Origin of the sequence: Anoxybacillus kestanbolensis (genome assembly GCF_001996285.1) — a bacterium.
GTDB classification, from domain to species: domain Bacteria; phylum Bacillota; class Bacilli; order Bacillales; family Anoxybacillaceae; genus Anoxybacillus; species Anoxybacillus kestanbolensis_A.
Genome location: NZ_MQAD01000005.1, coordinates 1 through 115,343, shown reverse-complemented (window position 1 = coordinate 115,343; position 115,343 = coordinate 1). Strand labels below are relative to the sequence as shown.

Sequence of the window (115,343 nt, the reverse complement as noted above, 5' to 3'; positions counted from 1 at the left end):
TCTCGCCACACCAAAGCGTGATCATAAATTTTTAATTAAAGCGCTAAGAGAAAAACAAATTGATTTTACAAAATACGAACATTTACTAACAAAAAAAAGCTAATCGCCTGTTGCTGATTAGCTTTTTTCTTTTACTTCACGTTGGAGGCGACGATATGATGCATACATCGCCACGCGCCACGGAACAATCATCGAGAAGGCTAAAATCCAAAACATTCCCGCGAGTTCTCCGTACTCAATGGTGCGGCTTAAATATGTTTTTAAAGCGAGACGCAATACAATTAAGCCAACAAAAATAAAAGCGAACGCTTTTGAACGTTGTAAATAAATTTTGTTGCCTCGAACTTCAAACGAAGATGTTTTAATTAACAAAATAGAAAAAAGCGCTCCAACAAAAACTGCTTCTACACATTCTAACATCGTTACTCGAAACATTGGATGAAGAAACATAAGAGCGCCTGTGCTCATAAAAATAGGGGGTAATATAATTTTTTTGGCGTTTGTCGGTTTTTCTGCCGCTTTCATGCGAATAAAGAAAACAAGTCCAGCCATAAACACCGCAAATACCGAACTAAAAATAGCCAAAATCAATCTTCTTTCTCATCTTACTGTAACACACGTTGAATAGCCTCCATGACGCGACTTTCATCAAATGGTTTTACGATAAAATCTAGCGCCCCTGCTTCAATAGCTTCAACAACCATTTTTTGTTGCCCCATCGCGGAACACATAATAATCTTCGCATGAGGATCATGACGTTTAATTTCCCTCACAGCTTCAAGACCACTCATCACTGGCATTGTAATATCGAGTGTCACCACGTCTGGCTTTAACTCTATATATAATTCAACAGCTTCCCTTCCGTTTTCCGCTTCCCCAACCACTTCATGATTTGCTTTTTTTAAAATATTCGCTAATGTCATGCGCATAAATTTTGCATCATCGACAATTAAAATTCTCGCCATTTCCTTTCCCTCCACACCCTAAGAAACTAGAAACCTGTAAAGCCACCAAATATGTTTGTCATATAAATCGTAATTTTCGTCATCCAATCAAAAAACAGTACAACCCCCATGCCTATCATGACATATCCGCCGACTTTCATTAGCTTAACATGATGTTTCCGAATCCAACCCATTTTCCCAATAAAAAACGATAAAAGCAAAAAAGGCAAAGCAAAACCGAGTGAATAGGCGGTCATATAGACAACGCCTAAACTCGGATTTGTCGCTGCTAGAGCAATCACGGATACTAAAATCGGACCTGTACACGGCGTCCAACCGGCAGCAAACGCCATGCCAATAAGGAAAGATCCGATATAACCTGATGGACGTTGTTGAAAGGATAAACGACGATCCGTCATTAAAAAGGTCGGCTTAAAGATGCCGATAATAACAAATCCGAAAAACACCATCAGTATTGCACCAATTTGCCGAATAAGATCTTGGTACGTATGAAAAAAACGTCCAAGAATCGATGTGCCGAAACCGATCGCAATAAAGATAAAAGAAAAACCGAGCAAAAAAAATAACGTATGTAACAAACTTCTTTTTTGTAACAATGCATAATCAGACTTTAAATCACTAACTGAAATTCCCGTAATATATGATAAAAAGGCTGGGTAAAGCGGCAAACAGCAAGGAGAAATAAACGACAACACACCTGCCCCAAACGCAACAAACAGTTGAATGTCCATATGATTGGCACTCCATTCTTTCTTCATTTAGCTATATTTTATCAAAAAAATACAAATACGGGCAACAGCTTCTTTCCATGCTAAAAAAGACACTCGTTGTGAGTGCCTTACCTTTATTTCAACTGATTGTTCATCGCTTTCATCATTTGGTTGATCTTTTTTTGCGATGGCGTCATACCCATTTGCATCATCATCATTCGAATCATTTGTTCATTAATCGGTGGATTTTTCTTTAAGTAGTTCATCATTGTTTTACGCGCGATAAAAAATCCGAGCGCAACGCCAGCAGCAAGCGCTACAATGCCTACTAAAATCATTTCCCACATATTTTTTCCTCCTTCATGTTGTCTACATTACACTATACTAAACAATAATGGTTTGTACAATATGTTCAGTAAAAAATCTTCGTTCGATAATAAAACGGGGAGCACATCTCCCCGTTTTATTATTTACTTAATAATGCTTTGACTCGCGCTACAACGTTTTCTACTGTAAATCCATATTCTTGCATAATTTTTTCACCAGGTGCTGAGGCCCCAAAGCGATCGATAGCTAAAATATCTCCTTCGTCACCTGTATAGCGTTCCCAACCAAGCGACGCGCCCATTTCAATCGCAAGACGTTTTTTCACATGCTTTGGAATGACGCTTTCTTTATATTGCGCTGATTGCGCTTCAAAACGGTCCCACGAAGGCATACTTACAACCGAAACATGAATTCCTTCATTCGCTAACGCTTTTTGTGCCTCTACTGCTAGGCTAACTTCTGAACCAGATGCTAGCAACAGGGCTTGTACTTCTCCTTGAGCTTCAGAAACAACATACGCTCCTCTTTTCACTCCTTCATACGCACGCTCTGCTGTTGTCGCTAGCGTAGGAAGGTTTTGACGTGTCAACACAAGCGCTGTCGGACGATCCGTAGATTCTACCGCTAACCGCCATGCAGCTGCTGTTTCGTTCGCATCTGCCGGACGAATGACGCATACATTTGGCATCGCTCTTAATGAAGCGAGTTGTTCAATTGGCTCATGCGTTGGACCATCCTCACCAACAGCAATGCTATCGTGCGTAAATACATATGTGACAGGCAATCCCATAAGTGCAGCAAGTCGAATCGCTGGACGTAAATAATCTGAAAAGACGAAGAACGTACCACCGTACACTTTTACACCGCCATGGAGCGCCATACCATTTAACGCTGCGCCCATCGCAAATTCACGTACACCAAACCAAATGTTACGACCTTCATAACTTCCAGGTAAGAAGTCTCCTGCTCCTTTAATCAACGTTTTATTTGAACCTGCTAAGTCTGCGGATCCACCTAAAAATTGTGGCACAACTTTTGCGATAGCATTCAATACTTCTCCAGAAGAAGCACGTGTTGCCAGATTCTTCCCTTCAGCATATACAGGCAACGCTTTTTCCCAACCTTCAGGAAGTTTACCTTCAATCGCCATTTTTAGCTGTTTCGCTAAATCTGGATATGCTTTTTCATATTCAGCAAATAAAGCATTCCACTCAGCTTCTTTTTTCTCTCCGGCTTCTTTAACTACTTTTTCAAAATGAGCATATACTTCATCTGGAACGTAAAAATCTTCTTCAAACGTCCATTTATATGCTTCTTTTGTTAACTTAATTTCATCTTTACCTAGCGGAGCGCCATGTACATCTGCTGTTCCCGCTTTGTTTGGTGAACCATAGCCGATTGTCGTTTTTACTTCAATTAATGTCGGACGTTCTAAATCTTTTTGAGCTTCAGCAATAGCTCGGGCAATTTCCTCGATGTTATTGCCATCTTCGACACGAATATATTGCCAGCCATACGCTTTGAAACGCTGTTCTACACTTTCTGAAAACGAAAGATGTAATTCGCCGTCTAGCGAAATATCATTCGAATCATAAAGAACGATGAGGCGGCCGAGTTTCAAATGCCCCGCTAACGATGCAGCTTCTGCCGAAACCCCTTCCATTAAGTCGCCATCACCACAAATGGCATATGTAAAGTGATTGATCATTTCGAACTTATCTTTGTTGTACGTAGCTGCTAAATGACGTTCTGCCATCGCCATTCCAACAGCCATCGCAATTCCTTGTCCAAGCGGACCAGTTGTTGCTTCGACACCTGGGGTATGACCGTATTCTGGATGTCCCGGTGTTTTACTTCCCCATTGACGAAACTGCTTAATATCTTCCATCGTGACGTCGTAACCACTTAAATGGAGCAAGCTATACAATAGCATTGAACCGTGCCCTGCTGACAGCACAAAGCGATCGCGATTAAACCACTTTGGATTGCGTGGGTTATGATTCATAAACTTCGTCCATAGTGTGTACGCCATCGGTGCTGCGCCCATCGGCATACCCGGATGACCGGAATTAGCTTTTTCGATAGCATCAATGGACAACGTACGAATCGCCGCAATCGATAATTGTTCAATAGAGTGTGTCATCGTCTTCATCCTTTCATTTGCAAACATGTTCATCTTTTATGATATAGAAAAGTGCGTAAAATGTACAATGCTTCACAACATTTTTTTTGACAAACTGACGAAAAAAGAGAACATCTATACTCGTATGTTCTCCATGATAGGCGTATTAATGCAGGCGTTTTTTCTTACTATCCTTTAATTTTTGGGGAGTGACATCGTTTCCGTTCGGATCAATGACTTTCACGGCATGCAACGTTTCGATCATTGACGCACGAAACGCCGCAATATACTCTGTACGAAGTTGGAGTTGCTCTTGTTTTTCTTCGTCCGTAAGACCTTCCATTTTTGCTTTTTTAGCTAATGCATTAATTCGTGCAATTTTTTCAGAAGATAACATTCAACCTCATTCCTTTGTATTGATTTTTTTGCTCGTATCATCATACAAAAACTTTTCTTTGTTGACAAGTTGTTCGTGTTCTTTGTATCGCCGATGAACAGTCGCTTTAGATACATCATAACCAAATGAACGAAGCGTAGCCGCAATTTCTGTAAACGTTAAGCCATTTTGGCGTAAACGAACAATATCTTCAATCGGCACATCTTTCCGATCGCGTCCAGCGTGTTCACCAATGTTGCGCAAATTGTTTTCTGGACGATATCCGTTTTGGACAGCTCGTTGCATACCGCGTTTAATTTTTAAATTATGTATCTTTCTTTGGTATTCTTCAACAATACTAATAATCTCTAACACCATCGAGTCTGCTTCTGATAATTGAAGCTCCCCGCGATGACTTACCGTATAGACGCGAATCCCTTCCTTTTGTAAACAACGAAGAAGAGCAATTTTTGCATTTCCTCGTCCAAGTCTTGTTTCATCTTGAACGAGAACGACGTCGATGCGATGTTGTTTCATCGTATCAAGCAACTCCATAATTCCTTCGCGTTCAATGTCGTAACCACTTGCCTGTTCTTCAATGATCTTGATCACATTCATTTCGTATTCCTTAGCAAGTTGCTGAAGCTCTTCTTTTTGTCTTTGCAGCGATGTTTCTTGTGCCTCTTTTGTCGTACTTACACGACAATAAATAATCGCGTTCATCCGTCATCCCTTTCTTTATGGTTTATTAGCAACAAGCTGATTTTCGCTATTTGATTTTAACACAGGAATGACAATTTTCTCACCAACGATCAATCGATCGTCTGAACGTTTATTCACTTTCATTACCCATTCAATGAACTGTTGCCGTGACAATTGATGTTCATGTTTATATTGCTCTGCAAGCTCCCATAGTGTATCGCCAGCTGATACCGTAATCTCCACATATTTTTCTTTATCAACAGATTGTGTGACATGCACAAATGCCCATACAAACAAAAAGCTAAATAAGATCATTATTACATAATGTATTTTGCTCATCAAACCTACCCCCTTAGAACATTTGTTTGTATTTATGATAACGAGAACTTTTGTTCGTGTCAACTATTTTTTCGAACTTATGTTTGTGTTAACATGTGAATTTATGTTATAATATGGACAAAGATTGAATAGGAAGAGGTGTATAATAGTGGGAAAATTATCAAAACGACAACAACAAATTTTGGACTTTATTAAACAAGAAGTGCGCACGAAAGGGTATCCACCATCAGTAAGGGAAATTGGCGAGGCAGTTGGTTTAGCTTCAAGTTCTACCGTTCACGGACATTTAGCTCGTTTAGAAAGCAAAGGGTTCATTAGACGTGATCCAACAAAACCTCGCGCCATTGAGATTTTGGACGAACATGAATCCATCCCGAGAACAAATGTCATCAATGTCCCAATTGTTGGAAAAGTCACAGCCGGACAACCAATTACTGCAATTGAAAATATTGAAGAATACTTCCCCCTCCCAGAACGGTTCGTCTCACCAGATGATCAAGTATTTATGTTGCAAATTGTCGGAGAAAGCATGATTGAAGCCGGTATTTTAGACGGAGACTACGTAATCGTCCGTCAACAACAAACAGCAAATAACGGGGATATCGTTGTAGCGATGACGGAAGATCATGAAGCGACAGTAAAACGGTTTTTTAAAGAAAAAGATCATATCCGTTTGCAGCCTGAGAACTCTTCAATGGAGCCAATCATTGTCCAAAACGCTACAATTTTAGGGAAAGTCATCGGTGTATATCGAACTATTCATTAAGAAAGAAAAAGAAACGGAAAAAAGCTAACGGAAAAACCGTTAGCTTTTTTAGTAAAGGCTCATATATTGTTCACGTTCCCACGGATGCACAGCTGTACGGAACATATCCCATTCAATTTCTTTCGCTTCAACAAAGTGTTCGAATAAATGTTTACCGAGCGCATTAACAATTACTTCATCCGATTTTAAGTTTTGGAGCGCTTCTACTAATGTCGCAGGTAAGTCAACAATACCTTCCTCTAAACGCTCCTCTTTTGTCATCACATAAATGTTGCGATCGACTGGCGCAGGTGGCGTCAACTTGTTTTTAATTCCATCTAGTCCGGCCGCCAATAATACAGCCATGGCCAAATATGGATTAGCTGCAGGATCCACACTACGCACTTCAATTCGTGTGCTCATGCCGCGCGATGCTGGGATACGAATAAGTGGGCTACGATTACGTGCCGACCATGCAACGTAACAAGGTGCCTCATATCCTGGAACGAGACGTTTATATGAATTTACTGTTGGGTTCGTTACCGCTGTAAAGTTTGGCGCGTGTTTTAACACACCTGCGATGAACTGTAATGCTGTTTCGCTCAGTTGTAATTGACCATTTGGATCAAAGAAAGCATTTTCACCATTTTTAAAGAGCGATAAGTTACAATGCATACCAGATCCGTTTACACCAAAAAGTGGTTTTGGCATAAATGTCGCGTGCAAACCGTGTTTACGTGCAACAGTCTTGACGACAAGCTTAAATGTTTGAATGTCATCACACGCTTTTACCGCATTTGCATACTTGAAGTCAATTTCATGTTGCCCTGGCGCAACTTCATGGTGAGACGCTTCAATTTCGAATCCCATCTCTTCTAATTCTAATACAATATCCCGTCGGCAGTTTTCTCCTAAATCGGTTGGTGCTAAGTCAAAGTAACCGCCATTATCGTTTAACTCTAATGTAGGCTCTCCTTTTTCATCTAACTTAAACAAGAAGAACTCTGGCTCTGGCCCTAGGTTGAACTCTGTAAATCCGAGCTCCTCCATTTCTTTTAGTACACGTTTTAAGTTGTAACGCGGACACCCCTCAAACGGTGTACCATCCGGATTATAAATGTCACAAATAAAGCGTGCCACTTTTCCTTTTTCAGCTGTCCATGGGAAAATAACGAATGTATCTAAATCTGGGTACAAGTACATATCTGATTCTTCGATGCGAACAAATCCCTCGATCGATGATCCGTCAAACATCATCTTATTATCGAGCGCTTTTTGTAGCTGGCTCACTGGAATTTCTACGTTTTTAATCGTGCCGAGAATGTCAGTAAATTGCAAGCGAATATACTTTACATTCTCTTCCTTTACAATACGAAAAATGTCTTCTTTTGTGTACTTAGCCATACATATTCCTCCCCCAAAAATGAAAAGATCATTTATGTTAAAAACATAAATCCTTTAATGAAAAAAACGAGCGATATCGCCTTGACGAAGTGAAGCGCGATTAAAGCGACCTGCTTGCATCAGCTCGGCACGCAAAAGTTTGCGCAACTCCGCTTCCGACAAATCTTGCTTCATGACTTTCGGCGCAACAGGTGGCGTTGCTTCAGCGTGTTGTTGCTGACGTGAAGCAAAAATTTGTTTAATTCCCGCCAAATTAACCCCTTGCTCGATTAGATCTTTAATTTCAAGCAACCGATCCACGTCATTAAACGAGAACAACCGCCGATTACCTTCTGTCCGTGCAGGTGAAATAAGACCGTGTTCTTCATAATAGCGAATTTGTCGCGCTGATAAATCTGTTAACTGCATAACGATACCGATAGGAAATAACGGCATGGAGCGACGAATGTGACTATTCATGTCGACCCCTCCTTACGTAATACGTATTTTTATTTTATTATATGTTAGTTTATATGTCAATGACACGTTACATCTTATCACATGTTTTTTTCTGAAAATTTTATAATTGAATCAACTGTTTTTCAAGCAACTGATCAATCGCCATGCAAACAGCGATTTTGACATGTGAGTACGTTAGTCCCCCTTGGACGTATGCAACATATGGAGGCCGAATCGGGCCATCGGCGGATAGCTCAATGCTTGCACCTTGTACAAATGTCCCTGCCGCCATAATGACGTCATCCTCATAGCCTGGCATATAGTTCGGGTATGGGGTGAAATGGGCATTGACTGGTGATGCAAATTGAATCGCCTGACAAAATGCAATCATTTGTTCTGCATCATCAAATTGCACCGATTGAATTAAATCTGTACGTACTGCATCCCACGTTGGATACGTATTCATTCCAATCCGTTCGAGCATCGCTGATGTGAAAACCGCCCCTTTTAACGCTTGTCCAACAACATGCGGAGCTAAGAAAAAACCTTGATACATTTCTTGCAAACTATATAAAGAGGCGCCTGCCTCCCCCCCGATTCCCGGAGATGTCATGCGGTACGCACACATCTCGATACATTCGCGTTTACCAACGAGATATCCTCCCGTTTTTGCTAATCCGCCACCTGGATTTTTAATAAGTGAACCCGCCATTAAATCGGCACCAACATGGCACGGCTCTTGGTTTTCCACAAATTCTCCGTAACAGTTATCAACAAACACAATAACGTCTTGTTTGATTGCTTTGACAAAATCAATCATCTCTTTTATTTCGGCGATAGTGAACGATGGTCGAGGATCGTACCCTTTCGAGCGTTGAATACCAATCATCTTTGTCCGTTCGTTGATCGCCTGTTTGACCGCTACGAAGTCAACTTTTCCTTCTGGAGTGAGCGGTACACTTTGATAGCCGATATGAAACTCTTTTAACGAGCCGATACCTTTGCCACGAATGCCGACAATTTCTTCGAGTGTATCGTACGGTTTGCCAGTGATGTATAAAAGCTCATCGCCGGGGCGCAAAATGCCAAATAAGGCAATCGTAATGGCGTGCGTACCGGAAATGATTTGCGGACGAACGAGCGCCGCTTCCCCACCGAATACGTCCGCATACACTTTTTCAAGCGTATCACGTCCGATGTCATCATAACCATATCCCGTTGATGGAATAAAATGAGCATCGCTCACTTGATGGTGACGAAAGCTCTGCAAAACGCGATATTGGTTATAGTCGATCCGCTCTTCAATTGCCCGATGAACCGGTGCAATTTGTACTTCAACTTCTTTGACGAGCGCTTCAATTTTTTCTCCATGAGTTAAATGTTGAAACATAAAACAACCCTTTCTATTTTTGATATGTTCTTAGTTGTGCTAAAAGTGGATGTTCCGGCAATAAATAGCCGCTACACTCGTACATACCACTTTGTTCATTGAAATACATATGTTGTACAATTGTTTCTGCTTTTAGTTGTGCAAGCAATTTTCCTGCAAACGACGGAATCGCTACATTATAATGTTCCATCGCCTCTATCATTTTTTGTTCAATAAAATGGCGCAAGGTTTGGACGTCTTGTTCATGAAAGGCACTCACTAACAAATAGTCCGTTTTCGGGCTTGGCACGAAGCTCGGAAGGACGATGTCGCGTTTATTATACACGGTAGCAATTGGAATAGATGTCGCCTCCAACTCCTCAAGCAAGCGGTAAACAGTTTGTTCATGTTGAATATAGTCCGGATTGGACGAATCGACAATATGTAAAATCAAATCAGCTTCTTTCACTTCTTCTAACGTCGAACGAAACGCTGCAACAAGCGTTGTCGGCAAGTCTTGAATAAAGCCGACCGTGTCCGTCAACAGCGCGGTGTAGCCGCTTGGCAGCACAAGTTTTCTAGTGAGCGGATCTAACGTAGCGAACAATAAATTTTCTTCCAACGCATCTGCGTTCGTTAGGCGGTTAAAAAGCGTGGATTTTCCAGCGTTTGTATAGCCGACGAGCGCAATTTGAAACACAGCATTTTTTTTCCGTCGCTCACGATACCGTTCACGATGTTCGACGACCGCTTTTAGCTGCGCTTTAATTTCATCGATGCGACGGCGAATATGACGACGATCCGTTTCTAGTTTCGTTTCCCCCGGTCCCCTCGTTCCAATTCCACCACCTAAACGAGAGAGTTCTACACCTTGCCCGCTTAACCGAGGCAAGATGTATTGTAACTGAGCAAGCTCAACTTGCAATTTCCCTTCTTTTGAACGGGCTCGGCTTGCGAAAATGTCTAAAATAAGCTGCGTCCGATCAATGACACGCACGTTTAATACCTTCGTTAAGTTGCGGTTTTGGCTTGGTGACAATTCATCATTAAAAATAACAACATCTGGTTCAAACTGTTCAATAAGTCGAACAAGCTCTTCCACTTTTCCTTTACCAATATATGTAGCCGGATGGATCGTGTCCCGCTTTTGCGTAAGCTGGATAACGACTTTACCGTTTGCCGTATGAGCGAGCGAAGAAAGCTCTTCCATTGAATACGAAAACCGCTCATCATCGACATGTGGTAATTGACACCCAACAATAATCACTCTTTCTTGTTCTTTTTGCATATTTTCCCTCTTTCCTGTTGAACGTCTGTTCTCATCATAACAAATCTTATGTAAAAGTGCTATGACTGAAAAATGAGCATTGATTTTTTCGTATTTTACACATAAAATTTTAACGTGATGTTACATGATAGAAAGGAATGCAACGATGACTTGGGAAGTATTAAGTATGATTGGCACCATCGCCTTTGCGATTAGCGGAGCCATTGTTGCTATGGAAGAAGAATACGATATTTTAGGTGTGTATATTCTCGGAATTGTAACTGCATTCGGCGGCGGTGCTGTACGCAACGTATTAATTGGTGTACCTGTATCGATCCTTTGGCAGCAACAAACTCTTTTTTTGATTGCGTTTATTGCGATGACGATTGTCTATTTGTTTCCGCAAAAAATGCTACCACATTGGCAGCGGTGGGGGAACTTTTTTGATGCCCTCGGTCTTTCAGCGTTCGCTATTCAAGGAGCGCTATATGCTGTTCAAATGAATCGTCCGTTGAGTGCAGTCATTGTCGCTGCTGTATTGACCGGGAGCGGTGGGGGAATGATCCGCGATGTATTGGCGGGAAGAAAACCGCTCGTATTACGGGATGAAATTTATGCTGTGTGGGCCATTGTCGCTGGCATTGCAGTCGGAACCGGGATCGCACATTCTTCAATTAGTTTGTACGTATTGTTTGTTATTGTTGCAACATTGCGCATTTTATCGTATACATATAACTGGAAATTGCCAAATAAATCGTTGAAGGCAGGAAACTGAAACCGGATGTCTCGATGGAAACATCCGGTTTCTTTTTATTCTTCCCACCGTTCGATGATGGTCGCAGTGGACATGCCGTGCCCGATGCAAATCGTTAATAAGCCGTAGCGCCCCTTTCGTCGTTCGAGTTCGTGAACGAGCGATGTCATCAGTTTCACGCCCGTTGCGCCGAGCGGATGGCCTAAAGCGATAGCACCACCGTTAACGTTCACTTTCGAAAGGGGAGCACCGATTTCTTTTTGCCAAGCGAGGACGACAGGCGCAAACGCTTCGTTAATTTCGACAAGGTCAATATCATCAATGGTGAGGTTTGCTTTTTGCAACACTTTTTTCGTCGCTGGAATGACACCGTCAAGCATATATGTCGGGTCGGAGCCAACGACCGTTTGCGCGACGATTTTTGCTTTCGGCTTCAAGCCGAGGCGAAGCGCTGTTTCGCGCTCCATCAGTAGCGTCGCCGCAGCACCGTCGCTCATTTGACTTGCGTTTCCAGCCGTAATTTTTCCGTTTGGTTTAAAGACCGGCTTCAATGTCGCCAACGCTTCAAGCGATGTATCTTGGCGCGGTCCTTCGTCGGCTGTTACGATGATGTCGTTTCCATCTTTATCAAGCCCGTGGATGGGTATGATTTCTTCGGTGAAACGACCTTCCGCTTGCGCTCGAAGCGCCCGTTGATGGCTTTCATATGCATATTCGTCTAACTGTTCTCTTGTCAATCCGTATTTTTCGGCAATTAGTTCCGCAGAAACGCCTTGGTGCACAAACTCGTATTTTTCATGAAGCGATGCTGGAATCGTTCGCTCGTTTCCGTCGCTTAAAATCGGCACTTTCGTCATGCTTTCGACGCCAGCCGCAATCGTAATATTCATATCACCTGATTTAATTTCTTGCGCAGCGAAATGAATCGCTTGCTGTCCCGACCCGCACATTCGGTTGATTTGCACCGCCGGTACTTCCACCGGAAAGCCTGCCTCTAATGCTGCTAGCCTCCCGATATTGTAGCCTTGTTCGCCAATCGGCGTTACGCATCCCATCACGATATCTTCGATCAGCTGTTTTTCAATCCCCGCTCGTCTCACGACTTCATCGAGCACCACAGCTGCTAAGTGAACAGGATGTTTGTCGCGAAACACCCCGTTTCGCTTGCCGACAGGGGTGCGTACCGCTTCGACAATCACGACTTCGCGCATATCTTTCCCTTCTTTCATTCGTATGTGTAAAATCCTTTGCCTGTTTTTCGACCGAGATGCCCCGCTTCGACAAGTTTGCGAAGCGTTTGTGGTGGACGGAATCGGTCGCCATACGCTTCTGTCATATTTTCACTCACAAACAACATCGTATCTAACCCGACTAAATCGGCAAGTTCTAATGGCCCCATCGGGTAATTCAGCCCGAGGCGAATCGCTTTGTCAATATGCTCGGCGGAAGCAACTCCTTCTTCGTACATGCGAATGCATTCAATCATATGCGCCGCAAGCGCTCTTGTTGTCACAAATCCTTGCATATCTTTGACAACGACTGTTTCTTTGCCGATTTCTTCGGACAGTTGTTGAATCACTTCGATCGTTTGTTCGGATGTTGCCACGCCTTTGACGATCTCAATGAGCTTCATGACTGGCGCTGGGTTAAACCAATGCATGCCGACGACTTGGCTCGGACGTTTAGTCGCTGCAGCAATCGCCGTGACGCTTAATTCTGACGTATTTGTCGCCAAAATTGCTTCTTGTTTCGCATAGCGGTCAAGCTGTTCAAACACTTGTTTTTTGAGCGGCAAATGTTCTGGCACCGCTTCGATGACAACGTCCGCTTCTTTTACTGCTTCTTGCAAATTCGTTTCGGTTTGGATGCGGGCAAGAATAGCCGTTGCTTCTTGTTCTTGTAGTTTACCAGCCTTTACAAAGCGAGCAAGGCTTTTTTGAATCGACTGCATTCCTTTTTCAAGCGCTGCTTCGGAAATATCGTATAAATAAACCGTTTTTCCGCCCATCGCTAGCGACTGGGCAATGCCGCTTCCCATTAAGCCAGCACCGATGACTGCAATTGTTTGCATCGCTACTCCCCCTATTGAACATTCGTGAAATAATCGCGCAATTGTTCGCGCAATTTCATTTTTAAAAATTTTCCGACACTTGTTTTCGGAATTTCGTTCATAAAAACAATCTCATCCGGCAGCCACCATTTCGCAAATTGCGGACGTAAAAAGTCGTATAGTTCCTCTTTTGTCACATGTTTTCCTTCTTTCACTACCACGCAAGCGATCGGTCGCTCTTGCCATTGCGGGTGTGGCACCGCCACAACGGCAGCTTCAAACACCGCTTCGTGTGCCATCAAGGCATTTTCTAAATCGACAGACGAAATCCACTCCCCACCGCTTTTAATGACGTCCTTTGTCCGGTCGACGATTTTAATAAATCCTTCCTCATCGACGGTGACGACATCTCCCGTATATAGCCAACCATCGCGAAATGCGTCTTTGCTTCGCTCATCGTTGTAGTATTCGTCGGCAATCCACGGACCGCGCAAGCATAGTTCGCCCATTTCTGTTCCGTTCCACGCTACTTCGCCGTCTTTGCCAATCACTTTCATTTCTACCCCTGGCACAAGAAATCCTTGCTTTGCGCGAATGTCCAATTTTTCTTCGTTCGATACATGCTGCTGGTAGCTTTTTAGACGCGATAAAACGACAAGCGGACTCGTTTCCGTCATGCCGTAGGCGTGCACGAACGGGATGCCGTATTTTTCTTCAAAGGCGCGAATCATTCCTTTTGGCGCTGCTGAACCACCGCATAAAATGCGCGTCACACTGCGTAAATCGTACGTGCCTTTTTCCAACTCATTCAATAAGCCAAGCCAAACGGTCGGCACACCAGCCGCAAGCGTCACTTTCTCTTGTTCCATCAGTTCGGCCAATAGTTTCGGCGTAAACGCTGCGCCCGGCATAACAAGCGTCGTCCCGAACCAAACCGCCGCAAACGGCAAGCCCCACGCATTCGCATGAAACATCGGCACGACTGGCAACGCCACATCCGATTCCGACAGCGCCGCGCTATCGGCAAGCCCTAGCGCCATGCTATGGAGAACGATGCCACGATGGGAGTATAACACGCCCTTTGGATTTCCAGTTGTTGCGGACGTATAGCACATCCCAGCAGGGCTATGCTCGTCAATGTCTTTGACAAAGGAAATCGGCTCGGCTTGTTGTAGCAATTCCTCATAATGATAAACAGGCGCAAGCGTCGTCTCCGGAAGCGTGGGGTCATCGGTCATAATGATAAACGCTTCGACATTTATTTCGTCTTTCACTCGTTCAATGAGCGGCAGTAGGTCGTCGTCAATCAATAGTACGCGGTCGTTGGCGTGATTAATAATATAGGCGATATGTTGTGGCGACAGGCGAATGTTAATCGTATGCAACACCGCCCCGATGCCTGGAATGGCAAAATACGCTTCTAAATGGCGATGATGGTTCCATGCAAACGTACCGACGCGGTCTCCTGTATGGACGCCAAGTGTTCGTAATGCGCTCGCAAGCTTTCTCGTCCGTTCGCCAATTTCTTGATACGTGTGGCGGACAAGCCCGTTCTTCATCCGCGAAATGACTTGTTTTTTCGGAAAAAACATTTCTGCCCGTTCAAGCATTGTCGCAATATTTAATGGAACGTTCATCATATGCATGCACTCCTCCATGTTCGTTTAGCTTTGGTGCTTTTGTACGTTTTGTAAAAAAATGTTCGTCATAACGAGTCGCCACTTCAATTTGGTCATTGTCGATATGAATCATTTTTCGGTACGCGTTATTTGCAAACCACGTTTTCGCTTCATCCGTTTCGAATACCGGCGTTAAGCAACAATCGACTTGCTCGGCAAACGCAATCCATTGTTGGAACGTTTTTGTGCGAAACAACTGCTTTATTTCTAGAAAGAGAGGATTGTCGTCACAAGCTGCCGATAAATGTCCTTCATACCATTCTGGCTTTTCGACTGCGCCACAAAAATTGCGCCAAAAGTGTGCTTCCAGCGCGGCAAGCGCCATATAGCGCCCGTCTTTCGTTTCGTACAAATGATACGACACAACCGTTCCAGCTAATACAGGAATCCCGTTTTTTTGCCCCGTATAGTGTTCTACTACAAAATGGTTTGTCATCATTGAAAGTAAGCCGTCGACAAGGGCAACGTCTATATAACGCCCTTCTCCCGTCCGCTCCCGGGCATACAAAGCAGCGGCAACTTGTTCGACGACATGCATGCTCGTAATGAGATCGGCAAGCGTGATCGTCGGGTGAATCGGACGGCCGTTGTCGTCTTTGAGTTGTGCTAAGACACCGGTCAGCGCCATATAATTTAAGTCATGACTCCCAAACGACGCATACCGGCTATGTTGACCGTAGCCACTAATCGAACAATATACGATCGATCGGTTGAGGGCGGATACATCTTCATAGCCAAGCCCAAACTTTTTCATGACACCGGGGCGGAAACTTTCGATAACGACGTCTGCTTCGCGGATAAGCTGTTGCGCGATTTGAACATCTTGCTCGTCCTTCAAATCGAGCGCGATGCTTTTTTTATTTTTATTGTTCGCGTCAAAAAGGTAATCATCGGCTAACTCCCGCATTCGATCGCCTGTTTTCGGCTCGATTTTGATTACTTCCGCCCCTAAATCCGCTAAGCGAAGACTCGCAAACGGACCGGGGAGATAATGGGAAAAATCAATCACTTTTATTCCAGCAAGCAACAAAATCCCCCCTAAAGCCCAAGATGTTTCGCAATGATCATTTTCATCACTTCATTCGTTCCGGCATAAATGGCGCTCACCGGAATATCGCGGTAACGTCTGGCAATCTCGTATTCTTCCATATAGCCATAGCCGCCATGAAGCTGCATCCCTTCCGAAGCAACACGCTTTGCCATTTCTGTCATCCACCATTTCGCCATCGATACGTTTGCTACGACGTCTTTGCCTGCGATATGCTGTTCGATGACATCATCAAGAAACGCGCGCCCTAACGCAATTTCCGTCGCCATTTCCGCAAGCCGAAATTGGACGGTTTGAAATTGGCTAATCGTTTTCCCAAACGCCGTACGTTCTTTCACATACCGCTTCGTTAAGTCAAACATCACTTCTGCTGCTGTTTGTGCAGCAATCGCAACAATGAGCCGCTCTTGTTGCAATTTTTCCATTAAATAGTAAAATCCTTTTCCTTCTTCTCCAAGTAAGTTTTCCACCGGAACTTTCGCGTCGCTAAAAAATAACTCCGCTGTATCTTGGGCATGCAATCCGACTTTTTCGAGCTTCCGACCGCGTGTAAACCCCGGTGTTTCTCGCTCTACCACAAGCAAACTAATTCCTTTATGCGGCGGGTTCGCACTCGGGTTCGTTTTGCAAACGACGAGGACTAAATCCGCATGAATGCCATTTGTAATGAACGTTTTTTGCCCGTTGACGATATAATGGTCACCTTGTTTCACCGCCGTTGTTTGGATACCTGCTAAATCAGAACCTGCGCCTGGTTCGGTCATCGCAATGGCGGTGATGAGTTCTCCAGATACACACCTCGGTAGCCATTTCTTCTTTTGTTCTTCTGTGCCGTACGAGGCGATATACGGAACGACGATATCGTTATGCAAGCCGATGCCGACAAGGCTAGACCCTACTTTTTCTAACTCTTCATTGATAACGACTGAATAGCCGAAATCGGCACCAAATCCACCGTACGCTTCATCTACCCACGGACAAAGAAATCCGTTCTCCCCCATTTTCCGCCAAAACTCCCGTGGAATGATTCCTTGTTTTTCCCATTCCGCATAAAACGGGTACGCTTCTTTTTGCAAAAACTTTCGGAACGCCTCCCGAAAAATGTGATGTTCTTCATGCAAATATGTTGCCATGTTGTCCCCACCTTATGATTGCGCCATTTTTTTCATTTGTTCACGCAATAAAAACTTTTGAATTTTTCCGCTCGCATTGCGTGGCAGTGCCTCGACAAAATAGTACGCGCGCGGTCGTTTGTACGGAGCGAGCTTGTCGCTTTGTTTACAAAACTCCTCTAATTGTTCGGCGGTAAGCTGTTGGTCTTTTTTGACGACGAAAGCAACGACTTTTTCTCCCCATAGCGCATCTGGCTCGCCAAGCACTGCGACATCAAGCACGTCCTCATGTTCGTAAAGCACGTCTTCTACTTCGCGCGGATAGACATTTTCGCCGCCGCTAATAATCATGTCATCGACGCGGTCGGCCACGTATAAATAACCGTCTTCATCCATATAGCCTAAATCGCCAGAATGATACCAGCCTTTATACATCGCTTTTTCGGTCGCATCTTCACGGTTGTAGTAGCCAACCATCATGCATGGACCTTTAACGATAATTTCGCCAACTTGTCCCGGTGGCAAGATGTCGTCTGGGTCGGATGGACCGTCTTCGCGCGGTTTGACGATGCGAATTTCATGGTTTAAGCACGCACGCCCAGCAGATCCGGCTTTCGTTAACTGCTCATCTTCGTACAAGAACGTCACAGCTGGTCCCATTTCCGTCATGCCGTACGCTTGGATTAAATCAATGCCTAACCGCTCTTTGCATTCTTTCACAAGCACTGGCGCCATCGGAGCGGCTCCGTATAGACCGATGCGAAGCGACGATAAATCATAATCGGATAATTTTTCTTGCAAGAGCATATTCCACATCGTCGGTGCGGCAAATAAGATGGTAATTTGTTCTTGTTCGATGACCGTTAATACTTGTTTCGGGTCGAAATGATGAACAATTACGTTTGTTGCGCCAGCATGGACGCGTGGAAGGAAGCAACAATGCAATTCTGCGCAATGGAACATCGGTGCGGTGACAAGCCCTCGCTCTGTTTCGCGAATGCGCATGACCGAATTGCAAATTAAACTTTGTTCGATCATGTCGCGGTGGCGATGCAACACTCCTTTTGGGCGCCCTGTCGTGCCGCTTGTATACATAATCGCATACAAATCATTTTCGAAAACGTCGATGGCTGGAAGTTCGTCGCTTGCACATTGGATTTGTTCGTGATAAGAAACAGCATATGTTGGCACTTGCCCGTCAATGATCCAAAAAGAAATGTGTGGAAATTCATGATGAATGGCTGTGATTTGTGGTTCGACTGCTTGTTCAAATAGCACGATTTTTGGGGTAGCATCCGCTAAAATGTAAGCGATTTCTTTTGGTCGCAAACGAAAATTAATCGGATTGAAGACAGCGCCGATTTTGGCGCACGCAAAAAAAGCAGTCGCCAGTTCTGCCGTATTAAATAGCACAGTCGATACACGGTCTCCTTTTCGCACACCCGCTTTTAAGAAAGCGTTTGCAAGTTTGTCCACTTCTTTTGCCCATTGTTTGTACGTGTAGCGAAGGCCTGTACGAACATCAACGAGCGCTTCTTTTTTCGGGAACTTTCTTACCGTCTGTGTGAACACTTCACCAATCGTTAAATACAAAACAATCCCTCCCTTATATTTTTATATCGATATAAATAATATTTTTTATTTTCAGATTATTTATATTCTACAAATAAAAAAGAAACCCTTCTTTACTCACATAAAAAAAATAGGAAAGGCCCCCTTTCCTATTCATTCAACAACTAGGTCACGTTCACGTATAATCATTAATTCTTTTTTATCGTAACGCCCTTCGTGCAACAGACGTACCGCTTGTTTTCGAATTGCTTTTTCAATCAAATTTCGAATGTAACGGCCGTTGCTAAATTTTCTTTGATATCCGTCGGCTAATAGCTGCTCAATATGTTCACGTAGCTTTCGTTCTGCTTCATTAGTAAGCTCGTATTCTCTTATATGAAGCATTTGTTTTGCAATTTGTACAAGTTCCTCTGCTGTATAGTCAGGAAATTCAAGTATTAACGGAAAGCGTGACGGCAATCCTGGATTTAAAGATAAAAAATAGTCCATTTCGGCTGGATATCCTGCTAAAATAACGACTAAGTCATCAGAAAAATCTTCAATTCCTTTTACTAACGTATCAATCGCTTCTTTTCCAAAATCTTTCTCCCCTCCACGCGCAAGGGAGTATGCTTCGTCAATAAATAAAATACCTCCACGTGCTTTCTTAATTAAGTCACGTGTTTTATTGGCGGTATGACCGATATATTCGCCAACTAAATCCGCACGTTCTGCTTCAATAAAATGTCCTTTAGATAACACATTCATTTCTAAAAATAACTTACCAAGAATACGAGCAACTGTCGTTTTCCCAGTCCCGGGATTCCCTTTAAAAATCATGTGAAGAGACTGTTTATTTCCCTTTAATCCATTTGCTTGACGTGCTTTATTAATGTATAACCATGCGTAAATTTCTTTAATTAATTTTTTCACTTCACTTAGTCCAACTAACTCATCTAGTTCCTTCTGAATCTCTTTCAATACTGCATGTTGATGATAATCAATGCGATTCGGTGTTTCTTCTTTCGGTAAATAATTAACGTTTTTCGCATTAAGCACGATATTAATTTGACTTTTTGTTTGCTTCATCGTCAACTCTGACAAGGCAACGTCACCTCTCCTTCATCGTTGCTTCTTTTATCAATATACGCTACCATCGCCCATTTCGTGACAAATGCCTAACGAAAAAATCGCCCACCGATATAGGTGAGCGATATATCTTACTCAATCTCAATTTTTACGTTTTTTTGTGGTGCAAATGTGGAAATGGCATGTTTATAAATTAATTGTTGTTTTCCATCCACTTCTAACAATACTGTGAAATTGTCAAATCCTTTCACTAACCCACGCAATTGAAATCCATTTAGCAAAAATACAGTAACCGTTGTTTCTTCCTTCCGCAATTGGTTTAAAAACTGATCTTGAATGTTTATCGTGTTTTTCATTGCTTCGTCCTCCTCTTTTTCTCTCTACATTACGTTTACATATTCGACTGAAAGTGAAACTTTCCTTCTATGTAATGCAAAATTTCACTCACTCGTCTTTCAAATATTGTATCATCGGTCATGTCAAACCATTGAACAGGCATTTGATTTCGGAACCATGTGAACTGACGCTTTGCGTAGCGACGAGAGTTTTGTTTCAATTGTTCGATTGCCTCTTTCAGCGTAAGCATCCCGTCAAAATACGCATATAACTCTTTATAGCCGATTGCCTGAATTGCTTGACAGTCACGTAAACCTTGTTTATATAATCGTTTCACTTCTTCAATCAACCCTTGATCAATCATTTGATCTACTCGTTGATTAATACGTGCATATAGCTTCTCTCGTTCCATTGTCAATCCAATAAGTGCTACGTTATATACCAGCTGACGTTTTTGCTCTTTCAGCCATTCTGTCATTGTTTTTCCTGTACAATGATAAATTTCTAACGCACGAATGACACGACGAACGTTATTCGGATGAATGCGTTCTGCACTTAAGGGATCAATTTGTTTCAGTTGTTCATACAACTCATCAGGTGAACAACGTTCAAGTGACTGGCGATACAAGTCGTTAGAAGGGGCGTCTGAAAATTGATAATCGTAAATAACAGATTGGATATATAGCCCTGTACCACCAACGATGATCGGAAGTTTTCCTCGTTTCGTTATATCTTTAATAAGTGAACGGGCAAGCGTCTGAAACTCTGCCACAGAAAAAGATTCATGCGGCTCCTTTATATCTAATAAATGATGTGGAATACCTTCCGTTTCTTCTTGACGAATTTTAGCTGTTCCAATATCCAATCCTTTATATACTTGCATCGAATCGCCATTAATAATTTCCCCGTTTAAGCGTTTCGCCAATTGTATACTCATTTTCGTTTTCCCTACAGCCGTTGGACCGATTAACACAACGACTTTCTCTCCCATAAAATACCACTACTTTCCATTCTAATTCACATTCATCTATTATAGACAAACAATATGCATTTTATCATTTCATTTTGAAAAAATGTGAAAAAACATCCATTTTCACATGACGCGTTTAAACATTTTTTCTAATTCATACGTAGAAAAATGAATAATAATTGGGCGACCGTGCGGACATGTAAACGGATCGCTCGTTTTTCGCAACGATTCGAGCAACGCAAATATTTCATCGTTACGCAAAAATTGATTCGCTTTAATCGACTGTTTGCAACTCATCATGATGGCAGCTTTTTCCCTTAGTTGCTTCATATCCACTTTTTTCATCTCTAATACTTGCTTGATCATTTCCTCGATAATTGCTACTTCTTCCCCTTTCGGAAACCATTGGGGATGAGAACGAACAATAAAACTGTTATGACCAAACGGCTCTAAAAACACACCACAAGCAGCTAATTGATCACGGTAACTTTCAATAAGTACATACTCACTTGATGAATAAGTAAGCGTCAATGGGATAAGCAACGGCTGTAATTCATTTGTAACGGTTGCTAGTTTTTCACGAAAGTATTCGTATTTAATTCGTTCTTGGGCAGCATGTTGATCAATAATATATAGCCCGTTTTCATTTTGAGCTAAGATATACGTCCCGTGCATTTGGCCAATCGGATATAATGGCGGAATGCGTTCTTGATCCATCTCTCCTGTTACATGTTCGCTTGGAACAACGGATTCTACATCAAGCGGCTTGACATCTTGATCACGAACACGTTCGTCACTTTTCTCCAACACGATTCGCTCTTCTGTTTTCTTTTCTTGATCACGATATATCTCCGTTACACGTGGTGACATCGTATTTGATTCTTTCACGATATGTTCAAACGAAAACGTTTGTTGTTCTGCTTTCGTTTTTTCTACTCGCGGTGCCGTTACCTCAGGAATTAACGTCTTTTTTTGAAATGATTGGCGAATCGTTTGTTGAACAAGCTCGTTTAACTCGGCTTCTTTACTAAAACGCACTTCCAATTTTGCTGGATGAACATTCACATCTATAAGAAGCGGATCCATCATAATATTTAAAAAGGTAATCGGATGCCGTCCAATTGGGAGAAGCGTATGATATCCTTCTTCAATCGCTTTATATAACGAATAGTTTTTAATATACCGTCCATTTACGATCGTCGTCATATAATTCCGAGACGCACGCGTCACCTCAGGTAAAGCAACGTAACCGTCAATTGTAAAATCGAGCGTCTCCGCATGAATCGCAATCATTTTTTTGGCGACATCCAATCCGTAAATCGCTGCCAATACTTGCCTTACATCCCCATTTCCGTTCGTATAAAACAGTTGTTTTCCGTTATGTGTTAACCGAAATGAAATATGCGGATGTGCAAGCGCTAGACGATTTATCACATCAACAACATGACCAAGTTCCGTATGAATGGTTTTCATATATTTTAGACGCGCTGGCGTATTGAAAAATAAATGAGAAACGGTAATATCTGTTCCTTTTCGACTGCTTGTCCGACCATGCTGCACAAGTTCTCCGCCTTTTAAAACGAGCCACGTCCCTGGTCCTTCACCGGTACTCGTCTTCAATTCTAAATGTGAAACGGAAGCAATGCTAGGCAACGCCTCTCCTCGAAAGCCGAGCGTACGAATGCGAAACAAATCTGCCTCATCTTTAATTTTGCTTGTTGCATGTCGTTCAAACGCTAAAAAACAATCTTCCTCCTCAAAACCATCTCCATTGTCAACAACACGAATTTTCGCTAATCCCGCTTCTTCTAATTCCACTTCAATAATCGTGCTATGAGCATCAATCGCATTTTCAATAAGTTCTTTCACGACAGAAGCCGGGCGCTCCACAACTTCCCCTGCCGCAATTTTATTCGCTAACGCATCATCAAGCTTACGAATTTTCCCCACGTTTTCCCTCCTTTCACTTTAATAATTTTTGAATTTCGTATAATTTATTCATTGCTTCTAACGGTGTCATATCAAGCAAATTAAGAGATTGGATACGCTTGATCACTTCTTTTTCTTTTTTCGATGCACTTGAGCGCCCTTCGTCGTGTTGTTCTTCAAACATGCTTAACTGCTCAAACTGCTTTCTATTTTCTTTAACGATCGGTGTTGCATTTGTCTCAAATTCCCGCAAAATTTGCTCCGCCCGCTGAATTAAGTCTAACGGCAGCTTCGCTAATTGCGCGACATGAATGCCGTAACTTTTATCCGCCGGACCTTCTTTAATTTGATGCAAAAAGATAACGTTACCATTTTCTTCAACTGCACTCACATGCACATTTTTTAAACGCGGCAATTGTTGTTCAAGTGCTGTTAATTCATGATAGTGGGTACTAAATAGCGTTTTAGCGCCGATACGATCATGAATATATTCAATCATCGCTTGTGCAAGCGCCATCCCATCGTATGTGGATGTTCCGCGACCAATTTCATCAAACAAGATGAGGCTGTTTTGTGTTGCGTGAACGATTGCATGACGCGCCTCAAGCATTTCTACCATAAACGTACTTTGCCCGGCAACTAAATCGTCAGCCGCTCCAATGCGCGTAAATACTTGATCAAAGATCGGTAATACCGCTTCCTCCGCCGGGACAAAACAACCAATTTGTGCCATGATCGCCGTTAATGCGATTTGACGCATATATGTGCTTTTTCCAGACATATTCGGACCTGTAATAAGCAACATTTCTCGTTCAGCATCCATATAACAATCGTTTGGAACATAAACATTTGCTCCTAACACTTTCTCTACAACGGGGTGTCGTCCTTGTCGAACGACAAGACGGCGATCATAAGAAAACTGCGGTTTACAATAATTATATTTTTCACTAACCGTAGCAAAACATTGTAAAACATCTAATTGGCTCATGTATTTCGCTAATTTTTGTAAACGAACAATATATTGTTTCACTTGTTCACGTATAGAAACAAACAGTTCGTATTCAAGTTCCATGCTTTTTTCTTCTGCTTCCAAAATTAGTGCCTCTTTTTCTTTTAGTTCTTTCGTCACAAAACGTTCAGCATTCGCTAACGTTTGTTTACGTTCATATCGACCCTCTGGCAATAAATGTAGATTCGCTTTTGTTACTTCGATATAGTATCCAAATACGCGATTGTAACCAATCTTTAATGATTTAATTCCTGTTACTTCTCTCTCTTTTGCTTCCAATTGCGCAATCCATGTCTTTCCATTACGACTAGCATCCCGGAAGCGATCTAACGTTTCGTTATAACCATCTTTAATGATGCCACCCTCTCTCACGGAAAGCGGTGGGTTTTCCTCAATTGCTTCTTCCAACAATTGAACAAGTTCTTCACATGCATCTAAATGTTTTGCAAATGATTGAACGTGATCATCTTGAATTTGCATAAGAAGTGAGGAAATGAAAGGTACTTGTTTTAACGACTTTTTCAATTGAATTAAATCACGCGCGTTCACATTTCCAAACGCCACACGCCCAGCTAATCGCTCCAAATCATATACACTGCGAAGATATTCGCGTAATTCTTGACGCTCGAAATAATGGATCAACAGTTGTTCAACAAAATGCCATCGCTGTTCAATTTTTTCACGATCTAATAACGGACGATCAATCCATTGCTTAAGTAGACGTCCACCCATCGCAGTCATCGTTTCGTCCAGAAGCCAAAAAAGAGAACCTGTTTTTCCTTTACTCCGAATCGTTTCCGTCAACTCTAAATTACGTTTAGAGTACATGTCGATTTTCATATGTGCATCGACTTCGTACAGCTCGACCGGCTGTAAATGATCTAAATGTCGCTTCTGTGTTTTTACTAAATAATTTAATAATCTCCCAAACGTCACGAGTAATTTTTCTTGTTTCAAATGTGAAACAATAGATGTACAATCAAGCGGAATGGTTGTTTCATCTTCATACGAAATGGTAAGAGCATATCTTTCTCGCAATAATTCCCATTTTTCTTGATACGCTGTTGGAACGACTATTTCTTTCGCGCCAATAGAATAAATTTCATTGAGCACATCTTCAAATGCATGGAGCATCGTCATACGACTTTCTCCAGTCGTTAAATCTGCATATGCAAATCCATACGTACCATCCTCAAATGATGTCAATGAAGCTAAATAGTTATTTGCTTTGTCTTCCAGTTGCTTCCCTTCCATAACTGTTCCAGGGGTAATGAGTTGAACGACTTCGCGTCGCACAACCCCTTTGGCAGTTTTCGGGTCTTCAACTTGTTCACAAATCGCAACTTTATATCCTTTCTCAATCAAACGTTCAATATACATCGCGGCTGAATGATAAGGTACACCGCACATTGGCACGCGTTCTTCTCCGCCCCCGTCACGACTAGTAAGCGTAATTTCTAGCTCTTGTGATGCTTTAATCGCATCTTCAAAAAACATCTCATAAAAATCACCGAGACGAAAAAATAAAAAGGCATCTTTATATTGTGATTTAATTGCTAAATATTGCTGAATCATTGGTGTATAAGCCATGACCTTTCCTCCAACGTCCGAAATCTTGACTTCAATTATTATAACAAAAAATAAAAACTAGGAAGAACAAACTTCCTAGTTTTTATTGCTTCCTTCTTGAAGAAGCTCTTCATCTAACTGTTCTAATTCAGCTTCAATATCCTCATCGACTTCTTCAGATGATGTATCAACGACCGCAATCCGTACTTTTGTTTCCCCGATGACCTCAGCGATGAACTCTCGCTCTACTTCCACAGTTACCTTATTTCCAGTTGAAGCAATCGTACATTCTAAACAATTTGGTTGCTGAACAACACGTGCAATCACTTCTTGTTCTTCGCTAATGAGTTCTTCGTTACGATACTTCAACGGAATGACATCGGTATAAGATACCGTTTCTGTGAGCACTTCCGTTTTTGTATTATCGTTGTACGAATACCAAACATTCACATCATACTTTCCATGAATTTCAACACTACGATCCACTTTTTTCGCTTCGTACCGATGATTAATAATCCAACAACCGAGCACGCTCGTTGGACGATGTTGCGCGGAAACGGTATGCGTCGATTGCGTAAACTTTCTCCCTTTTCCAACAACTGCCTTTGTAATAATTTCTCTGTATTGGGACATGAAACAAACCCTCCTCAAAAATGCATTGTTCATTTTATCCTATGCACGAAAAAACTAAAAGTGTACATAAAAAAACAATCATTCCGTATAGTTCATTGTATGCAACTTGTTCGAAATATGTGACAAAAATAAAAAAAGAGCCCATGTGAAATGGACTCTTTAATGGCAATGGCCGCAATGGCTATGTTTCACTTGGGCACCCGTTTCTCCTCGTAACACATCGCCACCTGTCGATGTAATAATTTCATCTGTCACCGTCTTTGAAATCGTGGACGCAACAAGCTGCAACAAATCATTAATTTCTACTTGCGATTGTTTAAATTGTTCTACAATCGGAATGTCTGATAGCTGTTCGTAAATCTCATCAATTTCTGCTTCTACTTTTTTTAACGCTTCAACTTTTCCGTAATGTTGCAAGTTTACGGCTTGTTTTTGTAACGATTTAATTTTAGCAATCATCGTGCGTACTTTTTCATTTTCATGAATTTTGGCTTCTGCTTGTTTAAAAATCTCTACTTCTTCCGTTTCAGCAATCATTTTAGCTAATTCTTTTGCTTTTTGGACGATGTCATCCTTTGTATATTTCGCCACGTTATTTCACCTCGATCGTTTCTTCTACCATTTCTCCATTTAATGTCCATGTTTTTGCTTCTGTAATGCGCACGTTTACAAGTTGACCGATCGCAGACTTAGGTCCAACGAAGTTCACAAGCTTGTTTTTACGTGTGTATCCAGCGAGAACGTCTGGGTTATTTTTACTTTCCCCTTCTACTAATACTTCGACAACTTGTCCCTCATATTCCTTCATTTTTTTCGCAGAAATTTCGTTTACTAATGCGTTTAAGCGTTGTAAACGTTCTTTTTTCACTTCCATTGGCACGTTATCAACCATTTTTGCTGCCGGTGTTCCCTCACGTGGCGAGTAAATAAACGTAAATGCAGAATCAAATTCGACTTCGCGATAGAGCGACAACGTTTCTTCAAATTGCTCATCTGTTTCATTCGGGAATCCGACAATAATGTCTGTTGTAAGCGCCACACCTGGAATGGCTTCTTTAATTTTACGAACAAGCTCTAAATATTGTTCACGTGTATATTTACGCGCCATCATTTTTAACACTTCACTACTTCCCGACTGTACAGGCAAGTGAATGTGCTCAACTAAATTTCCACCTTTTGCTAACACTTCGATTAAACGATCATCAAAATCACGTGGATGGCTTGTTGTAAAGCGAATGCGCGGAATATCAATTTTGCGCAGTTCGTCCATTAAATCCCCAAGACTATATTTCATATCAGTAAAATCTTTTCCATACGCATTCACGTTTTGTCCTAAAAGCGTAATTTCTTTATACCCTTGTGCAGCTAAGTGACGTACCTCTTGAATAATATCTTCTGGACGACGGCTACGCTCTTTACCGCGTGTATACGGAACGATACAGTACGTACAAAACTTATCGCAACCGTACATAATATTAACCCACGCTTTAATATTTCCTTTGCGCACTTTCGGCAAGTTTTCGATGACATCGCCTTCTTTTGACCATACTTCAACAACCATTTCTTTTGACATATAGGCTTCTTTCAAAATATACGGAAGACGATGAATATTGTGCGTGCCAAAGATCATATCAACGTATTGGAATTGCTTCAAAATTTTATTGACGACTGATTCTTCTTGCGACATACAGCCGCATACCCCAAGCAATAAATCCGGGTTATTTTGTTTGAGTGGCTTTAAATGTCCAATTTCTCCGAATACTTTATTCTCTGCATTTTCACGAATGGCACACGTATTTAACAAAATGACGTTGGCATCCTCTGGGCGATCCGTTGGTTCATAGCCGAGCGCCATAAAAATTCCAGCCATCACTTCTGTGTCATGTTCATTCATTTGACAGCCGTACGTACGAATGTAAAATTTACGACCGTTCCCCATGCCACGAAACTCTTCTGGAATGGAGAAATCTTTATGATATTTCACTTCCTCTTTTCCACGTTTTTTCGCTTCTTTTAAAGATGGAGGAACAAATACAGTTGAAAAATATTTTTCATAGTCTTGACTCGTTTTTTGCTTGAGACGTTGCAAATTTTCATCCAAAGCGGATTTTTTGTCCGTTGGATGATCTGTTTCAATTTGTGCTGTGTACTGTAAACGTTGTTTTTCGTTCATCATAATTCTCCTTTCTTTTGTTCATAGACGCACACTAACATAGTATATTATTTTCTGGACTTTTAAACAATGTTTTTTCCATGAAAAAGAGGATGGCTTTCACCACCCTCTTTTTTCTTACATAAACTCAGCCACAAGCTGATCAAATTTTTCCTTGCTCATTGCTAAATCTGCTTCTGCCAATGGTTTTTCGCTATAACCAGGCACAAGATCTTGATATGATTTGCGCTCTTTATTTTGATAAATGAGCCCTGTAACAAGCCCTTTATGTTTCATCAACGTTTGCATCGCCATTTCGCGGTTAGATGGATCATATCCTTCAATGGAGCTCAAGCTCGTTAAATTGTCTTTAAACCAATCATATGTGTTTACTTTATTGTACGTGACGCACGGGCTGAATACGTTAATGAGCGAGAATCCTTTATGTTTTATGCCTTCTTCGATTAATTGCGTCAACTCTTTTAAATCACTAGAAAAGCTTTGAGCGACGAATGTAGCCCCTGCTGTTAACGCCATCTCCATAATCGACAACGCTGGCTCAACCGATCCTTGTGGTGTACTTTTCGTCTTAAATCCGACTTCACTACGTGGCGATGTTTGCCCTTTTGTTAAACCGTAAATTTGGTTATCCATAACGATGTACGTAATGTCGATGTTACGACGAATCGCATGGATCGTGTGCCCCATTCCGATCGCGAATCCATCTCCGTCACCACCAGCAGCAATGACAGTCAAGTCACGATTGGCCATTTTTACCCCTTGAGCAATTGGAAGTGCCCGACCGTGAACACCATGAAAACCATACGAATTAATGTAACCAGAAATACGTCCAGAACAACCAATTCCAGAGACAACAACAAGCTCATGTGGTTCAAGTCCAACGTTGGCAGCCGCACGTTGAATAGCTGCTTGCACAGAAAAGTCACCACAACCTGGACACCAGTTCGGTTTAATGTTATTTCGGAAATCTTTAAATGTCGCCATGTTTAAAACAACTCCTTGCATTTTGTATAAACTTCGTGCGGTAAGAACGGGTTGCCATCATATTTCAACACGTTAAATACTTTCTCAGCATGTCCAACGTTCATTTTTAAAATGTTGGCAAGTTGTCCTGTTGCATTATTTTCAACAACAACAACTTTTTTTGCTGATTGCACAAGTGGCAACATTTCTTCCGTTGGGAACGGATGAATGAGACGAACGTGAGCATGATTCACCTTGATGCCATCTCGCTCTAGACGTTCCATCGCTTCCTCAATCGCTCCACGCGTTGAGTTAAACCCAACGATTAACACATCGGCTTCTTCATGCTTCACATGTTTATGAACTGGTGTCGGGAATTGAATATGTTTCAACTTGCGCAGACGCTTATCCATTTGTGCAATACGGTTCGCTGCTACTTCAGAAGGACGGCCTGTTTCATCGTGCTCAACGCCCGTCACATGGTGAATACCGTTTTTCATTCCTGGTAATACACGCGGTGACACGCCATCTTCCGTCACTTCATATCGTTTAAAACAACCTTTGTCTGGAATTTCAGGGAGTTCTCCCGTAACAAGTTTGCCACGACGAATTTCAATTTTATCGTATTCTAGCGGCTCAACTGTTTGTTTACCTAACGAAAGTTGCAAGTCTGTTAAAACGATGACTGGACATTGATACTCTTCTGCAATGTTAAACGCTTCAACCATATCGTAAAACGCTTCTTGTACAGTACTTGGCGCCATGACTACTTTCGGAATTTCTCCATGTGTTCCATAAATCATTGCCATCAAATCGGACTGTTCTTGTTTCGTCGGAAGACCTGTACTCGGACCACCACGTTGCGTATCAACAATGACAATTGGCGTTTCTGTAATTCCAGCTAATCCGATCGCTTCCATCATAAGCGAAAGACCTGGTCCGGCCGAAGCTGTCAACGTGCGAACACCCGCATAGTTCGCACCAATAGCCATTGTACAAGCTGCAATTTCGTCTTCTGTTTGAATGACTGTACCACCAAATTGCGGAAGCTTCTTAATTAAGTATTCCATGATCTCTGACGCTGGGGTAATTGGATACGCTGCCATAAAACGAGCGCCACCCGCAAGTGCACCAAGCGCAATCGCATCGTTTCCAATCATAAACATTCTCTTTTTGCCGTCCGCCTTCTCAAGTTGCATGAGTTGAATGTTGTCACCAAGTTGTTCACGCATAAACTGAGCGCCCGCTCTGATCGCTTCCATGTTTTTGGCAACAACCTGCTCGCCTTTGCGACCGAAAATCTCCTGAACGACCCCTTCATATACGCTAATATCGAGACCGAGTACAGCGCTAGAAGCTCCGACTGCCACCATGTTTTTCATTAATGCTGTTCCTAATTCTGTTGCAATATCTGTAAATGGAACCGCATACAGCGTAGCTCTTGACTCATCCGGAATCGTCGGATTAAACTTTGCATCGGCAATGACGATCCCACCTTGACGTAACTCGTGAAAGTTAAAATCAATTGTTTCTTGGTCAAAAGCTACTAATATATCAAGATCATCGGCAATCGAACGAACTTGCGTTGTGCTAACACGAATTTTATTGTTCGTATGACCACCTTTAATACGAGATGAAAAGTGGCGATAACCGTATAAGTAGTAGCCTAGTCGGTTGAGCGCAATGGAGAATATTTCTCCCGTACTTTCAATACCTTCCCCTTGTTGTCCTCCAACTTTCCATGAAAGTTGACTAATCATGTCTTACACCCCTTTAAAGTTCCATCAATTGTAACGTAACATTGTACGATTATAAGTGTAGCACTTTTCCAGAAAAAGCTCTACCATTTCGCTTAATAAATTTTTTGAAAAATTTCATTTACTAAACGCTTTCATTCTAGCCCTATTGAAAAAAAATTGCAACATATTTGTTACAAAAATGTGAATTTTTCTTCCGAATTTTTTATTGCGGGATTCGCTCATAAAAATTACAAAACAAAAATTTTCTCACTTGTTCCTCTTTAAAATGCTTCAGCAATTCATTAATGAAATGGGTATAATGCGAAACATTAGCTAATTGGTCAACCGTTTCAAAAATGCCATCGAAGTCAGATCCAAACCCGATATGGTTTTCCCCGCCTAACGAGCAAATATAGTCGACATGACGCAATACATCTGTCACTGTTGTCGTTTGCGTATCATGACGTAAAAACTGCGGAACGAATGTCACACCGATCACCCCATTTTTCTTAATCAAAGCTTGAATCTGGTCATCGCGCAAATTGCGTGGGTGCGGGCAAAGCGTATACGCATTTGAATGTGAAGCAATCGGATAATGAGCCAATTCAATGACATCCCAAAACGCTCGTTCACTTAAATGTGACACGTCTGTCCAACATTGTTGTTCGTTCAATAAGTGGACAACTTCTTTCCCGAATTTCGTTAAACCTCCTCCTCGTTGCTCTAGTGCTCCATCCGCTACCATATTGGCGTCATTCCATGTTAAACCAACAGAACGAACACCAAGGCGAAGAAGTGTGCGCAGTTGCGTTAAACTTTCGCCAATGGCTTCACACCCTTCTAACGTAAGCATCGCTCCAATTTCACTCGGTTGTAGTTGATCGATTTCTTTTTTTGAACGAACCACTTTCATATTTGGCTGTGACACAACTTTCTCATAAAAATAATCAATCATCTCTAAAGCTACAAAAAAGCGCGATTCTGGCCTTACGTGTTTTGGGATGTAAATAGCAAATCCTTGTACTGTTACACCCGCCTGCTGCAATCCATCGTACGTGACATGTAGCGATGAGCTTCGCTCAAACGATACATCTTGGTCACAAAATAGTTGATATAAAACGTCACAATGAGCGTCAAATATACGCACAACGACCCCTCCATACGAAAATTCGCTCTGTAGCATATGATAAAAATAACCTGTTTGCTATACAAGCAAACAGGTTTATGTGCATTAACGCGGTTCAACAATAAGTTTGATTGCTGTCCGCTCTTCTCCATCAATTTGAATGTCTGTAAACGCAGGAATACAAATGAGATCGACTCCGCTCGGTGCTACGAATCCTCGCGCGATCGCTACTGCCTTCACGGCTTGATTTAATGCACCTGCACCGATCGCCTGAATTTCAGCTGCACCGCGTTCTCTTAGCACGCCAGCAAGTGCACCAGCTACAGAATTAGGATTAGACTTTGCTGAAACTTTTAATATTTCCATTTCTAGCTCCTCCTTGTTTCTAACAATTGCTTGTAAAAAATTCGTACTGTTTACTATATATTCACCTCTGTTCACTCGTATTCCTGCTATTTATATGTATTTTTTAGAAAAATCTAAAAAGAGAGACTAGTCGAAATATGGGTGGTCATCATTAATCATAATTCGTTGAATTGATTTCGTTCTCCCGCTTTTTTCATCTATATCGATAAGCACAGCATTCAACTGCGCGCGCCCCGTCGTCACTTCGAAACGAACCGGCAAGCCCGTTAAAAATTTACGTAATACTGCCTCACGATCCACACCCAAAATGCCATCGTAAGGACCTGTCATACCGACATCAGTAATATAACCGGTGCCGTTTGGCAAAATACGAGAGTCCGCTGTTTGAACGTGTGTATGCGTACCAACGACAGCGCTTACTCGCCCATCTAAATACCATCCCATCGCTTGTTTTTCACTCGTTGCTTCCGCATGAAAATCTACAAGAATGACAGGGGTTCGTGAGACCGCCATCTCTACTAATTCATCTGCTTTTTTAAACGGGCAATCAATCGCTGGCAAAAACGTTCTTCCTTGCAAACTGATGACCGCAACCTCATATCCCTCTACTTGAATAAATACAATTCCTTTTCCAGGTGTACCTGCTGGAAAATTCCCTGGACGAACAAGTACTTTCGCTTGATCAATAAACTCAAATATTTCACGATTATCCCATGCATGATTCCCAAGGGTTACTGCATGCACCCCTATCTCTAAAAAGCGCCGATATATTTTTTCTGTTATCCCTTTCCCACCAGCAGCATTTTCACCGTTGACAACAATCACATGTGGTTTATATTTTGCTTTTAGCTTCGGTACGTATTCATCAACCATTTTTCTTCCCGGTTGTCCTACGACATCACCGATAAATAATAGTTTCATCATATTACCCTTTCTATACCCATGATTTCTATTTTTCAGTTTCGCACAAAACGAAGCGTTTATCAATACGAAAAGCTACTCCAAACGAGGAGTAGCTTTATTTTGCATATTCAACAGCTCGCGTTTCGCGGATTACTGTAACTTTAATATGACCTGGATAATCAAGCTCTTCTTCAATGCGCTTGCGAATGTCACGCGCCAAACGATGCGCTTCCAAGTCATCGATCATATCTGGCTTTACCATAATGCGAATTTCGCGTCCAGCCTGAATCGCATACGACTTTTCAACACCTTCATATGATTCAGCGATTTCTTCAAGTTTTTCAAGTCGACGAATATAGTTTTCTAACGTTTCGCTACGGGCACCTGGCCGAGCAGCAGATAATGCGTCTGCAGCAGCAACAAGCACAGCGATAATAGACGTCGGCTCCGTATCACCATGATGGGAAGCAATGCTATTGATAACGACCGGGTGTTCTTTATATTTCGTTGCGAGCTCTACACCAATTTCAACATGGCTTCCTTCCACTTCATGGTCAACAGCTTTTCCGATGTCGTGAAGAAGACCTGCTCGTCTTGCAAGCATTTCATCTTCCCCTAACTCAGCTGCCATCAAACCAGCTAAGTACGCAACTTCCATCGAATGTTTAAGAACATTTTGTCCATAGCTTGTACGGAATTTCAATCGGCCTAAAATTTTAATTAAATCCGGGTGCAACCCGTGAACACCCACTTCGAACGTTGTTTGTTCTCCCACTTCACGAATATGTTCATCCACTTCTCTTCGCGCTTTTTCAACCATCTCTTCAATTCGCGCCGGATGAATGCGCCCGTCTTGAACAAGTTTATCTAACGCAATCCGTGCCGTTTCACGACGGATCGGATCAAAACCTGATAAAATGACTGCTTCCGGCGTGTCATCAATAATGAGATCAATACCTGTTAACGTTTCCAACGTACGAATGTTACGTCCTTCGCGTCCAATAATCCGACCTTTCATTTCGTCATTTGGCAAGTTTACAACAGATACGGTCGTTTCGGCAACATGGTCAGCAGCACAACGTTGAATAGCGAGCGATAAAATTTCTTTTGCTTTTTTATCGGCTTCTTCCTTTACTTTCGCTTCTGCTTCTTTGACCATGAGCGCGATTTCATGAGAAAGCTCTTTTTCTACACGATCTAAAATGATTTGTCGTGCTTCTTCACGAGTCAAGCTAGAAATACGCTCAAGCTCTGCTTGTTCCTTTCGAACGAGTTCTTCCACTTTGCTTTCCATCTCTTCAATATGCTGTTGTCTTTCATTGAGAGAATTCTCTTTTTTCTCAAGCAACGCTTCCCGTTTGTTTAAAGATTCGTCCTTTCGATCGAGATTCTCCTCCTTTTGTAACAAGCGGTTTTCCTGTTTTTGTAATTCACTTCTTCGTTCGCGAATTTCTCGTTCTGCTTCCACGCGAAGTTTGTGAATCTCATCCTTTGCTTCAAGGAGCGCCTCTTTTTTCAATGCGTCTGCTTCTCTTTTCGCTTCTTCAATCATTTGCTTGGCAGCTGCTTGTGCACCGCCAATTTTTGCCTCGGCAATGGATTTACGAACAAAAAAGCCAACAACTGCACCGACGACTAGGGCAAGCAAAGCGGAGATGATCGTTTCACCCATTATCCTCACCTCCTCTTGCTATAAATTCGTTACTTCATCAATGTCGGCATGTACATTGCACCCATTCAACATACACTTCAAAATTGTCAAATATACATGTACATTTTAAAGGTGACCTTCCATATTGTCAAGGCTTGTCATTCCGGGAAAGCGCTTCATATGGTTGAATTTTCTAAAATAAAGAAAAAAAAAGAGACACAACGTGCCTCTTTTTACTCTAAGAAGTCTAAATCATCTTCACGCACAGGTGGCGCCGATACACCTGTCGTAATGCCATAATGTTGGCGAATTTCACGTGCAATTTCTTCCATGATATGTGGATTTTCTTTTAAAAATTGTTTCGCGTTTTCTCGCCCTTGTCCTAGTCTCTCATCTTTGTATGAATACCAAGCACCACTTTTTTGGATGATGTCGAGTTCAGCACCCATATCAATAATTTCGCCTTCTTTTGAAATCCCTTCCCCATACATAATATCTACATCTGCGGTTTTAAATGGTGGCGCCACTTTATTTTTAACGACTTTAATTTTCGTTTTATTTCCAACCATGTCGTTACCTTGCTTGATTTGTTCAGCACGACGCACTTCTAAACGAACAGACGCATAAAACTTCAATGCGCGACCACCAGGAGTTGTCTCGGGGTTCCCGAACATAACCCCCACTTTTTCCCTTATTTGGTTAATAAAGATAGCGATCGTTTTCGATTTGTTGATGGCGCCTGATAATTTACGTAGCGCTTGGGACATGAGCCGTGCTTGTAGTCCAACGTGAGCATCGCCCATTTCCCCTTCAATTTCTGCTTTCGGAACAAGGGCTGCAACGGAGTCAATAACAATAATGTCAACCGCTCCACTGCGCACAAGCGCTTCAGCAATTTCTAACGCTTGCTCTCCTGTATCAGGCTGTGAAAGCAACAATTCATCAATATTAACACCTAACTTTTCAGCGTAAACAGGATCTAAAGCGTGTTCTGCATCAATGAACGCCGCTTGACCACCTTGCTTTTGTACTTCAGCAATCGCATGAAGGGCAACTGTCGTTTTACCCGAAGATTCTGGACCATAAATTTCAATAATACGCCCGCGCGGATATCCTCCTACTCCAAGCGCAATATCAAGTGCAAGAGAGCCGCTTGATACAGTCGAAATTTGACGATCTGTTTGCTCTCCTAGCTTCATAATAGAACCTTTTCCAAACTGTTTCTCAATTTGCTTTAACGCCTGTTCTAATGCTGCTTGACGATCGTTCAAAGAAACTCCTCCTTTATACTTACAAAAAATAAAGCAGTGACTGCTACTTATTACTATACATGTTTTCTGTTTATTTGCCAAGAAAAAAACGAATAGATGTTCGTAAATCAATGCAACAATTGTAGTAAATAATAACAACCATATTTTGCAGTACGCATCCGAACGGCTTGACGATCACCGGATAATGTAAGTGCAAACGTTTTTGTCCCTCGTTCTGTGGCAATCCCTATCCATACTGTTCCTACTGGCTTCCCTTCCAAATCGTCCGGTCCTGCGACGCCTGTAAAGCTTATACCGATATCACTTCGACAAAGTTTTCGAACATTTTCCGCCAACGATTGTGCACATCGCCCGCTCACTGCCCCCTCTGTTTGTAATATTTCTTTCGGCACATGAAGCACATTTTCCTTTATTTCATTTGTATAACATACAACCCCTCCTGCTATGACAGAAGAAGCTGTCGGAAGAGCAGTCATTTCCTTTAAAAACAACCCCCCCGTTAAGCTTTCAGCAACAGCAAGTGTCTTATCCTTTTCTTTTAACGTAGCTAACAGTTTGCTAAACAACGTTTCATCATTGTAACCGTAAAAATAAGGGCGAACACGCGCTAAAATATTTTCCTCTACCTCGTCAATCAGCCGCTTCGCTTCTTCTTCACGTTCATGCTTTGCTGTCAAGCGGAGAGTCACTTCACCGTCAGACGCAAGTGGAGCAATCGTTGGATTCGTTTGCGCATCGATCAAATCTTCAATTTCTGTTTCTAGCTGTGATTCCCCGATATGAAAGAAGCGAAGAACACGTGAAACAATTTTTTCGCGAACGTGACGCTTTTGCAATAAAAAAGGACGTCCATATTTCATGAACATCGGTTGCATTTCTTTTGGCGGCCCCGGAAGAAGCATATACGTCACATGATCAACAACAAGTGCCATTCCAGGAGCCATCCCATGTTCATTTTTTAACACGTGACTTCCTTCTAACACAAGCGCCTGTTTTCGATTGTTTGGGGACATCGGACGATTTGTTTTTGAAAAATAATCACAAATGGATTGCCATGCTTCTTCGTCTAAAACGAGCGATTTATTTAACATCTTTGCAATCGTTTCTTTTGTTAAATCATCTTTCGTCGGTCCAAGTCCCCCCGTAAAAATAATCAAATTCGAGCGTTGCTTTGCTACTTCAATCGCATGTGTAAGCCTTTGAGGATTATCTCCAACAACCGTATGGTAATATACATCTATCCCTATTTCAGCTAATTGTTGAGATAAAAATTGAGCATTTGTATTTGCAATTTGGCCAAGTAAAAGCTCCGAGCCAACGGCGATAATTTCTGCTTTCATCCTTCTCCCATCCCCTTTTTATTTACTTCGAATGACGAAATGCGTGTTTATTTTTAACAAAGTAATCCCATCCTGACCAGATTGTGAAAATGAGTGCAATCCATAAAGAAATGTCCGCAAACGGAAACGACAGCAGGGAGAAAGGAAGATTGTGCAAAAGAAGGGCGGCGATCGCTACAATTTGCGTCCACGTTTTAATTTTTCCAAGCATGTTCGCTGCCACCACTTCCCCTTCCCCTGCTAACACAAGCCTCAATCCGGTTACCGCAAATTCACGACTAATAATAACAATGACCATCCACGCTGGCGCCAAATCCAATTGAACGAGCGCAATGAGCGCAGCCGATACAAGCAATTTATCTGCAAGCGGGTCAAGAAATTTTCCTAAATTCGTTACTAACCCATATTTTCGTGCATAGTATCCATCAATCCAGTCTGTTGTTGATGCAATAATAAAAATAAGCGCAGCAACAGCGTGTGTCATCGGCAATTGCTCTGTTCCGATTTGAATCATACCTAGGTCAATCGGTGCCAAGAGGAAAATTAGGAAAAAAGGGATAAGTAGCATTCGTGCAATTGTAATTTGATTCGGTATATTCACAGTACTAACCTCCAACACGTCATACAACATCATTGTTTTTTATAAACAATCGTAATATCTTGACGCACGTGATCACTTGGATTAACAGGGTATTGAAGTGTTTGTCCATTTATTTTCACTTCTGTATTTAATGTTTGACCGATGACTAATAAAACTTCTGTTTCGTTCGTCAAATCGAACGTTTCAGCTTGATTAGCATACATCATTTTGCGCGTGAATGCTTTTCCTTTCCCGTTTTTCACTTCAATCCACGCATCACCCTTTGTTGCAATGTCAATGATCAACTGTTCCCCCGTGACTTCAAGTGTCGATTTTCGACCGTTCGTGTCTACTACTTTAATCATTGCTGTCGATGGTTGCTCTTGCTCTTTTTCTAGTTGTTGTTCGTTCTGTTTTTCAGATTGTTGTTCATTTTGTTTTTCAGGCTGTTGTTCGTTCACCTGCTCAGATTGCTCAAATTCTGTCTCCTCATTTATCACTTGCTCTTGCGGTTGTTCATCCATCGTTCGGTTTTGAAAGAAAAACCATAGAACAACTGCTACTCCAACAGCTAACATACCGATTAAAATTTTGGGGAGGATATTCAGTACTTTTTCACCTTGTTCTGATAATTGTCGCGATTTAACACGCGATAATTCGCCAGGAAGTTCTTCTTGCTGGGCATTTGGAATTTCGTTTGCGTATTGTTCAAACAGCTCTTCGGGATCAAGGCCGACCGCTTCAGCATACTGACGAATAAATGCGCGAACATAAAACTTCCCAGGCATAATCACATAATTTCCTTGTTCAATTGCGATCAAATATCGCTTTTGAATTTTAGTGATTTCTTGTAAATCATCTAAACTCATATTGCGCTGTTCTCTCGCTTCTTTTAAACGCTTCCCTAACTCTGTCAACGGAAACACCTTCCATCTTTAAAAGTCGATATTCGAAAAACCGTCGTTGCCGAAGAAAGAAGATTGGGCAACAAGATCGTACGTAATTTCCTCATCTGCATCATGACGCAATTCAATAATATAATCAAAATCATCAAGTTTATATTCCGTATGCCTTACAAAAATATCGGGATGTTCAATCACTTTCGTTGCTGGCAAACGCATTAACTCACGAATCAGTTGCCAATGTCGCTCGTTTGAACGACGTGTTGATACAATCCCATCAACAATAAATACATTATTTTCGTTATACTCATCTTCAATTAATTGGCTACGGACTGTTTGCTTAATTAACGTAGATGAGACAAATAGCCAACGTTTATTCGCACATACGCTCGCAGCTACGATGGATTCCGTTTTTCCAACACGCGGCATACCACGAATGCCAATTAACTTGTGACCTTCTTGTTTAAATAACTCGGCCATAAAATCGACAAGCAATCCTAATTCGTCACGAACGAACCGAAACGTTTTCTTATCATCGGCATCACGCTGAATATAACGCCCATGCCGAACAGCGAGACGGTCGCGTAGCTTCGGCTCGCGCAACTTCGTCACCGTGATATCTTCCATCGTTGCCAAAATGGATTGTAGCCGTTCAATTTGCTCATGGCTTTTGCATAACAAAAGCATCCCTCGACGTGAATCGTCCACTCCGTTAATTGTGATGATGTTGATGGACAACATACCAAGTAGCGATGCAATATCCCCCAACAATCCCGGACGATTGATATGTATTTCATATTCTAAATACCATTCTTTCTTTTCCATATACCCCTTCTCCCCTTTACGTTACACGATACGATCCTAAAGCAACGCTTTGTCGAAACACGCATGTATGTTTATTTTACCATCTGAATGCGAGAATGAAAAGGACAGACAACCGTTTTTTGTGAACAGATAAACATAGTAAAACAAGCTGGCGAATGTCACCAGCTTGCCCATATTACTTACTTATTTTGTACAAGTTTAATCATCATGTTGGCTATTGCATGTTGCTCTTGCTCATTTGCTACGTGCCACAAATCAGCAAGTACACGCTCTTCCGGGTTTTTCGGATCGACTTGTTTTGCCAAGTAGTCGCCAATCTGATAAGCGATATCCGAAATGACTTGTTGGTTCATCCCTTGCGCTTCCGCTTGATGAAGACGATCAGCTAAAAAGCTTTTCCATTGCTCAAAATTATCAAGAACAGACATATGCAAACCTCCTTGAAATTCGTTTCAAGAACAGTTTGCCTTATGAAACAAAAAATTATGCTTGCTTAACAATACCAACCGCCATTGACGGATAAAATTTGTCCTGTAATATACGATGCATCGTCAGAAATTAAAAACGATACCGCTTTAGCTACATCTTCTGGTTTCCCGATTCTCCCGAGTGGAATCTCGTTCGCTAACGCTTCTAACTCCTCTGCAGTAAACTCCTGAAGCATCGGTGTATCAATGGCTCCTGGAGCAATGGCATTTACTCGTATGTGGCTTGGCGCAACTTCTTTCGCTAACGCTTTGACGAACGTATTTTGCGCGCCCTTCACCATCGAATACAATACTTCGCATGACGCCCCTGTGAGTCCCCAGATCGATGAAATGACAACAATTTGTCCGCGACGTCGCTGAATCATAGAGGGCAACAACCGTTTCGTCAATAAAAACGGACTTGTCACATGCAACTGTACCATGCGCTCGACTTGTTCGTCAGTCATGTCCGTCACCAGCCCATATGTACTCATTCCACTATTATGAACGAGCACGTCAATTGGATGAAAAAGAGACGACACTAACGTATCGACCCCAGAAGGATGAGATAAATCGGCCTGAATGGCATATATGTCTGTTGATAATTGCTTCATTAAAGATTGAACAGATTGTTCATTTTTGTAGTAATGTAAATACAATCCATACCCATCTTTTGCGAGCTGTCTGGCAATTTCCTGTCCAATTCCTCCACTCGCTCCTGTAACTAAAGCATATTTCATCACATTTCACCTTTTCGGAACAACTTGGCATACCGTAAACTGTTCGGGTACAAAACATTCACGGGCTACCGCTTTTATATCATCCGATGTCAATGATTGTAACGCCTCTACAACATCGAATAAACTCATTTGGTCGAATGCGTAACGAGTAAATTGATTCGCAATATACTCAAGCGAATTCAACGATCGTAAAAACGAGCCAATTTTTTTTCTTTTCATCCGCTCCACTTGTTCATCACCAATATCGGAAAACTGCACAAGAATGCGTTGAATTTCTTCTGCTAATTGATCAGGGTATAATGTGTCGCCACCAATTAAACCAAACCCAAAATCACTTTCTTCTGTATAATCAACCATAAATGTTTCATCAATTAATCCTTGTTGATATAGCCGCTCATAGTGCGATGAACTTTTTCCAAACAAATGATCAAGCAATAATCCCATCGCGCATTCATGCTTTAATTTTTCTTTTCCTTTTGTATATACATTTTTCGCCTTTATACCAACGAGACATTTAGATGTCTGTACATTCATTTCAATGACATGTTTTTCACGGGCGACATGGGATGGTTCTTCATGGTGAAATCGCTCAATGTCTGTTGGCGAACGGAACGTTTTTTTTGCTTGATTTGTGCGAATTTGTTCGAGTATAGTCAATGGATCAACTGGACCGGTAACAAACAACAACATATTACTCGGGTGATAAAACGTTTCATAGCATTCATACAATAAGTCTTTCGTAATATGTGAAATCGACTCCACTGTTCCTGCAATATCAATTTTTACAGGATGATTGTGATACATGCTTTCAATTGTTCCGAAATATAGACGCCAATCCGGGTTATCGTCATACATACGAATTTCTTGAGCGATAATCCCTTTTTCCTTTTCGACTGTTTGCTCTGTAAAGTATGGTTCTTGAACAAAATCAAGTAAAGTTTCTAAGTTTTTTTCTACATTTGTCGTACTCGAAAATAAATAGGCGGTGCGTGTGAAAGATGTAAAAGCGTTCGCTGATGCCCCTTGCTTACTAAATATTTGAAATACATCGCCATCTTCTTTTTCGAACAATTTATGCTCTAAAAAATGAGCGATGCCATCCGGCACTTTTTTCATACTCGTTTTTCCATATGGAGTAAAATAGTTATCCACCGAACCGTATTTTGTCGTAAACGTTGCATATGTTTTATTGAATTCTTTTTTCGGTAAAATGTAAACATCTAATCCGTTGTTTAATCGCTCATAAAATAATTGTTCTTGCAACTGATCGTAGCGAATAATCTTCATTTTTTCTCACCTTCCTTCTCTGTTAAAAAATAAATTGTATCTAATTCAATTTTTTCACCTATACGAACAATATCCTCATACGTCACTTTTTCAATCGCTTCTAACCACTCATCTAATGGACGTTGCCGCGTCGCGATGACGTTATGATAAGAAATTTCAATCATTCCACGCGCTGTATCAACCGTTTCTAATAATTGATTACGAATGACTGCTTTTGTTTGAATAATTTCCTCATCGCTAAATTGCCCGTTACGCATCGCCTCTGCCTGAGCATGAATAATTTCAAGTGCACGCTCATAATTGCTCGGTTCAATTCCTGCCATGACCATCATCATTCCTTGGTGACTTTCGATACGCGAAGCTGCATAATAAGCTAAACTTGCCTTTTCGCGCACATTCATAAACAATTTTGAATGTGCAAACCCACCGAAGATCCCATTCCATACTTGTAACGCATCGTAATCTGCATCGTTGTATGTCGTATTTGTTCGATAACCAAGATGTAGCTTTCCTTGTTTCACATGTTGTTTTTCTATAACTTCTTGCACGCTTGTTCGTTTTGTTATCGTTGTCGTTTCAGTTGAACGTAAAGAACGAGCTTCTAACGGAAAACGTTCCACAACATCATGTTCTACGTCCGTTAACGCCACATCTCCGACAATGTATAAGTCTATTTCATCGTGTTTCAGCATGTGTTCGTAATGTTTATATAAACGTTTAGCATCAATTGTATCAATATCGCTCAGTTTACCGTGAACATCGAGTGCATAAGGCGAACCTTTATACATCTCTTCGATGAGTCGATGTTGAGCGTATCGCATTTTATCATCAAACAACGATTGTATTTTTTGTTTCAATGCCCGTTTTTCTTGCTCAACAATCGCAACAGAAAATCCACCTTGTTCAGTAAGTGGGCGAAATAGTATGTCGCTAAAGAGGGTCAACGCTTCCCGTAATAGTGAAGATGTGGTGCCTAAAAATTTTTCGTTTGCCACATCCATTCGAATCGTAATAATATGATTTTCCCCTTTTTTCGCTAAATCGACTTGTAACGTAGCACCATATAGTTCGTCTAAATATGTACGTAACGCTTTCATCGACGGATGTCGCTCGGTAGCGTTTTGTAACACATACGGAATAAGAGCTCGCATCGTTACATCTCGTTCACATAACGGCGCTTTCATCTTTAATACGAGCGTATTCGTCTTATATTTTTTCGTCGGAATGACATGAAGACGAAGACCTCCTATTGTTTTTACTTCTTCTCGGAACATACAATCACTCCTTTTTATTTCATAGCCTCGACAATTTTTCTCTCTCTTATCCGTTAAATAAATCGGAGGACAAATATCGCTCTCCTGTATCTGGTGCCATACAAAGCACACGTGCGTCTTTCGGGAGAGTTCGCGCCACTTGAACCGCACAAAAGGCAGCTGCCCCAGCTGAAGCCCCCACTAAAATCCCCTCTTCTGCAGCTAATCGCCGCGCCATCATCTGTGCTTCTTCATCTTTGACAAGCAAAATATCATCATACACCTTGCGATTTAAAATAGGCGGAATAAAACCTGGTCCAGTGCCTGGAATTTTATGCGGCCCCGGTTGCCCACCCGAAAGGACGGGAGACCCATATGGTTCCACAACATAAATGCGTAAATGAGGGAATGTTTTCTTCAACTCCTCCCCTGTTCCTGTTACCGTCCCCCCTGTTCCTGCTGTAAGCACGAACGCGTCAATTCCTTCTGGAAATGCCTCTACAATTTCAACTGCTGTACTTATTCGGTGAGCATCTGGATTTGCTTTATTTTCAAACTGCATGGGTATAAAGCTGTTTGGAATACTCTCCGCAAGCCGATATGCTTCATCAATCGCCCCTTGCATGCGCAAAGCTGCAGGGGTTAAGTGAACTTCCGCACCATATGCTTTTAATAAATTCACCCGTTCCTTTGTCGCATTATCTGGCATCGTGATGATGCAACGATAACCTTTCGCTGCGCATACCATCGCTAACCCAATTCCTGTATTCCCTGATGTTGGTTCAATAATCGTGCTTCGAAAAGGGACAATTTTTCCCTCTCGCTCGGCCTGCTCAATCATTCGTTTAGCTGCACGATCTTTTACACTTCCACCTGGATTGAACGACTCAAGCTTTATATATACACTTGCTCCCTCCCGAAAAACAACCCGATTGAGCTTAACAACGGGCGTATTTCCAATCAAGTCGATGATAGATCCGCACATGCTCTCTCCTTCTTTCCATGTAAACCTTTCTTCCTATTGTACTACATATAGACATAACAATGGTGTCGAAACGTTTGAAGAAATCGAAAAAATAAGCTAGAATACACATATGGGTATTTGATTATATGCGGAGGCGATAATTTCATGCAAAAATGGTTTTCTTTTTTATTTACATTTCTTTTCATCATAAGCGGATGTGCACAAAACCGTTATACAAACATTTCTGTCGATGAAGCTGCACAAATGATGCAAAAAGAGGACGTTGTTGTGCTCGATGTCCGTACAGAAGAGGAATATGCTTCCGGTCATATTCCTGGAGCTATTTTATTACCTTTACAACATCTTCCAGATCGTGTAGATGAACTGAACAAAAACAAGACGTATATTGTCGTTTGTCGTTCCGGTAATCGCTCAGCGCAAGCAAGCGAATTGCTAGTAAAAGAAGGCTTCTCAAGTATATATAATATGACCGGCGGTATGAATGAGTGGAAAGGCGAAGTTGAAAAATAGGAGGGAAGCCTCCTATTTTTCAAACGAAAACGATATACGTTTTTCTTTTTCATCCCATATAACCGCAGCATTAAATGTGTTTTCTCCCTTTTTAAACCCTTTGATAACACTCGTTTTTCCTTCTGCTAATAATTTTTTGACGTTTGCTTGTGAGATCGATTTGCCCAATATCGTTTTTGAAATAGTAAATGAGCACTTTGTTTTTGCATAGTTGACACAACCGTAAAACGAACCTTTATCAATGACCGAGCCCCCACAAAGCTTGCAAACCCCGACATGTTTTCCGATCGTTGTTTTTTTCTTCTGCTGAATCGAAGTGGTATCTAGTCCTTCAAATGACCAATGATTTGCCACTTGTACCGCATCGGCCACAATTTTCGCTGCCAATTTTTTCACTTGTTCCATAAATGCTGTGGCCGATGCTTTTTCTTCGCCAATTTCACTTAATCGTTGTTCCCATTTTGCTGTCATTTCAGGAGACGCCAAAAGGTGCGGGCCGATTGCGTCAATCAATACTTTTCCTTTATCAGTTACATATACTTGATTATTTTTTATCTCAATATAATTTCTCTGTTTTAGCGTTGTAATAATGGAGGCGCGGGTAGCTTCCGTCCCAAGTCCTTCTGTTTTCGCTAATACTTTCTCCAGTTGTTCGTCATCTAAAAACTTCCCTGCTGTCTTCATTAACGTGATCAGTTCGCCTTCTGTATATCGCTTTGGCGGCTGTGTTTTTCCTTCTTTCACATACACATCATATACCATTCCTTTTTCTCCACTTTGTACATTCGGTAAAAGTTGTACATCATCATCTTGTGACATAAGGACGTCCCGCCATCCTGCTTGTATTTGTTTCTTTCCTTTTGAAATAAAGCGAGCACGTCCATCGACAACGGTTACAATCGTTGTATAATCAAATATAGCTTCTTCACTATGAGCAGCAATTAATCTCCGAACGACAAGGTCGTAAATATTTCGCTCATCCTGACTTAACTTTGTCAAATTCGGCACTTGTTCAGTTGGAATAATGGCATAATGATCTGTTACCTTCTTTTCGTTTACATAACGTTTATTATGTAAAATCGATTCGTGAACGAGTGGAAAATAAGGAGCATACTCTTCCTTTTGTGAAAGTTGTTTTAAGATATGTGGAAATGTTTCCGCTTCTCCTTTAGTTACATATTGTGAATCGGAGCGTGGATACGATACATACCCCTTTTGATATAGTTTTTGTAGTATATCTAATGTTTTTTGCGGCGAATATTTAAACCGCTTGTTTGCCGCTGCCTGCAATGTTGATAAATTAAACAAAAGCGGTGGTAAAAATGTTTTTCGCTCACATGTAACTTCTGCTACCTCTACTTGTTTTTGTCTGCAAAACGCGCTCACTTTCTCAGCAAGCTCTCGATCGTATGTGCGCGTCTCATTTTCGTGCCACCACTTTCCTTCGTATCGTTTTCCGTCCACATCAAATGTAGCAACAACTTCCCAAAACGGCTCCGAGCGAAACTGTTCAATTTCTTTTTCTCTTCTCACAATTAGAGCAAGCGTTGGCGTTTGTACACGTCCAACGGAAAAGACATCGTTCATTCCCTTTTGTTTCAATAAAATCGTATACACCCTCGAGGCGTTTATACCGACAAGCCAATCCGCACATGTTCGCGCATACGCTTCCTCGTATAAAGGACGTGTCTGTTTTTCATCCAACAACTGACGAAATCCTTGTTCAATAGCTTTCGGTGTTAAAGATGAGATCCAAAGCCGTTTGATCGGTTTTTTTACACCACTCATGTAAATAATGTTTCGAATGATTAATTCTCCTTCTCTCCCTGCATCACCAGCATGAATAATCTCAATCACTTCTGGCTTACGAAGCAATTGTTTAATGATCGCAAACTGTTTCGCCTTTTTTCGATCAATCTCGTACTGAAAACGATCTGGAATGATTGGTAACGTATCAAGTGTCCACCGCTTCCAACTTGCTTCATACGTTTCCGGAGGAGCTAATTCAAATAAATGTCCAACTGCCCATGTCATATAAGCACCTTTCGGAAACAGCTCATTCGGTAAAATTTCAATATATCCTTCTCGTTTTTTTGTTTGAAAAATCGATGCAAGCGTCTTCCCTTGATCAGGTTTTTCAGCAATAATAACTTTCATTTTTTCACCCCTTGACGAAAAGAAACCTGCTCAGCTAGCGAGCAGGTTATTTGGCAGTTTCTACTTGATGCTTCTTCCATTGCGCACGCATCACAAGCGACTGAATAATCGAAAAACATCCACCAACGACCCAATATAGCGATAAAGCGGAAGGGACAGAACTTGCCCCCATAAAAATCATCACAGGCATAATATATGACATGATTTTCATTTGTGTCGCTACTTCTGTTGTTGTGGCAGATGGAGATAAACGCATTGAAATAAATGTCGTTAAACTTGCTAATATCGGCATAATGAAATATAGATCACGATGACCGAGTTGCATCCATAAAAATGAATGTAGTTTAATTTCTTCTGTACGCGAAATCGCGTAATATAGAGCCATGAAAATAGGCATTTGAATAAAAATCGGCAAGCAACCGCTCATCGGATTGACACCATGTTTTTGGTATAGTTGCATCATTTCTTGTTGTAGCTTTCGTTGTGTCTCCATATCTGTGCCTTTATATTTTTGTTGCAGTTTTTGCATTTCTGGACGAATGCGTTGCATCGCAATATTTGTACGAAATTGTTTAATCATGAGCGGAAGCAACCCAAAACGGACAACAATCGTCAACGCAATAATTGCAAGCCCGTAATTTTCTTGAAATGCGTGTCCAAGCATCAGTAATAGCTTTGACATTGGGTAAACAAAATAATGATCCCATACACCTTGACTATGCTCTGTAATCGGTACATTTCGATTGCATGCACTTAACAACAACACAAAAAATAAAAATAGTCCATTTTTTCACGATATAGCTCCTCCTTGTTTGTTTTATGATAAGCAAACAAGGAGCATCCTTCCTTCTTCACCACTCGCATAAGACTGCTCGTTTATCGGGATTTTACGTTGTTGAAACGTGACAAAACGTATGTGTAATGGCGTATATGTGTATGCATCGCTCATCTTTTTGCAACCGTTCATATCGTATGTGACGAAGCGTTGAATAGTGACGGGGTAATTCGCTTGTCGCTTCACATAGCACGTCATCGCCACAACGAACATACTGAAGAGCGATACATACGTAAATACATCGAATGAAAACTCCATAAACATGACCATTCCCCTTCCACCATCAATTATAACATGGAAAAGAGAAAATTACATGCGAGAACGAAAATGAGCGTTGATTTGTCCTTTTCTCATCGTTTCACGAATTTCTTTCATCATTTCATAGCGAATTTCCCGTGTTTGCACTCCTTCCTCTCGTTTGTTTGCAATCTCAACGAGCCATTCAACATCTGCGAAAGAATACTTTCTCGTCCCTTTTGACCGATCAGGAAAAATAAGTTGGCGCTCCTCATAATACCGAATTTGTCTCGGTGACAAACCTGTTAACTCACTAACAATACCAATTGAAATAACTTTTTTATGTTTATACGATTCCATCCTCATCCCCCTCATGCACGTTATATTTTATAACATTAATATACTGTATTTTATGAATATTGAAATGAATTTTGTTATAAAAAGTAACAAAACTTATTATTTATGTTATGAAAAGTAACAAAAGTGCTGTTTACAACATAGAGAAGAGATATAATGATTATCAAATAAATGACGGAAGGAGGAAAGGAAATGGGAACCCTTCTGCAAATAACGATGAAACAAAAACAATTTTATATCGACAAACTGCATGAAGAAGGAGAAATACATCATTGGACACTAACAGAACTGCGAAAAAAATATGAACAACTTCGAAAGGAGATTGCCGATGGAAAAGAAAGCTATAGATTTAGCAAAACAAATTATTGAGCTTGATCTGCAGCGAGATGCAATATTCGAGCAACTACTTGCACTGTTTGGCGATCACGCCTATGAAATATTGCGGCATATACAAAACAAGTATTAAAGGCTCTTAGCGACAACAAGAGCCTTTCACTATTTTTTTCTTATGCGGGCTACTTAAGCACACGTATTTGTTTGTTTGCTGAAATCGTAATCTCACCTTCACCAATTTGCTCGCCGTCTGCATGGAGAGGAAGAGACGTGTTGCTGCAAATATGAATATATTTCCCTCGAAACGTATGTACTTCTTTCATCTTTATATGACCACCCCAAAAAACCGTCACAAATAAGGCGAGTAATTTCAAACGTGATATATTATCGACAACAACGACATCCAAATGTTGATCATTTGACTGCGCAAATGGAGCAATCTTCATTCCACCGCCATAATACGGATGATTCGCAACGGTGACAAGCCACGCATTTGAAAACGTATATTGTTTTTGATCAACTGTCAATTGTATGACGGTCGGTTTATATAAAAACATTTCCTTTAATAAGTAAAAAACGTAAACAAACTTTCCTAGGTACAAGCGATTTAAAATTTGTTTCCATTTTGACGCATTCACTTTTCTTGAAATATGTGCATCAAATCCACAACCAACATTGTTCACAAAAACACCTTGTTTTGCACTTTTAAATGCCCCAATGTCATACGAATCGACATGCATACCTTCCACACTTGATAACATTTGACTAAGCGCTTTTCGCCACGTGATCGAGAGTTTTATCCCACGAGCAAAATCGTTTCCTGTCCCAGCTGGTATGTACCCGACAGTGACATGATCATACATCGCGATACCATTCATCACTTCGTGCATCGTGCCATCTCCACCAACTGCAATTAATATAAACGGCTCATGAGTGTGCTCTGCAATTTGTTGCGCTAACTTCGTTCCGTCTCCTTGTGCTTTTGTAAATACAACATGATAACGAATATGGTGATGCCGAAGTGTTCGTTCAATTTTTTTCCATGTTTTTTTACATTTCTCATTTTTCGCTGAAGGATTTACGATAAAATACAGTATCAAACCTTCTCCCCCACTCTCTACCCTTTCCCTTTATTGTACCATGGCATATACATGTATGACATCAATCTTTTCCCTTGACATAACTTTCAAACCTTTATAAAATAAAAAACAAATTGTTGCACCGAACGATTGATAGCAAGCTCGTTTTATTGTTTTGCCTTAGCGTTTTCGACATGGCCACATGGCGAAAACGAAAGGGTTAACATTGAGGCGAGTTAAGCTAAAAATACATCGGTATGTTTCACTTCATCTATACGTGAGGCATGCCGTTTTTTGTTTCTAAAGGGGGATCAACGTGAAAACAAAAGGAGAACTAGAAGATCAAATTAGTCGCGCGCTCACCCAATGGGAAAAAGAATATTTAGGCCGCGGTCCACTCTCTGTGAAAACAGATATTTTACGAAATATGGTGATCGTGCAATTAAGAGGCATTTTAACTCCTGCCGAAAAAGTATTGTGCGAAACAAAAGAAGGGATGTTGTCGATTAAACGCATTCGCGCAGATTTAATTGAATCAGGTAGCGAGCAACTAAAAGAAATGATCTATACACTAACAGGTAAGCAAGTAACAAGCATGCATACAGACATTAGCACAAAAACAGGAGAACGAATGATTGTCTTTTTACTACAAGAACCAATTGACATACAAGGTTGATCTTTTAAAGGCCCTTATGGTCAGTAAAAGATAAGCCGGAAATATTTTTCGATCCGATCGAAAAATGTTTCCGGCTTTTTTGTTGAATATAAAAAAGAAACATAAAGGAGAGGATTACGATGCAAGAAATGGTTATCAACAATTTAACATCGCCCGCCATTTTATTTTTTATTCTCGGCATTATTGCTGCTCTCGTCAAATCAGATTTAAAATTACCAACAGGATTAAATGAATCGTTAAGCATCTATTTGTTAATCGCAATCGGAATGAAAGGTGGCATTGAACTTGCGGAACATTCTTTTCATGAACTCGTTCGCCCGTTAGTTGGAACATTATCACTTGGTATCATCATCCCAATTATTACGTTTGCTGTTTGTCGTCGTCTTGGCATTGATCGTAAAAACGCAACAGGTATTGCCGCAACATATGGTTCAGTTAGCATCGTTACATTCGGTGCTGCACTCGCTTTTGTCGAACAAGCAAATATTGCGTACGAAAGTTACATGAGTGCATTTGTCGTTCTGTTAGAGAGCCCGGCAATTATCGTATCGCTTGTCATATTGAAATTGTTAGAAAGTCGCTCATATAAACAAGAAATGGTATATCGCTTCTCAGCTACATCGGTATACGGACCGATCATTAAAGAAGGGCTATTCGGAAAAAGCGTCTTTTTAATGGTCGGTAGCCTTCTTGTTGGGCTAATCGGTGGAGATCGTGCGCTTACGGTTGTGAAACCGTTGTTCATTGATTTATATCCAAGCGTTCTTGTCCTCTTTCTACTCGGCATGGGCCTAACAGCAGGAAAACAACTTGCAGCTGTACGCAAATATGGGGTCAAACTGCTCGCATTAGGGATTCTTTTACCTCCTGTATACGGCTTTTTAGGAGTGGTAATCGGTTATTATTCAGGATTATCTTTCGGGGGAACGATTTTACTTAGCGTACTCGCCGCAAGCGCCTCATATATTGCAGCTCCAGCTGCGATGCGCGCATCGGTGCCAGAAGCGAATCCGGCTATCTATCTTGGCATGGCGCTCGGGCTTACATTTCCGTTCAACTTAACAATCGGCATGCCGCTATATTATGAAATGGCGAAGTGGTTCTATTAAAAAAGCAAGGGGCTCCCTTGCTTTTTTGTCGTCTTATGTTATTGTAATGGTACAAAACAACAAAAGAAAAGGTGTGAACAATGAATCGTTATATCGTCATTGGCGCTGGAATTGTTGGCGCTTCTGTTGCTTTTCATCTCGCAAAAGAAAAGGTAGAGGTTGTGATTATCGACCGTGAAGATCACGGACAAGCAACCAATGCAGCAGCAGGAATCATTTGCCCGTGGACGTCACAACGGCGAAATAAAAAATGGTACGCACTTGCGAAAGGTGGTGCCGCATTTTACCCTTGCCTCATTGAACAATTGCAAACATACGGTTACGAAACGGGATATGAACGTGTCGGAGCGATTTGTTTACATCATGATCTCGATAAATTGAGAAGTATGGAAGAACGCGTACTCAAGCGGCGTGAGGAAGCTCCTGAAATAGGAGAAGTCACTCGGCTGTCTTCAAAAGAAGTAAAAACTCGATTTCCTGTGTTACGTGATGAATACGAAGCGCTATATGTCAGTGGAGCTGCCCGTGTAGACGGACGTGCCTTGAGACGCGCTCTCATTCATGCTGCCACTCACTTAGGGGCAACATATATAAAAGGTGATGCAACACTTTTGCATGAAAATGGCCGAGTCATTGGTGCCTCAGTAGCGAATGAACGTTACGAGGCGGATGCGGTCGTTGTCACAGCAGGTGTTTGGGCAAAATCGTTACTTTTGCCACTAGGTATTGAATTTCTCATCACGCCACAGCGAGCACAGATCGTGCATCTACAACATCTTGAACAACATACGGATCATTGGCCTGTCGTCATGCCTCCAAACAATCAATATTTACTTGCCTTTCCAAACGGGAAAATAGTTGTTGGCGCGACGCATGAAGACGGTGTTGGCATTGACTGCCGTGTGACTGCTGGTGGATTATACGAAGTGTTACATAAAGCATTAACTATTGCCCCTCACTTAGCGGATTGGACCCATGTGGAAACACGTGTTGGCTTCCGTCCCCACGCACCGAACTTTTTACCTATATTTGGTGCCGTCCCACAAATCGAAGGCCTTTACGTGGCGAATGGGCTTGGCGCATCCGGCTTGACTGCAGGACCGTATGTTGGAGCAGAGCTTGCGAAAATGATTCTTGGGCAGCCTACTTCATTACAACAAAGCGACTACGATGTTGCCCAAGCGATTCAATTTCTTTGATGAATGCATATACAAAAAAAAAAAAAACGAAGGTTATCTCATGAACAAATGGGCTTTTGTTTCTGATTTTGACGGAACGATTTCGCATAAAGACTTTTACTGGATTGTTATTGAAAAATATTTTCCTGAAGGGAAACGATTATTCGAACAATGGCGTGCTGGAAAAATAAAAGATATCGACTTTTTAAACACTATTTTTACATCCATTCATCAAGATGAAGAAAAAATCATTGAAGATATTCATCACATCCCGATTGATGAAACAGTTTTACCTTTTATTAAACACGTTCAACAGAGCGAAGGCGATTTTTATGTATTAAGCGCCGGAACTGATTACTATATCCGACACATTTTCAAAAAATATGATATACGTGGCGTCGATATTTTTTCTAACGAAGGATATTATCATGATAAAAATATTCATATGCGCATTAATCCAAATCATATTCATTATTCCGAACGGTATGGCATCGATAAATCTAGCGTCATTCGTACATTGAAACAAACGTATAAAACCGTTTACTTTATTGGCGATAGTGAACCAGACGTTCATGCAGCGAAAGTAGCCGACGTGACATTTGCCAAAGGAGCTTTACAATCATTGTTGCGTGAAAAACAAATTCCATTTGTTCCTGTGGACACATTTGCGGATGTTGAACGTTATTTACAAGAAAAAGGGGTATTGACATGAACATCCCAATTCCATCTATTCTTGAAATTGGCGAAGGTGTCATTTGGCGCATAGACGAACTGATAAAAACGTATCGTTTTTCCAAAGCTGTTATCTTATTTGATGATTTCACTTATCAAACGTACGAGCAAGAGATGAAACGAGCCATTTCATCTGCTGTTGTTCATACCGTTTGCTTACCACCACAGCTTGATATCGTAGACATTATGAAAAGGGCGTTTGAACTCCCCCACTGCGATGTGATGATAGCAATGGGCGGCGGGGCAGTCATTGACTGCGGCAAATATATGGCATTTTTACGACAAGTGCCGTTTCTTAGCATACCAACATCTGCGTCAAATGACGGTTTTGCAAGCACAAACTGCTCGTTACTTGTCAATGGTAAAAAAACAACCGTTCCCGCTAAAGTACCGTTCGGCATTTTGGCTGGTTTACATATCATTCAGCAAGCTCCTGATCGTTTTATTTTAGCAGGAGTAGGCGATTTAATGTCGAACATTACAGCGTTATATGACTGGGAATTTGAACAAAATCACGGCGTCAGTCGGGTAAACGCTTTTGCAGCGATGATTAGCAAAAAAACAGTCAACAGCTTTATCCGTACACCAATGCAAAATATTAAACATCCTATTTTTCTAAAAGAATTAATTAGTTCGTTAACAATGGGCGGCATTTCTACTGTGATTAGCGGAAATAGTGCACCGATTAGCGGATCTGAACACCTAATCTCCCATGCACTTGACAAAATCAGCCCGTCGCCACATATGCATGGCATTCAAGTAGGAATCGCCACATATATCATGGCACATGTTCAACAACATCGGGCTGAACGTATCACAAAAGTGTTTACACGTACTGGATTTTTCGATTACGTCAAAACATTACAGTTGAACAAAGAGGAATATCGTCAAGCAATCCACATGGCACCAACCATAAAACCAAACCGCTATACGTACATTCACGACGAAACATATCGAAAACGAGCCGTTCAACTGCTTGATGAAGACCCTATTTTACAAGAGATTTTCGTATAGCGACACATATTTCATGACAAAATCGCCCACCCTACTGTTAAGGAGGTGGGCGAGTTGAATCAAACGTTAGCTTATTTACGCGAAGCGTTAGCAAACTACGCTGACCGTCATCACACGGTAGCCATGCATTTATATAAAAAACTAATAAGTAAACCATACAAAAGTGAAGAACAATTCGTCCGCGACTTATCACCAAAAGAAGTCGCCTTTTTAGATCGCATGCTACGTCAAGAAATGAAGTATGCAAAGGAAGAACAAGACAATATTCGTGTTTATCATTTAAATGAAGTGTATGAACAATTAATTTGAGTAACAATGCCTAGCGCCTCGATTAGTGCTAGGTTTATTTCTTTTCATCCACGAAAAAACGAAACAAATAGTCCATGTCAAACAAGTCGTCTGGATAATCGATCCCAACATCTTCTCCTTCATAAACAAACGTTTGAATGAAATCGTGAAGCGCTTCGATATAAAACTCGTATAAAAATTCATAACTAAATGGCTCATCAGGCAAATATGATTCAGCACATACATTCGGAGAACAGTAGTTTAAATACGTACGACATGGTATTGGCCTTACTTCATAAATCAAACATGTATTTGTTTGGCGATTTAAAAATATACATGGCAATTGTTCCTTCATATATGTTTCTTTGAAGTGATGATCTTCTGTAAAATCTAACATGTTTACTCGTTTTATTTTTTCAGCATAATGTTCACCATACCATTGAATATGTTCATGAATCCACTCCTGCTCCCGTTTAGGTAGTTCAGCGATTTTCATCATGATCCATTTTGCTTCTGCTCTCGTTGTAATGATTGGAAAATAGCAACAATACGCACACCCTTTTGCGCAAGTTGAACGAATGTTTACCTTTCGCTCAATCTCACGAATATGTTCATCAACAAGAAAAAGCAATTGTTTAAAGGCTAGGAACATGAATTGTTTCCCGTTCTCCCCGGTATATCGTTCTAACCACATATCAACTGCATCAACAAATGCTTGGCCATTGGGCATATGTTTGTCATTTATTTTCTTGCAAATTTGGACAATTTGATCGTATGTTAAAGGCATTCACTGCTCTCCTTTCAAATGGGTTTGCTTTCATTCCAATCATACAAACGGAGCCGCTTTTTGTCGATCTGTTTAACATAAAAAAGGATGACCTAAAAGTCACCCTCCTTTTTCTCTTTTAAAAACTGTAAAATAAACCACGCCGCTAGTCGGCTTGTCATTTGGCGAAAATCAATTGTCGGGTCGATTTCGACAATGTCCATTGCCTGCACCTTATCATAGCGAGCAAGTAGCAAAATGGCTTGCAACAGCGTGCGGCTATCCATCCCACCTGGCCCAATCGCTGGACACCCAGGGGCAAATGCTTGGTCAAGCACATCCATATCGACCGATACATATACCGCGTCCACGTCCGATAACATCTGCATACTTTTTTCGATAATCGTTTGAATGCCGAGGCGATACACCTCTTCGACCGTATACATCGTCACTCCACGTTGTTTTCCGTATTCCGTATACGCGCGGCTATTCGCAAAGTCACGCAACCCAATTTGCACAAGTTGACTGCCATCAATAACACCCGCTTCGATTAACCGACGAAATGGCGTACCGTTTGTTGGTCCCCCGTCTTCTAAGTTGCGTAAATCGTGATGGGCATCGAACTGGATCATGCCAATTTTTCCTTTTTGCTTTTGCCAGCCGCTAACAACTGGAAACGTGATAGAGTGGTCGCCGCCGAGGGCAATCCACTTCGACTCGGGATATAAAGCAACGACTTGTTCGACCGTTTCAGCAATGCGTCTTTGTGATTCAACGATATCGGTCGGATGCATCACAACATCGCCATAATCAGTAACCGTGATGTCCGCTAAATCAATTCCCGCTTCAATCGAGTATGTGCTATAAAACGACAACGCTTGCCGAATCGCCTGTGGAGCAAATGCCGCACCCGAATGGCTAATCGACGATTTAGACAGCGGCACACCAATTACACCGATGTTACCCGCCTGTTTTCCATCCCACGGAACGAGCAATTCGTTCGCTTTTTTCACATAGCGGTCTTGAAAAGTTGCTTTTCCTGCTTCTTTAAGATACGGAAACATCACCTTTTCCCCTTTCGCTCACCACTTTCCCTTCTTTTAGAACCATTCGGACATGATTGATTCCGTAATGGTATGGTACGTACATATAATTCGGCGCATCCCATAGAACGATGTCCGCTTTTCTTCCGATCATAATTCGCCCTGCGTCTTGTCCGCGATTGACCGCATATGCCGCATTGACGGTTACCGCATGCCAAATTTCTTCTGAAGTCATTCGTAAATATAGTGCAGCAAGCGTCATAATGAATTGCAAATTTTCTGTTGGCGAGCTACCTGGGTTAAAGTCTGTCGCAAGCGCCACTGCTGCCCCTTCGTCGATCATTTGCCGTGCGTTTGCATACTTTCCTTTCCCTAAATAAAAAGACGTCCCAGGAAGCAATACAGCGATGGTGTTTGAATGGGCAAGTTGATAAATCCCTGCGCTAGATGCCCCAACAAGATGATCGGCACTTACCGCTCCAACTTCAACCGCTAGCTCCGTCCCACCTAGCGAATCAATTTCATCAGCATGAATTTTAACAGCAAACCCTTTTTCTTTTGCTTTTTGTAAAAAGAGGCGTGACTGTTCGACCGTAAATACACCTGTTTCACAAAAAATGTCGGCAAACTCGGCAAGCTGCTCTTGTTTAATGACATCCATGAAGTCGACCATTTGCTGTAAAAAATCATCCGGATGGTTTTGATGTTCTGTAGGAATCGCGTGTGCGCCTAAAAATGTTGACACAACTTCTACGGGGTGCGTTTGGTGTAGGCGCTTCGCCACACGCAATTGTTTCCATTCTGTTTCCTCGTCTAATCCGTAGCCACTTTTTGCTTCGACCGCTGTCACCCCGTACGAAAGCATGCGATCCAAATGAACGCGTGCTTTTTCGTACAGCTCTTCTTCGCTTGCTGCTCGCGTCGCGCGTACGGTCGACAAAATACCACCACCACGCTTTAAAATCTCTAAATACGGAACACCTTGCTGCTTTAGCGGTAGTTCATGTTCGCGCGAGCCAGCAAATACAAGGTGTGTATGCGGATCAACAAGCCCTGGTGTCACAAGCTTCCCTTCTGCGTCAATGATATGTTTGGCAGAAATTGTTTTCGTTTCTGCATTGCTGCCAATCCACGCCACACGCCCATCTTTTATTCCGATCGCTGCCTGTTCCATCAAAGGGAGCGTCTTCATCTGCTCCCCCTTTACTGGTCCGTCCCCTTCCATCGTTAACAATTGCCCGATATTCACAATCAGTGTGTCCATCAAATTACCCCCTTAACATCGGGATGTGAATGTTCATTTTTTGTGCTACTTCAATCGCTCGTTCATAGCCTGCATCCGCATGGCGAATAATCCCCATGCCCGGGTCAGTCGTTAACACTCGTTCGAGCCGTTCTTTCGCTAAATCCGTTCCATCGGCAACAACGACCATTCCTGCATGTAGCGAATAGCCCATGCCAACCCCGCCGCCATGATGAAACGAAATCCATGACCCTCCAGCCGCCGTGTTAATGAGTGCATTGAGCACTGCCCAATCCCCAACGGCATCGCTACCGTCTTTCATCGCTTCTGTTTCGCGGTTTGGCGAGGCGACGGAACCGCAATCTAAATGGTCGCGCCCGATGACGATTGGTGCTTTCAACTCGCCTTTACGTACTAATTCGTTGATTGCTAGCCCCATTTTTACCCGCTCGCCATAACCTAGCCAGCAAATGCGGGCAGGAAGCCCTTGAAACGCCACTTTCTTTTGCGCCATGTCAATCCAGCGTAACAGTGCCTCGTTTTCTGGGAATAGCTCTTTAATGAGCGCATCGGTGCGATAAATATCTTCTGGGTCGCCGGATAGCGCTGCCCAACGAAACGGTCCTTTTCCTTCGCAAAATAGCGGACGAATATAGGCAGGAACAAACCCTGGGAACGAAAACGCATTTTCGACTCCTTCGTCTTTGGCAACTTGGCGAATATTGTTGCCGTAGTCAAATACAATCGCCCCACGTTTTTGGAATTGTAGCATTGCTTCCACATGTTTTGCCATGCTTTGTTTCGAGCGGCGGACGTATTCGTTTGGATTGTTTTTTCGTAATTCCGTTGCTTCTTGTAATGACAATCCTTCTGGCACATAACCGTTTAACGGATCATGGGCAGACGTTTGGTCAGTCACGATATCAATAGGCACACCACGTTTTAGCAATTCGTGATGCACTTCAGCGGCATTGCCAACAAGCCCAATCGATAGCGCTTCCCCACTTTCTTTTGCTTCTCGTGCCCAATGAAGCGCCTCGTCAAGCGAGTGCGTCATTCGGTCGCAATATTTCGTGTCGATTCGTTTTTGAATTCGGCTTGGATCGACTTCTACCGCAATGACTACTCCTTCATTCATCGTTACCGCTAACGGCTGTGCTCCGCCCATGCCGCCTAGCCCAGCAGTAAGCGTAATCGTTCCTTTTAGCGTTCCGCCAAAATGTTGCTTCGCCACCGCCGCAAACGTTTCGTACGTTCCTTGTAAAATGCCTTGGGTGCCGATATAAATCCAGCTTCCCGCTGTCATTTGCCCGTACATGATTAGCCCTTTTCTGTCGAGCTCATGAAAATGTTCCCACGTCGCCCATTTCGGCACAAGGACAGAGTTGGATAAAAGCACGCGCGGCGCCCGTTCATGCGTTTTAAACACACCGACTGGTTTTCCGGATTGAATTAATAGCGTTTCGTCATTTTCTAACGTGCGCAACGTCCGAACAATCGCATCAAACGCTTCCCAATTTCGTGCTGCTTTCCCAATGCCCCCATATACAATTAGCTCTTCTGGTTTTTCCGCCACCTCTGGGTCTAGATTGTTGTATAACATGCGCAATACTGCTTCTTGTTCCCACCCTTTGCATTCAAGTTGCAACCCTTTTTTCGCTTGAATCTGTTTCATCGTACGATCCCCTTTCATCTATTAATTACCGTTTCCATCGTTTGCGAAAAAAAATCCCATTCCACATCCTTCAGCCATTTTGCTGCTGCTTCAATATCTTTCGCAAAAATGCGATCTTTTGTAATCGATGGGACGATTTTTCGCGCTGCTTCATAAAAAGCTCGCGTCTTTGGCGCCATGTGTTCCACGCCACGGTATTCGACAGCCTGCAACGCACAAATTAATTCGATTGCCAATACACGCCTTGCGTTTTGGATGATCGCATAGGCGTGGCGGGAAGCGATCGTTCCCATGCTAACGTGGTCTTCTTGGTTTGCAGAGGACGGAATCGAATCGACGCTGGCTGGATGCGCTAACGTTTTATTTTCGGACACAAGCGACGCTGCCGCATATTGCATAATCATCGCCCCTGACTGCAATCCTGGCGCTGGGCTTAGAAACGGTGGCAAATCGTTTAATTGCGGATTGACAAGCCGCTCAATGCGCCGTTCCGAAATATTGGCCAATTCCGCTACCGCAATTTTCATAAAATCCATCGCTAAAGCAATTGGTTGACCATGGAAGTTCCCACCAGAAATGACGGTCGCACCATCATCGAAAATAAGCGGGTTGTCGGTTGCCGCGTTCATCTCAATTTCGAGCTTTTCTTTCACATAATCAAGTGCTTGCCAAGACGCACCATGCACTTGTGGAATGCAGCGAAGCGAGTAGGCATCTTGAACGCGCAATTCTCCTTGTGCCGTTGTCAGCTTGCTTCCCGCTAAATATGAGCGGATACGTTTCGCTACTTCTGTTTGTTGGCGGTAGCCGCGCACAAGATGCACGCGCTCATCGAATGCATCAACAATCCCACGCAACCCTTCCATCGTTACTGCGGCAATTAGTTCACTTTCATACGCAAGCTGTTCCGCTTCTAAATAACCGACAACCCCCATTGCCGTCATTGCTTGTGTACCGTTAATAAGAGCTAATCCTTCTTTCGCTTTTAATGAAAGTGGCGCAATACCTGCCTGTGTCAACGCAGCGAGTGCTGGCATACGTCGACCGCAATAAAACACTTCCCCTTCACCAAGTAAAACAAGTGTTAAATGTGATAGGGGCGCTAAGTCACCGCTCGCACCGAGAGAACCTTGTTGCGGAATGACTGGATGAATATGCGCATTTAATAAATCAACCAACCGCTGAATGACAACGGGGCGAACACCCGAATAGCCTTTTAAAAGCGCATTTGCCCGCAACAATAACATCGCTCGCGATACGATTTCGGGAAACGGCTCACCGACTCCGCAAGCGTGCGAATGAATTAAGTTCCACTGTAGCTCTTCGACATCGTCTGCTTCAATAAACACATCGCTAAACTTTCCAAAACCTGTTGTAATCCCGTACACAATTTTCTTATTAGCAACGATATCCTCAACTGCTTTTCTACTTTTTTTGACTACGTCTATACTGTCTTTGGATAAAACGACTGCTTCCTTTTGATACAACACGCGCTTAACTTGTTCTAACGTCAACGTATGACCTGTTAAAATGACCACGCTCACACCCCATCCCTTTAATAAAATAAAGAAGGAGGCTACACCACCATTTAGTGGGATAGCCTCCTTCTGAACTAAATACCTATAGGCTACATATGATTGATTCCTAATCCGATTGTTTCATGCTCTAACCCGCGAATCGGCGCCCCGATCGTTCCGTACAAAGCAACGGCAATCCATTCGCCTTCTGCTTCGTTTTCATATGGCATGCCGCGCACTACCGCAAAGCGAAGACCGACCGTTCGCATGAAATCACCTAATTCTACTTGACCTCTTGTAACCCCTTGCATCGCTTCGACAACCGCGTGATATAAAGCATGCATTTCACGGTACAACTCTCCGTTTACGACACCGTTTCGTTTTGCTGCTGTTTCGATGGCGGCTACAATTTTTTGCAGTTCCATGGCTCCAACTTTTCCTTTGCAGTAGCGCCATTGCAATAACGATAAGTGCTCAAGCACCGCTTGTTCCTCTTCCTCTTCCATTAATGCGAGCAAAATCGCATTGCGACCGATTCTTCCTCCTGCCTGCTTTAGCAACACACATCAACACCTGTTTTTCAAATTTTCTAAAAATCTAATCGTCTATTATCATTGTAAGAGTCTAATCGAAGACTGTCAATTATTTTTTACCACTTTTTAACAAATTAATATAGCACCTTATTATTAAACTAAAGTTTAACTACGTGGAGCTAATAACATTACCCCAACCCCTATTAAACAAATCGCCCCACCAATCCAATCATACATATCGGGCGTTTTTTTATCTATCCACCATCCCCATAGTAGTGATAAAACAATAAAAATCCCACCATATGCAGCGTACACTCGCCCGAACGATGGAAATGACTGAAACGTTGCAATAACACCATATAATGTTAAACATATTCCCCCAAAAATTCCATACATCGTTGGTTTCCCTTCTCGCAACCAAAGCCATACAAGATACCCTCCGCCGATTTCGGCAAAACCAGCTAGTAAAAATAACATAATCGCACTCATATACCCGCTCCTCTTTTTTGTTGTGGATAGTTGAATTTTATAATGGCTGAGCAAGTATCACAAGCCCGTGGTGCTACAAACGTTTACCCACTTATCATCCCTTGGATTAGCCGATTACACGAGCCTGAATTTGAACATTTCGCTCCACAAGAGATCCGTTTACACGTGTGCGAGTTATAAGCCGACGAAAGAACAACAAAATGCTGTAATGAGCGTAAAAAATTTTTTAACCTCCTTTTATATGGAAATAAAAAAGGTGCCCGTAACGGACACCTCTTTCTACCGTCGAACGGGTAACTTAATAACAAACGTCGTTCCTTTCTCTGAACTGTCGTGAAGTGCAATCGTTCCACCATGGTTTTCAATAATTCGTTTCACGATCGTCAGCCCCAAGCCTGTCCCCGATGACTTTGTTGTGATGAATGGTTCAAAAATCGTCTCGTGCATATCTTTCGGAATTCCGCTTCCAGAGTCGTATACGTACATGTTGTATGTTTCACCTACATCAGAATATAGGCAAATTGTGCCATCTTCTCCGACGGCTTCGATGCTGTTATAGAGTAAATTATACAACACTTGCATCATTTGTTTCGAATCAAGCTGTAACGGCACGTGATCAAGGCGCACGTGCACACGTATGTTTTTTGCTTCTAACGTTTGTTGTAACAATGAAGTAAACAAAAACGATAGGCAAGAAGAGAAATTTTGCATCGCTCTACTAAACAACATAAACGGTGCGGTATAATAAAAAATAACAAAGGAGTGACAGCGATAGTCAACTACCCCCACTTAGCTAACGCTTGAAGTGGGGGCTTGCAACTCCCCAGAAGTGCGAGCGGACTTTGTCCTCCTTCCTTGACTTGGAGTTGCATCAAGGGGCAGGTTGACAACTACCCAACAATGCAGGTCATGCCTACTGTAACCAACTCCATACATCGAGTAGCAGTTATCGGAGTGCCTTTATTTAACGGTTTTCTCCATGCCTTTATTATCTCATACACAAAAGAAAGGGGGAACGCGTATTCCTCACCCACTTACTCCCTTTAGTCGTTGAAGTGGGAGTCTCCTGCGCGAAATAGGATGAAACTTCCTAATAGTGGATCGAAACAGTGGTACGGCGTTGGCACTTTTTTATTTTTTCTCTTTTTTTGTGTGTTGATTGCATCTCGTTTATTGCTTAGTGTAGAGTTGGGCTTGAAGCAATTCATTGGCCTTGGAATCACTGCCTTTATTTTATCATGTATTATCGGATTAAGTGGGTTTTTCGGTAAAAAAACGTTTGTCATCATATGTTCCTCTTTCTCTACTATCGGATTCGCTTATGCCTTGTTTATTTCGTTTACCCGTATGAACGTGGGATGGAGCGATGTGACAAGCATTATTTCCTTTCTTGTTATTTCAACGTTCGGTATCATTGTAGGAGTCATCGCCGAAATCGTTCGCACTCTTTTGAAAAAAAGTCCAAGTAAAAAGAGCCATCTATAAAGATGGCCCCTACATATAAAGCATTTGTTTTTTCACTTCTACAACAATCGGATGATTAGACGGGAGCTTCGCATATTTTTCGAGCGCCCCCTCTACTCCGCTTTCTTTGATCGTTTGTTGAAGTTGTACTGCTTCAGCATCCCCTTCATAATCAAATAGCAACAACGCCGCAATTCCTTTTGTTAAAGATGCAGGAACTTCTCCAAAGCATTCGTAATATTTCAGCGCTGGTCGAATGAGTCGATCGTTCGGTCCGAGTTTACGGATTGGCGAACGAGCCACTCGTGTCACTTCATCTGTCATAGAAGGATTGATGAACCGTTGAACAATTTTTTCAATATATGCTTGATGCTCGGCTTCATTCCAACCGTATTGATGAACAAGCACTCGCCCTGATTCACGTAACGCGTTTGTCACGTCTGCGAGAATATCTTGATCTTCCATCGCTTGACGAATCGTCTCATATTTTTTACGGTATCCTAAATAAGCAACGAGCGCATGGCCTGTATTGACAGTAAACAGCTTTCTTTCGATGTATGGTTGTAAATCATCAACAAAATGCGCCCCAATAATGTGTGGAATATTTCCAATCACTTCTTTCGTCTCGATCACCCATTCAAAAAACGGTTCAACAACAACGGTTAACGGATCTTCATGAGTTTGGTTTGGAACGATGCGATCAACCGCACAGTTTAAAAATCCACATTTATCTTCTAAAGATGTTTGTTCTTGTTCTGATAGATGCTCCCAGACGTATGTCTTTAAATGTTCGCTACCACCGATCATATTTTCGCAAGCGATGATATGAACAGGTCGATCTGTTAATCGTTTTTTTAATCCTTCCGCAATCGTCTGTGAAATAAGAGGTAAAATATTTGGTCCAACAGCTGTCGTCACTAAATCTGCACGCGCAATTTGATCAATAATTTCATTTTGCTGGTGCTGACTATGCAACGCGGATACGCTGCGAACAACTTGTGTTTCTGTCGTCTCTCCTGCGATGATCACTTCATATTGACCTTTTTGTTGAAGTGCTTGTACAATTTTTTCATTTACATCAACAAATACAACATTATACCCTGATTGCGACAACAAACTGCCAATAAATCCTCTCCCAATATTCCCAGCACCAAAATGAACAGCTAGCATATTATTTCACCTCGTTTAATAGTTGCAAAATTTCTTCTTCTGTCGTTGCGGAAATCATCTTTTGAATGTTTTCTTCTTCCGAACATACGATCGCAACTTTCGACAAAATTTCTAAATGCTCATTATCTTTCCCTGCGATGCCGATTAAAATTTTCGCAACATTTCCTTCTCCAAAGTCCACTCCATTCGGCACTTGAACAATTGATAAACCCGCTTGCTTCACAAGTTTTTTTGCATCTTCCGTACCGTGCGGAATCGCTACAAAATTCCCCATATATGTTGAGGTTAGCGCTTCTCGTTCAAACATTTTGTCAATATAAAACTCCTCTACGTATCCTTGCTCAACTAAAATACGTCCTGCTAATCGAATCGCTTCTTCTTTCGTTTTTACGTCTGCACCTAGTACAATATTTTCTTTTTTCAATACTGTCACGATCATTCACTCCTTGTGCTGTTGAATTTGTTCGTAAAAAAATTTTTCTAATTGTGCACTGAAAAACGCATAAATTTGTTCTTTACTTCCTTTTGAAAACAATTCCATACTTTCTTCATCTTTAATGATGAGCGAGCTAACATGACTAAGCACTTGCAACATATCATCTGGTGCATTTTTTGGTGCTAGCAACAACAAAAGACGGTTCAGCATCATCGGCTGTTGATCCATACCGATGATCGTTTGTGAGTGTGTTAGTGTATACATCGTAAAAGATGGTTGTAACACATCTTCACTCCGTGTGTGATACAGCGCTAAAGTCGTATTTGGAATTCCTAATCCACCGACTTGCTCGCGTTGTAGCAATTCTTCAACGACTCGCTCTTTGCTGCGAATCACGCCATGTTGCTCAAGATGTGCGCACGCATGCATCAATGCGTCTTGAAGCGAGTAAGAAGATAGCTCCCGCATAGAAAAGCCGTTTAATAACTGAACAATCGTCTCACTCACGACATGAATCGAACGAATGTTTTCAATCCCTTTCTTCGATGAATTTACTTTTTGAGAACGGATAGAAAACGCTTTCGTTTTTAAAAACTGGCGAATCGTAGCAACGTCTTCTTCTGGCAACATCGGATTAACTAGAAAATATGGCTGCGACGTATGAATTGGGACTGTCGATACGATTAAATCATACTCATGCACATCTACACGTTGAACATCAAAAAAAGACTTTTGTTCAATATGCGAAATATCTGGAATTTCTTTTTTTAAACGAGTGGCTAATATTTTCGCGGTTCCGATTCCGCTTGAACAAATAACGAGCGCACGAATTCCTTGCTTGTCACGTAGTAGCGCCGATGCAAAATGAAGAACTAAATATCCAACTTCTTCCTCAGGTACTGTCATGTCCGAGAATACGTAGCGCACACCTCGTTGCACAACATGAAACAATTCACTATAATCTTCCATAATTTTATGAAGCAACGGATTTGTAATGCCCATATGATGCTGGATGCGATATAAAGCTGGCTTTAAATGAACGATTAAATCTTCGTACAACGAATAGTCGTCTGTTAAATCGACTCCTATTTGCTCGCTCACAAAACGTATGAGTTCTTGCGTCTTCATTGCAATTTCTAAACTCGCTTCCTCTAACATATATCCGCGACGAGTCCGTAATTTTGCACCCATTAAATGCATCGTAATGTAACCAATTTCTTCTTTAGGAATGACAAGATGAAACACTTCCTCTAGTCTTTTGGCGATTTTTTCTGCCGTTTCATACTCTTTTGTCATGCTAACGGTTTGCAAATGTTGGGCATCAAAATGAATCGCTTCCCCTTGCATAATGCGCTCAATCGCCAGCGCAAGGTGAATGACGAGCGCAATATACGAACTATCAGCAATCGTAAATGGGAGATCATCTTTCATCGCTTCAATTTGTCGTTCAATCATAAACAGTTTTTTCTTGTCAACAAGTCCGAGTAGCTTTTCCGTTACTGTATTGACCAAATCCGTTGATTTTTTTTGAATCGATTCTTTCATGAAAGAGAAAAACTGCGACTCATCGAAATGATCAAATAACAGTTCACTCATCATTTTACGCTTTGCCGCCTCAGAGCCGCAAATTTCTACTCCATACCCTCTTTTTCGAACGAGGGAAAGACTATGTTTTTTCACTTTTTCTTCAATTTTGTCTAAATCGTTGCTGATCGTGGCGACAGTGACGTTTAAATCATTTGCAAGAGAAATTAATTTCACAGGCTCACCTGATTCTAACAAAGCAATTAAAATCATCGTTTGCCGCTCTTCTGGCGTATATTCCGTATGTGATAAACGGAACAAATACATTTGCAATTGATGCTTTTTGTCTTCGTCACCGACAATTTGAATTCCAACACCTGCTTTTTTGATTAGTTGTAAGTCGTACGCTTCAATGACTTGTTCAACACCTTTTAAATCGCGATGAACGGTTCGTTCACTAACATCTAATTGCTTAGCTATTTCCCCCACTGTAACTCCTTTTGGATGCAACAATAAAAAATCCAATATTTTTCTTTCTCTTGCTGATATATACATACACCCACCTCCTTGGCCAGCAACGATTGTTGACAAATTTTAAAAAGTATATGTTTTTTCAAGAAAATTTTATCGCTAATTTTTTTGTATCACAACAAATAGAAAGCACTTTTTCGTCATTTCGAATGTTGACATTTTTTAAATAAGACGAAAAGGTAAGCGAATCACTTACCTTTTCGTTTGTTCGTTATTCACCTTTTTTTAGCATGTCGATTAACTCATCATATTTCGGACTATTTAAGAAGTTCTCTACAGATACGTGATATGCATTTGGTAGCTTTTCTTTTGCACGATCTGTCAAGTTTTGATGTGTTATTACAACATCTGCATCCGCTGGCAATTGATTAATTGCTGTATTTGTTACTTCAATATCAAGTCCAGCTTTTTGCACTTTGTTTCTCATAATGGAAGCACCCATCGCACTCGATCCCATTCCTGCATCACAAGCAAAAACAATTTTTTTCACTTGTTTTGGTGCTGCTGTATTTAATGCCGAAGCAACACTGCTTTTCTTCCCTTTCAGCTGTTGCATTTGTTCTGTTGCTTGTTCTAAATCACCTTCTTCTTGTTTCGATGTTTTTAAGAAGAAAGATGCGACTAAGAAAGAAACAGCAGCCGCAACGACTACCCCAGCAAGCACGCCTAAGTAATGACCACGCGGTGTCATAGCAAGTAATGCGAAAATACTTCCTGGCGATGGCACAGCCACAAGACCTGCATTAAATAATGTAAATGTAAATACTCCGCTCACACCACCGGCAATTGCAGCTAAAATGAGTACTGGACGCATTAAAATGTAAGGGAAATAAATTTCGTGAATTCCTCCAAGGAAATGAATGATGACTGCACCTGGTGCTGATTGTTTCGCCATTCCTTTTCCGAATAACCAGTACGCAAGTAAAATACCAAGACCTGGACCTGGGTTTGTTTCAAGTAGGAATAAAATCGATTTTCCTGTTTTCGCTGCTTGCTCAACACCAAGCGGACTTAAAATACCGTGGTTGATGGCATTGTTTAAAAATAATACTTTTGCTGGCTCAATAAAAATGTTTGCTAAAGGTAACAACTTTGCGTTAACAATTGTTTCTACACCTGCTGCTAACGTTTTGTTCAATCCTAAAACAATTGGACCAATCCCTTTAAAAGCGACTAATGTGAGCAATCCGCCAATAATACCTGCTGAAAAGTTGTTCACTAACATTTCAAAACCTTGTTTGACTTTTCCGTGGAATAGCTTGTCAAACTGTTTGATTGCATATCCTCCAAGTGGACCCATGATCATGGCCCCTAAAAACATTGGAATGTCTGAACCGACAATAACCCCCATCGTTGCGGTTGCACCGACGACACCACCGCGAACGTCATAAATCATTTTTCCGCCTGTATAACCGATTAATAATGGCAATAAATACGTAATCATTGGGCCAACTAATTTAGCGAATGTTTCATTTGGCAACCAACCTGTTGGGATGAATAATGCAGTAATAATTCCCCACGCAATAAATGCCCCAATGTTTGGCATAATCATTCCGCTTAAATAACTGCCAAAACGTTGCACTTTCACACGAAAACCTGTTTGATCTTCCATGTTTTCTCCTCCTTTGTTTATTTGGTCTTGCTATAGCTTTATATTAAAGCGCTTACAGATTGTGTTCAATTTAAAGTAAATATCATTTTGTCTGTCACAATCTTGTCATTTTTAAAAAACAAAAAGAGGAAAAAACATTTCTCAACCATTCCCATCTTTAGTTTGCCTCATCACTGTAAAAACTAACGGTGCATGACGATGAAATATGCCAAGGAGGGATGAGCAAATGATAGCAAAGTTGACAAAATCTATTGCCGCCTTAAGTTTACTTGCCATTGTTGGCTGTAACAACGCAATGGATATGAACAATCGTTCAAACATTTCTGCTTTGCATACAACGCTGTCTAGCGATCAATATCCTCATACAAAAGCGATATTGATTCAAGAAGCTCGTTATAAATTTGTTCCAATCGATCCGAAAGACGCAGCCAATCTGCGCACACAAATTGAACGATCGTTGATGGAACAGCAAAGAATGTATATGCAACCAAGACCTTATACGCAAGCACCGAATGTGTATCAACGTCCAAATCAAGTAACACCAACACAACCGAACAGACAAACACAACAACCAGCTCAGCAGCAACCAAGACAGACAACACCGACAACAAGTATTAGCCAATATGCACAACAAGTCATTGATTTGACAAATAGAGAACGTGCTCGGGCAGGACTTCCAGCCTTACGTGCTGATGCCCAACTTAGCTCTGTCGCTCAGAAAAAATCGGAAGATATGCGAAAAAATAATTATTTCTCGCATACAAGCCCAACATATGGCTCCCCATTTGATATGATGCGCGATTTTGGCGTTTCTTATCGGACAGCAGGGGAAAACATCGCAAAAGGGCAACGGACACCACAAGAGGTTGTCAACGCATGGATGAACAGCGCAGGACACCGCGCCAACATTTTAAATCGAAACTTTACACATATCGGTGTTGGATTTGATGGAAATGGGAATTACTGGACACAAATGTTTATCGGGAAGTAAAATTTCCTTGCTGCTTTGAAGCGAACTATCAAAAACACCGCCGTCTTCATACGAGGCGGCGGTGTTATGCTCATTGTTCAGACACTTTCTCTAACAACGCATCTCCTGTCTTACTCACGCGTACATATGCAAAGCGAGCGCGCTGTTGTATGTCTCCCCCTGTTTTTTCAGGGACAAAATACGTTTCAATTCCATAAATGATCGTATCTCCATATATATTTCCGTTTACTAATACATCCCCTTCTTGATACATATCCCCATTTCGTTTTTTTCCATTTAATGAATAAATGCCAACTAATCGATGAATTCCCGCTTCATCCTTTCGTAAAATGACTTGCACTTTTCCCCACTCATTCACTCCTTCAATCGTCGAAATATTGTATTGAAGGCGTACATAATCCCCTTGGATAAGCGAACGTGGATCAATTGGTTCAAGCTGTAATTTAATTTGTTGACCATATTGAAGATGTTGTTCTTTATCAAACGTCACATAGATGATAAAAGCACTTTGCAAAATCATGACAACAAAAAGCGGCAACCATTTTTGCTTTGTAAAAGAAAACGAAATCGCTTTTCTTTTTTGTACGGTCGAAGCAACGATCAATAAACATACCCCAACAATCGCTAACGTCATGGATTTATGCAATAAACTCCAAACCCACTCATAATACTTTAGAATCAAAAACAAAAAAGTATATAACCAAGCAATCGATTGTTCCTTTTCATTTGTACGGAAAAAGAGAACAAAGGCAACAAAGCAAAGAAACAGTACGTTCCATACAACATACATCCAATCCATCTCAACTAAATCAGCACTCGTCAATAACAGAAACGAAGTGAATGAAAAAATGAGGAACACGAGTCGCTCATACGTATGTTTTGTAACCCAATAAATAATGCCGTAAAAAACAAATACAGCAAATAACGTGAAACGAATGTCGCTCCATTCATCAAGCATCATCATAGCAGCATAAAGCGAAACAGCGATATTCGTCATCGTTCGCACACCTGCTGGCATACGCCACGCAACAATAAATAATCCAGCGATATATACACTAATTACGATAAAGGAAACCTCTGTTACGCTAAACGCACCGAGCGTATATCCAATCGCAAGCAACGTGTAACGAACAACAACGTTCCATCTTTTCCATAGCAATCCTGGAACAACAAATAAAAAAACAGATATACTAAACAACCAATAAGGAGAAAACACATCAAACCAAAACGATAATAATTGCAATATACTTCCAATCGCAATAACTGAAGCAACCCCTGTGACAATGATTTGAAAAGCGACAAGGAAAACTTTTTCTACTTTTCCGTTGCTTCGCCTTTTCATCCAGCGAAGTACATAAATGCCTATATAAACGATGATAGCAGCTAATACAAGCCCAAATATATACCAATTCCCACCAAAGTGCCGTTCAACAAAGCGAAAATATTGCACGATCCAAAACATACCTGTGAACAACACAGTACATATAAAATACGGTTGTTTTTTTACATATATTAAAAACAACACAAGAATAACAGCATATGCGTATGACCAAAAATGAAAACGATCCATGGAAATTCCTTGAACAAATACGACAAATAGCCAACTATGCATCGCGAAATACGATAGAACAGACAAGATGGATGAGCGTCCAAGAAGTGCAACCATTCCATTTATTACAGCAAAAAGCAATAAAATGAAAAACGATGACCATTCTCCACGTTCGATTTGATACGAAGACGGAAAATAGTAAAACCAAAATGTAAGCTGCAGCAATCCGAAGCTGAATATAGAGAGAAATCGACCGCGAGTAAGCCATGCCAAAATAGCAGTAGGAATAAACCAAATAAAAAACAACAAAAAGCTATCAGCGTGTGAATTATACACTTGCCCAATTAATGCAACACAAATCCCGAACGTAATCGCCCCAAAAATAAGCAACCATTTACTAAAAAAATGATGGCGAAAAACCGTGGCACTCAGGCTATAAAACAAAATCATAAACCCAGCACCAATCCCGACTTTCGTCAACCGTCCAAGCTCCGGCCAATTCGAAGCAAAAAAATAAACAAGTGCTGAAACGAGAAACAAAAGCCCAAGCAAGTAGGTTGTTTTCACAACACGTTGTGCCATATAACGGCCTCCTTAAACTTCGCTTTCTTACTATTATACTATAGTTGGAGACCGCACGTATACGTCATTTATCAATATACCCAAGCCGCTCAGAAATTTGTTTTCCAATCGCTTTCATTTGTATGCGAAGTTGTTCTAGTCGTTCATCCGTCATACGAATCGTCGGCCCAGACACACTGACTGCTGCAACAACTTGCTTTGTGTGATCAAAAATAGGCACAGCTATACAACGGATGCCGTACTCGTTTTCCTCTAAATCAAGCGCATAACCGCGTTTTCGAACACATTCAAGTTCATGAAACAACACCTCTCGCTCTGTAATCGTATAATCTGTATGTGGCGGTAATCCTTTTCTTTCTAAAATGTCCATGACAACGTGCTTTGGTAAGTGCGCTAAAATCGCTTTCCCGACAGCCGTACAATGCATCGGTGCTCGCTTTCCAACTTTCGAATGCATGCGCAACGTTTCATTTCCGTCCAATTTTTCAATATAAATCACCTCACCTTGATCGTACACAACAAGATGCACCACTTCGTTCGTCATTTGTTCTAACTCACGTAAATACGGCTTTGCTTCTTTACGCAAATCAATCGATTCCAACAACTTCGAGCTCATTTCTAAAAATTTATAGCCAAGTTTATAACGCTCTGTTTCTTCATCTTGTTCAATATACCCATGCTCAACAAGCGTTGATAATAACCGATACACCGAGCTTTTATGAATGCCAATTTGCTTAGCAATTTCGGTTACCCCTACGCCATGCCGATAGTTGCTTACCATATCGACAATTTGCAATGCTCGGCTGACTGATTTCACAAACGAATCTTCCCTCATTACATTTCCCACCTTTAACATAATAACGAGGGCACTCGTATAGAATGCCCTCCATCTTACTATTGTTTTACATGTGCATATTTTGCTTTTGCTTCTAAACGGCGGCGATGTAAGATTGGCTCCGTATAGCCGTTTGGTTGCTCATAGCCTTTAAAAACAAGATCGCACGCAGCTTGGAAAGCAACTGAGTTGTCATAATCAACCGACATCGGCCGATATGCTGGGTCGTCTGCATTTTGTTCATCAACAACTTTCGCCATTCGCTTTAACGTTTCAAGTACTTGTTCTTTCGTACAAATGCCATGATGCAACCAGTTGGCAATATGTTGACTTGAAATACGCAACGTTGCACGATCTTCCATGAGACCGATGTTATGAATATCCGGTACTTTCGAACACCCAATCCCTTGATCAATCCAACGAACGACGTAACCGAGAATACCTTGTGCGTTGTTATCCAACTCTTGTTGAATTTCCTCTGGTGTCCATCGTGGATGAATCGCGACAGGAATTTGTAATATGTCGTCACGATAATTTTTTATATGTTTTCTCAACTCATCTTGCACCGCAAATACGTCGACCTTATGATAATGGAGTGCATGTAACGTCGCTGCTGTTGGGGACGGCACCCACGCTGTATTCGCTCCTGCTTGCGGATGAGCAATTTTTTGTTTTAACATTTCGGCCATCATATCAGGCATTGCCCACATGCCTTTACCAATTTGAGCACGTCCTTGAAAGCCCGTCGCCAATCCCACACTAACGTTTGATTTTTCATAGCCTTGCAGCCATGTCGATGATTTCATTTCGTTTTTCCGAATCATCGGACCCGCTTCCATGGACGTATGAATTTCATCTCCTGTGCGATCTAAAAAGCCTGTATTAATAAAAACAATTCGATCTCTTACTTGATAAATACAATTTTTTAAATTCAACGTTGTCCGTCGTTCTTCATCCATTACACCAATTTTAATCGTGTTTCGTTCAAGACCGAGCATATCTTCCACACGATCAAATAATTCGTTCGCAAATGCTACTTCTTCTGAACCGTGCATTTTCGGCTTTACAATATAAATGGAACCTTTTCTTGAATTGACGTATTTTCCATTACCAAGAAGCGAATGCTTCATAATTAACGTCGTCACAACCGCATCTAAAATGCCTTCATACACTTCTTCTCCGTTTTCAAGCAAAATTGTATTGTTTGTCATTAAATGTCCGACGTTGCGCACAAACATAAGTGAGCGTCCTGGCAAGTTGAGCGTTTCGCCGCTTGGCGTTGTATATACACGATCTGGATTTAATTCGCGCGTAACGGTTTTGTTTCCTTTTGTAAAGCTCGCCGTTAAGTCACCACGAACTAAGCCGAGCAAATTGCGATATACAAGCACTTTATCTTCCGCGTCTACTGCGGCAACGGAATCTTCGCAATCCATAATCGTTGTTAAAGCTGACTCTAAATAAACGTCCTTAATACCTGCTGGATCCGTCTGTCCAATTGGATGAGTACGATCAATTTGTATTTCAATATGTAGGCCGTTGTTTTTTAATAAAATAGCGGATGGTTGTGTTGGCGAACCTTGATATCCGACAAATTTTTCCTCATGTTGTAACGTTGTCGTTTGTCCATCTTTTACGGTGACAGTTAATGTACCATTTACGACAGCGTATTGCACAGCATCTTTGTGCGAATACCCACGAAGCGGTACCGTTTCATCCAAAAATTCACGCACATAAGCAATGACTTTCTCACCGCGCACCGGATTGTATCCCTTTATGCGCTCTGCACCATCTTCTTCACTAATGACATCTGTTCCATACAACGCATCGTACAAACTTCCCCAACGGGCATTGGCTGCATTGAGCGCGTAACGTGCGTTTGTAACCGGAACAACAAGTTGTGGCCCCGCTTGTTTAGCAATTTCATCATCGACATTTTCTGTCGTAATTTCAAAGTCCTCGACTTCCGGCTCTAAATAGCCGATTTCCTGTAAAAACGATTTATATTGTTCAAAATTGAACTGCGAACGATGTTGTTTATGCCATTCATGAATTTTTTCTTGCAGCTCATCGCGTTTGGCAAGCAACGCTTTATTTTTTGGTGTTAACTCATTAATGAGTTGCTCAAAGTTTTTCCAAAATTTATCTTTATCTACTTGGCTATTTGGCAATACTTCTTCAACGATAAATTCATAAAACAACTTAGCGACTTGCAAACGTCCAACTTGTACATATTCCCCCATCATTATTCCCCTTTCTTTTTTGTTGCGTATTACGAAACATAGTTTCAAATTTCTTGAGAATATCATATCATATAAAAACATAAAATTTCAATAATTTTCTTACAAATAAATGAGGCGGGAAAAACCCCGCCTTCACTTGTAAATTCCATACTTTATAATATTCACATATTCCTCTAACTCCCGTACAAGCAAATCCCCTTGTCGAATGGGATCATATTGTTTATGTTTATACAGTTGCATGTACTTATTTGATAATTGTTCCACGATCAACATCGTCATGCGCACGACCGTCTCAACACACACATCATCACGTAATGTTTCTTTGTGAAGAAGGTCTTTTAAAAAAATATGTTGCAATTGAAAATCCTCTGCATATGTTTCATAGTGTTTTGCAAGCAGTTGCTCCATTTCTTTTTTTACCGCTTTTGATGGATTAGCAACTGCATCGATGACTAGTTGTGTTTCATTCGGATATTTCATAAATATTTGTTGTTTAATAAGCACAATTTGTTTTATTCGTTCAAAGAAATCGTTACATCTTATTTCGTTTACTGCTTCCATCGTCTTTTCAGTCAACAACTGTTTTGCATAATGAACAACATATAAATATAAGTTTTTTTTACTTTTAAAGTAATGAAATAACAATCCCTTTGAAATGCCAGCGCGACTCGTCATCACATCCGTTGATGCATTGTCGTATCCGTTTTGTACAAACTCTTCGATCACGGTTTGAATAATGAGTTTCTTTTTTTCTTCCGGTTGCCTTTCAAACGCTTCGTACAATCAAACCACCTCACGTGACGATATCCTTCTTTTGATAAATGACATATGCTACAATAATGCTTACACTCATGATTACAATCATCAAAACTGTATACAACCAGTCCATTTGAAGCTCGTTAATAATCGGTGCTGCATCGACATATTTAAACGGACTCACATACTTTAAAAACGATAAATCGTCAGAAATACTTGACATCATATTCATAAAATAAGTGACAAAGACAAGACCGAGGGCAAATGATGATGCATTTCTCGTTTTACGCATTATCGTTGATAATAAAAACGCCACAGCTGCAAACGTAAAGTGAAGAAATACTGTTGCCAATGTCAGTAAATAAACAGCCTTCAGTGATACATCGTATTCTTTAGCCATTTGAAAACCAATAAAACTAACAAGCAAAGAAACCGCATTTAAAATAAGAATGTTCACCGCCACAACAAGCCATTTCTTTGTTAAAATTTCACTTCTTGTTACTGGTTTAGCGAGTAAAAATTCAATCGTTTTATCATTCTCCTCTTTTGCGACGATGTTGGCAGCTAACATCGCTGCGTAGACGCTACCAAGTAACGTCGTCATCGTATATACACGAACACCGTAATACCCAGTTAAATCACCAATGCTTAGTTGATCCATTCCAAATGCTTTAATCATCGCTGGGGGCAACGATTGAAGAAGTTTTGTGACCTCTTTTTGTTGCTCTGCAAACTGTGGAAAAATACTTAACGTTAAAAGAACGAGCCCGCCAATTACAACGCTCCAGATGACCAATGATTTTGCGTTTCGTTGCCATTCTCTTTTAAACATCGTCCATCCCTCACTTTTCGTAATAGTGCATAAACACATCTTCAAGAGACGGTTCGCTAATCGACACATCTTTGATGCGCAGACTGTGCAGCTGAGCAATGAGTTCGTTCATATCTCCTTTATATAACATCGTCATCTCATTGCCTTTCACTTCTTTGTTTACAATACCTGACAAATCAAATGTCATATGTTGCCCTTCTTCAAACACGACCGTCACGTGTTTCAAATGGTTTTTCGTTAAATGCTCAACCGTTTCCACCTGAATTAACTTTCCTTCCTTAATAATTGCTACACGGTCGCAAAGCTTTTGTACTTCTGAAAGAATGTGTGAAGAGAAGAAAATCGTTACACCTTTTTTTCGTTCTTCCAAAAGTAGTTCAAAAAATGTATGCTGCATGAGCGGATCTAATCCACCTGTTGGTTCATCTAAAATTAGCAATTTTGGCTCGTGTAAAAGCGCCTGAACGATACCGACTTTCTTTCGATTTCCAAACGATAAATCTTCAATTTTTTTATGCACATCTAAATCAAGACGTTCAGCTAATTGTTTCAATCGTCGATCTGACACTTTGTAAAATGATGCCGAATACGTCAATAAGTCGATTACTTTCATATCGTCATAGTAATGCACTTCAGAAGGTAAATAACCGACATGTCTCCGAATTTCTTTTGCATCTTTCACAATATCTTTCCCGAAAATTGTAGCACTACCGCTTGTTGGATAAATAAAATTTAATAACGTGCGAATCGTTGTGCTTTTTCCTGCCCCATTTGGCCCAATAAACCCAAAAATTTCTCCTTCTTCAATTGAAAATGTAACACCGTCAATCCCTCGGTTGTTTTTATACATTTTCGTTAATTGATTGACATTGACAATCCCCATTATTTCGCCTCCCTCGGCACTATTTAACCATTGACCAACAAGTCAATTCCATTATATAGAATTTTGACTGATTAGTCAAAGAAAATAAATTTACATATAATAGAAAAATATGATATCATAAAAATATTAAAGTGATGTGAGGAGGAGAAAAAATGAAAGAAAAAAGAGCATGGTATGTAAATGGTTTTCTCGCTTTATTTTTTATCATCGTGTTGCTTACAGGAGCTGTTTGGCTATTTTTTATGAATATGGAACTTGCACTTCCGCTTTCGTTTGTTTTTCTTGCTTTCCTATTATCAACAGGGATGACAATGGTTCAGCCTAATCAAGCAAAAGTTGTCATCTTTTTCGGAAAATATATCGGGACTATTCGCGATAGTGGCTTATTTCTAACCGTTCCCCTCAGCGTTCGCAAAACCGTTTCGTTACGTGTTCGCAACTTTAATAGTGCAAAGCTAAAAGTAAATGACATTGAGGGAAACCCGATTGAAATTGCAGCTGTCGTCGTTTTTAAAGTCGTTGATTCAGCAAAGGCGATGTTTGATGTAGATCACTATGAACAATTCGTTGAAATCCAGAGTGAAACAGCCATTCGTCACGTCGCAACAAAATACCCATATGACACATTTGAAACTGAAGATATTTCACTTCGTGGAAATGCCGACATTGTTTCAGAAGTATTAGCAAAAGAACTACAAGAAAGATTGAATGTTGCAGGTGTTGAAGTCATTGAAGCACGTCTAACACACTTGGCGTACTCAACGGAAATCGCAAGTGCCATGTTACAACGACAACAAGCAGCTGCCATCTTAGCGGCAAGACAAAAAATCGTCGAAGGAGCAGTTTCAATGGCAAAAATGGCGATTGAACAACTTGACAAAGAGGCTCATTTACAATTAGATGAAGAAAGAAAAGCGAATATGGTTAATAATTTGATGGTGGCGATCATTTCTGATCGCGGAGCCCAACCTGTTATTAATGCCGGAACTTTATACTAACGGTGAACAACAAATGACAAAGAAAAAAAACTTTCCGCTACGAATCGACCCAAAATTATACGAAATCATCGAACGTTGGGCACAAGATGAATTTCGAAGCGTGAATGCTCATATCGAATTTTTACTTCGTGAAGCAGCAAAGCGCGAAGGACGTTTGAAAGAAAATAAAAAGTAAAAAGGTGTCCCAAAAACTTTCTGGGACACCTTTCGCTTCAATCATATGAAACAAACCTTTTATTTCGCAAATACATGATTTCCAATAACAACTGTCACTTGACGTGAACGGATCCATTCGCTTTTCGCCGTTTTTGGATTGTAAAAATATAATGATCCGCTTCCTAAACCGCGAAAAGCAATGGCTTCTTCAACCGCTCGATATGCTTCACGATCTGCTGGTTTGTTAATCTCTCCATTTTGTACAGGAGTAAACGCATAATATCCCCCAGAACGTTCATAAATGACTTGACGAATCGTATTCGGGAAATTCGGATGATCGACACGGTTCAAAACGACAGTTGCCACCGCTACTTTTCCTGCATATGGTTCCCCTTTTGCTTCCGCATGAACAAGACGGGCCAATAAATCTTTATCAGCTTGAGAAATAGGTTGCGGGATGCGCAATGTTTCACCAACAAACAAAACGTCCGATTGTTTTTGATTTATTCGTTGGAGTTCAAGCAATGAAACATTGTAGCTTTTTGCAATCGTCCAAAACGTTTCACCTGGCTTTACGTAATGAACTGTCGTTTGCGCATTCACTTCAGTTGTTGAAAAACAAAAAGCTGCTACAAAGACAGAAGCAAGTGCTAGCAATTTCCTCATATTATCCCTCCTAGTCCGTTGCTCGCTTATAAGACTAGCAGGGATTTAGCAATCTATCATTATCTAATTTATGGAAAACACCCGGATCATATGGCGCTCAAAGCCCGAGAAGGTATATGGAAATTTATTCATAAACTATTATACTTTCAATATGAACAGTTTATTTGTCAAAGTTTTTTCCAAAATCACAAGAATTATGTGATGAGCATCACAACAAACAGACAAAAAAGAAGATATGATTACATTGTAAATATCAATACATTTCGGAGGAGAAAATTATGGAAAATATATTCAATGCACAATCGACGGTCGGTGAAATTGTGGTGATGTTCCCAAAAGCGAGCGATTTGTTTAAAGCATATAAAATTGATTTTTGTTGTGGTGGAAATCGTTCCTTATCTGAAGTGCTCGCTGAAAAACAATTAGATATAGAAACAATTTTAAGCGAGCTACAATCACTGTATGAAAAATCGCTCGAAAAGGTAGAAAAAAACTGGATGGAGGCTTCCTATACAAATTTAATCGAGCATATTGTTCAAAAACATCATCATTTTTTAATGGAAGAATTACCACAACTTAGCCCATATGTAACAAAAGTGGCACGCGTTCATGGTCCCACACAACCACACTTAGTTGAAGTGCATAAGCTGTTCAATGAGCTAAAAACCGAACTAGAACAACATTTAATGAAAGAAGAAACAAAAGCATTTCCATTAATCATCCAATTCGAACAATATCCGACAAAAGAAAATGAACAAGCGATGAGAGAAGTTATTGAAGAACTTGTTACCGAACACGATACGGCAGGAGATATCATTAAAGAAATTCGCAAAATCACGAACGATTTTACACCACCTTTTGATGCATGTGGAACGTATCGACTAGTTTACAATCGGCTTGAAACGCTAGAGGAAGATCTATTCACTCATATTCATCTTGAGAATAATATTTTATTTCCGCGCATTCTTGACGAAAGTAAATAAGGAATCATCGGTGCTAGTCGAAAGCGTATGGCTGAACTAGCACCTTATACGATATCCATAAAAACAACTATATTGACAACTTACTTTTCGTAAGTTTATAATTATCTTGAAATCAAGATAAAGGTTGATGCACATGAGCCAAAACGATCAAACATTATCATTAAAACTATTCATTGTCCTTTCTAGAGCACATAAAGCGGTGTCGGAACATGTAAAACATGACATTCAACGTTACGGACTAAACCCAACGGAGTTTGGTGTGCTCGATTTGCTGTATCATAAAGGAGCGCAGCCGATCCAACAAATCGGTGATAAAATTTTGCTTACAAGTGGAAGCATGACATACGTCATCGACAAACTCGAAGAAAAAGGATATATCGTCCGGCAACATTGTGAAAAGGACCGCCGCATTACGTACGCTGTTATTACTGAAGAAGGAAAAGCACTAATGGATCACATTTTCCCGCAGCACGCACAAAAAATGTTGGAGATTTTCCAATCTTTGTCCACAGATGAAAAAGAAATGGCGATTCACTTGCTCAAAAAGATAGGTCTTTCATTAGCGCCTTTTTAAAGGCCTATCGCACAACTTTTATCTTGAAATCAAGATATATGAAAGGAGAAATGATTATGATGCACATTGGTATTTTACTTATCCGTCTCGCTGTCGGTTTAACTTTTGTCGGTCATGGCGCGCAAAAGTTGTTCGGATGGTTCGGAGGATATGGCTTAAAAGGAACGGGAGGATGGTTTGAATCGATCGGACTAAAACCTGGAGTGACTATGGCTTTAATCGCTGGATTAGCTGAATTCGTCGGTGGATTATTGTTTGCCCTAGGGTTGTTCACCCCATTTGCAGCTTTGTTGATCGCTGCTACAATGGTCGTCGCTATCGTAAAAGTGCACGCTCCGAACGGATTTTGGGTCACTCAAAATGGCTTTGAGTACAACTTTATTTTGATTGTTGTTGTGATCGGCATTGCTCTTATCGGCGCAGGCGACTACTCAATTGATGCACTTATAAAATAAGGAGGCACACCATGATTCACGTATATCCTGCACATGAACGATTTGAATCAAACCACGGTTGGTTGCAAAGTTATTTTAGTTTTTCATTTGCTGAATATTTTGATCGAAACAATATGAACTTTGGCCCATTGCGCGTATTTAACGATGATATCATCGCGCCACAACGTGGTTTTGGAGCTCACCCTCATCAAGAAATGGAGATTGTGACAGTCGTCTTAAAGGGACAGCTCGAACATCGCGATAATCTAGGCAATCATCGCATCATTTCGTTCGGTGAAGTACAACGAATGACAGCTGGAACAGGTATTGTACATTCAGAAATGAATCCATCTGCTACAGAAGAAGTCAATCTGCTACAACTTTGGTTTCTACCTGAAGCACGCGGTCTTACCCCGTCATATGAACAAGTTTCATATGATATTGAAAAAATGAAAAATCGTTTATTACCTATTGTTTCGAAAACACAGGCCGGAAATGAAGTTGCCTACATTCATCAAGATATAACGATGTATTTATCCGATTTAGAAAATAACCAGCACGTTACATTCCAACAACAAGAAGGACGTCGAATATATTTGTTTGTTATTGAAGGAGAACTCGTATTAAATGATGATACAATGTTACAACGTCGCGATGCTGCGCGTATAACAGATATAACAACATTGCATATCACCGCAAAAACAAACAGCCGTTTTATGCTCATTGATTTACCGTAGTTGCCAGCTTGCCCATGAAAACGGGCAAGCTGATCTTCTTTTGAAAAAGACTTTTTTCATCATTATGCCACTCGATTTCTGTCAATCCAACATCATTCTGACTAAAATCCTCCTGAAATATGAAACCTTTTACACCTCCATCAAAAAAGAAGTAAAATATAACTATATGTCGTCAAAAGTAGGTGAAAATATGGCAAATATTCGTGAAATCGCAAAACGTGCAGGCGTTTCTGTTTCAACTGTCTCACGTGTTCTTAATGGTTATCCATATGTTAAGGAAGAAAAGCGAAAAGCCGTATGGGACGTCATTCATGAATTAAATTACAAAAAAAATATTAATGCTGTTCACTTATCAAAAGGAAAAACGAATATTGTTGGAGTGATGTTACCGACCATCAATCACCCATACTTCAGTATGATTGTAGAGGGAATTTCCGAAGAAGCATTGCGATACGGATACCATCTTCTCTTTTTTCAAACAAACTATGATATACATAAAGAACAAGAAGCACTTGAAATGTTGCGTGTCAAGCAAATGGATGGTCTCATTATTTGTTCGCATACCATTCGTCTCGAAACCATTGCATCCTATGCAGATGATGGTCCAATCGTTTTATGTGAAGATACATCAGAGCCGCATCTGTTTTCCGTATACATCGACCATTACCATGCCTTTGCGCTTGGAATGGATTATTTAATAAAAAAAGGACATTCAAAAATCGGATATTGTCTTAGTCGACCAACGAGCATCAATAGCCAAAAGCGGATGGCGGCCTACAAAGATGCGCTTCAACGCATACATGCCCCGATTCGTCCTAATTGGATGTTTCATCATTGTTTGCATATGAATGACGGGAAGCGAATTGTATCTACTATTCTTTCTCTCGAGGAAAAGCCAACCGCTCTACTCGTTGCTAGCGATCAAGTTGCTGCAGGAATTGTTTTATGGGGAAAAACGTATGGATTACATGTTCCAAACGATTTAGCTATCGTTAGTTTTGATAACCATCCTATTTCAGAAGCGTTGCATATCACGACAATTGAGCTACCTCTTTCGCTCATGGGAAAAAAAGCTTTCCAGATGATATACAACCATTTCATAAACGAAAAGACAGAACCGAAAAAAGAAAAAATGCCCGTTCGTTTGATTGAACGAGCATCAGTATAGTGGCAAGCTTCCCGCTTGCCACTATGCTTCTTTCGGCAACCAAAATGTCAACACGCCAAACAAAGGAAGAAAGCTACACATAACCATAAGTGTTTTTAGCGTATACACGTCTGCAATTTTTCCGAGTGCAACCGCTCCAAGCGCTCCCATTCCAAATGCGAGACCCACAATTAATCCCGATGCCATCCCGACATTTCCTGGAAGCAATTCTTGCGCATAAACAACAAAAGTAGCGAAACTAGACGATAAAATAAAACCCGTGACAAAAATAATTGGCAAAACAAAATGAAGTGGCACATATGGCAAAATGAGCGCAAACGGTGCCGTACCGAGCGTGGATGCAAAAATTAAATTTCGTCTCCCAAATCGATCAGCAAGCGGACCGCCAAAAACGGTACCGATCGCTCCAGCAATCATAAAAACAAATAAATAAAGCTGCGCTTGACGAATAGAAATACCGTAATACTTCATTAAGTAAAACTGATAGTAATTCGAAATTCCTGCATAATACCATGAGCGTGCAAATACTAAAAGAACTAGGAGGATAAGTGCAAATATAATCTTTTGACTTATTTGTTTCTTTTCTCCCATCGTTTCCTTCCGGTGTTTGTTCACTTGATGCAATTGAACAGCATACCACTTCGACACCCAAAATAAAATGAACATTCCAATGGCTGCAACAATGACAAACCAACCTGCTCCCTTTTGACCAAATGGAACAAAAATGAGCGCTGTAAATAACGGTGCAAGGGCATTCCCTGTATTGCCACCAAGTTGGTAAATGGATTGAGCGAATCCTCTTTTCGCCTGTGCAGCAAAATAAACGACACGCGAACCTTCTGGGTGAAATACAGCTGAGCCTAATCCGATAAATAAAACGGATAATAGAACAAAGAAAAAATTAGGCGCAAACGCCAACCCGATCATCCCTAACATGCTCGCTCCCATGCCGAGCGGCAAAAAACTCGGCGATGGATAGCGGTCGGAAAACAATCCGACAACCGGCTGTAAAATAGAAGAAGTCATGTTCAGGGTAAATGCAATCCAACCAATTTGTGTATAGGACAATTTCATTGACGACTCTAAAATCGGAAATAAAGCCGGAACAACAGCTTGCATCGCATCATTTAGCAAATGACCAATACTAATGGCAATTAAAATCGGATACACGACAGTTTGCATATTTGCACGCTGTTCAACACTTGCTTGCATTTTCCTCTCTCCCTATAAAACAAATGGAATACTTACATTATAATACCTTCTGCCAACATTTCAATTTTTTTGTTTACTCATAAAAAGCGCCTCATCACACAGATGAGACGCTACCTTATTGCTCACTTAGAAAAGTCCGCGTGCGTTTCCATGTTCGTCGATATCCATCTGAAGCGCTGCTGGTTGTTTCGGCAAGCCTGGCATCGTCATGACATCCCCTGTTAAGGCGACGAGAAATCCAGCGCCAATCGATGGTTTTAATTCGCGCACTGTGATCGTGAAATCGGTCGGGCGGCCAAGCTTTGTTGGGTCATCGGAAAGCGAATATTGCGTCTTTGCCATGCAAATCGGGAGCTTGTCCCACCCAAACGATGTAAATTGTTCGATTTGCTTTTTCGCCTTGTCAGAAAAAGAAACGTCGTTTGCGCCATAAACAATGCGGGCAATTTTTTGGATTTTATCCGTAATCGGTTCATCTAATTCGTATAACGGAGTGTACGTGCTTTTTGTATTTTCGATTACTTCTAATACTTTATGAGCTAAATCAATTCCGCCATCCCCACCTTTTTCCCATACTTCCGTTAACGATACAGGATATTCTTTTTCTTCACAAAATGTCGTTAATGCTTGAATTTCTTTATTTGTATCCGTAATAAAACGGTTAATAGCAACGACAAACGGCAAACCAAACGCTTGAATCGTTTCAATATGTTTCTCTAAATTGGCTAGTCCTTTTTTTAATGCTCCGACATTTTCGCTCGCTAGTTGTTGTTTCCCTACCCCGCCGTGCATTTTTAACGCCCGAACCGTTGCCACAATGACAACTGCTGATGGTTCAATTTCTGCCGTGCGCGCTTTAATATGTAAAAATTTCTCCGCACCTAAATCCGCACCAAATCCCGCCTCTGTCACAACATAGTCCCCAAGCTTTTGCGCCATTTTTGTTGCGATAACGCTATTGCATCCGTGAGCGATATTGGCAAACGGGCCGCCGTGCACAAGCGCAGGTACATGTTCTACCGTTTGGACTAAATTCGGTTTTAGCGCATCTTTTAATAAAAGTGTGAGGGCTCCCTCGGCGCCAAGATCCGCTACGGTCACAGGTTGATGATCCACGTTATATGCCACAACCATTTTTGCTAAACGTCTTTTTAAATCTTGCAAATCGGTTGCTAAGCAAAACACCGCCATGATTTCAGAGGCAACGGTAATATCGAATCCGTCCTCGCGTGGCACGCCTTGCGTCGGCCCACCTAATCCGACCACGACTTTACGTAGTGCACGGTCATTTAAATCAACTGCTCGCTTCCAAACGATGCGGCGCGTATCGATTCGTAATTCATTTCCTTGGTGAATATGGTTGTCAATAAGCGCAGCTAAGGAGTTGTTCGCGGTCGTAATCGCATGTAAGTCTCCTGTAAAGTGCAAATTAATGTCTTCCATCGGCAACACTTGTGAATACCCTCCACCTGTCGCACCGCCTTTTATTCCCATCGTCGGACCAAGGGAAGGTTCCCGCATCGCAATTATCACTTTTTTACCCATTTTATGTAATGCTTGACCAAGCCCGACAGTGACCGTCGATTTTCCCTCTCCCGCTGGCGTTGGATTAATGGAAGTCACTAAGATGACTTTACCATCTTGTTTCGTCGCTAACCGCTTCAGTGCATGAAGGGAAATTTTCGCTTTATAATGCCCATACGGTTCAATCTCTTCTTCTAACAAATCCAGTTCACTTGCAATGTCTTGAATGCGCTTTAATTTCGTTTCTTGGGCAATTTCAATGTCCGTTTTGATCTTCGTCGTCGTTGTCATTGTTCAGTCCCCCAGTATAAAAATAATCCCCCCTTATTTTAGCACGATGACGTCAACTACCCAACGACTAAAGTCGTGGGCTTGCAACTCCCCAGAAGTGCAAGCGGATGTTATCCTCCTTCCTTCACTTGGGGTTGCATCAGGGCAGGTTGACAACTACCCAACAACAAAAGTCATGCTTTTGTTGTTTCTTCAACGATGTACTCGATTCCTTTTCGTTGAAGATTCATCGCACCAACTCGGTCATCGTTTGATGTGTATTGGCATGTTTGGCAACAAAACGTGTGCGTTTTCTTATTTCGGTTTGCTTTCTCTGTATGTCCGCATTTTGGACATGTTTGGGATGTGTATGTTGGGTCTACCACAATCACTTTGGCTCGGTGTTTGTGTGCTTTGTACTCGATTTTTTGTCTTAAATCATAAAACGCCCAAGATACCATTTCATACCGATGGTTAACGGACACTTTTTCTGTTCTTTGGCGAACACCTGTTAAATCCTCTAACACAAACAGCGTGTTCTTACCATAACGCTCAACGAGTGCCTTACTGATGCAATGGTTGACATCTTGCATCCAACGGTTTTCTCGTTGACCGATTTTCTTTAATCTTCTACGAGCAGACGGAGTTTGCTTTTTTTGTAGTTGTCTGCGGAGTTGTTTATACTTTGCTCGTTTGTGTTTGATGTGTCTACCTTTGAAAAATAGCGTCTGTCCGTTTGAATCATAAACAGTCGCAAGAAAATTTACGCCCATATCTACGCCAACCACTTGGCAAATGTGATGAAGGTTTGCTTCTTCCATTTCTTTGGATACAGGAATATGGAGAAACCACTTTTGATGTTTATTCACTAACTTTGCTGTTCCAAACGTCCATGTTCCGTCGAAATACGTTTCAAGTCCTTTCGTTTGAAAAGGAACTTTGATTCGTCCTTCTAACGTATTGATGGAAAACAACCCTTTGGTTAGGCTGTAATCTCGATTAAAAACGAGGTCTATTTGCGGTTTTTTAAACGCAATCTGACAACGCTTATGTCCATTGGTTTGGTTGGTTTTATATTTTGCAATCACCGTTTTTAACACAGACTGTGCCATTTGAGATTTTAAGCCAAATGTAGAGCGAAGTTTGCGGTACGTCATCTTGTGAAGTTTGGCTTGCACAAGGGTGTTTTCTTTGTATATCACTTCCGACACCGCATTGCACGCATCACGATATGCTTGCATCGTTTTTTGAAGAAGTTGTTCTTGTTCAGATGTCGGTAAAATTTTAATTTTTGCTGTTAAAGTCAATTTCATGTCCTCACCACCTTTCACTAATTTTATTTTATATTTTTTTAGTGAAAAATAAACAAAAAAAAACGCATTCCTCCCCATGCTTGAAAGCAGGGGTTTCCTGCGTGATTAATCATGAAAATACGACAGAGCCTAAGCAATGAAAAAACACTTTTTCAGCAATCGCCAAAAAAGTGTTTTCATCAATTACGGCAACCGATGACCTGCCGTACGGTAGATTTCGTACCACTCTTGTCGAGAGAGTTGCACGTGACTTGCTTGGCAAATGTCTTTTAAGCGAGCAGAGTTTGTTGTGCCGACGATCACTTGCATGTTCGCTGGATGGCGCAAAATCCAAGCGACAGCAATCGCTGACTTGCTTACTCCTTTTTCCTCCGCTAACCGTCCGAGTACTTCATTAACTTCTGGAAATTTTTCGTTGTCAATGAACACTCCTTCGAAAAAGCCGTATTGGAATGGAGACCATGCTTGGATGGTGATATTTTTCAGGCGACAATATTCTAAAATATGTCCGTCGCGGTTCAGTGCTCCGTCAAATAGCGTATTTGCTTGAATGCCGCTTGTCACTAAATTCGCATGCATAATACTGAACTGCATTTGGTTCGCGATAATCGGCTGTTTAACGTATGCTTGCAATAGCTCAATTTGCATACTATTGAAGTTACTCACCCCGAAATGCCGAACTTTTCCACTTTCATGTAAACGTTCAAACGCCTCTGCTACTTCTTCTAGTTCCATAAGCGTATCCGGTCGGTGTAAAAGCAACATATCTAAATAATCAGTTTGAAGTCGCTTCAATATGCCGTCGACAGATGTTAAAATATGCTCTTTTGATAAGTCATAATAGCCATCACGAATCGAACATTTGCTTTGAATGTGAATGCGTCCGCGCAAATGCGGACGAGAAGCAAGCACTTCGCCAAACAGCTCTTCACAACGCCCTTTTCCATAAATATCTGCATGGTCAAACATCGTAATTCCTGCTTCAAGCGCTTCGTCTATATACCGCGATAGCTCAGAAACAGACATTCCCGAAATTCGCATGCACCCTAACACAATTTCTGAGGCTATTAGCCCAGAGTTACCAATGTTTATTTGTTTCATTTGTCCATCCTCCCTTTTTACTTTCGCTTTGAATCTGCTTCTGTGGCGAACTGTGCTCCGATTAACTCAATAACACATAAAATAAAAATATACAATATACCCATAAAATTCTCCTCCCTTATGCCTTTGACACGAGCATAAGGTATGAAACGCGTTTCGATGCAATATGTTTTTAAAATTTTTCTGCTATACGTCGAATGAAGACAAGTGAAGCGATTGCCAAAAAAGCAAAGATTGTTTCGATCACCCAAACATTCGAAATGATTTTCACTTGATATAACGCAGGGACTACATCAATTAACGTATGAATCAAAATCGCATACACCACATAACGGGATTGTCCTTTCCGAACCCCGTATAAAACAAGAAGCGAAAGCGCAACATGAATCACTATCGCAAATGTTCGCTCGATACCACCTAATACATACATCCAATCAGGCTGATTTAACATAGTTTTGAGCATCTCCACTTGCGTAGCAGGAAGAGAGGAAGCAATTTGCTCAAACTGCCCTGTTTCGATGAGATGAGAAATGACCATCATGTTCACAGCGCTAAAAGCACCAATTAGCACAGCTTCCATTCCTCCATGTCCTAAGCCAAATGATAGCCCGTCCCCATACGATCGATTGTTTTTTAACATGAAACGAAATCCAACATATCTCCCTATCTCTTCAAATACTCCGGCTGCTAAAGCTCCGTAAGCGACAAACGCCCAAACGCTACTTGTTCCTTTTAGTGATGTGCCGCTCGGATCAATTACGAGAAAGTGAAGCATCTTCTCTAACACTTGTGAAAATAAAACAAAAATAAGCAAACCGACACCGAACGCTTTCCAAGAAAGCCATCCTTTTTTTCGTCCATATATGATAAGTGCGAAAGGAACAATCAAAGAAAGAAACAACTGAATAGACATCCCAACCAAATCGATCTCCCCTTTCATTTACGCGAAAATAAATACGACTGGATAAACAAATACATCGTGCCACCAAATACGATGATCATAAGAAAAATAAAGCGCCACACACTTGTTACAAATATCGTGAACATAATCAATACACCCATGATAACAAACACTTTTCCACCGACACGGTGCGTTTTTTGCCAAACTACTTCATTTTCTAACGTCCAAGGGGTGCGAATGCCGATAAAATAGTTTGGTTTGATTTTTGGCATATAATTGCCAAGGACAATAAATAAAACACCCACCCCGATAGGCACAACAATATCAACTTGCACAGGAAACCCGAGATTATATGCGAGCGTCACCACATGTATGCTAAATAAAAACAAAATAAATACATGTAAAAAAATACGATATACTTTTTCAAATTTCTCGTAGTTTTCTTTGCGTGGATCCACTTTCGGCAAAAAGACGATGAGAGCAACAATTCCTGTTAACAAAATCGGTAATAATAACGCGCCCCACCATTTGTTTGTAAAGCCGTCAGCTTCCCCTGCAGCATTCCAATGAATCGCTACTTCACTTGGCAAAAAAGGGATCGCTAATAAGCTCAATACATAGCTGCATGCAATGAGAATAATAATAAATAAGTGCTTTTTCATGATTCATCACCTTCTTTTTGTAATATGTCATAAAACCAGCTCATTAAATCTTGGAAAACAGTTGTGTTCAATGAGTAATAAATATGCTGACCAACCCGTCGATCTTCCACTAAATCGGCTTGTTTTAATATTTTTAAGTGATGGGAAACACTCGGCTTTTGCATATCGAAATGTTCAGCAATTTCCCCTGCTGTTAAATCTCCTTTTTTTAATAGTGATAAAATTTTCCTACGATTCGGATCAGCAATCGCTTTAAACGCCTCGTTAAATGACATTTTTTCACCCACTTTCTTTTAGATATTTAGACAAATTTCTAAATATCATCCAAAAAAATAGACATTTAGATAAATTTCTAATTACATAATATACAAATTCACACTTGAAATCAAGTAAAAAGAAGAAGCTGCTCGAGCTTCTTCTTACATCCCTACTATTCCTTCAACTTCACCGCTGTACCTGTCGCAATGCACATCATCATTCCGTCGCGCAACGTTTCAAAATCAAGATCGACGCCGATCACTGCATTTGCTCCCATATTGCGCGCCTTTTTTACCATTTCTTGCACGGCCATCTCCCGTCCCTCAGCTAACTTACTTTCATATGTCCCACTTCGACCGCCAATAATGTCGGTAATGCTCGCCAAAAAATCGCGGACAACGTTAGCTCCTAAAATGACCTCACCAGACACTAAGCCGAGATATTGCTCAATTTGTTTTCCTTCAATGCTATTTGTTGTTGTAACGATCATGTCGATTACCCCTTTCTGTAAATAAAATGAGCCCCTTTATTATATTCTCCACCGTTCAAAATCATCCTTTTTTACAAACAAATCGGCTCTCCCAACGGAAAGCCGATTTGTTTAATCATGAAAGTTCGTTCCATCTGTTACTTCTTTTACGATACCGACGCGAATGACAAAGTCGCCAAAACGTTCACCATCAAAGCGTTCTTTTGCATAACGAGAAAGAAGCATACGAAGTTCAGATAAAATTTCTTTTTCTCCGATATTTTCCCGATACAATTTTCCAAGACGACTGCCGTCAAACGCTGCACCGAGATACATATTATATTTACCGACGGATTTGCCGATAAATGCAATTTCTCCAAGCACATGACGGGCACAACCGTTCGGACAGCCGGTCATGCGAATCGTGATTTCTTCGTCGTGAAGCCCGTTTTCTTCGACAATTTCCTCAATTTTATCAATGAGTGTCGGCAAGTATCTCTCCGCTTCTGCCATCGCTAATCCGCATGTTGGCAACGCCACACAGGCGAGCGAGTTACGGCGAAGAGCACTATAATGTTTCCCATCTGTTAATTTGTATTGCTTAATAAGCGTATCAATTTCTTCTTTTTTCTCACTTGGCACATTGGCGATGACTAAGTTTTGGTTCGCAGTCAAGCGAAAATCGCCCGTATGAACTTTCGCAATTTCTCGCAAACCTGTCATTAACAAATAATCATCCGTATCTTTCACTCGACCACCTTCGACAAATAGGGTAAAATGCCATGTTCCGTTTACCCCTTCAACCCAGCCGTAGCGATCGCCATTATGTTCAAAATGATACGGGCGCGCTTCTTCTAGCTCAAAGCCGAGCCGGCGCTCTAATTCTGCTTTGACAGCTTCAAGACCTAACCGATCAATCGTATATTTAAAACGGGCGTGTTTTCGTACGGAGCGATTGCCGTAATCGCGCTGAATCGTGACGACTTTTTCTGCCACATCAATGACTTGTTCAGGTTTACAAAAACCGATCACCTTTGCTAGCTGTGGATATGTCGTACGGTCGCCATGCGTCATTCCCATTCCACCGCCGATCGCCACGTTAAAACCAACGAGCTTTCCTTGTTCAACAATAGCGATAAAACCGAGGTCTTGCGAAAACACGTCGACATCGTTTGACGGTGGAACAGCGATACCAATTTTAAATTTCCGCGGCAAGTACAGCGCTCCGTAAATCGGCTCTTGCTCTATTTCTGGTGTACCGGCCACTTTTTCTTCATCCAGCCAAATTTCGTAATATGCTCTTGTTTGTGGTAATAAATGGTCACTTAACATTTTTGCCCATTCATACACTTCCGCATGTATTTCTGACTGATACGGATTCGGGTTACACATGACGTTTCGGTTCACGTCACCACATGCCGCTAACGTTGTCAATAGCGCATCATTAATCGCTTGGAGCGTTTTTTTCATATTCCATTTCAATACGCCGTGAAACTGAAACGCTTGGCGTGTTGTAAGCTTTAATGTCCCGTTGGCGTATTTTCTTGCTAGTTCATCCATCGCAAGCCACTGTTCTGGTGTTGCTACTCCGCCTGGCGTACGAACGCGAATCATAAATTGATATGCAGGTTCTAACTTCTGTTTTTGTCGCTCTGCTCGTAAGTCGCGGTCATCTTGTAAATAACTTCCATGAAATTTCATTAGTCGATTGTCGTCTTCTGGAATACCAGCAGTAATACGGTCTTCCATCGTTTCTTTTAACGTGCCGCGCAAATAGTTGCTCTCCCGTTTAATGCGCTCAACATCGCTTGGCGGTCCATCTGGTGGTGTTAATACAAACTTTTCCATTCATATCCCCCCTAATATACATCGCGCTGATATCGTTTTTGTTTTTGCATCTCAGCTATATACGCTTCTGCTTGTTCGCTTGTCATGTTTCCTTCTTTTTCAATCACATGAATAAGCGTTTGATGTACATCGCGCGCCATATGCTGCTTATCACCACAAACGTAAACGACAGCTCCATCTTCAAGCCAGCGGAACAGCTCCTTGCTTCGTTCTAGCATGCGATGCTGCACGTACACTTTTTGATCTGTATCGCGTGAAAACGCAACATCCATTTTTGTCAACACACCATTTTTCAACCAAGCTTGCCATTCTGTTTGATAAAGGAAGTCGGTCACGAAATGTTGGTCACCAAAAAACAGCCATGACTTTCCTTTTGCACCAATCGCCTCACGCTCTTGCAAAAAGCTGCGGAACGGCGCAACCCCTGTACCTGGTCCAATCATAATAATTGGTGTATTCGCATCTTTCGGCAGTTTAAAGTTCGGATTGTGATGAACGAACACCGGAAGTTGATCACCAACGTGTAAACGTTCCGCACAAAACGTCGAACAAACACCTTTACGTAAACGTCCGTGCGCTTCGTAACGCACTGCACCAACGGTGATATGCACTTCTTCTGGATACGCCGCTAAACTGCTTGCGATTGAATAGAAACGGGGTTGAAGCTTCCGTAGAGAAGACACAAACTGATCTGGCGACATATCCCACGGACCGAAATCGCGAAGAACATCGAGCACATCGCGCCCTTTCATATATTCCTTTCTTTTCACTTCTTGCTCAGAAGAAAGGAGCACATGAAAATCTGGATGGCGTGAGAACGAAACAAGCGATTGCAATAATTGCTCAGTTAAGACGGTAATTTCTAATCGGGAAAGCAGCACTTCGCGTAACGGTTCTTCTTTTCCTTCAACAGAAACCGGTGTGTCTGGATTCCATTTCATTTCTTGAATAATGAGATCGACAAGTTCTGGATCGTTTTTCGGGAAAACACCAAGCGCATCGCCTGGTTCAAACACAATACCTGATCCTTCAAGCGATAATTCAATATGGCGTGTTTCTTTGTTCGAGCCGCGTCCATTTAAATTGATATTTTCTAATACTTCCGCTTGAAACGGATGCTTGCGCGAGTAGTTAGAAACAGGTTTCACTTGCGACTGCTGGGGAAGGATGGTGACGGAACCCCCACCTTGCTTATTCAACTCACTAAGCACCCCATCAAGCCACTTCGCCGCTGCTTCCTCATAATCGACATCACAATCAACGCGTTCGTATAACCGCTCTCCTCCGAGTTCTTTTAGCCGTTGATCGAAGTCTTTTCCTGTTTTACAAAAATGTTCATACGACGTATCGCCAAGCGCCAATACCGAGAAGCGCAGATGGTTAAGTTTTGGTGCGCGCTTGCTATGGAGAAATTCGTAAAATGATAAAGCATTATCTGGCGGTTCCCCTTCACCATACGTGCTAACGACAACAAGCAACGTGTCGATTTTTTTTAAGTCGTTTGGTTTGAAATCAAGCATCGATAAAACATGAACATGAAACCCATGGCTTTTGAGTACTTCTCCAGTTTTTTCCGCCAATTTTTGTGCATTTCCTGTTTGTGAGCCGTAAAGGATCGTTATTTCTTTCGATACGTGGGCTTCTTGCTGTACCGCTGTGCTCGCAAATTCGGTAGCAGCTAAATATCCGCTTAACCAAAGCTTTTGCGCTGGCGTTAATGTCGGCCAAAGTCGGTTGAGCAAGTCAACTTGTTGTTCGTTAAATGGGCTATTCGTCACTTGAAACGGCAACATCTTTCACCTCTCGTTTTTCTACTATTCCTATAAATCAAGTATGTTTTATTTGACTTTACCGCAAAAAATAAAATTAGTAAAATAAATATAAATTATCAGAACTATTTATTTTTTTAATGATTAAGGGGCGATAGCTGTGTACGACGAATTAAAAACATTTATGACTTTAGTAGAGGTGAAAAACTTCACAAAAACTGCGGAAATTCTCCATCTATCCCAACCAAGCGTCAGTTTGCACATTAAAAATTTAGAAAAAGAATTTCAAACGAAACTATTTATTCGTTCGCCAAAAAAACTACAAGTGACAGCGACTGGCGAATTACTTTACGATCGAGCTAAAAAAATGATTGCCTTGTACGAACAAACAAAACAAGATATTTTAGAATACCACGATTGTGTGAAAGGAACGTTGAAAATCGGGGCTAGTTTTACGATCGGGGAATACGTGCTTCCTTCTTTTTTACTTTCTTTACAAGACGATTATCCAGAACTACACTTCGAAGTGATGATTGGCAACACGAAGGAGATCGTCGAGCTTGTCCGTTCATATGAAACCGATATTGGCTTAATTGAAGGGCAAACGAACGAAAAAGAATTGGCTGTTTATCCATTCATGCAAGATGAGCTTGTCATCGTGGCTTCAAACGATCACCCGCTCGTTCACAAACAAGAAGTATGTATAAGCGATCTACAAAATCAAATATGGATTACGCGCGAATTAGGCTCTGGCACACGTGAATACTTTAACCATTTTATTCGTTCAAATGGATTAAAAATTAAATCGCTCATGATCATCAGCAGCAATCAAGGAATTAAAGAAACGCTAATGCGTGGAAATGGATTAGCCTTTCTTTCGCGCCATGTAATTGAGCGCGAATTAAAACAAGGTCACTTATCGATCGTCTGTTTAAAGCACCCCCCTTTTTACCGAACGTTTTCTTATCTTTATGCACCGACAATGAAAAGCAAAAAAATTGTTCATTTATTTATTGATTTTCTCGAACGAAAAAAGATGTAACGAGCACGGCTATCCTGCTCTGTTACACCCTTTTCGTCTTAATGCTCTGCTAGCTGTGACACTGGAACACGCTGTTGATTTTCCGGATTGTCTAAAAAATGGATTGTTGCCGTTTCCGTTTGCGCATCGACATGTTCGATATATACCGATTTTCCATTATACGTTACATTTTTCATATCGGGCGATTGAGCAATTTGTTGCGCACGTGTTACGTTCATGTTGTTTCCCTCCCTTCAAACGATTATTATCATCTACGTTTCACGTTAAAAATATACAAAAAAAGAGCACCCACAAGGTGATATGATCCCCTTATAGTAGACAGAAAAAAGAAAGCCCATTAATCTGTCTACTATGGAGGGGATTTTTCTATGGGAAAAATACGAAAAACCTATGATGTAACGTTTAAAAAGAAAGCGGTGGATTTGTATTTGAAAGAGGGCATGGGCTCTAAAACAGTGGCGAAAGAATTAGGGATTAGTGATTCTATGGTACGTCGATGGGTGAAACGTTATGAACAGGAAGGAATCAAAGGACTGGAGGAAAAACGAGGAAAGGCCAAAGGACCAGGCAAAGGAAGACCGAGAACTCGCCCAGAAGATCCTGAAACGAAAATTAAACGTCTTGAGGCGGAAGTAGAGATGCTAAAAAAGCTCTTAAAGAGGTGAAAGGGGGAATGGAAGCCGTACCAGCTCACAAGAAGTTTGCGATCATTCAAGAAATGACGGGGCGTTATGGTTCGATTCAAGAATTATGTAAAATCGCAGGTGTGTCTCGAAGTGGATATTACAAGTGGGGAAAACAACAGGAACACCCTTCTCAAAAGCAATTGGAAGACGAGCAGCTAAAGAAAAAAATCAAGGAGTGCCATGAAGAATTGAAAGGAATCTATGGATATCGGAGAGTCCAAGTCTGGCTTCAACGGAAATATAAACTGAATATCAACCATAAACGAGTACAAAGATTGATGAGAGAGATGGGAATCCGCGCGGTAATTCGGAAGAAACGGCCTTATTACGGAAAGAAAGAGCCTTATGTCATTTCAGACAATCATCTAAACCGGGATTTCCATGCGTCAAAGCCAAATGAGAAGTGGGTTACCGATATCACCTATTTAATATTTAATGGGCAAAAGCTCTATTTGTCCGCCATTAAAGACCTATACAATAATGAAATCGTAGCCTACCACATGAGTCGAAGAAATGACGTCAAACTGGTGATTGATACGTTAAAAAAGGCCATAAAAAAACGGAATGTAAATGGCCTCCTCCTGCATAGTGATCAGGGGTTCCAGTATACATCCCGTCAATACAACAACCTACTAAAAAGATACAATATAAAGGCCAGTATGTCCAGAAAAGGAAACTGTTTGGACAATGCCTGCATGGAAAACTTCTTCAGCCATTTCAAGGCAGAGTGTTTCAATCTGTACTCTTTCCATACAGCCGAAGAGGTAAAGGATGCCGTACACAAATATATTCGTTTTTATAACCACCAACGTTTTCAAAAGAAATTAAACAACCTGAGTCCTTATGAATATAGGACTCAGGCTGCTTAAACGTGCTTTTTTATTTCTGTCTACTTGACAGGGGTCACTTCAAGGTTGGTATGCTGCTCTTATTTTTTATACACATGAATCGAAAGTCCTTTTTTTCTCATAAACATATGTGAAAATAAAGGAAGAACAGGGCGAACATAGAAGTAATTGTTGATCTATAGAGGAGGGAGATAATGCTAGAAAGATGGTTGAAAGAGTCTTCGTATACAGTCGTATTTACTGGGGCGGGAATGTCTACAGAGAGCGGACTTCCCGATTTTCGTTCGACAAAATCAGGACTTTGGCGCACGAAAAATCCACAACAATTGGCAAGTACGTATGCTATGCAACATAATCGAGACGAGTTTATCGCATTTTATCAATATCGTATTCGCACACTTCTTGAATGCCAACCACATATCGGACATACAATTTTAGCAAATTGGCAAACACGAGGGCTTATTCATCAAATTATCACACAAAATGTCGATGGATTTCATCAACGAGCAGGTAGTACAAATGTCATTGAATTACATGGAACGTTGCGAACCGTTCATTGCTCGCACTGCAAACAAACATATGATGCAAAACGGTATGTAGACGAACAGTTGAAGTGCACGTGCGGTAGTTTTTTGCGCCCTTCCGTTGTTTTATTTGGCGAATCGTTGCCGTATGATGCGTTTGAACAAGCATGGACAGCAGCCGAACGAGCAGATTTATGGATTGTACTCGGCTCTTCTTTACAAGTATCGCCAGCTAACGAGCTTCCTGTCATCGCCAAACGAAGCGGAGCAAAACTCGTTATTGTGAATATGGAACCGACGCCATTAGATGACTGGGCAGATTTGCTTATACATGGTCGTAAAATCGGAGAAGTGTTGCAGGAAATTGACGCATTCCTTTAAAAGTGAGTGTGTCCCAAAACGTGTACTTTTGGGACACATTATGTTTAATTTCCCAAAAACCATTCGTATATCGTTTTTGCTGTACTTTCATCAACATCAACAACTTTTGCACGTATGCCTGGCATGACCGTCGCATGTACGGTACATAATCCGAGTCGTTGTTGCATACGAGATTGAGAGATTGTTAACGATTGAATACGATGCTTTAACCGCTTGGTTATGTAAATAACAATCACAATCGGATGTAACCGTTTCGCTTCATTCATCATGTTCATCTTCCTTTACTAAAGAAGAAATGTGTAACGCAACTTCTCTGCTGCTTGTTCATCAAGGAACGGAATTTCATGTGCCATTGCTGCTGTATAAATATAAAGCGAAGCAAGTTTATACTTTCTTGCTAATGGACCTTGCTTTACATCAACATGTTGCACGCAGCGAAGCGGAATAAGCGTACGCTTACGAATCCACACCCCATGTTCAAGCTCGATTTCCTGATCGCGTATCACATATACCGCCAACGTTCCCATTTCCAGCGTGGAACGAAGAAAACGAATAACATGCCATCTACAATCGACAAACAGACAAACATCAAAACGACCCATGTCGAAACGAAAAAACTAACAATTACGTACAAAAGGGAAAAAATAATGAAACGAATAGCTTCATATATGCGCCATATAGACACAGCACGTTTCGATAGAACATTCCCCCGTTTTCTTACACACCCCTTTTTCATGCTTCTATCACTGCACTTCTAACATACGAACTCCATCCCGAAATCATCGGTTCGTACGTCCACTATGCCCCCATTTTAACAAGTTTGTCATTTATAACTTTACAATATTTTTATCATGTGCTAAATTATTTTTAAAGTTCATAATTTTACATCTACTAGGGGTGTCCAATAGCTTGGACTGAGAGAAGAACGCGCAAAAGTTCTTTGACCCTTTGAACCTGATCTGGGTGATGCCAGCGTAGGGAAGTAGATGGCGCGAGTGTTCTTTACTTGTGCTATTTGCGGACAAGATCAGGTTCTCTTTATGGAGCCTGATCTTTTTACGTATTGGCGTTGCTCCAGCTAAAAAATGAAAAGGAGCGATTAAAAATGAAAGACTTATTTTCATCAATGCCATTTCCCTCGAGTAAAAAAGTGTATGTGCTCGGAACGCGTGAAGATGTTCGTGTGCCAATGCGAGAAATTCAACTTTCTCCAACCAAAACAGGTACAACGATGCTAGAAAATGAGCCTATTCGAGTCTATGACACGAGTGGACCATACACCGACCCACTTTTCGCGCCGAATATTGATAAAGGATTGCCAAAATTAAGAGAAAAATGGATAACGGAGCGTGGCGATGTAGAAGAATATAACCCTTCATTAGTGAGAACAAACATTCCTTTTTCACCTAGACGTTTTCGTGCGAAAAAAGGGAAAGTTGTGACCCAAATGCATTATGCAAAACGAGGGATCATTACACCTGAAATGGAGTTTGTCGCAATTCGTGAACAAATGGATCCCGAATTTGTTCGTCAAGAAGTTGCAGCAGGAAGAGCAATTATCCCAGCTAATATTAACCACCCTGAAAGTGAACCAATGATTATAGGAAGTAAATTCCATGTGAAAATTAACGCAAATATCGGAAATTCAGCTGTCACATCTTCCTTAGAAGAAGAAGTTGAAAAAATGCTTTGGGCTGTTCGTTGGGGTGCCGATACAGTCATGGACTTATCGACAGGAAAGCATATACATGAGACGCGAGAATATATTATTCGAAACTCCCCTGTGCCGATTGGAACTGTACCTATTTACCAGGCGTTAGAGAAAGTGAACGGCATTGTCGAAAACTTATCATGGGACATTTACCGAGAAACATTAATTGAACAAGCCGAACAAGGCGTAGACTATTTTACTATTCATGCAGGTGTCTTACTTCGCTATATCCCACTAACAGTCAACCGAACAACTGGTATTGTCTCTCGGGGTGGTTCAATTATGGCACAATGGTGTTTAGCACACCATGAAGAAAACTTTTTATACACCCACTTCGAAGAAATTTGCGAAATTTTAAAAACTTACGATATTGCTATTTCACTTGGGGATGGATTACGTCCAGGCTCAATTGCAGACGCAAACGATGAGGCGCAATTCGCCGAGTTACAAACACTTGGAGAGTTGACAAAAATCGCTTGGGAACATGATGTCCAAGTGATGATCGAAGGCCCAGGGCATATTCCAATGCATAAAATTAAAGAAAATGTCGATAAACAAATTGAAATTTGTCATGGGGCACCTTTTTATACGCTAGGTCCTATCACTACCGACATTGCACCAGGTTACGACCATATCACCTCAGCTATCGGTGCAGCGCTTATCGGCTGGCACGGTACGGCCATGCTTTGCTATGTGACACCAAAAGAACATCTCGGCCTACCGAATAAAGAAGACGTCCGCCAAGGAGTCATCGCCTACAAAATTGCTGCCCACGCTGCTGACTTAGCAAAAGGACACCCTGGCGCACAAACGCGTGATGATGCATTATCAAAGGCGAGATTTGAGTTCCGTTGGCAAGATCAATTCAACTTGTCACTAGATCCTGAGCGCGCACGTGAATATCACGATGAAACGCTACCGGCCGAAGGAGCAAAGCTTGCTCATTTTTGTTCGATGTGCGGTCCAAAATTTTGTTCAATGAATATTTCTCATGAATTACAAAAAACACTACAAAGCGAAGGAATGAAAGAAAAGGCAAAACAATTTGTTGAATATACAAACATCATGCAAGCTGAGAGATAGCGCTCAGCTTGCACTTTTTTTACAAAAAATGTTATTTAAGTCATATTCGTTGACATTCCGCTTACTATAGCTTAAATTTAAGTCGTAACTTTAAGTAGAAAGTATGGAAAGAGGTGACTTGCTTGCTCACAGATTTCATCATTTTTCTGTTAGGATTACTTCTAATCATCGGTGTATTAACAACGAAGTTTTCTTCTTGGCTAGGCGTGCCATCACTTGTATTTTACATACTCGTCGGAATGATTTTATCCAAATTTATATATTATGATAACGCTTTTCTCACCCAGATTGTTGGCATTTTTGCGTTAATCATTATTTTGTTTGAAGGTGGGATGAACACAAAGTGGAATACATTAAAAAAAGTTTTAGTTCCCGCTTCCTCCCTTGCAACGTTTGGAGTGCTAATTACTGCCATTTGCGTAGGCATATTTGCCAAATACATTTTACACGTTTCATGGGCCGAGGGATTTCTATTAGGCGCTATCGTTTCTTCGACTGACGCTGCAGCAATATTTGCTACGCTAGGAAGCGTCAATGTAAAACGCCGTCTCTCAGCAACACTAGAAGCTGAGTCGGGGATGAACGATCCGATGGCCGTTATTTTAACCCTCTCCTTGATTACATTTATCCAACAGCCAGAACTAACTATTTCCCACACCTTTCTCAGCTTTATTTGGCAAATCGTTATCGGTATTCTTGTTGGGCTTGGATTAGGAAAATTAACTGTGTGGTGTTTGAATAAAATAAATCTTGATTCCTCGGGATTATACCCCACTCTATCTTTATCGTTTGCGATACTCTCTTATAGTATAGCAGCCCTGCTAAAAGGTAGTGGGTTTCTTTCGGTATATATTATGGGCGTTTTTGTCGGCAATGCACAACTCGTTTATCGCCATTCTATTTTTCGTTTTAACGAAGGGCTAGCATGGATGATGCAAATATTTATGTTCATTTTACTCGGACTACTCGTTTTTCCAAATGAACTAGTAAAAGTAGCATGGGAAGGCGTCGCCCTAGCTATCCTACTTATTGTTGTGGCAAGGCCGATTAGCGTCATGATAAGTACAATAAACATGAATTTCTCTATTAAGGAAAAGCTATTCCTTTCTTGGGCTGGGCTAAAAGGTGCTGTTCCGATCGTCTTGGCAACTTACCCACTTATCTCGAACATTGAAAATAGTCAGCTCATTTTTAATATTGTTTTCTTTATTGTGCTCATTTCCGCCCTTATTCAAGGATCAACAACTCCTTTTTTAGCCAAGCATTTAGGACTGCTACTCGGAGAAAAGAGGGAAGTGGCTCACTCCCTCGAACTGATGTCAACGACGAAAGCAAATAAGGAAATTGTTGAAGTCCATATCAGTAATAAGCAGTCACATTTACTAAATATGACGATTAGTCAACTTCCATTGCCAAAGGATTGCTTAATTACGGCTATTATTCGTAATGATAAAATTATTACCCCGAAAGGAAACGTGAGATTACGCGAAAATGATGTTGTTTATATATTAATCGAAAAAGGAAGAAGATCAGAGATTTATAAAATATTTTCAATTACCGAAGATACGTCATTCTAATAAAGACAAGAGCAGGACATTCCCCCTGCTCTTGCTTTCCTCTTCAATGCCTGTTTCAATTATTTCTACTGAAAGATCCCTATATGTTGCCTAGACAATATCCCCAAAAACATTCGTGATTTTCTGCTTCTGAGGAACCCAGTACACTGAAAAGATAGGCGCTGGCTCTACCCAATACAAAAAACATCAATACTAACACTTAAACGTGTACTATTTGATGATATCCAACAATTCGGTTAAAAGGATAACGATGGTTCCTCGCATCAACAACAAACTCGACTCCTGCTTCATCTTGTGGCATCACGAAACAATAACCATTTTATCCCGGAAACTGAACAAGAGCAATAAAAGCTGCTCGTTTGTTTGTACTGTTGCATCACAAGAAGACGAATATTGGATCCGTTTCGGGAGGTGAACAAAGTGTTCCTCCCCTTCTCTACCTCCACCATTCCAAATATATTTATTCCCAATAAAATAACATCACATGAGACTTCTCTAACGTTTCCCCAACAAACATATCATATTTCACCAAATCGACACATATTTTTATATCAGACTTGGTCACTTATTTTCATTTGAAAACGGATACAAAAGGAGGAATTTACATGATTTACGCCCAACCGGGACAACCTGGTTCACTCATTACATTCAAAAAGAGATATGAAAATTTCATCGGTGGGGAATGGGTCCCGCCAATAGATGGGGAATATTTTGAAAATATTTCACCTGTTACTGGACAAGTATATTGCGAGGTCCCTCGTTCAAAAGCTGCTGATATTGAATTAGCACTCGATGCTGCACATGCGGCAAAAGAAGCATGGGGACGCACATCTGTCGCTGAACGAGCGCGCCTATTAAATAAAATTGCAGACCGAATGGAAGAGAATTTAGACATGCTTGCCGTGGCGGAAACGTGGGAAAATGGAAAGCCGATTCGTGAAACACGTGCGGCTGATATCCCATTAGCCATTGATCATTTCCGTTATTTTGCTGGTTGTATTCGTGCAGAGGAAGGCACATTAGCGGAACTTGACAACGATACCGTTTCTTATCATTTCAAGGAGCCGCTCGGCGTTGTCGGACAAATTATTCCATGGAATTTCCCAATTTTAATGGCGGCTTGGAAACTCGCACCTGCTTTAGCTGCTGGCAACTGCGTTGTACTAAAGCCAGCTGAACAAACACCAACATCCATTCTCGTGCTGATCGAACTCATTCAAGATTTACTGCCAAAAGGCGTTGTCAATGTCGTTAACGGATTTGGCCTTGAAGCTGGCAAACCGCTCGCTTCGAACCCACGTATCGCAAAGGTTGCCTTTACAGGCGAAACAACGACTGGACGTCTCATTATGCAATACGCATCTCAAAATTTAATCCCGGTCACACTTGAACTTGGCGGAAAGTCACCAAATATTTTCTTCGCAGACGTCGCTGCGAAAGATGACGAATTTTTCGATAAAGCGCTTGAAGGATTCACGATGTTTGCTTTAAATCAAGGAGAAGTTTGTACATGCCCTTCACGCGCGTTAATCGAAGAATCCATTTACGATATATTTATGGAACGAGCATTAGAGCGAGTAAAACAAATTAAACAAGGCAATCCACTCGACACAACGACAATGATTGGTGCCCAAGCTTCATCCGAACAACTAGAGAAAATTTTGTCATACATTGACATCGGTAAACAAGAAGGGGCTGAACTTCTTATCGGTGGCGAACGCAACATGTTAGAAGGAGATTTACAAGGTGGTTATTATGTCAAACCAACCGTCTTTAAAGGGCATAATCGGATGCGCATTTTCCAAGAAGAAATTTTCGGTCCTGTTGTGTCTGTGACGACATTTAAGGATAAGGACGAAGCATTAGCAATCGCAAATGACACATTATATGGCCTAGGTGCTGGTGTATGGACGCGCGATGTGAATACTGCATATCGCTTCGGACGCGGCATTCAAGCTGGACGTGTGTGGACAAATTGTTATCACGCATATCCTGCGCACGCAGCTTTCGGCGGATATAAAATGTCAGGCATCGGACGTGAAACGCACAAAATGATGCTTGAACATTACCAACAAACGAAAAACTTACTTGTTAGCTATTCACCAAAAAAACTTGGATTCTTCTAATCATTCAGGCAGCGTCTCAAAAGCGCTGCCTTTTTAAAAGGCTTTTTGAAAGGATGGTGCACATGCAACCGAAAGTCATCGCAACCGATGCTGCGCTACAGCTCATCGAAAAACTAAAAGCGAAATATGGTCCGCTTATGTTTCATCAATCAGGCGGGTGTTGTGACGGGAGTTCACCGATGTGCTATCCACAAGGAGAGTTTATCATCGGTGACTCAGACGTATTGCTTGGTGAAATCGGAGGATGCCCGTTTTATATGCACGCTGCGCAATACGAATATTGGAAACATACCCAATTGATTATTGATGTTGTACCTGGCCGCGGTGGTATGTTTTCCCTTGAAGGATCGGAAGGGGTACGTTTTTTAACGAGGTCAAAACTTTTTGATTCATAGAGCTGCTTTAAGGCAGCTTCTTTTTTATTTTTACAAAATAACCTGAAATGAATGAATATTCATTCTTTTTTGTTATAATAAAAACGAGGGGGAGATAACATGTTATTAAAGAAAACGTTTGAACAAAAAACGGTTGCTGGTGTACATATCGCAAAAGGTTCGCTAACGTTTCAGAAGGTACGATTAGCGGTGCATTGCTTTGCTACAGACGGCGTGTTGATTGATACAGGAGCAGCGTCATTAGCAAATGAATTTAAAAATTTTTTTAAGTCATTAGACATCGATCAAGCGGTGATTACTCACTTTCATGAAGATCATACGGGATGTGCTGCGTTTTTACAAAACGAGCGACAACTGCCGATTTATATGAATGAGACCATGATTGATTATTGTCGTAAACGAGCAGATTATCCAATATACCGCAAGTTTTTCTGGGGAAATCGCCCTCCTTTTCAAGCGAAGCCGATTGGAAATACGTTCTCCACCCGCCGTGCGATGTGGGACGTCATCCATACGCCAGGTCATGCGGCTGACCATCTTGCATTTCTCAATCGTGAAACAGGACAACTTTTCACAGGAGACTTATACTGTCTAGAAAAAACAAAAGTCATCTTGCGCGAAGAAAGCATTTCTACCTTGATTGACTCATTAAAAAAAGTATTAACGTACGATTTCGACGAAATGTTTTGTGCCCACGCTGGTTATATAAAAGACGGACGAACTGCTTTACAACGAAAGCTTCATTATTTACAAGAACTTCAAGGAAAAATTGTTGATTTGTATGAAAAAGGAGCGACATTAAAACAAATACAATCTGCCCTTTTTCCAAAGAAATATCCAATCACTTTTCTATCCCTAGGCGAATGGAGTTCTTTCCATATCGTTCGTTCGGTGGTTGAGGAATATCATACAAAAAAATGAGCGAACAGTAACAACGACTGTTCGCTAAAATTTGAGCGTTTGATACGCGCTCTCTTCTCTCTCTTGTTTCTTTATCACAAGAACAAACAGACTAGCCAATAAGCAAAACACCCCAGCGAGCGTAAATGCCCATGAATACGAATTAAATGTTTGATACATCCAGCCGGCTCCGCTTGCTGCTACCGCTGATCCTAATTGATGGGCGGCAAAAATCCATCCATATACAACGACACTTTTTTCCATACCAAAAATTTGTCTTGAGATGTTCACCGTTGGGGGCACCGTCGCAATCCAATCTAAACCGTAAAAAATAGAGAAAAGAACGAGTAAAACAATGGAACCTTTTGAGAGTGCAAACGGAAGAAGTAATAGCGCCAGTCCCCTCAATCCGTAATACCAAAATAATAACCAACGATTATCAAATCGATCAGATAGCCAGCCAGACAATGTTGTACCAACAAGATCAAATATCCCCATTAACGAAAGCATAGAAGCAGCAGCTACCGCTGTAAAACCAAAACCTAAGCAGTAGGAAATAAAATGCGTACCAATGAGCCCACTACTTGACAGCCCACAAATAAAAAAACTTCCTGCTAGCAACCAAAATTCCTTCACTTTCACTGCTTCCAATAATGCGTGAAATGCAATCGTAATCGGATTTTTTGTCTGTTTGTTTTCGTTAACATCCATATTTTGCTCTATACCGTACGGCAAAATTCCCATTTCTTTTGGAGAGTTTTTCATAAACAATCCGATGACAAAAAGCATCGTAAATGCAAGAATAAAAACGAGACCAATTGCCCACTTCCATGAATATGATTCCACCAGCATCGCTAACAATGGTAAAAGAATTAATTGCCCTGTCGCTGTACTAGCCGTTAAAATGCCTAACGCAAGCCCTCTTCTTTTTCCAAACCATTGATTGACAACGTGCGAGCTTAAGACTGTTAAAAACAAACTAGATCCTAATCCAATCATGATTCCCCAAATGAAAATCAGCTGCCACGGCTTTGACATGACTAAGGTGAGCGAGACCCCAACTAATAACATGGTCATTGCTGATATCATCATTTTCTTTAATCCTATGACCTCTATTAAAGCGGCCATAAACGGACCTGATATACCATATAAAAAAAGACTAAGTGCGAATGCAAAAGATATCGTCGAACGTTCCCAGCCGAAATCGATTTCAAACGGAACGATAAACACACCTGACGCAGATCGGACAATGCCTGCAACAAGAATCGAGAAAAAAACAACAAATAAGATGACCCAGCTATAATGAATACGTTTCAAACTTATCCCCCCTGTTCTTTCTCCAAACCCCAATAAAATGATAATATTCAGATTATAACAACCATACAAAAATTTCAAGCTGAAATTAAAAAGCATCTCATTATACATGAGACGCCTATACCTTCGTCTTAACCGCTATGATTGTTGTCTGCGGAATGTTCCCTTTTACCTGTTTTAACGTCGCAACGATGAGAAAGCTAACAATGACTAATAAAAACCATGAGCTCACTTTTCCGAGATGAACAATACTCCATGTATCCACTTGGTTCGGGTATTGCCAAGCACCAAAAAACGTAGCAATATTTTCCGCAATCCAAATAAAAAACCCGATGAGAAGAAATGAAACAACAAGCGGCATGCGGTAACGCGTTCCATTCACCTCGTATATGACGGATGACGACCAAAAAACGAACATAACAAGTCCGATTAACCACCAACGGACGTCAAACCAATAATGGTGGGTAAAAAAATTTAAATAAATCGCCGCAGCTAGTGGAACAACGATTGAAAATGGCGGCCATTTGACGAGCTCCACTTTTAATCGCCGCCATGCTTGGCAAAGATAGCTAGCGACACTCGCATACATAAACCCGCTATATAAAGGCACACCGAAAAATTTCGCATATCCTGCTTCTGGATACGCCCAAGAGCCCATATGTACTTTAAATAGCTCTAGCGCAAGCCCAATAAGGTGAAACATCGTAATCACCTTTAGCTCATCTCGTGTTTCTAGTCCCGCACGCACCATCCACCATTGCATGAAAAGACAAATGATAAGCAGCCAATCATACCGTGGCAAGAAAGGAAGCGACACCATTTTTGTCACGGCTAACGAGGCAAAAATGACAACAGGAAACAAACAAGATAACGCTTGTTGCCAGCCAAAATGAACAAGCTGAATCAATGCTTTTCTCATCGCTGCTGCCCCCTATCACATCTCATCGTCGCTTCGGTATTCTAAAATATCGCCAGGTTGACAGTCTAACGCTTTACAAATCGCATCTAATGTCGACAAACGAATCGCTTTTGCTTTGCCGTTTTTTAAAATCGATAAATTCGCCATCGTAATTCCCACTTTTTCCGACAATTCCGTCACACTCATTTTCCGTTTCGCCAACATGACATCGAGATTTACAATAATCGCCATGTGATCCACCTCAAATTGTTAAGTCATTTTCCGATTTGATTTCGATCGCTTTTTGTAAAAGCTTTTGTAACACCGCCGCAAACACCGCGACGACCAACGCTCCAAACACAACCATTAAGCCAATGATGATAATCCCTGGGGCGTCATCTAAATCGGCGGTAAGATAAAAAAACGGCATGCCTGCAACATACAACAAACTAATGGACGCCGCGCAATGTTTGATATGCTTTAGCGCTTTTACCGATAAATCAGAAAATACTTCGTTTTTGTCAATATAAGTGAGAATGTTGAACGCCTGATATAACGCAAAGAAAAACGGAACAGCAGTCACATAAAAAAAGAAGACGATCGGATAGCGTAAATACGCCAGTTCCGGCAACCACTCCGCATAAAAGTTAGGAAACTTAGGCAAGACAAATACACATAACATAGCAACAGGAGCCCCGATTATAAAAAGAGCGATTTTCAAAAAAAGTGTCTCTCGTTTCACAACAAGCACCTCACTTCTACAATTTCCATTTCATTTTAATCGATTATTTATCGTTTTACAATAAATAATTATTGTTTTAGGTTATTTTTTTATTTCAAAACAAAAAGCATTCCCCTTTTAGAGAAATGCTTGCTTCCATTAGATTATTCCATCGAGCAATAAAACTCAAACTAATAGTTACTCCATAAAAAATAAAGGTGCTAAAGTTTGAAAGCACATTTATATAGTTTTATTCTAATACTCCGTTACAGAAAACTTACAAGACTGTTTCCTTCCTTGTTCATCGCGCCCGATTTCGCGAAAAGCTACTCTCGTTTCCTTGGCGCTCCGAAGTCAAGTTTCTTGATGTTTTCCGTTTTTCTGTAACGGTATTCACCTCCCTCTGTTTCAACTTTATTCTTTTCGTACTTCCGCAATAGTCCTCGTCTTTTGCTTATTGTTGGGCAGAAGCATGACTTTATACGTGCGAATCATCTTCTCCCAGCCCCTTTTTGACTTTTTTCACATAAAATGGTCACCAGATTTTTACAAAATTTTTATAAATATTTATACATTTATCATGAACAGTCAAAAGCCCCTTTAAAATCCAAAACATAGGCCATTTCCACTCCTCTCTCCAATAGGTACTGTATATGTATTCGAGTGTTTTCTACTTTCGCCAAAAACTTGTACAATCCGCTTTCTCTTCGATATTAAAAGCAATCATTTTCTTCAGCAATCCATAATTTACTGGCTTATCCCACGGGATGCGAAACAATCCTTTCGTCGCGCTATAACCAGCTTGGGCAATTTCATCAGCAAAATGAGCCATGCATGCTTCTTCAGGTGACACACTCACATGGTGTTTGGCTGTAGAAAAGCCGATGATAAATGTCCCGTGATCGGTAAACATAGGTGTATTCCATTTGATTTGCGGTTGTAACTGTGGGAACGTATCACAAACCCACCGTAAAATTTCCTCTACTCGGTTGCGATGGTCGACATGATCAATCTTTGCTAAATATTGTTCAAAAACTTCCATAAGTGTTCCTCCTCGCTACATCTCTCATCTTCTGCTATCAACATTATGACACAAAACAATATGTCCATCATCCTAATATTACGCAAATAATTCGTCATAACTTTGCACTTTTTCTCATACACATGAATCGTCCATATGCAACAGGAGGCGATCATCATGGAGCAACAGGCGAAAGTCGTTAGTATTATCAACTGGAAAGGCGGGGTGGGAAAGACGACCGTCACTCATCATTTAGCGACAGGACTACAACATTTATCATCCGACGAATTAGAACTGTTTGGTTTTGAACATGCTCAACCAAAAGTGTTGTTAGTAGATGCAGACGCACAATGTAACCTCTCTATTTCATGTTTAACACCCGAACGGTTTGAACAATTAGCCTATCATAAAACACCTCCGATCGGCACATTGAAAAATTTAATCGAACATTACTTGAAAAATGAGCATCCACAAGTAGATGTGGACGACTTTATTTTAAAAGCGTGCGTGCGAAGTAAAAATGAGAAAGTGTATGAACATATTGATTTGCTTCCAGCACACGCTGAACTTATCCATACAGACATGGATATTGCCGTTTACTCAAGGCCATATTTCAAAGAACATTTATTTGGTTCGGACATTTATAAATTTCAAATGCTACACCATATTTTAAACACGATAAAACATGAATATGATTTTATTTTTATCGATTGTCCACCGAATTTAAATTACATTACGCAAAACGCCCTGTACGCAAGCGATTACTATTTAATTCCCGCGATTCCTGATCGTCTTTCTTCATACGGTATCTCAGCCATTAAAAATAAAGTCGATGAGTTAAACGAAAGATTTCAGTCGAGTTCAAAAGAATATAGCCATACAAAACTGATCGGAATCGTCCTCAATTTCATTCGCGAATACGGAAATCAACCAAAACAAACACAGGAAAATATGATCACTACATTAAAACGTACGCTTTCGTCTGACATGATATTTAACAGCTATTTACCATATGGTGACGCCATCACGCGCGCATCCATGCTCAGTTATCCTGTGTTTGCTGTTGAAAACCATCAAGGGAAACAAAGTGAATGTGTGAAGAAAATGACGCTCGAATTTTTAAACCGAATTGGTGGGGGAATTGTTGTATGAACGTAAACACATTAACGCATATGTTAGAAAAAACACTCGTTCTTTTAAAACATTATGAGCATTGTACAGTCGAAGAAATGCTCGATGATCTTTCTGCAAAGTTGCAAAATCAAACACGAAAAAAGCAAACCACAAACGTAACGGACTATGCAAACGTCATAAAACAAATGAAAAACATGAACAAAGAAGAGGCAACAACGTTTTTAATGTCTTTCAAAAAAGAACAACTACTTCAGATCGGATTACAAATGAATATGAAATTACAAAAGAGAGACACAAAACAAATATTAATTGAGTCAATTGCATCCCATTGCAGCTTTCCTGAACTATATGCCCAAATGGCAAATAGAAAATCGAAAAAACAAATGAGCGAACAGATATAATAGCTGTTCGCTCAACATGCGACCTCATTCCGACAAAACGGTTCGTTTCATCATATCATATGAAAGTGGACCGACATGTTTGCTACGAATGACTCCTTGTTCATCAATGATATACGAAGTCGGAATGGTGATCACTTCATATGTTTTACTAACCGTCCCTTGCTCATCAAGCATAATATCGAATGATACTCCTTTTTCGTTAATAAACGTCTCGACAGCCTGATGATTTTTTTCTTTATTTGTCAAATTGACCGCTACAATCGCGACATGTTGTCCATACTGTTCATAAAATCGTTGCATCTCTGGCATTTCCGCACGGCATGGAGGACACCATGATGCCCAAAAGTTTAAAATCACTTTCTTCCCGCGAAATTGAGACAGCTTCATTTTCTTACCCTTTAATGTCATTAACTCGAAATCAGGGGCAATTTCTCCTACATCAATTCCAATGTTCGAAATCGCTTGCTGTGAAGTTGCTTCTTTTGTCATATCCGATATGGATGAGAAGATGAAGACGAGAATATGGAACGAAATAAGCAATTGCCATAACTTTCTCGTCGTTTTCATACGTGAAGAAACGATAAAGAAAACAACAGCGACGACAGCTTGTAGCCAAATAAAGCGATCTTCTGGAAATCCACTTCCCTTCCATAAAAGAAATACAATCCAATATCCAAAATATATCGGGGTAGCTACACGTATATAAGTGTCGAACGAAATATGCTCTTTTTTCAAATGCCAATATGTATAAAAAACAATAAACACAGCCGCTAAAACAAGTCCAACAACGCCACCGTTAAAATAAAGAAGCGTTAACGGATTTTCCAGCACCATGTTTGGATGTACAATACCGTAACTCAATTTCCATATGACTAAGCCATATATGAAACTGTTAAAAATAACATCCATCATGCGTCGTTCCGCTTTTAAAACGAACACACCATAATAAAAAAATAAATATGTCATAACCAAACTTGCTACAAGCAACAAATTTTCTCCTTGAATCATTTTTCCTCCTTTGCTGACAACAGCTCCTTATAAAAAGCGCTTCTTTATATCCTCTGTCGGAACAAAGCAGCAATCCTTCTTTCCGAACCAACGATACCTATTTTTCGCGATCCAATCATATACTCGATCGCGAATAGGAGAAGGGATAAGAATAAGCCAATATAAGTACTTCCAAAACCCTCGCAAATGTTTGCATACGCGTAACGCTGCAGTAGATTTAACATAGTATGTACATTCATCGATTAATATAAAACTATCGAGTTGTTGGGGAATATGATATTTTTTCAACAACGCTTGCCCTGCTTCACTTTGCAACGAAGCAAAATAAAAATAAGCTTTTTCGTCTCTTTCAATAATAAAACGAACCGTTGCACTACAAAAATGACAAATGCCATCAAATAATATGATGTGCATGACCGACCAATCCTTCCCCTTCCGTTCATCTAACCTCTCCATTATAGCTCACCTATACAACAAAAGAAAAACGTGAAGCTCGGCAACTTCACGCTTTTCATGTCATAGCTAGAAATTATCCATACATCGTCCACATCCCGATATCATAAAAACCGAGTCTTTTATAAATGCGTCCCGCATTCGGATTGTCATAAAATAAACATAACGTTTTTCCAGCGCGAACGTAATCTTCGATAACTCGTTTCATAATTTCGCTTGCATACCCTTTGTGACGATCATTCGGATCTGTGCAAACGCCGACAACCATCGCAGATAGCGTATTTTCTGCAGTTGTCGCAACAGACGACACCATGCGACCATCTTCCTCGATATAGTACACACGCCCTGTATTTGTTTCTAACGATTTGACAAGCATATCACGCGATGAAGGGGGCACCGAAAATTCGGCAATACGATTGCGCAATTCAAGTATTCGATCGACATCATCAATCGTTGCTTGTTTTATTTCATATCGGTTTTCCGCTCCTGGAAATGTGATTTCGTTACATTCACAAAAATACGTGACACGCTTTTTTCCAAGTGATAAGAGAGGTTCAAATTTTGCGACAAGCTCGGTTTTGCCTGAGAGTCGAACAGGCTGAGCAGCATGTCTCATAATTTTCGCAAATCCTTCTATATCAAACTCCCCCGAAGCATATGGAATATACGAATCATAAAATCGCAACAATACAGCTCGCAACTCGCCATTCTCATCAAAGTCGCCCCACAGCTCTTGAAACTCTTGCTCATATCCAAACGCTTCAATATCACCGATAATAAAAAGATTCAATGAAGGCTCCTGCCTTAAAAAAGAAAACACAACATGATGATCTGCGCTATTCAACTTACGAATCATGTCCATCTCCCTTTACGATCAATATTAATTCTACTATAGCAAATATAAAGACAAAATTTTGTCGAAATTTGTCCAGACAAAACAAATGAAGTGTCGGTTTCGTCGTATGTCAAAAGTACTTTCTCATTATGATATAATGTAGAAAAAAGGATGTGGGAGAGATGGAAAAAGCACAACACGGTCGTATGTATTCATATAAAGATATTCAGCAATGGGAAGGAAATTGGGAGCTGATTGACGGTGTCCCTTATTTGCTTGCATCGCCTTCGTATATTCATCAATATGTCGTCGGCGAACTGCATCTCGCCTTAGCTCCTTACTTCAAAGCACGTGGATGCCACCTCATCTTGTCCCCATTTGACGTGCAATTCGATACAGATAACAATGAAGAAGAAGCGCAAACCGTTGTACAGCCAGACTTATTCGTCATTTGCAACGTAAATCAACTGAAGAAAAAGCGAGTACAAGGCGCACCCGATCTCGTGATCGAAGTGTTATCCGCTAGCACAGGAATTAAAGATCGAAATCAAAAATATTATTTATATGAAACAAACGGCGTGAAAGAGTATTGGATGGTCGACCCAAGCAATCGGACGATTGAAGTCATCGGCTTAGAAGACGGGCGGTTTCAAAAACGCGCAGTATTCGGCCCGAAAGATGTTTTAACGTCTTTTTTGTATCCAGATTTAGCAATTTCGCTTAATTCCATCTTGCATATGGATGATGTGGAATAAGATAAAGCCGGTCAGGGTTCGGGTGGACTGACTGGAGTGAGCCTTTAAAAGTAGACATGTATAAATCGGGAAAAAGATGTCCATACAGAAGACAGGAAGGAGCCGATGAACATGTCGAAAAAACAAAGAACTTATAAAAGCTATTCTTCAGAATTGAAGCTGGAAGCCGTTCAAAGAGCCTTGGCGGGGGAGAGTGTAAAAGTCATTGCACAACTTGCTGTTTCTTCGTTAGTCGAACAACGGC

At 41.0% G+C, this 115,343-nt stretch carries 118 protein-coding genes, 2 pseudogenes and 1 riboswitch (1 of these 121 running past the window's edge); of the genes and pseudogenes, 33 read left to right on the top strand and 87 right to left on the bottom strand.

The window, feature by feature from the left end:
- Positions 1-103 carry the 3' end of a DUF2621 domain-containing protein gene (locus BO219_RS02925; RefSeq protein WP_035019583.1) on the top strand. 335 nt of this gene lie to the left of the window's left edge, so 103 of the gene's 438 nt are visible here — the last part of the coding sequence; the start codon falls outside the window, past its left edge; its stop codon occupies positions 101-103.
- Between the two features lie 14 nt (positions 104-117).
- Here the strand turns inward: BO219_RS02925 and BO219_RS02920 are convergent, their stop codons facing one another.
- The 8 genes from BO219_RS02920 to yneA form a co-directional block, all read right to left on the bottom strand.
- On the bottom strand, positions 118-585 hold the full coding sequence (locus tag BO219_RS02920; RefSeq protein WP_171700056.1) for a CcdC family protein: 468 nt from the start codon (positions 583-585) through the stop codon (positions 118-120).
- 20 nt (positions 586-605) lie between these two features.
- Positions 606-965 (bottom strand): response regulator, encoded by a 360-nt coding sequence (locus BO219_RS02915; RefSeq protein WP_077428338.1) that lies wholly within the window; start codon positions 963-965, stop codon positions 606-608.
- A gap of 26 nt (positions 966-991) precedes the next feature.
- Positions 992-1,696, bottom strand: coding sequence for a cytochrome c biogenesis CcdA family protein (locus tag BO219_RS02910; RefSeq protein WP_035019581.1), 705 nt, complete (start codon positions 1,694-1,696; stop codon positions 992-994).
- Between the two features lie 113 nt (positions 1,697-1,809).
- Entirely contained in the window at positions 1,810-2,022 is a 213-nt protein-coding gene (locus BO219_RS02905; RefSeq protein WP_003398951.1) for a YneF family protein, read from the bottom strand.
- A 119-nt stretch (positions 2,023-2,141) separates the two neighbouring features.
- On the bottom strand, positions 2,142-4,145 hold the full coding sequence (gene tkt / locus BO219_RS02900) for a transketolase (RefSeq protein ID WP_077428337.1): 2,004 nt from the start codon (positions 4,143-4,145) through the stop codon (positions 2,142-2,144).
- A gap of 145 nt (positions 4,146-4,290) precedes the next feature.
- The gene (locus BO219_RS02895) at positions 4,291-4,521 is read right to left on the bottom strand and encodes a DUF896 domain-containing protein (RefSeq protein ID WP_006318312.1); all 231 of its coding nucleotides are present in this window, start codon (positions 4,519-4,521) and stop codon (positions 4,291-4,293) included.
- 6 nt (positions 4,522-4,527) lie between these two features.
- Positions 4,528-5,223 (bottom strand): YneB family resolvase-like protein, encoded by a 696-nt coding sequence (locus BO219_RS02890; protein WP_006318311.1) that lies wholly within the window; start codon positions 5,221-5,223, stop codon positions 4,528-4,530.
- A gap of 15 nt (positions 5,224-5,238) precedes the next feature.
- Entirely contained in the window at positions 5,239-5,541 is a 303-nt protein-coding gene (gene yneA / locus BO219_RS02885; RefSeq protein ID WP_041638408.1) for a cell division suppressor protein YneA, read from the bottom strand.
- Positions 5,542-5,689: 148 nt separating this feature from the next.
- Here yneA and lexA point away from each other — a divergent pair, with 148 nt between their 5' ends.
- A complete protein-coding gene (gene lexA / locus BO219_RS02880) occupies positions 5,690-6,307 on the top strand; it encodes a transcriptional repressor LexA (RefSeq protein WP_041638409.1) in 618 nt (205 codons plus the stop codon).
- Between the two features lie 48 nt (positions 6,308-6,355).
- Here the strand turns inward: lexA and glnA are convergent, their stop codons facing one another.
- The 4 genes from glnA to hflX all read right to left on the bottom strand — a co-directional run bounded on the left by glnA (position 6,356) and on the right by hflX (position 10,785).
- Positions 6,356-7,690, bottom strand: a complete 1,335-nt coding sequence (gene glnA, locus BO219_RS02875; protein ID WP_077428336.1) for a type I glutamate--ammonia ligase — start codon at positions 7,688-7,690, stop codon at positions 6,356-6,358.
- Positions 7,691-7,744: 54 nt separating this feature from the next.
- Positions 7,745-8,149: a MerR family transcriptional regulator gene (locus BO219_RS02870; RefSeq protein ID WP_077428335.1), complete on the bottom strand. Its 405-nt coding sequence runs from the start codon at positions 8,147-8,149 to the stop codon at positions 7,745-7,747.
- 100 nt (positions 8,150-8,249) lie between these two features.
- A complete protein-coding gene (locus tag BO219_RS02865; protein WP_077428334.1) occupies positions 8,250-9,518 on the bottom strand; it encodes a methionine gamma-lyase family protein in 1,269 nt (422 codons plus the stop codon).
- 13 nt (positions 9,519-9,531) lie between these two features.
- On the bottom strand, positions 9,532-10,785 hold the full coding sequence (gene hflX / locus BO219_RS02860; RefSeq protein WP_077428333.1) for a GTPase HflX: 1,254 nt from the start codon (positions 10,783-10,785) through the stop codon (positions 9,532-9,534).
- Positions 10,786-10,930: 145 nt separating this feature from the next.
- Here hflX and BO219_RS02855 point away from each other — a divergent pair, with 145 nt between their 5' ends.
- Complete coding sequence (locus BO219_RS02855; protein ID WP_012575107.1) at positions 10,931-11,539, top strand: trimeric intracellular cation channel family protein; 609 nt, start codon at positions 10,931-10,933, stop codon at positions 11,537-11,539.
- A gap of 35 nt (positions 11,540-11,574) precedes the next feature.
- Here the strand turns inward: BO219_RS02855 and BO219_RS02850 are convergent, their stop codons facing one another.
- From BO219_RS02850 to cysK, 30 genes are all read right to left on the bottom strand, one after another.
- Positions 11,575-12,729, bottom strand: a complete 1,155-nt coding sequence (locus BO219_RS02850; protein ID WP_077428924.1) for a thiolase family protein — start codon at positions 12,727-12,729, stop codon at positions 11,575-11,577.
- A gap of 14 nt (positions 12,730-12,743) precedes the next feature.
- On the bottom strand, positions 12,744-13,589 hold the full coding sequence (locus BO219_RS02845; RefSeq protein ID WP_006318296.1) for a 3-hydroxyacyl-CoA dehydrogenase family protein: 846 nt from the start codon (positions 13,587-13,589) through the stop codon (positions 12,744-12,746).
- Positions 13,590-13,600: 11 nt separating this feature from the next.
- Entirely contained in the window at positions 13,601-15,208 is a 1,608-nt protein-coding gene (locus tag BO219_RS02840) for a long-chain fatty acid--CoA ligase (protein WP_077428332.1), read from the bottom strand.
- On the bottom strand, positions 15,171-16,274 hold the full coding sequence (locus tag BO219_RS02835; RefSeq protein WP_077428331.1) for a CaiB/BaiF CoA transferase family protein: 1,104 nt from the start codon (positions 16,272-16,274) through the stop codon (positions 15,171-15,173). The genes BO219_RS02840 and BO219_RS02835 overlap by 38 nt, the downstream gene beginning before the upstream one ends.
- Before the next feature lie 11 nt (positions 16,275-16,285).
- Entirely contained in the window at positions 16,286-17,428 is a 1,143-nt protein-coding gene (locus tag BO219_RS02830; protein WP_077428330.1) for an acyl-CoA dehydrogenase family protein, read from the bottom strand.
- 12 nt (positions 17,429-17,440) lie between these two features.
- Positions 17,441-19,000, bottom strand: coding sequence for a fatty acid--CoA ligase (locus BO219_RS02825; RefSeq protein ID WP_077428329.1), 1,560 nt, complete (start codon positions 18,998-19,000; stop codon positions 17,441-17,443).
- A 132-nt stretch (positions 19,001-19,132) separates the two neighbouring features.
- Positions 19,133-20,062 (bottom strand): stage V sporulation protein K, encoded by a 930-nt coding sequence (gene spoVK, locus BO219_RS02820; RefSeq protein WP_004890634.1) that lies wholly within the window; start codon positions 20,060-20,062, stop codon positions 19,133-19,135.
- 116 nt (positions 20,063-20,178) lie between these two features.
- Positions 20,179-20,403 carry an RNA chaperone Hfq gene (gene hfq / locus BO219_RS02815; protein WP_004890637.1) on the bottom strand — a complete coding sequence of 75 codons (225 nt, stop codon included), beginning with the start codon at positions 20,401-20,403 and terminating at the stop codon, positions 20,179-20,181.
- Between the two features lie 35 nt (positions 20,404-20,438).
- Positions 20,439-21,374, bottom strand: coding sequence for a tRNA (adenosine(37)-N6)-dimethylallyltransferase MiaA (miaA, locus tag BO219_RS02810; RefSeq protein ID WP_006318277.1), 936 nt, complete (start codon positions 21,372-21,374; stop codon positions 20,439-20,441).
- Positions 21,375-21,476: 102 nt separating this feature from the next.
- Complete coding sequence (gene mutL / locus BO219_RS02805; protein WP_420807096.1) at positions 21,477-23,243, bottom strand: DNA mismatch repair endonuclease MutL; 1,767 nt, start codon at positions 23,241-23,243, stop codon at positions 21,477-21,479.
- Positions 23,244-23,316: 73 nt separating this feature from the next.
- Complete coding sequence (mutS, locus tag BO219_RS02800) at positions 23,317-25,881, bottom strand: DNA mismatch repair protein MutS (RefSeq protein WP_077428327.1); 2,565 nt, start codon at positions 25,879-25,881, stop codon at positions 23,317-23,319.
- A gap of 75 nt (positions 25,882-25,956) precedes the next feature.
- Entirely contained in the window at positions 25,957-26,493 is a 537-nt protein-coding gene (locus BO219_RS02795) for an outer spore coat protein CotE (protein ID WP_004890648.1), read from the bottom strand.
- A gap of 159 nt (positions 26,494-26,652) precedes the next feature.
- Positions 26,653-27,084: a YlbF/YmcA family competence regulator gene (locus BO219_RS02790; RefSeq protein ID WP_006323460.1), complete on the bottom strand. Its 432-nt coding sequence runs from the start codon at positions 27,082-27,084 to the stop codon at positions 26,653-26,655.
- A 1-nt stretch (position 27,085) separates the two neighbouring features.
- Positions 27,086-28,666: a tRNA (N6-isopentenyl adenosine(37)-C2)-methylthiotransferase MiaB gene (gene miaB / locus BO219_RS02785; RefSeq protein WP_077428326.1), complete on the bottom strand. Its 1,581-nt coding sequence runs from the start codon at positions 28,664-28,666 to the stop codon at positions 27,086-27,088.
- A gap of 117 nt (positions 28,667-28,783) precedes the next feature.
- A complete protein-coding gene (locus tag BO219_RS02780; protein ID WP_004890656.1) occupies positions 28,784-29,650 on the bottom strand; it encodes a 2-oxoacid:ferredoxin oxidoreductase subunit beta in 867 nt (288 codons plus the stop codon).
- A gap of 2 nt (positions 29,651-29,652) precedes the next feature.
- Positions 29,653-31,389 (bottom strand): 2-oxoacid:acceptor oxidoreductase subunit alpha, encoded by a 1,737-nt coding sequence (locus BO219_RS02775; RefSeq protein WP_006323457.1) that lies wholly within the window; start codon positions 31,387-31,389, stop codon positions 29,653-29,655.
- 202 nt (positions 31,390-31,591) lie between these two features.
- Positions 31,592-32,551 (bottom strand): dipeptidase, encoded by a 960-nt coding sequence (locus BO219_RS02770; protein WP_077428325.1) that lies wholly within the window; start codon positions 32,549-32,551, stop codon positions 31,592-31,594.
- 48 nt (positions 32,552-32,599) lie between these two features.
- Positions 32,600-32,860, bottom strand: a complete 261-nt coding sequence (gene spoVS, locus BO219_RS02765; RefSeq protein WP_003181955.1) for a stage V sporulation protein SpoVS — start codon at positions 32,858-32,860, stop codon at positions 32,600-32,602.
- 126 nt (positions 32,861-32,986) lie between these two features.
- A complete protein-coding gene (locus tag BO219_RS02760; protein ID WP_077428324.1) occupies positions 32,987-33,781 on the bottom strand; it encodes a TIGR00282 family metallophosphoesterase in 795 nt (264 codons plus the stop codon).
- Between the two features lie 97 nt (positions 33,782-33,878).
- Positions 33,879-35,435 (bottom strand): ribonuclease Y, encoded by a 1,557-nt coding sequence (rny, locus tag BO219_RS02755; protein WP_004890666.1) that lies wholly within the window; start codon positions 35,433-35,435, stop codon positions 33,879-33,881.
- Positions 35,436-35,647: 212 nt separating this feature from the next.
- Positions 35,648-36,685: a recombinase RecA gene (gene recA, locus BO219_RS02750; protein ID WP_006323432.1), complete on the bottom strand. Its 1,038-nt coding sequence runs from the start codon at positions 36,683-36,685 to the stop codon at positions 35,648-35,650.
- 107 nt (positions 36,686-36,792) lie between these two features.
- Positions 36,793-38,025, bottom strand: coding sequence for a competence/damage-inducible protein A (locus BO219_RS02745; RefSeq protein WP_077428323.1), 1,233 nt, complete (start codon positions 38,023-38,025; stop codon positions 36,793-36,795).
- Between the two features lie 22 nt (positions 38,026-38,047).
- Complete coding sequence (gene pgsA / locus BO219_RS02740; protein WP_004890673.1) at positions 38,048-38,626, bottom strand: CDP-diacylglycerol--glycerol-3-phosphate 3-phosphatidyltransferase; 579 nt, start codon at positions 38,624-38,626, stop codon at positions 38,048-38,050.
- Between the two features lie 29 nt (positions 38,627-38,655).
- Positions 38,656-39,531: a helix-turn-helix domain-containing protein gene (locus BO219_RS02735; protein ID WP_077428322.1), complete on the bottom strand. Its 876-nt coding sequence runs from the start codon at positions 39,529-39,531 to the stop codon at positions 38,656-38,658.
- A gap of 9 nt (positions 39,532-39,540) precedes the next feature.
- Entirely contained in the window at positions 39,541-40,332 is a 792-nt protein-coding gene (locus BO219_RS02730; protein ID WP_077428321.1) for a DUF3388 domain-containing protein, read from the bottom strand.
- A 179-nt stretch (positions 40,333-40,511) separates the two neighbouring features.
- Positions 40,512-40,760, bottom strand: coding sequence for a DUF3243 domain-containing protein (locus tag BO219_RS02725; protein ID WP_004890680.1), 249 nt, complete (start codon positions 40,758-40,760; stop codon positions 40,512-40,514).
- Positions 40,761-40,825: 65 nt separating this feature from the next.
- Positions 40,826-41,539 (bottom strand): elongation factor P 5-aminopentanone reductase, encoded by a 714-nt coding sequence (ymfI, locus tag BO219_RS02720; RefSeq protein WP_077428320.1) that lies wholly within the window; start codon positions 41,537-41,539, stop codon positions 40,826-40,828.
- Positions 41,540-41,545: 6 nt separating this feature from the next.
- Positions 41,546-42,826, bottom strand: a complete 1,281-nt coding sequence (gene yfmH / locus BO219_RS02715; protein ID WP_077428319.1) for an EF-P 5-aminopentanol modification-associated protein YfmH — start codon at positions 42,824-42,826, stop codon at positions 41,546-41,548.
- Complete coding sequence (gene yfmF / locus BO219_RS02710) at positions 42,823-44,100, bottom strand: EF-P 5-aminopentanol modification-associated protein YfmF (RefSeq protein ID WP_077428318.1); 1,278 nt, start codon at positions 44,098-44,100, stop codon at positions 42,823-42,825. The genes yfmH and yfmF overlap by 4 nt, the downstream gene beginning before the upstream one ends.
- Before the next feature lie 46 nt (positions 44,101-44,146).
- Positions 44,147-45,064, bottom strand: coding sequence for a cysteine synthase A (cysK, locus tag BO219_RS02705; protein ID WP_077428317.1), 918 nt, complete (start codon positions 45,062-45,064; stop codon positions 44,147-44,149).
- Between the two features lie 144 nt (positions 45,065-45,208).
- Between cysK and BO219_RS02700 the strand changes: the two genes are divergently transcribed.
- Positions 45,209-45,574, top strand: coding sequence for a rhodanese-like domain-containing protein (locus tag BO219_RS02700; protein WP_077428316.1), 366 nt, complete (start codon positions 45,209-45,211; stop codon positions 45,572-45,574).
- Positions 45,575-45,586: 12 nt separating this feature from the next.
- Here BO219_RS02700 and BO219_RS02695 read toward each other — a convergent pair whose 3' ends face one another.
- The 4 genes from BO219_RS02695 to BO219_RS02680 are packed head-to-tail and all read right to left on the bottom strand — an operon-like array spanning position 45,587 to position 49,163.
- Complete coding sequence (locus BO219_RS02695) at positions 45,587-47,731, bottom strand: DNA topoisomerase III (RefSeq protein WP_077428315.1); 2,145 nt, start codon at positions 47,729-47,731, stop codon at positions 45,587-45,589.
- Between the two features lie 46 nt (positions 47,732-47,777).
- Positions 47,778-48,497, bottom strand: coding sequence for a membrane protein insertase YidC (yidC, locus tag BO219_RS02690; RefSeq protein WP_077428314.1), 720 nt, complete (start codon positions 48,495-48,497; stop codon positions 47,778-47,780).
- 51 nt (positions 48,498-48,548) lie between these two features.
- Positions 48,549-48,830 carry a hypothetical protein gene (locus BO219_RS02685; RefSeq protein WP_077428313.1) on the bottom strand — a complete coding sequence of 94 codons (282 nt, stop codon included), beginning with the start codon at positions 48,828-48,830 and terminating at the stop codon, positions 48,549-48,551.
- A gap of 45 nt (positions 48,831-48,875) precedes the next feature.
- Entirely contained in the window at positions 48,876-49,163 is a 288-nt protein-coding gene (locus tag BO219_RS02680) for a MerR family transcriptional regulator (protein ID WP_006323413.1), read from the bottom strand.
- Positions 49,164-49,352: 189 nt separating this feature from the next.
- Here BO219_RS02680 and BO219_RS14625 point away from each other — a divergent pair, with 189 nt between their 5' ends.
- Complete coding sequence (locus tag BO219_RS14625) at positions 49,353-49,529, top strand: hypothetical protein (protein ID WP_171700079.1); 177 nt, start codon at positions 49,353-49,355, stop codon at positions 49,527-49,529.
- 146 nt (positions 49,530-49,675) lie between these two features.
- On the opposite strand, the gene BO219_RS02675 is transcribed toward BO219_RS14625, so the two are convergent.
- Positions 49,676-50,593, bottom strand: coding sequence for a diacylglycerol/lipid kinase family protein (locus tag BO219_RS02675; protein WP_077428312.1), 918 nt, complete (start codon positions 50,591-50,593; stop codon positions 49,676-49,678).
- Positions 50,594-50,888: 295 nt separating this feature from the next.
- Between BO219_RS02675 and BO219_RS02670 the strand changes: the two genes are divergently transcribed.
- The 6 genes from BO219_RS02670 (at position 50,889) to BO219_RS02645 (ending at position 55,590) form a co-directional block, all read left to right on the top strand.
- Positions 50,889-51,248 (top strand): Na-translocating system protein MpsC family protein, encoded by a 360-nt coding sequence (locus tag BO219_RS02670; protein ID WP_006321933.1) that lies wholly within the window; start codon positions 50,889-50,891, stop codon positions 51,246-51,248.
- Positions 51,249-51,367: 119 nt separating this feature from the next.
- Positions 51,368-52,357, top strand: coding sequence for a sodium-dependent bicarbonate transport family permease (locus BO219_RS02665; RefSeq protein WP_006321927.1), 990 nt, complete (start codon positions 51,368-51,370; stop codon positions 52,355-52,357).
- Between the two features lie 80 nt (positions 52,358-52,437).
- Positions 52,438-53,556, top strand: a complete 1,119-nt coding sequence (locus BO219_RS02660; protein WP_077428311.1) for an NAD(P)/FAD-dependent oxidoreductase — start codon at positions 52,438-52,440, stop codon at positions 53,554-53,556.
- A gap of 40 nt (positions 53,557-53,596) precedes the next feature.
- Positions 53,597-54,247 (top strand): MtnX-like HAD-IB family phosphatase, encoded by a 651-nt coding sequence (locus tag BO219_RS02655; RefSeq protein ID WP_077428310.1) that lies wholly within the window; start codon positions 53,597-53,599, stop codon positions 54,245-54,247.
- Positions 54,244-55,281, top strand: coding sequence for an iron-containing alcohol dehydrogenase family protein (locus BO219_RS02650; protein ID WP_077428309.1), 1,038 nt, complete (start codon positions 54,244-54,246; stop codon positions 55,279-55,281). Before BO219_RS02655 ends, BO219_RS02650 begins: the two co-directional genes overlap by 4 nt.
- A 54-nt stretch (positions 55,282-55,335) precedes the next feature.
- Entirely contained in the window at positions 55,336-55,590 is a 255-nt protein-coding gene (locus tag BO219_RS02645) for a sigma-G-dependent sporulation-specific acid-soluble spore protein CsgA (RefSeq protein ID WP_077428308.1), read from the top strand.
- Positions 55,591-55,624: 34 nt separating this feature from the next.
- Here the strand turns inward: BO219_RS02645 and BO219_RS02640 are convergent, their stop codons facing one another.
- From BO219_RS02640 to BO219_RS02610, 7 genes are all read right to left on the bottom strand, one after another.
- Positions 55,625-56,356, bottom strand: coding sequence for a YkgJ family cysteine cluster protein (locus BO219_RS02640; protein ID WP_077428307.1), 732 nt, complete (start codon positions 56,354-56,356; stop codon positions 55,625-55,627).
- A gap of 92 nt (positions 56,357-56,448) precedes the next feature.
- Positions 56,449-57,399, bottom strand: a complete 951-nt coding sequence (hutG, locus tag BO219_RS02635; RefSeq protein WP_077428306.1) for a formimidoylglutamase — start codon at positions 57,397-57,399, stop codon at positions 56,449-56,451.
- Positions 57,383-58,645, bottom strand: a complete 1,263-nt coding sequence (gene hutI / locus BO219_RS02630; protein ID WP_226373746.1) for an imidazolonepropionase — start codon at positions 58,643-58,645, stop codon at positions 57,383-57,385. The genes hutG and hutI overlap by 17 nt, the downstream gene beginning before the upstream one ends.
- 1 nt (position 58,646) lies before the next feature.
- Positions 58,647-60,296 (bottom strand): urocanate hydratase, encoded by a 1,650-nt coding sequence (gene hutU, locus BO219_RS02625; protein WP_143271264.1) that lies wholly within the window; start codon positions 60,294-60,296, stop codon positions 58,647-58,649.
- Between the two features lie 14 nt (positions 60,297-60,310).
- Positions 60,311-61,834 (bottom strand): histidine ammonia-lyase, encoded by a 1,524-nt coding sequence (gene hutH, locus BO219_RS02620; RefSeq protein WP_077428303.1) that lies wholly within the window; start codon positions 61,832-61,834, stop codon positions 60,311-60,313.
- An 89-nt stretch (positions 61,835-61,923) separates the two neighbouring features.
- A complete protein-coding gene (hutP, locus tag BO219_RS02615) occupies positions 61,924-62,373 on the bottom strand; it encodes a hut operon transcriptional regulator HutP (protein WP_077428923.1) in 450 nt (149 codons plus the stop codon).
- A gap of 138 nt (positions 62,374-62,511) precedes the next feature.
- On the bottom strand, positions 62,512-62,835 hold the full coding sequence (locus BO219_RS02610) for a YnfA family protein (protein WP_006321906.1): 324 nt from the start codon (positions 62,833-62,835) through the stop codon (positions 62,512-62,514).
- 67 nt (positions 62,836-62,902) lie between these two features.
- Between BO219_RS02610 and BO219_RS15090 the strand changes: the two are divergent.
- A pseudogene (locus BO219_RS15090) lies at positions 62,903-63,091 on the top strand (response regulator); the annotation flags it as partial.
- Between the two features lie 23 nt (positions 63,092-63,114).
- Here BO219_RS15090 and BO219_RS02605 read toward each other — a convergent pair.
- Positions 63,115-63,507, bottom strand: a pseudogene (locus BO219_RS02605) (sensor histidine kinase); the annotation flags it as partial.
- 408 nt (positions 63,508-63,915) lie between these two features.
- Between BO219_RS02605 and BO219_RS02595 the strand changes: the two are divergent.
- Complete coding sequence (locus BO219_RS02595; RefSeq protein WP_077428302.1) at positions 63,916-64,320, top strand: permease; 405 nt, start codon at positions 63,916-63,918, stop codon at positions 64,318-64,320.
- A 9-nt stretch (positions 64,321-64,329) separates the two neighbouring features.
- Here BO219_RS02595 and BO219_RS02590 read toward each other — a convergent pair whose 3' ends face one another.
- The 4 genes from BO219_RS02590 to BO219_RS02575 all read right to left on the bottom strand — a co-directional run bounded on the left by BO219_RS02590 (position 64,330) and on the right by BO219_RS02575 (position 69,572).
- Entirely contained in the window at positions 64,330-65,469 is a 1,140-nt protein-coding gene (locus BO219_RS02590; RefSeq protein ID WP_077428300.1) for a mannitol-1-phosphate 5-dehydrogenase, read from the bottom strand.
- A gap of 1 nt (position 65,470) precedes the next feature.
- Positions 65,471-65,908, bottom strand: coding sequence for a PTS mannitol transporter subunit IIA (locus BO219_RS02585; RefSeq protein WP_077428298.1), 438 nt, complete (start codon positions 65,906-65,908; stop codon positions 65,471-65,473).
- A complete protein-coding gene (locus tag BO219_RS02580; protein ID WP_077428296.1) occupies positions 65,909-67,984 on the bottom strand; it encodes a BglG family transcription antiterminator in 2,076 nt (691 codons plus the stop codon).
- A 187-nt stretch (positions 67,985-68,171) separates the two neighbouring features.
- Entirely contained in the window at positions 68,172-69,572 is a 1,401-nt protein-coding gene (locus BO219_RS02575; protein WP_077428294.1) for a PTS mannitol transporter subunit IIBC, read from the bottom strand.
- Between the two features lie 226 nt (positions 69,573-69,798).
- On the opposite strand from BO219_RS02575, the gene BO219_RS02570 reads away from it, so the two are divergent.
- A complete protein-coding gene (locus tag BO219_RS02570; protein ID WP_077428292.1) occupies positions 69,799-70,563 on the top strand; it encodes a CAP domain-containing protein in 765 nt (254 codons plus the stop codon).
- A 70-nt stretch (positions 70,564-70,633) separates the two neighbouring features.
- Here BO219_RS02570 and BO219_RS02565 read toward each other — a convergent pair whose 3' ends face one another.
- The 6 genes from BO219_RS02565 to BO219_RS02540 all read right to left on the bottom strand — a co-directional run bounded on the left by BO219_RS02565 (position 70,634) and on the right by BO219_RS02540 (position 78,243).
- Entirely contained in the window at positions 70,634-72,694 is a 2,061-nt protein-coding gene (locus BO219_RS02565) for a GDYXXLXY domain-containing protein (RefSeq protein WP_077428290.1), read from the bottom strand.
- Positions 72,695-72,758: 64 nt separating this feature from the next.
- Entirely contained in the window at positions 72,759-73,529 is a 771-nt protein-coding gene (locus BO219_RS02560) for an IclR family transcriptional regulator (RefSeq protein ID WP_164970107.1), read from the bottom strand.
- A gap of 59 nt (positions 73,530-73,588) precedes the next feature.
- The gene (locus BO219_RS02555; protein WP_077428286.1) at positions 73,589-75,772 is read right to left on the bottom strand and encodes a malate synthase G; all 2,184 of its coding nucleotides are present in this window, start codon (positions 75,770-75,772) and stop codon (positions 73,589-73,591) included.
- Positions 75,773-75,904: 132 nt separating this feature from the next.
- Entirely contained in the window at positions 75,905-76,555 is a 651-nt protein-coding gene (locus tag BO219_RS02550; protein WP_077428284.1) for a TetR/AcrR family transcriptional regulator, read from the bottom strand.
- Positions 76,556-76,565: 10 nt separating this feature from the next.
- The gene (locus tag BO219_RS02545) at positions 76,566-77,360 is read right to left on the bottom strand and encodes an ABC transporter permease (RefSeq protein WP_077428282.1); all 795 of its coding nucleotides are present in this window, start codon (positions 77,358-77,360) and stop codon (positions 76,566-76,568) included.
- Positions 77,361-77,370: 10 nt separating this feature from the next.
- Complete coding sequence (locus BO219_RS02540; protein ID WP_077428280.1) at positions 77,371-78,243, bottom strand: ABC transporter ATP-binding protein; 873 nt, start codon at positions 78,241-78,243, stop codon at positions 77,371-77,373.
- Positions 78,244-78,395: 152 nt separating this feature from the next.
- Between BO219_RS02540 and BO219_RS02535 the strand changes: the two genes are divergently transcribed.
- Together BO219_RS02535 and BO219_RS02530 are read left to right on the top strand one after the other, a co-directional pair.
- Positions 78,396-79,241: an SPFH domain-containing protein gene (locus BO219_RS02535; protein WP_077428278.1), complete on the top strand. Its 846-nt coding sequence runs from the start codon at positions 78,396-78,398 to the stop codon at positions 79,239-79,241.
- 13 nt (positions 79,242-79,254) lie between these two features.
- A complete protein-coding gene (locus tag BO219_RS02530) occupies positions 79,255-79,416 on the top strand; it encodes a type II toxin-antitoxin system antitoxin (RefSeq protein ID WP_003397421.1) in 162 nt (53 codons plus the stop codon).
- A 59-nt stretch (positions 79,417-79,475) separates the two neighbouring features.
- Here BO219_RS02530 and BO219_RS02525 read toward each other — a convergent pair whose 3' ends face one another.
- The gene (locus tag BO219_RS02525) at positions 79,476-80,063 is read right to left on the bottom strand and encodes a cell wall hydrolase (RefSeq protein WP_077428276.1); all 588 of its coding nucleotides are present in this window, start codon (positions 80,061-80,063) and stop codon (positions 79,476-79,478) included.
- Between the two features lie 278 nt (positions 80,064-80,341).
- Between BO219_RS02525 and ric the strand changes: the two genes are divergently transcribed.
- From ric to BO219_RS02500, 5 genes are all read left to right on the top strand, one after another.
- Complete coding sequence (ric, locus tag BO219_RS02520) at positions 80,342-81,046, top strand: iron-sulfur cluster repair di-iron protein (protein WP_077428274.1); 705 nt, start codon at positions 80,342-80,344, stop codon at positions 81,044-81,046.
- A gap of 133 nt (positions 81,047-81,179) precedes the next feature.
- Positions 81,180-81,620, top strand: a complete 441-nt coding sequence (locus BO219_RS02515; RefSeq protein WP_198936638.1) for a MarR family winged helix-turn-helix transcriptional regulator — start codon at positions 81,180-81,182, stop codon at positions 81,618-81,620.
- 56 nt (positions 81,621-81,676) lie between these two features.
- Positions 81,677-82,075 carry a DoxX family protein gene (locus BO219_RS02510; RefSeq protein ID WP_171700097.1) on the top strand — a complete coding sequence of 133 codons (399 nt, stop codon included), beginning with the start codon at positions 81,677-81,679 and terminating at the stop codon, positions 82,073-82,075.
- A gap of 11 nt (positions 82,076-82,086) precedes the next feature.
- A complete protein-coding gene (locus BO219_RS02505; RefSeq protein WP_077428268.1) occupies positions 82,087-82,791 on the top strand; it encodes a pirin family protein in 705 nt (234 codons plus the stop codon).
- Positions 82,792-82,981: 190 nt separating this feature from the next.
- Positions 82,982-83,959: a LacI family DNA-binding transcriptional regulator gene (locus tag BO219_RS02500; protein ID WP_077428266.1), complete on the top strand. Its 978-nt coding sequence runs from the start codon at positions 82,982-82,984 to the stop codon at positions 83,957-83,959.
- 21 nt (positions 83,960-83,980) lie between these two features.
- Here BO219_RS02500 and BO219_RS02495 read toward each other — a convergent pair whose 3' ends face one another.
- The 10 genes from BO219_RS02495 to BO219_RS02450 all read right to left on the bottom strand — a co-directional run bounded on the left by BO219_RS02495 (position 83,981) and on the right by BO219_RS02450 (position 95,310).
- A complete protein-coding gene (locus BO219_RS02495; RefSeq protein ID WP_077428264.1) occupies positions 83,981-85,171 on the bottom strand; it encodes an MFS transporter in 1,191 nt (396 codons plus the stop codon).
- Between the two features lie 126 nt (positions 85,172-85,297).
- Positions 85,298-86,986, bottom strand: coding sequence for a formate--tetrahydrofolate ligase (locus BO219_RS02490; protein ID WP_077428262.1), 1,689 nt, complete (start codon positions 86,984-86,986; stop codon positions 85,298-85,300).
- A 173-nt stretch (positions 86,987-87,159) separates the two neighbouring features.
- The gene (locus BO219_RS02485) at positions 87,160-88,278 is read right to left on the bottom strand and encodes an RNA-guided endonuclease InsQ/TnpB family protein (protein WP_077428260.1); all 1,119 of its coding nucleotides are present in this window, start codon (positions 88,276-88,278) and stop codon (positions 87,160-87,162) included.
- 183 nt (positions 88,279-88,461) lie between these two features.
- On the bottom strand, positions 88,462-89,379 hold the full coding sequence (locus BO219_RS02480; RefSeq protein WP_077428258.1) for an aldo/keto reductase: 918 nt from the start codon (positions 89,377-89,379) through the stop codon (positions 88,462-88,464).
- A gap of 172 nt (positions 89,380-89,551) precedes the next feature.
- Positions 89,552-90,319: a YhfC family intramembrane metalloprotease gene (locus BO219_RS02475; RefSeq protein ID WP_077428256.1), complete on the bottom strand. Its 768-nt coding sequence runs from the start codon at positions 90,317-90,319 to the stop codon at positions 89,552-89,554.
- Positions 90,316-90,942, bottom strand: coding sequence for an SdpI family protein (locus tag BO219_RS02470; RefSeq protein ID WP_077428254.1), 627 nt, complete (start codon positions 90,940-90,942; stop codon positions 90,316-90,318). Before BO219_RS02470 ends, BO219_RS02475 begins: the two co-directional genes overlap by 4 nt.
- The gene (locus BO219_RS02465) at positions 90,939-91,217 is read right to left on the bottom strand and encodes an autorepressor SdpR family transcription factor (protein ID WP_003397448.1); all 279 of its coding nucleotides are present in this window, start codon (positions 91,215-91,217) and stop codon (positions 90,939-90,941) included. Before BO219_RS02465 ends, BO219_RS02470 begins: the two co-directional genes overlap by 4 nt.
- Positions 91,218-91,372: 155 nt before the next feature.
- Positions 91,373-91,690 (bottom strand): YbjQ family protein, encoded by a 318-nt coding sequence (locus BO219_RS02460; protein WP_006321821.1) that lies wholly within the window; start codon positions 91,688-91,690, stop codon positions 91,373-91,375.
- Positions 91,691-91,801: 111 nt separating this feature from the next.
- Positions 91,802-93,517: an assimilatory sulfite reductase (NADPH) hemoprotein subunit gene (gene cysI / locus BO219_RS02455; RefSeq protein ID WP_077428252.1), complete on the bottom strand. Its 1,716-nt coding sequence runs from the start codon at positions 93,515-93,517 to the stop codon at positions 91,802-91,804.
- Between the two features lie 11 nt (positions 93,518-93,528).
- Positions 93,529-95,310, bottom strand: coding sequence for an assimilatory sulfite reductase (NADPH) flavoprotein subunit (locus tag BO219_RS02450; protein WP_077428250.1), 1,782 nt, complete (start codon positions 95,308-95,310; stop codon positions 93,529-93,531).
- Between the two features lie 136 nt (positions 95,311-95,446).
- Between BO219_RS02450 and BO219_RS02445 the strand changes: the two genes are divergently transcribed.
- A complete protein-coding gene (locus tag BO219_RS02445; RefSeq protein WP_003397454.1) occupies positions 95,447-96,328 on the top strand; it encodes a LysR family transcriptional regulator in 882 nt (293 codons plus the stop codon).
- A 38-nt stretch (positions 96,329-96,366) separates the two neighbouring features.
- On the opposite strand, the gene BO219_RS02440 is transcribed toward BO219_RS02445, so the two are convergent.
- The gene (locus tag BO219_RS02440) at positions 96,367-96,546 is read right to left on the bottom strand and encodes a small acid-soluble spore protein H (protein WP_003397457.1); all 180 of its coding nucleotides are present in this window, start codon (positions 96,544-96,546) and stop codon (positions 96,367-96,369) included.
- A gap of 150 nt (positions 96,547-96,696) precedes the next feature.
- Here BO219_RS02440 and BO219_RS02435 point away from each other — a divergent pair, with 150 nt between their 5' ends.
- The 3 genes from BO219_RS02435 (at position 96,697) to BO219_RS02425 (ending at position 98,767) form a co-directional block, all read left to right on the top strand.
- A complete protein-coding gene (locus tag BO219_RS02435) occupies positions 96,697-96,993 on the top strand; it encodes a transposase (RefSeq protein ID WP_077428248.1) in 297 nt (98 codons plus the stop codon).
- Between the two features lie 8 nt (positions 96,994-97,001).
- Positions 97,002-97,883 (top strand): IS3 family transposase, encoded by an 882-nt coding sequence (locus BO219_RS02430; RefSeq protein WP_077428246.1) that lies wholly within the window; start codon positions 97,002-97,004, stop codon positions 97,881-97,883.
- Positions 97,884-98,056: 173 nt separating this feature from the next.
- Positions 98,057-98,767: an NAD-dependent deacylase gene (locus BO219_RS02425; RefSeq protein WP_077428244.1), complete on the top strand. Its 711-nt coding sequence runs from the start codon at positions 98,057-98,059 to the stop codon at positions 98,765-98,767.
- A gap of 44 nt (positions 98,768-98,811) precedes the next feature.
- On the opposite strand, the gene BO219_RS02420 is transcribed toward BO219_RS02425, so the two are convergent.
- Both BO219_RS02420 and BO219_RS14725 read right to left on the bottom strand, forming a co-directional pair.
- Positions 98,812-99,036 (bottom strand): PH domain-containing protein, encoded by a 225-nt coding sequence (locus BO219_RS02420; RefSeq protein WP_226373745.1) that lies wholly within the window; start codon positions 99,034-99,036, stop codon positions 98,812-98,814.
- Between the two features lie 15 nt (positions 99,037-99,051).
- Positions 99,052-99,273, bottom strand: coding sequence for a PH domain-containing protein (locus tag BO219_RS14725; RefSeq protein ID WP_230403154.1), 222 nt, complete (start codon positions 99,271-99,273; stop codon positions 99,052-99,054).
- 377 nt (positions 99,274-99,650) lie between these two features.
- Positions 99,651-99,765, top strand: a riboswitch (TPP riboswitch).
- Between the two features lie 107 nt (positions 99,766-99,872).
- Between BO219_RS14725 and thiC the strand changes: the two genes are divergently transcribed.
- The 5 genes from thiC (at position 99,873) to BO219_RS02390 (ending at position 106,580) form a co-directional block, all read left to right on the top strand.
- On the top strand, positions 99,873-101,561 hold the full coding sequence (gene thiC, locus BO219_RS02410; protein WP_077428242.1) for a phosphomethylpyrimidine synthase ThiC: 1,689 nt from the start codon (positions 99,873-99,875) through the stop codon (positions 101,559-101,561).
- 113 nt (positions 101,562-101,674) lie between these two features.
- Complete coding sequence (locus BO219_RS02405; RefSeq protein ID WP_077428240.1) at positions 101,675-103,138, top strand: potassium/proton antiporter; 1,464 nt, start codon at positions 101,675-101,677, stop codon at positions 103,136-103,138.
- 605 nt (positions 103,139-103,743) lie between these two features.
- Positions 103,744-105,264, top strand: coding sequence for an aldehyde dehydrogenase (gene adh / locus BO219_RS02400; protein WP_077428238.1), 1,521 nt, complete (start codon positions 103,744-103,746; stop codon positions 105,262-105,264).
- 62 nt (positions 105,265-105,326) lie between these two features.
- On the top strand, positions 105,327-105,659 hold the full coding sequence (locus tag BO219_RS02395) for a DUF779 domain-containing protein (protein WP_077428236.1): 333 nt from the start codon (positions 105,327-105,329) through the stop codon (positions 105,657-105,659).
- Between the two features lie 99 nt (positions 105,660-105,758).
- Positions 105,759-106,580 (top strand): MBL fold metallo-hydrolase, encoded by an 822-nt coding sequence (locus BO219_RS02390; protein ID WP_077428234.1) that lies wholly within the window; start codon positions 105,759-105,761, stop codon positions 106,578-106,580.
- Between the two features lie 24 nt (positions 106,581-106,604).
- Here BO219_RS02390 and BO219_RS02385 read toward each other — a convergent pair whose 3' ends face one another.
- From BO219_RS02385 to BO219_RS02365, 5 genes are all read right to left on the bottom strand, one after another.
- Complete coding sequence (locus tag BO219_RS02385) at positions 106,605-107,876, bottom strand: MFS transporter (protein ID WP_077428232.1); 1,272 nt, start codon at positions 107,874-107,876, stop codon at positions 106,605-106,607.
- Positions 107,877-107,991: 115 nt separating this feature from the next.
- A complete protein-coding gene (locus tag BO219_RS02380; protein WP_077428230.1) occupies positions 107,992-108,792 on the bottom strand; it encodes a DUF817 domain-containing protein in 801 nt (266 codons plus the stop codon).
- 15 nt (positions 108,793-108,807) lie between these two features.
- Positions 108,808-109,023 carry a helix-turn-helix domain-containing protein gene (locus BO219_RS02375; RefSeq protein ID WP_077428228.1) on the bottom strand — a complete coding sequence of 72 codons (216 nt, stop codon included), beginning with the start codon at positions 109,021-109,023 and terminating at the stop codon, positions 108,808-108,810.
- A gap of 10 nt (positions 109,024-109,033) precedes the next feature.
- The gene (locus BO219_RS02370) at positions 109,034-109,453 is read right to left on the bottom strand and encodes a DUF2975 domain-containing protein (protein WP_255720826.1); all 420 of its coding nucleotides are present in this window, start codon (positions 109,451-109,453) and stop codon (positions 109,034-109,036) included.
- Positions 109,454-110,162: 709 nt separating this feature from the next.
- On the bottom strand, positions 110,163-110,534 hold the full coding sequence (locus BO219_RS02365) for an iron chaperone (RefSeq protein ID WP_077428226.1): 372 nt from the start codon (positions 110,532-110,534) through the stop codon (positions 110,163-110,165).
- Between the two features lie 156 nt (positions 110,535-110,690).
- On the opposite strand from BO219_RS02365, the gene BO219_RS02360 reads away from it, so the two are divergent.
- Both BO219_RS02360 and BO219_RS02355 read left to right on the top strand, forming a co-directional pair.
- Entirely contained in the window at positions 110,691-111,665 is a 975-nt protein-coding gene (locus tag BO219_RS02360) for a ParA family protein (protein WP_077428224.1), read from the top strand.
- Positions 111,662-112,048, top strand: coding sequence for a hypothetical protein (locus tag BO219_RS02355; RefSeq protein ID WP_077428222.1), 387 nt, complete (start codon positions 111,662-111,664; stop codon positions 112,046-112,048). The genes BO219_RS02360 and BO219_RS02355 overlap by 4 nt, the downstream gene beginning before the upstream one ends.
- Before the next feature lie 24 nt (positions 112,049-112,072).
- On the opposite strand, the gene BO219_RS02350 is transcribed toward BO219_RS02355, so the two are convergent.
- The 3 genes from BO219_RS02350 to BO219_RS02340 all read right to left on the bottom strand — a co-directional run bounded on the left by BO219_RS02350 (position 112,073) and on the right by BO219_RS02340 (position 114,365).
- On the bottom strand, positions 112,073-113,056 hold the full coding sequence (locus BO219_RS02350; RefSeq protein ID WP_043967033.1) for a TlpA family protein disulfide reductase: 984 nt from the start codon (positions 113,054-113,056) through the stop codon (positions 112,073-112,075).
- Positions 113,057-113,083: 27 nt separating this feature from the next.
- Positions 113,084-113,512: a thiol-disulfide oxidoreductase DCC family protein gene (locus BO219_RS02345; RefSeq protein ID WP_077428220.1), complete on the bottom strand. Its 429-nt coding sequence runs from the start codon at positions 113,510-113,512 to the stop codon at positions 113,084-113,086.
- Positions 113,513-113,585: 73 nt separating this feature from the next.
- A complete protein-coding gene (locus tag BO219_RS02340; protein ID WP_077428218.1) occupies positions 113,586-114,365 on the bottom strand; it encodes a GNAT family N-acetyltransferase in 780 nt (259 codons plus the stop codon).
- A gap of 161 nt (positions 114,366-114,526) precedes the next feature.
- On the opposite strand from BO219_RS02340, the gene BO219_RS02335 reads away from it, so the two are divergent.
- Positions 114,527-115,099: a Uma2 family endonuclease gene (locus BO219_RS02335; protein WP_077428216.1), complete on the top strand. Its 573-nt coding sequence runs from the start codon at positions 114,527-114,529 to the stop codon at positions 115,097-115,099.
- The last annotated feature ends 244 nt before the right edge of the window (positions 115,100-115,343 follow it).

Excerpts from the sequence above, each read along its gene's own strand:
- BO219_RS02915 (WP_077428338.1), bottom strand. The coding sequence starts at position 965 with ATGGCGAGAATTTTAATTGTCGATGATGCAAAATTTATGCGCATGACA.
- BO219_RS02910 (WP_035019581.1), bottom strand. The coding sequence starts at position 1,696 with ATGGACATTCAACTGTTTGTTGCGTTTGGGGCAGGTGTGTTGTCGTTT.
- BO219_RS02905 (WP_003398951.1), bottom strand. The coding sequence starts at position 2,022 with ATGTGGGAAATGATTTTAGTAGGCATTGTAGCGCTTGCTGCTGGCGTT.
- tkt (WP_077428337.1), bottom strand. The coding sequence starts at position 4,145 with ATGACACACTCTATTGAACAATTATCGATTGCGGCGATTCGTACGTTG.
- BO219_RS02895 (WP_006318312.1), bottom strand. The coding sequence starts at position 4,521 with ATGTTATCTTCTGAAAAAATTGCACGAATTAATGCATTAGCTAAAAAA.
- BO219_RS02890 (WP_006318311.1), bottom strand. The coding sequence starts at position 5,223 with ATGAACGCGATTATTTATTGTCGTGTAAGTACGACAAAAGAGGCACAA.
- yneA (WP_041638408.1), bottom strand. The coding sequence starts at position 5,541 with ATGAGCAAAATACATTATGTAATAATGATCTTATTTAGCTTTTTGTTT.
- glnA (WP_077428336.1), bottom strand. The coding sequence starts at position 7,690 with ATGGCTAAGTACACAAAAGAAGACATTTTTCGTATTGTAAAGGAAGAG.
- BO219_RS02870 (WP_077428335.1), bottom strand. The coding sequence starts at position 8,149 with ATGAATAGTCACATTCGTCGCTCCATGCCGTTATTTCCTATCGGTATC.
- BO219_RS02865 (WP_077428334.1), bottom strand. The coding sequence starts at position 9,518 with ATGTTTCAACATTTAACTCATGGAGAAAAAATTGAAGCGCTCGTCAAA.
- hflX (WP_077428333.1), bottom strand. The coding sequence starts at position 10,785 with ATGCAAAAAGAACAAGAAAGAGTGATTATTGTTGGGTGTCAATTACCA.
- BO219_RS02855 (WP_012575107.1), top strand. The coding sequence starts at position 10,931 with ATGACTTGGGAAGTATTAAGTATGATTGGCACCATCGCCTTTGCGATT.
- BO219_RS02850 (WP_077428924.1), bottom strand. The coding sequence starts at position 12,729 with ATGCGCGAAGTCGTGATTGTCGAAGCGGTACGCACCCCTGTCGGCAAG.
- BO219_RS02845 (WP_006318296.1), bottom strand. The coding sequence starts at position 13,589 with ATGCAAACAATTGCAGTCATCGGTGCTGGCTTAATGGGAAGCGGCATT.
- BO219_RS02840 (WP_077428332.1), bottom strand. The coding sequence starts at position 15,208 with ATGATGAACGTTCCATTAAATATTGCGACAATGCTTGAACGGGCAGAA.
- BO219_RS02830 (WP_077428330.1), bottom strand. The coding sequence starts at position 17,428 with ATGGCAACATATTTGCATGAAGAACATCACATTTTTCGGGAGGCGTTC.
- hfq (WP_004890637.1), bottom strand. The coding sequence starts at position 20,403 with ATGAAAAACACGATAAACATTCAAGATCAGTTTTTAAACCAATTGCGG.
- miaA (WP_006318277.1), bottom strand. The coding sequence starts at position 21,374 with ATGGGAGAGAAAGTCGTTGTGTTAATCGGTCCAACGGCTGTAGGGAAA.
- mutS (WP_077428327.1), bottom strand. The coding sequence starts at position 25,881 with ATGGCTTATACACCAATGATTCAGCAATATTTAGCAATTAAATCACAA.
- BO219_RS02795 (WP_004890648.1), bottom strand. The coding sequence starts at position 26,493 with ATGTCCCAATACAGAGAAATTATTACAAAGGCAGTTGTTGGAAAAGGG.
- miaB (WP_077428326.1), bottom strand. The coding sequence starts at position 28,666 with ATGAACGAAAAACAACGTTTACAGTACACAGCACAAATTGAAACAGAT.
- BO219_RS02780 (WP_004890656.1), bottom strand. The coding sequence starts at position 29,650 with ATGGCGACATTTAAAGATTTCCGAAATAACATTAAACCGAACTGGTGT.
- BO219_RS02775 (WP_006323457.1), bottom strand. The coding sequence starts at position 31,389 with ATGATTAGTCAACTTTCATGGAAAGTTGGAGGACAACAAGGGGAAGGT.
- BO219_RS02770 (WP_077428325.1), bottom strand. The coding sequence starts at position 32,551 with ATGCTACAGAGCGAATTTTCGTATGGAGGGGTCGTTGTGCGTATATTT.
- spoVS (WP_003181955.1), bottom strand. The coding sequence starts at position 32,860 with ATGGAAATATTAAAAGTTTCAGCAAAGTCTAATCCTAATTCTGTAGCT.
- BO219_RS02760 (WP_077428324.1), bottom strand. The coding sequence starts at position 33,781 with ATGAAACTATTATTTATCGGTGATGTCGTAGGACAACCGGGAAGAAAA.
- rny (WP_004890666.1), bottom strand. The coding sequence starts at position 35,435 with ATGGGTGAAACGATCATCTCCGCTTTGCTTGCCCTAGTCGTCGGTGCA.
- BO219_RS02745 (WP_077428323.1), bottom strand. The coding sequence starts at position 38,025 with ATGAAAGCAGAAATTATCGCCGTTGGCTCGGAGCTTTTACTTGGCCAA.
- BO219_RS02730 (WP_077428321.1), bottom strand. The coding sequence starts at position 40,332 with ATGGAAAAGAAAGAATGGTATTTAGAATATGAAATACATATCAATCGT.
- BO219_RS02725 (WP_004890680.1), bottom strand. The coding sequence starts at position 40,760 with ATGTCTGTTCTTGATAATTTTGAGCAATGGAAAAGCTTTTTAGCTGAT.
- ymfI (WP_077428320.1), bottom strand. The coding sequence starts at position 41,539 with ATGAAATATGCTTTAGTTACAGGAGCGAGTGGAGGAATTGGACAGGAA.
- yfmH (WP_077428319.1), bottom strand. The coding sequence starts at position 42,826 with ATGAAGATTATTCGCTACGATCAGTTGCAAGAACAATTATTTTATGAG.
- yfmF (WP_077428318.1), bottom strand. The coding sequence starts at position 44,100 with ATGTTCCGAGAAGAAGTAAAAACAATAGGAGGTCTTCGTCTTCATGTC.
- cysK (WP_077428317.1), bottom strand. The coding sequence starts at position 45,064 with ATGTGCGGATCTATCATCGACTTGATTGGAAATACGCCCGTTGTTAAG.
- BO219_RS02700 (WP_077428316.1), top strand. The coding sequence starts at position 45,209 with ATGCAAAAATGGTTTTCTTTTTTATTTACATTTCTTTTCATCATAAGC.
- BO219_RS02695 (WP_077428315.1), bottom strand. The coding sequence starts at position 47,731 with ATGAAAGTTATTATTGCTGAAAAACCTGATCAAGGGAAGACGCTTGCA.
- BO219_RS02685 (WP_077428313.1), bottom strand. The coding sequence starts at position 48,830 with ATGTTTATGGAGTTTTCATTCGATGTATTTACGTATGTATCGCTCTTC.
- BO219_RS02680 (WP_006323413.1), bottom strand. The coding sequence starts at position 49,163 with ATGGAATCGTATAAACATAAAAAAGTTATTTCAATTGGTATTGTTAGT.
- BO219_RS14625 (WP_171700079.1), top strand. The coding sequence starts at position 49,353 with ATGGGAACCCTTCTGCAAATAACGATGAAACAAAAACAATTTTATATC.
- BO219_RS02665 (WP_006321927.1), top strand. The coding sequence starts at position 51,368 with ATGCAAGAAATGGTTATCAACAATTTAACATCGCCCGCCATTTTATTT.
- BO219_RS02660 (WP_077428311.1), top strand. The coding sequence starts at position 52,438 with ATGAATCGTTATATCGTCATTGGCGCTGGAATTGTTGGCGCTTCTGTT.
- BO219_RS02655 (WP_077428310.1), top strand. The coding sequence starts at position 53,597 with ATGAACAAATGGGCTTTTGTTTCTGATTTTGACGGAACGATTTCGCAT.
- BO219_RS02650 (WP_077428309.1), top strand. The coding sequence starts at position 54,244 with ATGAACATCCCAATTCCATCTATTCTTGAAATTGGCGAAGGTGTCATT.
- BO219_RS02640 (WP_077428307.1), bottom strand. The coding sequence starts at position 56,356 with ATGCCTTTAACATACGATCAAATTGTCCAAATTTGCAAGAAAATAAAT.
- hutG (WP_077428306.1), bottom strand. The coding sequence starts at position 57,399 with ATGTTTCCGTATCTTAAAGAAGCAGGAAAAGCAACTTTTCAAGACCGC.
- hutU (WP_143271264.1), bottom strand. The coding sequence starts at position 60,296 with ATGAAACAGATTCAAGCGAAAAAAGGGTTGCAACTTGAATGCAAAGGG.
- BO219_RS02610 (WP_006321906.1), bottom strand. The coding sequence starts at position 62,835 with ATGAGTGCGATTATGTTATTTTTACTAGCTGGTTTTGCCGAAATCGGC.
- BO219_RS02595 (WP_077428302.1), top strand. The coding sequence starts at position 63,916 with ATGAAACTTCCTAATAGTGGATCGAAACAGTGGTACGGCGTTGGCACT.
- BO219_RS02590 (WP_077428300.1), bottom strand. The coding sequence starts at position 65,469 with ATGCTAGCTGTTCATTTTGGTGCTGGGAATATTGGGAGAGGATTTATT.
- BO219_RS02585 (WP_077428298.1), bottom strand. The coding sequence starts at position 65,908 with ATGATCGTGACAGTATTGAAAAAAGAAAATATTGTACTAGGTGCAGAC.
- BO219_RS02580 (WP_077428296.1), bottom strand. The coding sequence starts at position 67,984 with ATGTATATATCAGCAAGAGAAAGAAAAATATTGGATTTTTTATTGTTG.
- BO219_RS02575 (WP_077428294.1), bottom strand. The coding sequence starts at position 69,572 with ATGGAAGATCAAACAGGTTTTCGTGTGAAAGTGCAACGTTTTGGCAGT.
- BO219_RS02570 (WP_077428292.1), top strand. The coding sequence starts at position 69,799 with ATGATAGCAAAGTTGACAAAATCTATTGCCGCCTTAAGTTTACTTGCC.
- BO219_RS02565 (WP_077428290.1), bottom strand. The coding sequence starts at position 72,694 with ATGGCACAACGTGTTGTGAAAACAACCTACTTGCTTGGGCTTTTGTTT.
- BO219_RS02560 (WP_164970107.1), bottom strand. The coding sequence starts at position 73,529 with ATGAGGGAAGATTCGTTTGTGAAATCAGTCAGCCGAGCATTGCAAATT.
- BO219_RS02555 (WP_077428286.1), bottom strand. The coding sequence starts at position 75,772 with ATGGGGGAATATGTACAAGTTGGACGTTTGCAAGTCGCTAAGTTGTTT.
- BO219_RS02545 (WP_077428282.1), bottom strand. The coding sequence starts at position 77,360 with ATGTTTAAAAGAGAATGGCAACGAAACGCAAAATCATTGGTCATCTGG.
- BO219_RS02540 (WP_077428280.1), bottom strand. The coding sequence starts at position 78,243 with ATGGGGATTGTCAATGTCAATCAATTAACGAAAATGTATAAAAACAAC.
- BO219_RS02535 (WP_077428278.1), top strand. The coding sequence starts at position 78,396 with ATGAAAGAAAAAAGAGCATGGTATGTAAATGGTTTTCTCGCTTTATTT.
- BO219_RS02530 (WP_003397421.1), top strand. The coding sequence starts at position 79,255 with ATGACAAAGAAAAAAAACTTTCCGCTACGAATCGACCCAAAATTATAC.
- BO219_RS02525 (WP_077428276.1), bottom strand. The coding sequence starts at position 80,063 with ATGAGGAAATTGCTAGCACTTGCTTCTGTCTTTGTAGCAGCTTTTTGT.
- ric (WP_077428274.1), top strand. The coding sequence starts at position 80,342 with ATGGAAAATATATTCAATGCACAATCGACGGTCGGTGAAATTGTGGTG.
- BO219_RS02515 (WP_198936638.1), top strand. The coding sequence starts at position 81,180 with ATGAGCCAAAACGATCAAACATTATCATTAAAACTATTCATTGTCCTT.
- BO219_RS02510 (WP_171700097.1), top strand. The coding sequence starts at position 81,677 with ATGATGCACATTGGTATTTTACTTATCCGTCTCGCTGTCGGTTTAACT.
- BO219_RS02505 (WP_077428268.1), top strand. The coding sequence starts at position 82,087 with ATGATTCACGTATATCCTGCACATGAACGATTTGAATCAAACCACGGT.
- BO219_RS02500 (WP_077428266.1), top strand. The coding sequence starts at position 82,982 with ATGGCAAATATTCGTGAAATCGCAAAACGTGCAGGCGTTTCTGTTTCA.
- BO219_RS02495 (WP_077428264.1), bottom strand. The coding sequence starts at position 85,171 with ATGCAAGCAAGTGTTGAACAGCGTGCAAATATGCAAACTGTCGTGTAT.
- BO219_RS02490 (WP_077428262.1), bottom strand. The coding sequence starts at position 86,986 with ATGACAACGACGACGAAGATCAAAACGGACATTGAAATTGCCCAAGAA.
- BO219_RS02485 (WP_077428260.1), bottom strand. The coding sequence starts at position 88,278 with ATGAAATTGACTTTAACAGCAAAAATTAAAATTTTACCGACATCTGAA.
- BO219_RS02480 (WP_077428258.1), bottom strand. The coding sequence starts at position 89,379 with ATGAAACAAATAAACATTGGTAACTCTGGGCTAATAGCCTCAGAAATT.
- BO219_RS02475 (WP_077428256.1), bottom strand. The coding sequence starts at position 90,319 with ATGAAAGGGGAGATCGATTTGGTTGGGATGTCTATTCAGTTGTTTCTT.
- BO219_RS02470 (WP_077428254.1), bottom strand. The coding sequence starts at position 90,942 with ATGAAAAAGCACTTATTTATTATTATTCTCATTGCATGCAGCTATGTA.
- BO219_RS02465 (WP_003397448.1), bottom strand. The coding sequence starts at position 91,217 with ATGTCATTTAACGAGGCGTTTAAAGCGATTGCTGATCCGAATCGTAGG.
- BO219_RS02460 (WP_006321821.1), bottom strand. The coding sequence starts at position 91,690 with ATGATCGTTACAACAACAAATAGCATTGAAGGAAAACAAATTGAGCAA.
- cysI (WP_077428252.1), bottom strand. The coding sequence starts at position 93,517 with ATGGAAAAGTTTGTATTAACACCACCAGATGGACCGCCAAGCGATGTT.
- BO219_RS02450 (WP_077428250.1), bottom strand. The coding sequence starts at position 95,310 with ATGTTGCCGTTTCAAGTGACGAATAGCCCATTTAACGAACAACAAGTT.
- BO219_RS02440 (WP_003397457.1), bottom strand. The coding sequence starts at position 96,546 with ATGAACGTAACACGTGCGCAACAAATTGCTCAATCGCCCGATATGAAA.
- BO219_RS02435 (WP_077428248.1), top strand. The coding sequence starts at position 96,697 with ATGGGAAAAATACGAAAAACCTATGATGTAACGTTTAAAAAGAAAGCG.
- BO219_RS02430 (WP_077428246.1), top strand. The coding sequence starts at position 97,002 with ATGGAAGCCGTACCAGCTCACAAGAAGTTTGCGATCATTCAAGAAATG.
- BO219_RS02425 (WP_077428244.1), top strand. The coding sequence starts at position 98,057 with ATGCTAGAAAGATGGTTGAAAGAGTCTTCGTATACAGTCGTATTTACT.
- BO219_RS02420 (WP_226373745.1), bottom strand. The coding sequence starts at position 99,036 with ATGATGAATGAAGCGAAACGGTTACATCCGATTGTGATTGTTATTTAC.
- thiC (WP_077428242.1), top strand. The coding sequence starts at position 99,873 with ATGAAAGACTTATTTTCATCAATGCCATTTCCCTCGAGTAAAAAAGTG.
- adh (WP_077428238.1), top strand. The coding sequence starts at position 103,744 with ATGATTTACGCCCAACCGGGACAACCTGGTTCACTCATTACATTCAAA.
- BO219_RS02395 (WP_077428236.1), top strand. The coding sequence starts at position 105,327 with ATGCAACCGAAAGTCATCGCAACCGATGCTGCGCTACAGCTCATCGAA.
- BO219_RS02390 (WP_077428234.1), top strand. The coding sequence starts at position 105,759 with ATGTTATTAAAGAAAACGTTTGAACAAAAAACGGTTGCTGGTGTACAT.
- BO219_RS02380 (WP_077428230.1), bottom strand. The coding sequence starts at position 108,792 with ATGAGAAAAGCATTGATTCAGCTTGTTCATTTTGGCTGGCAACAAGCG.
- BO219_RS02375 (WP_077428228.1), bottom strand. The coding sequence starts at position 109,023 with ATGGCGATTATTGTAAATCTCGATGTCATGTTGGCGAAACGGAAAATG.
- BO219_RS02370 (WP_255720826.1), bottom strand. The coding sequence starts at position 109,453 with ATGTTATGTGTATTTGTCTTGCCTAAGTTTCCTAACTTTTATGCGGAG.
- BO219_RS02365 (WP_077428226.1), bottom strand. The coding sequence starts at position 110,534 with ATGGAAGTTTTTGAACAATATTTAGCAAAGATTGATCATGTCGACCAT.
- BO219_RS02360 (WP_077428224.1), top strand. The coding sequence starts at position 110,691 with ATGGAGCAACAGGCGAAAGTCGTTAGTATTATCAACTGGAAAGGCGGG.
- BO219_RS02355 (WP_077428222.1), top strand. The coding sequence starts at position 111,662 with ATGAACGTAAACACATTAACGCATATGTTAGAAAAAACACTCGTTCTT.
- BO219_RS02350 (WP_043967033.1), bottom strand. The coding sequence starts at position 113,056 with ATGATTCAAGGAGAAAATTTGTTGCTTGTAGCAAGTTTGGTTATGACA.
- BO219_RS02345 (WP_077428220.1), bottom strand. The coding sequence starts at position 113,512 with ATGGAGAGGTTAGATGAACGGAAGGGGAAGGATTGGTCGGTCATGCAC.
- BO219_RS02340 (WP_077428218.1), bottom strand. The coding sequence starts at position 114,365 with ATGATTCGTAAGTTGAATAGCGCAGATCATCATGTTGTGTTTTCTTTT.
- BO219_RS02335 (WP_077428216.1), top strand. The coding sequence starts at position 114,527 with ATGGAAAAAGCACAACACGGTCGTATGTATTCATATAAAGATATTCAG.